General features: G+C 67.8%; 103 protein-coding genes and 1 pseudogene (2 of these 104 running past the window's edge). 70 read left to right on the top strand and 34 right to left on the bottom strand.

The window, feature by feature from the left end; genetic code table 11:
- On the bottom strand, positions 1 to 2297 hold the 5' end (the start) of the coding sequence (locus BM013_RS28390; RefSeq protein WP_093131315.1) for an autotransporter outer membrane beta-barrel domain-containing protein. 4426 nt of this gene lie to the left of the window's left edge; 2297 of the gene's 6723 nt are visible here — the first part of the coding sequence; it begins with the start codon at positions 2295 to 2297; the stop codon falls past the left edge of the window.
- A gap of 407 nt (positions 2298 to 2704) precedes the next feature.
- On the opposite strand from BM013_RS28390, the gene BM013_RS28385 reads away from it, so the two are divergent.
- The 11 genes from BM013_RS28385 (at position 2705) to BM013_RS28340 (ending at position 12182) form a co-directional block, all read left to right on the top strand.
- Positions 2705 to 3295 (top strand): immunity 22 family protein, encoded by a 591-nt coding sequence (locus BM013_RS28385; RefSeq protein WP_093131313.1) that lies wholly within the window; start codon positions 2705 to 2707, stop codon positions 3293 to 3295.
- Positions 3292 to 3729, top strand: a complete 438-nt coding sequence (locus tag BM013_RS28380) for a hypothetical protein (RefSeq protein ID WP_093131311.1) — start codon at positions 3292 to 3294, stop codon at positions 3727 to 3729. The genes BM013_RS28385 and BM013_RS28380 overlap by 4 nt, the downstream gene beginning before the upstream one ends.
- Before the next feature lie 106 nt (positions 3730 to 3835).
- Positions 3836 to 5425, top strand: coding sequence for a hypothetical protein (locus BM013_RS28375; RefSeq protein ID WP_093131309.1), 1590 nt, complete (start codon positions 3836 to 3838; stop codon positions 5423 to 5425).
- 300 nt (positions 5426 to 5725) lie between these two features.
- Positions 5726 to 6241 (top strand): hypothetical protein, encoded by a 516-nt coding sequence (locus BM013_RS28370; protein WP_093131307.1) that lies wholly within the window; start codon positions 5726 to 5728, stop codon positions 6239 to 6241.
- A gap of 415 nt (positions 6242 to 6656) precedes the next feature.
- Positions 6657 to 7082, top strand: coding sequence for an NIF family HAD-type phosphatase (locus BM013_RS28365; protein ID WP_093131305.1), 426 nt, complete (start codon positions 6657 to 6659; stop codon positions 7080 to 7082).
- Between the two features lie 193 nt (positions 7083 to 7275).
- On the top strand, positions 7276 to 7911 hold the full coding sequence (locus tag BM013_RS28360; protein ID WP_256221726.1) for a LysE family translocator: 636 nt from the start codon (positions 7276 to 7278) through the stop codon (positions 7909 to 7911).
- A 953-nt stretch (positions 7912 to 8864) separates the two neighbouring features.
- On the top strand, positions 8865 to 9467 hold the full coding sequence (locus tag BM013_RS28355) for a hypothetical protein (protein WP_093131303.1): 603 nt from the start codon (positions 8865 to 8867) through the stop codon (positions 9465 to 9467).
- Between the two features lie 453 nt (positions 9468 to 9920).
- The gene (locus BM013_RS40755) at positions 9921 to 10175 is read left to right on the top strand and encodes a hypothetical protein (RefSeq protein ID WP_143098383.1); all 255 of its coding nucleotides are present in this window, start codon (positions 9921 to 9923) and stop codon (positions 10173 to 10175) included.
- Between the two features lie 78 nt (positions 10176 to 10253).
- A complete protein-coding gene (locus BM013_RS40750) occupies positions 10254 to 10826 on the top strand; it encodes a hypothetical protein (protein ID WP_143098382.1) in 573 nt (190 codons plus the stop codon).
- A 99-nt stretch (positions 10827 to 10925) separates the two neighbouring features.
- Complete coding sequence (locus BM013_RS28350; RefSeq protein WP_143098381.1) at positions 10926 to 11276, top strand: hypothetical protein; 351 nt, start codon at positions 10926 to 10928, stop codon at positions 11274 to 11276.
- A 495-nt stretch (positions 11277 to 11771) separates the two neighbouring features.
- Positions 11772 to 12182 carry a hypothetical protein gene (locus BM013_RS28340; RefSeq protein ID WP_093131297.1) on the top strand — a complete coding sequence of 137 codons (411 nt, stop codon included), beginning with the start codon at positions 11772 to 11774 and terminating at the stop codon, positions 12180 to 12182.
- Positions 12183 to 12253: 71 nt separating this feature from the next.
- Here the strand turns inward: BM013_RS28340 and BM013_RS40745 are convergent, their stop codons facing one another.
- A complete protein-coding gene (locus tag BM013_RS40745) occupies positions 12254 to 12715 on the bottom strand; it encodes a hypothetical protein (protein ID WP_143098380.1) in 462 nt (153 codons plus the stop codon).
- A 235-nt stretch (positions 12716 to 12950) separates the two neighbouring features.
- On the opposite strand from BM013_RS40745, the gene BM013_RS28335 reads away from it, so the two are divergent.
- The 4 genes from BM013_RS28335 (at position 12951) to BM013_RS40730 (ending at position 15139) form a co-directional block, all read left to right on the top strand.
- Positions 12951 to 13208, top strand: a complete 258-nt coding sequence (locus tag BM013_RS28335) for a hypothetical protein (RefSeq protein ID WP_093131295.1) — start codon at positions 12951 to 12953, stop codon at positions 13206 to 13208.
- Between the two features lie 173 nt (positions 13209 to 13381).
- Complete coding sequence (locus BM013_RS40740) at positions 13382 to 13921, top strand: hypothetical protein (RefSeq protein WP_143098379.1); 540 nt, start codon at positions 13382 to 13384, stop codon at positions 13919 to 13921.
- Between the two features lie 227 nt (positions 13922 to 14148).
- Positions 14149 to 14607 (top strand): hypothetical protein, encoded by a 459-nt coding sequence (locus BM013_RS40735; protein ID WP_143098378.1) that lies wholly within the window; start codon positions 14149 to 14151, stop codon positions 14605 to 14607.
- A 34-nt stretch (positions 14608 to 14641) separates the two neighbouring features.
- Entirely contained in the window at positions 14642 to 15139 is a 498-nt protein-coding gene (locus BM013_RS40730) for an OmpA family protein (RefSeq protein ID WP_143098377.1), read from the top strand.
- A 350-nt stretch (positions 15140 to 15489) separates the two neighbouring features.
- Here the strand turns inward: BM013_RS40730 and BM013_RS28330 are convergent, their stop codons facing one another.
- Positions 15490 to 15762 carry a hypothetical protein gene (locus BM013_RS28330; protein WP_093131293.1) on the bottom strand — a complete coding sequence of 91 codons (273 nt, stop codon included), beginning with the start codon at positions 15760 to 15762 and terminating at the stop codon, positions 15490 to 15492.
- Positions 15763 to 16084: 322 nt separating this feature from the next.
- On the bottom strand, positions 16085 to 17590 hold the full coding sequence (locus BM013_RS28325; protein WP_093131291.1) for a MocR-like pyridoxine biosynthesis transcription factor PdxR: 1506 nt from the start codon (positions 17588 to 17590) through the stop codon (positions 16085 to 16087).
- Between the two features lie 141 nt (positions 17591 to 17731).
- Between BM013_RS28325 and BM013_RS28320 the strand changes: the two genes are divergently transcribed.
- Together BM013_RS28320 and BM013_RS28315 are read left to right on the top strand one after the other, a co-directional pair.
- Positions 17732 to 19000, top strand: a complete 1269-nt coding sequence (locus BM013_RS28320; protein ID WP_093131289.1) for a 4-aminobutyrate--2-oxoglutarate transaminase — start codon at positions 17732 to 17734, stop codon at positions 18998 to 19000.
- Positions 18997 to 20466, top strand: coding sequence for an NAD-dependent succinate-semialdehyde dehydrogenase (locus BM013_RS28315; protein ID WP_093131287.1), 1470 nt, complete (start codon positions 18997 to 18999; stop codon positions 20464 to 20466). The genes BM013_RS28320 and BM013_RS28315 overlap by 4 nt, the downstream gene beginning before the upstream one ends.
- Positions 20467 to 20494: 28 nt before the next feature.
- On the opposite strand, the gene BM013_RS28310 is transcribed toward BM013_RS28315, so the two are convergent.
- From BM013_RS28310 to BM013_RS28300, 3 genes are all read right to left on the bottom strand, one after another.
- Positions 20495 to 21448 carry a phosphate acetyltransferase gene (locus BM013_RS28310; protein WP_093131285.1) on the bottom strand — a complete coding sequence of 318 codons (954 nt, stop codon included), beginning with the start codon at positions 21446 to 21448 and terminating at the stop codon, positions 20495 to 20497.
- A 72-nt stretch (positions 21449 to 21520) separates the two neighbouring features.
- Complete coding sequence (locus tag BM013_RS28305; protein WP_093221513.1) at positions 21521 to 21967, bottom strand: hypothetical protein; 447 nt, start codon at positions 21965 to 21967, stop codon at positions 21521 to 21523.
- A 34-nt stretch (positions 21968 to 22001) separates the two neighbouring features.
- Positions 22002 to 22433 (bottom strand): DUF2000 domain-containing protein, encoded by a 432-nt coding sequence (locus BM013_RS28300; RefSeq protein WP_093131281.1) that lies wholly within the window; start codon positions 22431 to 22433, stop codon positions 22002 to 22004.
- A 169-nt stretch (positions 22434 to 22602) separates the two neighbouring features.
- Between BM013_RS28300 and BM013_RS28295 the strand changes: the two genes are divergently transcribed.
- Entirely contained in the window at positions 22603 to 23352 is a 750-nt protein-coding gene (locus BM013_RS28295) for a substrate-binding domain-containing protein (protein ID WP_177225588.1), read from the top strand.
- 51 nt (positions 23353 to 23403) lie between these two features.
- Here BM013_RS28295 and BM013_RS28290 read toward each other — a convergent pair whose 3' ends face one another.
- Positions 23404 to 24615: an MFS transporter gene (locus BM013_RS28290; protein WP_093131277.1), complete on the bottom strand. Its 1212-nt coding sequence runs from the start codon at positions 24613 to 24615 to the stop codon at positions 23404 to 23406.
- A 181-nt stretch (positions 24616 to 24796) separates the two neighbouring features.
- Positions 24797 to 25507 (bottom strand): TetR/AcrR family transcriptional regulator, encoded by a 711-nt coding sequence (locus BM013_RS28285; RefSeq protein WP_093131275.1) that lies wholly within the window; start codon positions 25505 to 25507, stop codon positions 24797 to 24799.
- A gap of 326 nt (positions 25508 to 25833) precedes the next feature.
- Between BM013_RS28285 and BM013_RS28280 the strand changes: the two genes are divergently transcribed.
- The 5 genes from BM013_RS28280 (at position 25834) to BM013_RS28260 (ending at position 29904) form a co-directional block, all read left to right on the top strand.
- Entirely contained in the window at positions 25834 to 26361 is a 528-nt protein-coding gene (locus BM013_RS28280) for a 2,4'-dihydroxyacetophenone dioxygenase family protein (RefSeq protein WP_093131273.1), read from the top strand.
- Between the two features lie 2 nt (positions 26362 to 26363).
- Positions 26364 to 27122 (top strand): SDR family NAD(P)-dependent oxidoreductase, encoded by a 759-nt coding sequence (locus tag BM013_RS28275; RefSeq protein ID WP_093131401.1) that lies wholly within the window; start codon positions 26364 to 26366, stop codon positions 27120 to 27122.
- 85 nt (positions 27123 to 27207) lie between these two features.
- On the top strand, positions 27208 to 28188 hold the full coding sequence (locus tag BM013_RS28270; protein WP_093131399.1) for a tripartite tricarboxylate transporter substrate binding protein: 981 nt from the start codon (positions 27208 to 27210) through the stop codon (positions 28186 to 28188).
- A gap of 22 nt (positions 28189 to 28210) precedes the next feature.
- The gene (locus BM013_RS28265) at positions 28211 to 28930 is read left to right on the top strand and encodes an SDR family NAD(P)-dependent oxidoreductase (RefSeq protein ID WP_093131271.1); all 720 of its coding nucleotides are present in this window, start codon (positions 28211 to 28213) and stop codon (positions 28928 to 28930) included.
- A gap of 140 nt (positions 28931 to 29070) precedes the next feature.
- Positions 29071 to 29904, top strand: coding sequence for an IclR family transcriptional regulator (locus BM013_RS28260; RefSeq protein ID WP_093131270.1), 834 nt, complete (start codon positions 29071 to 29073; stop codon positions 29902 to 29904).
- Between the two features lie 13 nt (positions 29905 to 29917).
- On the opposite strand, the gene BM013_RS28255 is transcribed toward BM013_RS28260, so the two are convergent.
- The 3 genes from BM013_RS28255 to BM013_RS28245 form a co-directional block, all read right to left on the bottom strand.
- A complete protein-coding gene (locus tag BM013_RS28255; RefSeq protein WP_093131268.1) occupies positions 29918 to 30181 on the bottom strand; it encodes a hypothetical protein in 264 nt (87 codons plus the stop codon).
- Between the two features lie 304 nt (positions 30182 to 30485).
- A complete protein-coding gene (locus tag BM013_RS28250) occupies positions 30486 to 31238 on the bottom strand; it encodes an alpha/beta fold hydrolase (protein ID WP_093131266.1) in 753 nt (250 codons plus the stop codon).
- Positions 31239 to 31379: 141 nt separating this feature from the next.
- A complete protein-coding gene (locus tag BM013_RS28245; protein ID WP_093131397.1) occupies positions 31380 to 32378 on the bottom strand; it encodes an AraC family transcriptional regulator in 999 nt (332 codons plus the stop codon).
- 195 nt (positions 32379 to 32573) lie between these two features.
- Between BM013_RS28245 and BM013_RS28240 the strand changes: the two genes are divergently transcribed.
- The 5 genes and pseudogenes from BM013_RS28240 (at position 32574) to BM013_RS28225 (ending at position 37672) form a co-directional block, all read left to right on the top strand.
- The gene (locus BM013_RS28240; protein WP_093131264.1) at positions 32574 to 33365 is read left to right on the top strand and encodes an SDR family oxidoreductase; all 792 of its coding nucleotides are present in this window, start codon (positions 32574 to 32576) and stop codon (positions 33363 to 33365) included.
- Positions 33366 to 33423: 58 nt separating this feature from the next.
- On the top strand, positions 33424 to 34662 hold the full coding sequence (locus BM013_RS28235; RefSeq protein ID WP_093131262.1) for a styrene monooxygenase/indole monooxygenase family protein: 1239 nt from the start codon (positions 33424 to 33426) through the stop codon (positions 34660 to 34662).
- A 22-nt stretch (positions 34663 to 34684) separates the two neighbouring features.
- A pseudogene (locus BM013_RS42230) lies at positions 34685 to 35920 on the top strand (styrene monooxygenase/indole monooxygenase family protein); the annotation flags it as partial.
- Between the two features lie 36 nt (positions 35921 to 35956).
- Entirely contained in the window at positions 35957 to 36418 is a 462-nt protein-coding gene (locus tag BM013_RS41865; RefSeq protein WP_256220245.1) for a flavin reductase family protein, read from the top strand.
- A gap of 21 nt (positions 36419 to 36439) precedes the next feature.
- The gene (locus tag BM013_RS28225; RefSeq protein ID WP_093131259.1) at positions 36440 to 37672 is read left to right on the top strand and encodes a dienelactone hydrolase family protein; all 1233 of its coding nucleotides are present in this window, start codon (positions 36440 to 36442) and stop codon (positions 37670 to 37672) included.
- Between the two features lie 52 nt (positions 37673 to 37724).
- On the opposite strand, the gene BM013_RS28220 is transcribed toward BM013_RS28225, so the two are convergent.
- The gene (locus BM013_RS28220; RefSeq protein ID WP_093131257.1) at positions 37725 to 39035 is read right to left on the bottom strand and encodes a chloride channel protein; all 1311 of its coding nucleotides are present in this window, start codon (positions 39033 to 39035) and stop codon (positions 37725 to 37727) included.
- Positions 39036 to 39263: 228 nt separating this feature from the next.
- Between BM013_RS28220 and BM013_RS28215 the strand changes: the two genes are divergently transcribed.
- From BM013_RS28215 to BM013_RS28200, 4 genes are all read left to right on the top strand, one after another.
- On the top strand, positions 39264 to 39599 hold the full coding sequence (locus tag BM013_RS28215) for a hypothetical protein (RefSeq protein ID WP_143098376.1): 336 nt from the start codon (positions 39264 to 39266) through the stop codon (positions 39597 to 39599).
- Between the two features lie 59 nt (positions 39600 to 39658).
- Positions 39659 to 40096 carry a PPC domain-containing DNA-binding protein gene (locus tag BM013_RS28210; RefSeq protein ID WP_093131253.1) on the top strand — a complete coding sequence of 146 codons (438 nt, stop codon included), beginning with the start codon at positions 39659 to 39661 and terminating at the stop codon, positions 40094 to 40096.
- A 65-nt stretch (positions 40097 to 40161) separates the two neighbouring features.
- Positions 40162 to 40641: a VOC family protein gene (locus tag BM013_RS28205; RefSeq protein WP_093131251.1), complete on the top strand. Its 480-nt coding sequence runs from the start codon at positions 40162 to 40164 to the stop codon at positions 40639 to 40641.
- A 103-nt stretch (positions 40642 to 40744) separates the two neighbouring features.
- Complete coding sequence (locus tag BM013_RS28200) at positions 40745 to 40999, top strand: hypothetical protein (RefSeq protein WP_093131249.1); 255 nt, start codon at positions 40745 to 40747, stop codon at positions 40997 to 40999.
- Here BM013_RS28200 and BM013_RS41350 read toward each other — a convergent pair.
- From BM013_RS41350 to BM013_RS28185, 3 genes are all read right to left on the bottom strand, one after another.
- Positions 40989 to 41135 (bottom strand): hypothetical protein, encoded by a 147-nt coding sequence (locus BM013_RS41350; protein WP_177225587.1) that lies wholly within the window; start codon positions 41133 to 41135, stop codon positions 40989 to 40991. The two genes, BM013_RS28200 and BM013_RS41350, sit on opposite strands and share 11 nt — an antisense overlap.
- Positions 41136 to 41702: 567 nt before the next feature.
- Complete coding sequence (locus BM013_RS28190; RefSeq protein WP_093131245.1) at positions 41703 to 43616, bottom strand: PAS domain-containing hybrid sensor histidine kinase/response regulator; 1914 nt, start codon at positions 43614 to 43616, stop codon at positions 41703 to 41705.
- 152 nt (positions 43617 to 43768) lie between these two features.
- The gene (locus BM013_RS28185) at positions 43769 to 45673 is read right to left on the bottom strand and encodes a diguanylate cyclase (RefSeq protein ID WP_256221724.1); all 1905 of its coding nucleotides are present in this window, start codon (positions 45671 to 45673) and stop codon (positions 43769 to 43771) included.
- Between the two features lie 6 nt (positions 45674 to 45679).
- On the opposite strand from BM013_RS28185, the gene BM013_RS40725 reads away from it, so the two are divergent.
- Positions 45680 to 46123 (top strand): hypothetical protein, encoded by a 444-nt coding sequence (locus BM013_RS40725; protein ID WP_143098375.1) that lies wholly within the window; start codon positions 45680 to 45682, stop codon positions 46121 to 46123.
- Between the two features lie 26 nt (positions 46124 to 46149).
- Here BM013_RS40725 and BM013_RS28180 read toward each other — a convergent pair whose 3' ends face one another.
- The gene (locus tag BM013_RS28180) at positions 46150 to 46776 is read right to left on the bottom strand and encodes a hypothetical protein (protein WP_143098374.1); all 627 of its coding nucleotides are present in this window, start codon (positions 46774 to 46776) and stop codon (positions 46150 to 46152) included.
- 93 nt (positions 46777 to 46869) lie between these two features.
- A complete protein-coding gene (locus BM013_RS28175) occupies positions 46870 to 47478 on the bottom strand; it encodes a hypothetical protein (RefSeq protein ID WP_177225582.1) in 609 nt (202 codons plus the stop codon).
- Positions 47479 to 47583: 105 nt separating this feature from the next.
- Between BM013_RS28175 and BM013_RS28170 the strand changes: the two genes are divergently transcribed.
- Entirely contained in the window at positions 47584 to 49317 is a 1734-nt protein-coding gene (locus tag BM013_RS28170; RefSeq protein WP_256221723.1) for an OPT/YSL family transporter, read from the top strand.
- A gap of 22 nt (positions 49318 to 49339) precedes the next feature.
- Here the strand turns inward: BM013_RS28170 and BM013_RS28165 are convergent, their stop codons facing one another.
- On the bottom strand, positions 49340 to 50725 hold the full coding sequence (locus BM013_RS28165) for an MFS transporter (RefSeq protein WP_093131238.1): 1386 nt from the start codon (positions 50723 to 50725) through the stop codon (positions 49340 to 49342).
- A gap of 258 nt (positions 50726 to 50983) precedes the next feature.
- Between BM013_RS28165 and BM013_RS28160 the strand changes: the two genes are divergently transcribed.
- The gene (locus BM013_RS28160) at positions 50984 to 52063 is read left to right on the top strand and encodes an alpha/beta fold hydrolase (RefSeq protein ID WP_093131236.1); all 1080 of its coding nucleotides are present in this window, start codon (positions 50984 to 50986) and stop codon (positions 52061 to 52063) included.
- Between the two features lie 138 nt (positions 52064 to 52201).
- On the opposite strand, the gene BM013_RS28155 is transcribed toward BM013_RS28160, so the two are convergent.
- Together BM013_RS28155 and BM013_RS28150 are read right to left on the bottom strand one after the other, a co-directional pair.
- A complete protein-coding gene (locus BM013_RS28155) occupies positions 52202 to 52483 on the bottom strand; it encodes a hypothetical protein (RefSeq protein ID WP_093131234.1) in 282 nt (93 codons plus the stop codon).
- A 122-nt stretch (positions 52484 to 52605) separates the two neighbouring features.
- Positions 52606 to 52956, bottom strand: a complete 351-nt coding sequence (locus BM013_RS28150) for a hypothetical protein (protein ID WP_093131232.1) — start codon at positions 52954 to 52956, stop codon at positions 52606 to 52608.
- 167 nt (positions 52957 to 53123) lie between these two features.
- Between BM013_RS28150 and BM013_RS28145 the strand changes: the two genes are divergently transcribed.
- The 8 genes from BM013_RS28145 (at position 53124) to BM013_RS28110 (ending at position 69740) form a co-directional block, all read left to right on the top strand.
- On the top strand, positions 53124 to 53333 hold the full coding sequence (locus BM013_RS28145; protein WP_093131230.1) for a DUF4287 domain-containing protein: 210 nt from the start codon (positions 53124 to 53126) through the stop codon (positions 53331 to 53333).
- A gap of 226 nt (positions 53334 to 53559) precedes the next feature.
- A complete protein-coding gene (locus tag BM013_RS41645) occupies positions 53560 to 54465 on the top strand; it encodes a class I SAM-dependent methyltransferase (RefSeq protein ID WP_218153693.1) in 906 nt (301 codons plus the stop codon).
- A gap of 211 nt (positions 54466 to 54676) precedes the next feature.
- Positions 54677 to 55426 (top strand): hypothetical protein, encoded by a 750-nt coding sequence (locus tag BM013_RS28135; RefSeq protein WP_143098372.1) that lies wholly within the window; start codon positions 54677 to 54679, stop codon positions 55424 to 55426.
- Between the two features lie 2 nt (positions 55427 to 55428).
- Positions 55429 to 55959, top strand: coding sequence for an RNA polymerase sigma factor (locus BM013_RS28130; RefSeq protein WP_093131224.1), 531 nt, complete (start codon positions 55429 to 55431; stop codon positions 55957 to 55959).
- 134 nt (positions 55960 to 56093) lie between these two features.
- Positions 56094 to 57104 (top strand): FecR family protein, encoded by a 1011-nt coding sequence (locus tag BM013_RS28125; protein ID WP_143098371.1) that lies wholly within the window; start codon positions 56094 to 56096, stop codon positions 57102 to 57104.
- Between the two features lie 199 nt (positions 57105 to 57303).
- Positions 57304 to 68715, top strand: coding sequence for a filamentous haemagglutinin family protein (locus tag BM013_RS28120; RefSeq protein WP_177225586.1), 11412 nt, complete (start codon positions 57304 to 57306; stop codon positions 68713 to 68715).
- 19 nt (positions 68716 to 68734) lie between these two features.
- On the top strand, positions 68735 to 69367 hold the full coding sequence (locus tag BM013_RS28115; protein ID WP_093131218.1) for an RNA polymerase sigma factor: 633 nt from the start codon (positions 68735 to 68737) through the stop codon (positions 69365 to 69367).
- 109 nt (positions 69368 to 69476) lie between these two features.
- Complete coding sequence (locus BM013_RS28110; RefSeq protein ID WP_093131216.1) at positions 69477 to 69740, top strand: hypothetical protein; 264 nt, start codon at positions 69477 to 69479, stop codon at positions 69738 to 69740.
- A gap of 65 nt (positions 69741 to 69805) precedes the next feature.
- On the opposite strand, the gene BM013_RS28105 is transcribed toward BM013_RS28110, so the two are convergent.
- A complete protein-coding gene (locus BM013_RS28105) occupies positions 69806 to 71224 on the bottom strand; it encodes a tannase/feruloyl esterase family alpha/beta hydrolase (protein WP_093131214.1) in 1419 nt (472 codons plus the stop codon).
- Positions 71225 to 71551: 327 nt separating this feature from the next.
- The gene (locus tag BM013_RS28100) at positions 71552 to 72475 is read right to left on the bottom strand and encodes a LysR family transcriptional regulator (protein WP_093131212.1); all 924 of its coding nucleotides are present in this window, start codon (positions 72473 to 72475) and stop codon (positions 71552 to 71554) included.
- A gap of 138 nt (positions 72476 to 72613) precedes the next feature.
- Between BM013_RS28100 and BM013_RS28095 the strand changes: the two genes are divergently transcribed.
- Positions 72614 to 74032: an aldehyde dehydrogenase family protein gene (locus BM013_RS28095; RefSeq protein ID WP_093131210.1), complete on the top strand. Its 1419-nt coding sequence runs from the start codon at positions 72614 to 72616 to the stop codon at positions 74030 to 74032.
- 33 nt (positions 74033 to 74065) lie between these two features.
- On the opposite strand, the gene prpR is transcribed toward BM013_RS28095, so the two are convergent.
- Positions 74066 to 76114, bottom strand: coding sequence for a propionate catabolism operon regulatory protein PrpR (prpR, locus tag BM013_RS28090; protein WP_093131208.1), 2049 nt, complete (start codon positions 76112 to 76114; stop codon positions 74066 to 74068).
- Positions 76115 to 76318: 204 nt separating this feature from the next.
- Here prpR and BM013_RS28085 point away from each other — a divergent pair, with 204 nt between their 5' ends.
- The 3 genes from BM013_RS28085 (at position 76319) to BM013_RS28075 (ending at position 79544) form a co-directional block, all read left to right on the top strand.
- Positions 76319 to 77296, top strand: coding sequence for a Bug family tripartite tricarboxylate transporter substrate binding protein (locus tag BM013_RS28085; protein ID WP_093131206.1), 978 nt, complete (start codon positions 76319 to 76321; stop codon positions 77294 to 77296).
- 7 nt (positions 77297 to 77303) lie between these two features.
- Positions 77304 to 78182, top strand: coding sequence for an isocitrate lyase/PEP mutase family protein (locus tag BM013_RS28080; RefSeq protein ID WP_371271212.1), 879 nt, complete (start codon positions 77304 to 77306; stop codon positions 78180 to 78182).
- Positions 78183 to 78347: 165 nt separating this feature from the next.
- On the top strand, positions 78348 to 79544 hold the full coding sequence (locus BM013_RS28075; protein WP_093131204.1) for an ABC transporter substrate-binding protein: 1197 nt from the start codon (positions 78348 to 78350) through the stop codon (positions 79542 to 79544).
- Positions 79545 to 80025: 481 nt separating this feature from the next.
- Here the strand turns inward: BM013_RS28075 and BM013_RS28070 are convergent, their stop codons facing one another.
- The 4 genes from BM013_RS28070 to flgA form a co-directional block, all read right to left on the bottom strand.
- On the bottom strand, positions 80026 to 80892 hold the full coding sequence (locus tag BM013_RS28070; RefSeq protein ID WP_093131202.1) for a winged helix-turn-helix domain-containing protein: 867 nt from the start codon (positions 80890 to 80892) through the stop codon (positions 80026 to 80028).
- Positions 80893 to 80925: 33 nt separating this feature from the next.
- The gene (locus BM013_RS28065) at positions 80926 to 81384 is read right to left on the bottom strand and encodes a flagella synthesis protein FlgN (RefSeq protein ID WP_177206750.1); all 459 of its coding nucleotides are present in this window, start codon (positions 81382 to 81384) and stop codon (positions 80926 to 80928) included.
- The gene (gene flgM / locus BM013_RS28060) at positions 81381 to 81731 is read right to left on the bottom strand and encodes a flagellar biosynthesis anti-sigma factor FlgM (protein WP_093131200.1); all 351 of its coding nucleotides are present in this window, start codon (positions 81729 to 81731) and stop codon (positions 81381 to 81383) included. The genes BM013_RS28065 and flgM overlap by 4 nt, the downstream gene beginning before the upstream one ends.
- Before the next feature lie 110 nt (positions 81732 to 81841).
- Entirely contained in the window at positions 81842 to 82618 is a 777-nt protein-coding gene (flgA, locus tag BM013_RS28055) for a flagellar basal body P-ring formation chaperone FlgA (RefSeq protein ID WP_256221721.1), read from the bottom strand.
- Positions 82619 to 82839: 221 nt separating this feature from the next.
- Here flgA and flgB point away from each other — a divergent pair, with 221 nt between their 5' ends.
- The 23 genes from flgB (at position 82840) to flgL (ending at position 110828) form a co-directional block, all read left to right on the top strand.
- Positions 82840 to 83247: a flagellar basal body rod protein FlgB gene (gene flgB, locus BM013_RS28050; protein ID WP_093131198.1), complete on the top strand. Its 408-nt coding sequence runs from the start codon at positions 82840 to 82842 to the stop codon at positions 83245 to 83247.
- Positions 83248 to 83276: 29 nt separating this feature from the next.
- Positions 83277 to 83678 carry a flagellar basal body rod protein FlgC gene (gene flgC / locus BM013_RS28045; protein WP_371281020.1) on the top strand — a complete coding sequence of 134 codons (402 nt, stop codon included), beginning with the start codon at positions 83277 to 83279 and terminating at the stop codon, positions 83676 to 83678.
- Between the two features lie 40 nt (positions 83679 to 83718).
- Positions 83719 to 84402, top strand: a complete 684-nt coding sequence (locus BM013_RS28040; RefSeq protein WP_093131194.1) for a flagellar hook assembly protein FlgD — start codon at positions 83719 to 83721, stop codon at positions 84400 to 84402.
- A 67-nt stretch (positions 84403 to 84469) separates the two neighbouring features.
- Positions 84470 to 85690: a flagellar hook protein FlgE gene (flgE, locus tag BM013_RS28035; RefSeq protein WP_093131192.1), complete on the top strand. Its 1221-nt coding sequence runs from the start codon at positions 84470 to 84472 to the stop codon at positions 85688 to 85690.
- 34 nt (positions 85691 to 85724) lie between these two features.
- Positions 85725 to 86471 carry a flagellar basal body rod protein FlgF gene (locus BM013_RS28030; protein WP_093131190.1) on the top strand — a complete coding sequence of 249 codons (747 nt, stop codon included), beginning with the start codon at positions 85725 to 85727 and terminating at the stop codon, positions 86469 to 86471.
- A 69-nt stretch (positions 86472 to 86540) separates the two neighbouring features.
- Positions 86541 to 87323, top strand: a complete 783-nt coding sequence (flgG, locus tag BM013_RS28025) for a flagellar basal-body rod protein FlgG (RefSeq protein ID WP_093131188.1) — start codon at positions 86541 to 86543, stop codon at positions 87321 to 87323.
- On the top strand, positions 87323 to 88045 hold the full coding sequence (locus BM013_RS28020; protein WP_093131186.1) for a flagellar basal body L-ring protein FlgH: 723 nt from the start codon (positions 87323 to 87325) through the stop codon (positions 88043 to 88045). Before flgG ends, BM013_RS28020 begins: the two co-directional genes overlap by 1 nt.
- A 2-nt stretch (positions 88046 to 88047) precedes the next feature.
- Complete coding sequence (locus tag BM013_RS28015; RefSeq protein WP_177225585.1) at positions 88048 to 89199, top strand: flagellar basal body P-ring protein FlgI; 1152 nt, start codon at positions 88048 to 88050, stop codon at positions 89197 to 89199.
- Positions 89200 to 89209: 10 nt separating this feature from the next.
- A complete protein-coding gene (flgJ, locus tag BM013_RS28010; protein WP_093131184.1) occupies positions 89210 to 90208 on the top strand; it encodes a flagellar assembly peptidoglycan hydrolase FlgJ in 999 nt (332 codons plus the stop codon).
- A gap of 98 nt (positions 90209 to 90306) precedes the next feature.
- Positions 90307 to 90819, top strand: coding sequence for a chemotaxis protein CheW (locus BM013_RS28005; protein ID WP_093131182.1), 513 nt, complete (start codon positions 90307 to 90309; stop codon positions 90817 to 90819).
- A gap of 55 nt (positions 90820 to 90874) precedes the next feature.
- Positions 90875 to 92443, top strand: a complete 1569-nt coding sequence (locus BM013_RS28000; protein WP_093131180.1) for a methyl-accepting chemotaxis protein — start codon at positions 90875 to 90877, stop codon at positions 92441 to 92443.
- Positions 92444 to 92450: 7 nt separating this feature from the next.
- The gene (locus BM013_RS27995; protein ID WP_093131178.1) at positions 92451 to 92732 is read left to right on the top strand and encodes a hypothetical protein; all 282 of its coding nucleotides are present in this window, start codon (positions 92451 to 92453) and stop codon (positions 92730 to 92732) included.
- A gap of 7 nt (positions 92733 to 92739) precedes the next feature.
- Positions 92740 to 94503 (top strand): methyl-accepting chemotaxis protein, encoded by a 1764-nt coding sequence (locus BM013_RS27990; protein ID WP_093131176.1) that lies wholly within the window; start codon positions 92740 to 92742, stop codon positions 94501 to 94503.
- A 103-nt stretch (positions 94504 to 94606) separates the two neighbouring features.
- A complete protein-coding gene (locus BM013_RS27985; RefSeq protein ID WP_093131174.1) occupies positions 94607 to 96691 on the top strand; it encodes a methyl-accepting chemotaxis protein in 2085 nt (694 codons plus the stop codon).
- A gap of 48 nt (positions 96692 to 96739) precedes the next feature.
- Positions 96740 to 98305 (top strand): methyl-accepting chemotaxis protein, encoded by a 1566-nt coding sequence (locus BM013_RS27980; protein WP_093131172.1) that lies wholly within the window; start codon positions 96740 to 96742, stop codon positions 98303 to 98305.
- Between the two features lie 46 nt (positions 98306 to 98351).
- Positions 98352 to 99947: a methyl-accepting chemotaxis protein gene (locus BM013_RS27975; protein ID WP_093131170.1), complete on the top strand. Its 1596-nt coding sequence runs from the start codon at positions 98352 to 98354 to the stop codon at positions 99945 to 99947.
- Between the two features lie 19 nt (positions 99948 to 99966).
- Positions 99967 to 101574: a methyl-accepting chemotaxis protein gene (locus BM013_RS27970; RefSeq protein ID WP_093131168.1), complete on the top strand. Its 1608-nt coding sequence runs from the start codon at positions 99967 to 99969 to the stop codon at positions 101572 to 101574.
- A gap of 77 nt (positions 101575 to 101651) precedes the next feature.
- Complete coding sequence (locus tag BM013_RS27965; RefSeq protein WP_093131386.1) at positions 101652 to 102149, top strand: chemotaxis protein CheW; 498 nt, start codon at positions 101652 to 101654, stop codon at positions 102147 to 102149.
- 35 nt (positions 102150 to 102184) lie between these two features.
- Positions 102185 to 103906: a methyl-accepting chemotaxis protein gene (locus BM013_RS27960; protein ID WP_093131166.1), complete on the top strand. Its 1722-nt coding sequence runs from the start codon at positions 102185 to 102187 to the stop codon at positions 103904 to 103906.
- Positions 103907 to 103972: 66 nt separating this feature from the next.
- Complete coding sequence (locus BM013_RS27955; RefSeq protein WP_093131164.1) at positions 103973 to 105694, top strand: methyl-accepting chemotaxis protein; 1722 nt, start codon at positions 103973 to 103975, stop codon at positions 105692 to 105694.
- A gap of 101 nt (positions 105695 to 105795) precedes the next feature.
- Positions 105796 to 107523 carry a methyl-accepting chemotaxis protein gene (locus tag BM013_RS27950; protein WP_093131162.1) on the top strand — a complete coding sequence of 576 codons (1728 nt, stop codon included), beginning with the start codon at positions 105796 to 105798 and terminating at the stop codon, positions 107521 to 107523.
- 87 nt (positions 107524 to 107610) lie between these two features.
- Positions 107611 to 109575 (top strand): flagellar hook-associated protein FlgK, encoded by a 1965-nt coding sequence (flgK, locus tag BM013_RS27945; protein ID WP_093131160.1) that lies wholly within the window; start codon positions 107611 to 107613, stop codon positions 109573 to 109575.
- A gap of 41 nt (positions 109576 to 109616) precedes the next feature.
- Positions 109617 to 110828, top strand: a complete 1212-nt coding sequence (flgL, locus tag BM013_RS27940) for a flagellar hook-associated protein FlgL (protein ID WP_093131158.1) — start codon at positions 109617 to 109619, stop codon at positions 110826 to 110828.
- A 41-nt stretch (positions 110829 to 110869) separates the two neighbouring features.
- Here flgL and fliR read toward each other — a convergent pair whose 3' ends face one another.
- The 6 genes in view from fliR to fliM are tightly spaced (at most 10 nt apart) and all read right to left on the bottom strand, a layout consistent with a single transcriptional unit that may run on beyond the window.
- Complete coding sequence (gene fliR / locus BM013_RS27935) at positions 110870 to 111655, bottom strand: flagellar biosynthetic protein FliR (protein ID WP_371271224.1); 786 nt, start codon at positions 111653 to 111655, stop codon at positions 110870 to 110872.
- A gap of 8 nt (positions 111656 to 111663) precedes the next feature.
- Positions 111664 to 111933: a flagellar biosynthesis protein FliQ gene (gene fliQ / locus BM013_RS27930; protein WP_093131156.1), complete on the bottom strand. Its 270-nt coding sequence runs from the start codon at positions 111931 to 111933 to the stop codon at positions 111664 to 111666.
- Between the two features lie 10 nt (positions 111934 to 111943).
- Complete coding sequence (fliP, locus tag BM013_RS27925; RefSeq protein WP_093131154.1) at positions 111944 to 112702, bottom strand: flagellar type III secretion system pore protein FliP; 759 nt, start codon at positions 112700 to 112702, stop codon at positions 111944 to 111946.
- Positions 112699 to 113202 (bottom strand): flagellar biosynthetic protein FliO, encoded by a 504-nt coding sequence (gene fliO, locus BM013_RS27920; protein WP_093131152.1) that lies wholly within the window; start codon positions 113200 to 113202, stop codon positions 112699 to 112701. Before fliO ends, fliP begins: the two co-directional genes overlap by 4 nt.
- Positions 113199 to 113633 carry a flagellar motor switch protein FliN gene (fliN, locus tag BM013_RS27915; protein ID WP_093131150.1) on the bottom strand — a complete coding sequence of 145 codons (435 nt, stop codon included), beginning with the start codon at positions 113631 to 113633 and terminating at the stop codon, positions 113199 to 113201. Before fliN ends, fliO begins: the two co-directional genes overlap by 4 nt.
- On the bottom strand, positions 113626 to 114225 hold the 3' portion of the coding sequence (gene fliM / locus BM013_RS27910; RefSeq protein WP_093131148.1) for a flagellar motor switch protein FliM. The gene runs 402 nt beyond the window's last position; only the last 600 of its 1002 coding nucleotides appear in the window; its start codon lies off the right edge, out of view; the stop codon is at positions 113626 to 113628. Before fliM ends, fliN begins: the two co-directional genes overlap by 8 nt.

The following is a 114225-nucleotide window of genomic DNA, read 5'->3' as shown; positions in this document are numbered from 1 at the left end:
GAGCCGGCCACGCCTTGCAGGTCGCCGACGGTCTGTGCGCCGCCCGCACCGATGTCGAAGCTCGCGCCTGCCGCGGCGATGTTGACCGCCGTGGTCAGGGCCAGGTTGCCACCCGCGCCCAGGGCCAGCGTGCCCGCATGGATGGTGGCGGTGACCGGGGCCAGCGGCCTGTCGATCGTCCAGGTGCCGCTGCCGGCCTTGACCAGGTCGCCGCCGAAGGTGGTTGCGCCCGTGACCGCGTCCGAATAGGCCTGGCTGCCGGTCCCGTCCAGCGTGAGCGTGGACCCGGGCACGGAACCGATGCTCAGGTAGCCGGCAATCTGCCCGCCGCTGTGCAAGGTCACCTGGTTCGCCTTGCCGGTGTTCAGGTTCACGCCGCCGTTGATCTGCCCGGCGTTGCTGATGTTCGACGTGCCGCCTTGCACCACGATGCCGATGCTGCCGGAAATCGTCGAGCCGGCCGTGTTCGTCACGTTCGCGTTCCCGATGATTGCCAGCCCCAGGTCGTTGGTCGAAACGATGGAACTGCCGCCGCTGTTCAAGACCGTGCCCCCGGCGAAGAAGACCGCGGCGTAGCCGGACGCCCGGACCGATCCGCCCAGCGTGTTGTTGAGCGTGCTCGTCGCCGTCTGGGTCTGTATGCCGCGGTCGACGCCGAGGATGCTGCCGCCGCTGTTGTTGACCGTGCCTCCGGTGTCCAGGGGCATCGCCAGGTGGCCGTAGACGGTGCCGCTGTTGTTGACGGTGGCCGTTCCCGCCGCGCCTTGCACGCCGTAGCCGATGCCGGGCACGCCGACGGTGCCCGCGTTGGTCAGCACCCCGCCGTTGTTGACGATGACATGGCCGGTCACCGCCCCGGAGGCCAGTTGCAGCGTGGCGTTGTTTCCCTTGGTGTCGTCCACCGTCGTGGAGGCGTTGACCAGGCCGTTGCCCGTGGCCAGCATCGTGCCGCCCGCCACCGCCGCCGCCTGGAGGCCGGGGTTGTCGCCGGTCACGCGCGTGATGCCCGTGCCGTCCTGGATGAGGCGGGCGGCGCCGGCGATGACGCCCGACAGCGTGAGGTCGCGGGCGCCCCGCACCGTCAGCCTGCCCGGCAGGCTCACCGCGTTGGTCAGCACGATGCCGTCCGCGGTCGGCTCGATGGCGCCGCCGCCGCCGATCAGGTTCGCCGCGCCGAAGGCCGTGGCGGCGCTGAACTGGGCCAGGCCGCCCGAGAACTTGAAATCGGCGGTGGCGGGGGTGGCCGCGCCGCTCAGTGCCCAGGTGCCGCCGGTCACGGCGACGTGCTGGAAGTTGAGGTACTTGTCCATCGCCAGCGCGCCGGTGCCGGTAGCGGTCGCGTCGCCGCCGTCGGCGGCGTTCTGCAGGCGCAGCGTGTTGTTGCCCGCGGCCCCGCCGTCGACGAAGCCGGTCGGCGCAAAGGCCAGGTCCATGCCGGCGACGGCCAGTTGCGGCGCACCCGCGCTGTCGCCCATGTCCACCACCGAGCCGGTGACGGCGGCAAAGGTGTTGCTCACCCCGCCGCCCATCGACAGGCTCCCGTGCAGCGTGCCGGCATTGACAAAGGTGTTGCCGGCGCCGCCGTCGAAGCCGATGCGGCCGACCACGATGCCGGTGCTGGTGTTGGTGAAGCTGATCACGCCCTTGCCGTAGACGGCGATCACCGGCGCGTCGGCGGACGAGGTGGCAGGAGGCGCACCTGCGATCAGCCCGGTATCGATCAGCCCTGCATTGGTGATCTGGCTCGCGCCCGCGTTCTGCATGTCCACCGCGACGCCGTCGAGACCGCCCAGCGGGGTGCCGAACGGGCCGCGGCCGCCACGGATGGTGCCGTCGTTGAAGATCGTGCGGTTCGACGCGCTGGCGCTGCCCATCTGCACGCCGATGCTCGAGCCGCTCGGCGGCCCCATCAGCCCCACGTCGATCGTTCCGGAATTGTTGAGCCGCACGTTGTCGCCAGACAGGAACATCGCGGTGCCGCCCGCCCCCAACAGCACGCCGACCGTGGCCCCGCTGTTGACATTGACGGTCTGGTTGTCGAGCGCGGAAGAATACGAAGGTGACAGGAGATTGGCCGGGCCGACGCAGTTCACCACGCCCCCCACGGGGAGGCAGACGGCCCACGAAGGCGGCGCCACCGCGCACAGGCCCGCCGTCAGAACAAGGGCGGCCGTGTTGCGCGCACCCGATGTTGCGGCGCGGCCGCTGCTGCGCTTGCCACGCGCACGCGTGATTTCAGAAGCGGCGACCCAGGCGCCGAGCGTGGCATTCCAGACGGACGTGAAGGTGATGTTCATGCCCCTGCAAGCGGCAACATGCGTGCCGTTGCGTGAACCTTCACAACGGCACGGCGCGCCTAGCCCTAAAGGGTTCATTCGTCCGAAAAGCGAGCACCTTCGAATTCGTCTTTAAGCGCCGTGTCGGCGGATGGCGGTGGCGTGTTACGTGACGGCACACGGGTTGCACGACGTAACGCCCGGCGGGCGCGAGGTGTGCCACACCAAGCAGGGAAGGGTTGCGATGCATCGCATGGGTTGTGCGCCGGTTGTGTCTTCACCTTCGCAGTCATGGGAATGCCTGCCGAAGCTGCACGCCAGAGCGCTGTGTCCGACGACTATCATCGCCACGAACAAAATTCCCGGGAACCGATTGCGAGCGTTGGCGCCGCAGCGTGCGCCGGCTCGCAGTGATTGGAAGAGGACACATGACCAAAGATCGCCATTCCGATGATTTCAAGCGCCAGCTGGTGGACGAAGCGCTCAACCGCACGCCGACCGGAGGTTTCCCCGAGCTGGAGAAACGGCACGGATTGAAGCCCGGCACGCTGTTCGACTGGGTCGAGACCTACGGTCCGCCGAGTCCCCCCGCACCGTTCTCGGCACTGCATTTCTGGATCGGCACGACGACGATGTCCGAAGCGGATTTCGGCGCCTACTTCGATGCTGCGGACGACTACTGGTCGCACGAAGTCGAGGACATCGAGGACTCCGATGTCGATCTGACCGGCTGCGGCTTCTGCGTCGACATGGGAATGCGTTTTCTCTACGACGAAGACCTGCTGCTCGTCATTCGGCTGGACGCACCGGTTGCCGTCAGAGAGCTGGTGGAGATGAGCACGCTGGAATCGGAAGAGTCCGTGCAGGCGATCGTCGCGGCCTGTGCCAGCCAGCGCATCCACACTGCGAACGCGATGTTCGCCTACGCGGATCCGACCGAGCCCGTCGAGAACGCAGCAAGGCTGTACAACGGCGTGCCCTATATCGGCCTCTTCCAGAGCAAGGACGCGAAGAAGTGACGAATTTCGATTTCGAGGCACTGCTGGGGCTGCAGCTGAAAGACGACAAGGTCATCGAGCTGTTGGAACTGCGGGACATGCAAGTCGTCTACGACTTCGACCGGACGCACGAGAACCTCGAGGACGTGTATTGGGCCGCAGCCCCCAAGTCCGGCTTTCAGTTTCGATTCGACCAGGAGCAGAAGCTGGACGTCGTTTTTCTCTACATCGCAGCCAGCGAGGGCTTCGAGCCGGTCGCGCGCGATGAGGTGGCCATTCCCCTGTTCGAAACCTTCGACGAGGCCAGGCAGGCACTCACGCAGGCGGGCATTTCGCTGAAAGAAAGCCCGGATGAAAAATGGTGGATCAAAGGCGATTTCGGGGCCAACACACGGCACTACGAATTCCGGAAGGACACGCTCTTCCGTGTCACGTTGAGCAGCAAAGCGGCTTAGCTCGCAAGCCTTCCCACGCAGGCAAGAGCCCGGACATTTTCACGAAGCCGGCTTGTAGACTCGTCGGTCCGGCGCGAGCACGCCACCTCCATCGAGTACGACATTCATGACACAGCAGGTGCTGTCGCCCGGCGATGTGCTGGGCTTTCCGATCGAGCGCATCGGCCGTTTTGGTGCCTGCCAGGTCGTGGCAAAAAATGCCGCGAATGACCAGGTCACCGTGACGCTGCTCGATTGGGTCGGCGAAGCAATGCCGACGCTGAACGACGTGGCCGATGTGCCGCGGCTCGTGAAGAGCTTCATGTTCTGGCAGCCACGCGAGATCGTCGACAACGTGCCGCTGCCAGCGCCGTCTAAGTACCGTGCAATCGGCACGCTGCCGGTACGCGGGAGCACGGAGTCCAACAGCCATGGCGGCTGGAATTTCGACGACATCGTCGCTCGGCAGCACCGTTGGAATACCTTGCCCGCCGAGCTGACCGCCGCGTTCAAGGCAAGCCTCGACACCGCGCAGACCGCCGTGATTCCTGGCCTGGAGTGCACCCGCAGCGGCGAGCCCATGCAAACGCGTCTTGCCGCCGCACGCAGCTTCCGCGACGACGGCGGCTACCGCATCGCCGACGAGTTCCGCATGGCGTCGCTGTGCGCGTGGCCCGCGCTGTACCAGGTGTTTCTGCAGCGCTGGCGCGACGACCTGGTGCCGTTCCTGGAGTCGGCCTCGCTGGTGTCGGAGCTGTCGCTTGTCGGGCATGGGCAACGCGAGATCGACCTTTCGCGCACGCATATCGACCGGCTTGTCATCGACATCGGCGGTCTCGAGCGGCTGGTGCTTCCGCAAAGCCTCAGCATGCTGATCGTGCACGGCAAAAGCGGGACCAACAGCTGCGCCTCCGTCGATGAGCTGGTGGACGTGCCCAGTGCAGAGACCGCCGATGCGATCGCGCTCACGCACGTCGTGGCCGAGCAGAACGGCCGCTGGATCTCGGTGCAGGCCCATGGCGCGGTGCCGCCCTTGCATGGACTCGACCAAGCGCGGGGGCTGCGCCTGGACGCGGTGAGCAAACTCGACCTCTGTGACGTGGCCGACAGCTTTCTCAACATCGAGTACCTGCATCTGCTCGGCGCCCCTGGCGAGTTGACTGAACTGGCGGCGCTGGCGGAATTGCCGAAGCTCGAGGCGCTGTGGCTGTGCGACCTGTTCGGCTACGGCCCGGAAGACTTTCCAGCGCCCGACGCGTTCCCGGCCCTGACGAGCCTGAGCCTGGACAGCGTGCCTGCCGAGGTTGCGGCCGGCGTGCGCAAGGCGTTCAAGAAAACGCCGCGCGTTGCGCTGTCGGTGCGCAAGCCGCGGTCGCCCGAATGGCTTTCGGAGAACCTGGAAAACCCGCTGCGCCATTGGGATGGCCGAGAGGGCATTCCGGCTGCCGCGGTCAAGAAGACGCGCGCGGCCTTCGTGTCCGCGTTGCGGCAGGTGCGGGAGGCCGATGCAACGCGAACCGACGAAGCGGCATACACCGCCCGCGTTACACAGGCAGCCGCGGACTTTCTCGCGGTGGTCGGCGGGCTGAACGGCAAGCACGGCTTTCTCTACACGCTGGAGCGCGACGAGGTGGTCGATGCGGTGAACATGCTCACGGTGCGGCTTTCTCACGAGGCACGAGCGGCGCAGGATCTCGAAGAGGCGTTGGACGATTGAGCCGTGCGGTGCCTTCAACGAGGTGAGCTCGGTCAACGCGAATGTCGAGACGCGCGACTGACAAGGGGCAGATATCGATCGCGACGTTTGGTCCAGTGCACGGGCCGCGCGAAGAACAACTCCGAGGTTGTGGGCGGCTCTGGAAGTTGCACTGGGAAGTGAGCCGCGGCCCACATTGGCTTGAGTCCATGACCACTCTCGCACAGATCGAGAGACCGCTTCGCAGCGCACGCCAGCTAAAGTTGCCGGCCAGAAACCGACTTTCTACTTCGCCTTTCACCCAGCCAATGAGATCTTTCCATGCATAAAGTGTCCCGCCTGCGAGCTCTCGTGTTCGGCCTCTTTGCGTTGACCACCCTGCACGTTTCGGCCGGGCAGGACAGCAATCTGGAGGACGGGCTCGCCAATGCGTTGCGCCTGAAAAGCGGCTCTGCCCAAAGAACCGGAACATCCGGAAAGGCCATCCAGGCCTACATGCATGCCGGGCTGATCGGCAAGAAGCCGACTCAGCGCATCGACTACACCGACTACTATCTGCTTCGCAAACCCGCGGGCTTCATGGGCCACGAGTTGGTGGTCATCGAGGAAGAGTACATGGCCCAGTATGTGGGGTGCTGCGTCAGTCCGGGTGCGGGCGTGTCGGTGAAAGTGAAGGGCCGCACAGACAACCTGGAGGCCTTTGCGCGCCAGAACAAATGCACCTTCACCGACAAGGTCGACCTTCAACGGACGCTTCGCGACGTGAGCGTCAAGGTTGCATTGCCCGCGGCCAGGTATGCGACCTTGAGTTGCCGAGAGCGGGATGCCGAGCGTTGATGCTGGAAAGAGAATGATCTCTTTTTCTTCAGCAGCGGCGCGATGCCGCCAGAGGAAGCCAGTCGCCGCGATGGCGTCGATGAGGTGTGCAAACAGCAGGCCCGGGTCGATGGCACTCCAGCGCAGTCACCGCGCATTGAATGAACCCAGAGGTTCGATCGAGCAAGGTGGTCTTGCCTCGCTGCTTCGTGAGAACGCGTTTCCGCGCCAGGCTGCATTCAGGCCAACCAGACGCGTGTCTGGCCCTTGCGAGTCAGTGTGAAGGCAAGCGCTGGCCCTGTACCGGGCCTTCATTCAGACGTTCATGAAGTGAACTGCCTGGACGCGCAGGCTGCTGCCTTGCGTTGTTCGGTTGGGCGCACGTGTGAATCCGCTGCCGCAGGCTGCCTTTCGCCAACCAAACCAATATCTGCTCATGACCAACTACGTTCTTGCCCTCGATCTCGAAGGAACCTTGATCTCGAATGCGATGAGCCAAATTCCCCGCCCGGGTCTGGCAGATTTCCTGACTCGTTGCGCCGAGATTTTTCCTCGCATCGTCATGTTCACCACCGTCAAGGAAGATCGATTCAGAACGATCGCGCGCTTGCTGGTGGATGAAGGGGTCGCACCCGATTGGTTTTCGGATGTCGAATACATCACTTGGCACGGGGAGACAAAGGACCTTCGGTTTGTCCCCGGTGTGCCTCCGCACCAGGTGTTGCTGGTGGACGACTTTGAGAAATACGTACATCCGGGACAGGAAGCGCAATGGCTGCAGATCGAGTACTTCGACTATCCCTACAGTTCGACAGATAACGGGCTTGCCAAGATGCTTCAAGTCCTGGAGGCGCGTGCTTGACTTATGGCCGTGTGAAAGTTCTGAGGCGCTGAACGCGTTTGCCTTGTTTGGAAAATCAAGGGCTCGAGCTGTACGTCCGATTCGGCCCATTCTTGATGCTTGCGTGACTGGCAAAGCCTTCGCGGCTTGCCTTTGGCGCGGCTCGGCCATCTTGCTTTCCCTCTGAAGCTGCACGCAAACAAGTGCTAAAACGATGTCCATGTTCACCATCAACACCATGCTTGCCTACGTCGCCGCCTGCCTGCTTGTTGTCGTGTCGCCGGGACCGGACAACATTCTCGCGGTCAGCCGCGGGCTGAGCCAGGGGCGCGCGGCCGCTGCGCTCACTTCCATCGGCGCGGGGCTCGGCATCATGTTCCATACATTGGCCGCCACGGTGGGCCTGTCGCTGATCATCCAGAATTCGCCAGGCGCCTTCTGGGTGGTGAAAGCCGTCGGCGCGCTCTACCTGCTGTGGCTCGGCTACAAGGCGCTGGCATCGGGCAACCTGATCTCGTTCGCACCCACCGCGAAGTTGTCGCTGAGCCGCGTGTTCCTTACAGGCGTGATGTCCAACGTGTTGAACCCCAAGCCTGGCCTGTTCGTGCTGGCCTTCCTGCCGCAGTTCGTGGACGCGGCGAGAGGGTCGGTGCAAATCCAGATGCTGGTCTATGGTGCGATCTTCGCGGTGCTCACCGCGCTGATCTTCACGGCGATGGGCAGCTTTGCCTCGAAGCTCGCAGGCTGGTTGTCTTCTCGTCCTCGGGTCATCAAGGGAATGAACGTCGGCGCTGGGCTGACGTTCATTGCCGCCGGGCTGTCGGTGCTGACGCTCAAGAACCGGGCGTAGCTTCGCGCCTTGCTGAAGCATGGCCGGGAGGTGTCCTCCGTTGCAGACAGTCAGGTCGCTGCATCTGTCCGGCGATGGTGGAGGCGAACATCGTTAAAGCGGATCTTGTTGGCACCCATGTCAGTAGCTCTTCGGTTGGGAGCGAGAGGATAGCGTAGCCAACGCAGAGGCACTCGATTCCTTGCTTCGCTTCTCTCAGCAGCTTCGTTGTGAGCGATCCGCTGGGAGGATCTCGATCGCGGTGGTTGGTTTTGCGCGAGAGGCGCTTCGGATGTTCAGATAGCTGCGGCCCGAGTTAGTCGATTCAAACCAGGCTAGCAATCGATTTCTGCCGTCATTGTCAGGTATGAAGAGCGACTTTCGTGCCCATGCAGACAACATCAACCCCATCGAAGCAGCAACGAGATCCTGGGCATCTTGGTATGCCGCGTTCGGATCGAGTCCGCCGAATATCATTGCCGGTAACACTGTGGCCACCCGGCGCTGTCAATAGGGACGCCCACGCCAGATGGCAGTTGCAATGACGCATTCACCGGCTCAGGACGAGATGACTGGACTCAAGGCAACGGGATCACCATCATGGAGCTCTTCCTGCCTCATCGGGATCGACGCCCCCCTCCACTAACTCCTCTTGGCAGGCGGGCCAGCTTTCTGGCAGTCGACTTGCGTCCGGCTTGCCGTCTTCTCTGACCGACCGCTAAACCGTTCGCGGTCACGACGCTGAGCGTTGCTCCAGCCATAAACAATGTTCGTCGCGGCCGGGCGACTCTGCGCACAGTAGGTTCGGTGAACCTGGCTTTTCAATGGGCCTAGACCTGCTCGCTCGACAGGGAAAGTGCTTGTGCTGAAGTGATCGGCAGCGTGCTGTGTGCACGCCGGCTGTTTGGGTCAGTTTCTTTGGTCCTGTGGTTTGAGTACGATTGAATGCCTAGTAACTCTTTGAAAGACTCCGTATGAAGTTGAAAAATTTGAAGTCCGTCTTCCTGCTGTCACTTGCTTTTTGTTCGAGCGCGGCCATGGCGGACAACCGCTGGTACATGGTGACCGCGCAGTGCTTGGGACCTCAGGGTTATGACGGGAAGATTATCGAATTCATCGCCATCACCGAGGGCAATGGCAAGGAGGATTCCAAGGACAACGCGCGCTTCGCGTTCTCCCGCGCGATCGAGGCGGGCCCCTCCACCAAGGAGTGCCAAAAGAAGGAGATCGACACCAGAGACGCGGCAGCGGCTTACGTGGGTGAGTCGCGCTCCGAAGCCCAGGGCTACCTGGACAAGAAGTTGGCGAAGGACGCCGCCGCGGGTCAGATGATCAACATCGTTATGAATTACGACGCGATGAAGAACGCGGAGGCTGCCACTGAGCAACGTCGTGTGGATGCGGTCAATAAAGGCTTCAAGGACAAAAAGGACGCGGCAAATGCCGAGGCCGCTGCGGGGGCAGCCAAAGGCGCTGCCAAGAAAGAGAAGCATGACGCCTACTGCAAGGCCGAGGGCTCCGCCAAGGGCGATTGCAGCTGCCCGCTGCCCAAAGGTACCAAGGTCTGCTCGCGCTAAGTCGGCGAGCGGTGCATGAAACAGGCTCGCTCGCGCGATTCTTTTTTCATGCTCTCAATTTCGATCATTGACTGGCAGAGCCGAACGAGCCCACGGATCGAGCGCTGAGATCACCGGTGGTTGCTTTGGCTTTTTTAGATGTTGGTCCCGAGCCTGAAAAACGCCAGGATGCGAAAAGAATGGGAATTCCAACCGCACGGATCCAAGGGTCGAAGTGGCTGCCCGGCCACGACAAGGCCGCGGCAGACCGCGCCCTATGTTCCCGCCGCGGAATGGAGGTCGTCATGGCAGCAATGACCTTCATAGCATCCGGCCGCTGGCAGGTTTGCCAGCGGCCGCTGTTCTGCATGGCAGACATTCAGGAGAGAACGTCGATTGTCTCCAAAGGGCCCTGTGCTGCCAACTAGGCAGCGGCTACAGTCGGCCATACCCGGACATTCAAGACCTCACTTCATGCGAAACACGTCGAACAGGGTGACGCAGGCGCTCCGCACATGGCTTGAAAAAGCAGGCTATGTTCTTGCCGGCGTTGGTATCGTATTGTTGCTACTGGTTGGCGTTGTGCTGCCATTCAATCTTTTCGGTGGACAGCATCATTACTACCGCGTGGCGCCGGCCGAGAACGGTTGGATCATGGCCGCAGCGCTCACTGCGCTCGGAGCACTGCTGGTGGTGATTGGACGAGCGCTACGCACCACGAACCGATGACGACTGCCGGCCAGAACCGGTCACTCACCGCTGCGGCAAGATTTGCAGGAAGTCGACTTACAACACGATAGAGGACCGATGAAAACAGAGCCGAAAGCTGCTTCGCCATTACAGGCAGAGAAGGACTTCCGAGCATTCCTACGGAAGCACGGCCTGCTGCTCAAGTCCTTAAAGCTATGCGACGCGTGGCCTGCGGTACTGGAATATCACCGCGAGTCGATTGATAAATACTCGGTTTTGACCCCTGAAGGCGAAGGAGTCACATTCGATGCGCATCTTGGGACGGCAGATAGGGGCGTTCGTTTTGAAGTCGCGATCAATCGCCTTTTTCGCCTCCTGCCAGAAGATGCGTCGGCAGGCCGGTGGCCCGCTCTACGACTGTCTCTGCGCTTGCAGTACACGCTGGATATGACGGGAATTCAGTATTTAAACCGACACCAAACCTATGGGGTCGGTCAGGCGTTTGTGAGTTGGTCGGATACCTCACTCAATGAGTTCGTGCAACAGGTGGAAGCGAGTGACGCATTCCTGACCTTTCGTCAGGCCGCGCCGATTGAAGTCCGGCTTTCGGCCGATCCGTGTAGCTACTCACGGCTGGAACCCACACCCGATCCGACGCGGGGGCTTTGGTGGGGTGTTTTCGGAACGTGAGGATGCCATTCTCTGCCGCAATGGGGACGATTGCTGTGAGGCTCTCCTCCATTACAGTTATCGGCCAGGAACGGTCATTCCAAGCAGGAGTCCAATCGCGTGAAACGAATCGTGTTGCTGACGGTTGCAGAGCGCTTCCAGCTCTCCGGCATCGGCCTAACCTTGGCGCCGGATTTCCCTGTGCAAGATGGCTGGAAGAACCTATCGGAAAAGGTCCTTGTTGTCGCGCCTGGCGGAAGCGAATTCAAGGCTCAAGCCCAGCTCAACATGGCGCACTTCAACTTCGGCAACACCCCGACGTCTGCACAGCGGGAACGGACCTGGCGCGTCGTCGTATCGCTTGTCGACGTTGAGAAGGCCAATGTGCCCATTGGCAGCCAGATTCTGGTGTCGCCCGAAACGCATCGTGCGGTGCTGGGAGGCGGTGCCTTAGATTCCGATGCGGTGTAGCGCCGCCTTCGGCCACTTTCGGACCTTCCAATCTCCCGCCCGCTGAACTAAAACATAACTGGCATGTCGATAGAGGAAATCCTTCAGTTCAGAATTCTCCCTTTCGGAAGCTTCTTGATCCCGGTTACTGTCGTTGCGCTTTGGCGCCTCCGAAAGCGCGTGACGTGGCAGGCTATTTTCTTCGTCACCACAATGGGCATTGTCGGCGGCGCCACGCTGGTAGGGGCCCTACGAGCTCTTCTGTTCCTTCCCTTTGGCTTTGCCTGCCTTGACTGTGGGCTCCTAAGCGCATGGTGGTACTCGGACGCCATCACCTTTGTCCAAGGCTTCGGTATCACGTCCGCTTTGACACTGCTGGTGCACTGGCTAGTACTCAGGTCTCGACACTGACTTTCTGCCCGCTTCGGAGCTCGACGTATGGCCGCTTTGGGCCCTTTGCGACCGGCTACAGTCGGCCATAACCAGACATTCGCAGCGCATCTCTAATTCCTGAACATGCAGCTGAAGCACCTCACCATCGACCGCATTGAACGGCCTTCTGCAGACGACGAAGAGGCCGATGTAACGCTCTCCAGCGAACAGAGCACGGTGGTCGCCTTCTGCCACCCATGCGCTTATGTCGCCGGCCAGCTCGTCCCGAATCTGCTGCGCCCTTCCGGGGTTACCGAGCTGCGCGCTCCATATCTTGAGGATTGGCCTGCAGACGAAAAGATTCGGCTCAGCGCTGAGCGACTTGAGCAGTACGGGCAGTACGGGCAGTACGGGCAGTTCGGATACCGCGGATGCGGCAGAGTTGTCGACCGAACCGCTGGGCTTGTCAGAGTTTTCGGTTTCGTCCTCGATTTCGGTGACCTACCGGCTGCGGATGTAGTCGAGTTTCAGTTCGACCGACTCGACCTGTGGTGAACAGCCGAAGGCTACGCTGCGGTGTACGGGAAAGGCTACAGCCGCCAATTGCAGACGTTTGAAGACATCTTCTAGGTCGGTCCCAAAGCCTCACACCCGGCCCTTGCGGCTTGGTCCGAAGTGAGGTCACGCACCGTCGCCGCATTCAACAATCGCTGTAGTTCAGCGACATCCAAGCTGGTTGCAAAGATGCGAGCATCTGCATCGAGACGCGGATTTTTTTGAAACGCGACAGAAACGCGTTGCTCCACTCCATCGAAAACCTTCGTTTGGACGAACACCGCAGGTTCATTGGCCCACCAACCGCTCATTTGCATTTCAGGGACCATCTGCCCGCCCGGATATGCGGGCATTGGCTTCCACCAAGAAAATGCCACGATGCGTCCTCGCTCGTCCGTCCAGGTGCAATGAGTCTCGACAGTTGCTACAGAGGTCCCTGGGAAGGGGGTATGTTCGACCTTCTGATCTACCAGCTGATAGCTTGAAGGAAGCAGCAGGATGTAGGCCGCCGCGGTCCATGAAATCAAGTCCATTGATGGGCCCAGAGAATTGAAGAAGTTTGGCAACCCACTATAGCCTTGCTCTGTTACCAATCTAGAAGCTGCGCCAGCTCACCCAGAAGCAGCTTTGTCTTTGTACTTGAGTACAACGTCCACTTCGCAGCATGAGCGGAGACCACTTTGGGCCCGTTGCACCGGGCCTGTGACAGGCTACAGTCGGCCAAAACCGGTCACTCAGTCATCCCGCAACATCACAACAGGAGCAAGCGTGGTCTTCCTTGCAATCACCCCTAGCGGTCTGAAAGATGCACTGCGGGAGGCCGCAGGTTCGGGCACTGCGATTTGGTGTGGTGCTGATGCAGTCTCCGAGCAGGACTTCGCCGGGCTGAAGGGGAAAGGCCTAACGCGCTTCTCGTATGCACTTGGAGCGCGAGAACAGCCGGTCCTGGAGGACGCGCTCGATACCATCGGCCAGCACCACCCCGACGAGATTGTTTGGGTTGAAGCCGCCGCCTCTGCGATTTGACCGAACCCGGCCACAACCGGGCAGTCCACCATTCCCGCCCAAATCACACCAGGAGAAAGCGTGGTATTCCTTGTAATTTCCTGCAGTTTGACGGACGCGTTGCGGGCAGCGACGAATTTAGCCGCAACGATTTGTGCGGAACAGATGCTGCCTCGGGGCGTAAGGGGTGTTTCATGAACCCATCAATCAAACGAAGAGATTTTTTTATCTTGTCCAGCGTTGCCGTTGGATTGATTGGCGTGGATGGTCTGGCCCACGCTCTTACACAACCAGCGCCATCGCCTCCCACCCTAGAAGATGACGTCAGAGGCGCCGCGTTAATCTTGGTAGGCACGTTTGATCAATTCGTCTTTCGAGGCCACAGCCATAAGCTTGTGCCGATGAACGAATTTAATGTGGACTTTGATACGGATAATGGAAAGGGGAATCGCTCTCTCAATGGATTTTTGAGAATTAGGCGAATACTGAAGAACGCGATGCCGGAACAGATCAAGTTTTCAAGCGTCATCAGGTTGCAGGGACCGGTGCCTAGCAATGATTACTCCGCGTATCTCCACAAAGAATGGGTAGTATTCGCGAACGAAGGCGTCATCATCAGATACGGAGAAGAGCGTAGACGGATTTTTGGCACTACTCGGCTACCCATGCCATTAGCAGATGAAGAAATAATTCGGCGATTCATCGGAGATTCCGCCGAAAGCGCTGTTCGCTGAAAATTGCGGGTGGCCGATTGGTCCGGCGCCGACTTGTCGAATCTCAGGCTGTTGAATGGGCACCTTCGCAACACTGAAGCGACCGGCGACACTCGGCCAAGATCGGTCGCTCGCCGGGCCTCGCACACAACCTAATAGTAGCTATCTCAATGATGTCTAGACAAAATGAGCCTTCACTGTACGCCGGAGCTAGGGAGCTAACTTTAAAAATAGGTTTGGCGGCGTTCATGATCTTGGCAGTTGCTGCGTGCGGGACCGTTCCTCGAATGAGTTGGCCGGCAGAAGAGAGTGCCAAGGGACCGTCCGGGCTGATGACGGCAGCGTTATTTTTGGAAATGCAGAGCGCACAGATGTTCATTGATCAACAGATTGCGAACGCCCGAAAGCAACCTGCCGACGGATCGGTTAGGAAAGAGCTAGTTGAAGCTGCTGAAAAATCGCATCAGCCCATATTGGCTAAGCGAATGACCTATTCTCCCCCCGTCATTAGCGCTGTTGTCGAAGACGTTGCGCTCCTGAACTCCGCGAACGCGATCGTCACGTTTCAGGTCAAATCCGGTTACCCAGCGGGTTATCCGATCGTTAACAACTCGGCATTCACGTATGTCTATGCGCTCTACAAACAGGATGGCGTATGGAAAGCAATAGCCACCTATCAACTTCACCGAGCATCGGTTGTTTCATAGGCAGTTGAGGTTTCAAAACAAGGAAATCAGTCGAATGAAGCCCCTCAACTCCTTGGCCGTGCTGCCAACTACCGTTCGCCTAGCAACGGTCCTCGCATTCATGTTGGTAAGCACCGTCGCGTTTGCGGACTACCCCTTGCACATGGAATCAACAATTTGGTTTAAAGAAAACAGCGCGGTGCTTGAGCGGGATTCCGTGATCGAACTCGAGCGGCTCGTTTGCGCACTTCATGGCGGCAGAGTTAGGTATTTGAACCTATCCGCGCACGCCGCGAAGGGAGAGCGGAATCCGGGCAATCTTGCGATGGGCCGTGCTTTGGCAGTGAGGGCGTGGTTGATGGCCTCACCTGCTGTCTATGACTACATCGCCATTGCGAACGGCTCCGACGAACAGCCTTGGCGGAGCAATGCAACAGCTGAGGGGCGTGCTTTTAATCGGCAGGTGGCACTGGAGATGAATTTTGTCGAGCAACCAATTGACACGAATAACCCAGCTTGTGGGCCACGCAAAAAATTCGATAGTGTCCGGTAGCTGAAACAAGCGCCTTCGGCTGCAGACCGGTACCACCATGGCATCAACGTTTCATTTGGACCTGTTTCAGCTTTCCCTTTTGTGACCGCTTTGAAGCACGATCAATGACAGCAACGGGCCCGAAGCGGCTGTACGTCGAGCTCTGATCCGGACCTTCATCGAACGGCCGCTTTCGAGAGAGCCCGGGGTCCGCTACGGAGCGCACCGCCGACCTGCCCCCCGTCTTCCAAACCTCCCCAGCCCACCTGAACATCCACTTGGCGCCACGCCCCCGGCCTGTCACGCCCTCACATGAATCCGACATCGTTCAATAGGCGAGCCGCGAAACCCGCAGCCCGCCAGACCGGCTGCTAGCCGCCGGTCTCCGGCGCGTTGTTGTTTCGCGCCTTCTCGCTCAACTGGAACAGCTCTCCGGCTTCCCGCGCCAGCTTGGCCGCAAGCCAAAGCAGGTTGTCCAGTTGCCGAGGCCCTTCACCGCTGCACCAGTCGGTGTCTTCGCCGTGGCAGACCCACAGCAGGGCTTCGAGTTGGGCGAGGGTGTCTTCCAGAAGATCCGTCGGGTCCTGGGCGGTCCCGCCGGGGGGTACCGGCGTGCGAGGCCGGGCTATAGTCTTGGTAGCCATTTTTGTGCGCTCCTTAGAGGTGATTGCACGTCTTTGGTCAGACGGCCGGGGTGTTTCCGCACCCCGGCCGTCGCCTTTGATACCTCGCATTCGCATCGCTGCTTTCGCACCGACAACCTGCCGCGAGGCAAGCAGCCTTCGAACATTCAGTGGCTGTGTGTGTAGCGCCTTCCTTGTTCCCTTGTGGGGGTTGTGAGTGACGGGGCATTCACTTTAAAGAAGAGCCCGGCGCGGTAGCCGCTTCGTGCGGCACGAAGTCTCTACAGGCGCCAACAATTGCAGCTTTCGCGTTGCGCCGCGTTGCCGTCTTCGCCAGGCCTCGTCAAGCCGCCCGCGCGCGCTGCAGGCAAGCCAGCAGCACGCGGAACGCCGGCTCGATGTCGGTCTCCTGCACGCACGCATAGCCCAGCAGCAGCCCGCGTTGCGCGCCGGCGCGCCGGTAGTAGCGCGACAGCGGCCGCGTGAGCACGCCGTGCGCTTCGGCGTCACTTGAAATCGCCACGTCGTCGCTGCCTTCGGGCAGCTGCAGCACCAGGTGCAAGCCGGCGTTGCTGGCCTGCGGATGCAGGTACGCCGGCCCCAGGTGCGTGGCAATCAACCCCGCCAGCAGCGCGCGCCGCCGCGCGTACAGCACGCGCATGCGGCGGATGTGCGCCGCGTAGTGGCCCTGGTCGATCAGCTCGGCCAGCGCCACCTGCGTGAGCGCATGGCCCTCGCGGTACAGGTCGGCATGCGCGGTGCGAAACGGCGCGGCCAGCGCGCGCGGCAGCACCATGTAGCCCACGCGCAGACCGGGAAACAGGGTCTTGCTGAAGGTGCCGACGTAGATCACGGGGCTGTCGGGCTCCAGCCCCTGCATCGACGGAATGGGGCGGCCCGCGAAGCGGAATTCGCTGTCGTAGTCGTCCTCGAAGATCCAGCCGCCCGAGGCGCGCGCATGGTCGAGCAGCGCGCGCCGCCGCGCCAGGCTCATCACCGCGCCCAGCGGGTACTGGTGCGAGGGCGTCACGAAGATCAGCCGCGGCGGCGTACCGCCGCGCGGCCAGCCGGCCTTGGGGCTGTCGTCGCCCACCTCCACCTTCAGCGCGCGCACGCGCGTGCCGTCCATCTGCAGCACCTTGTGAAAGCCCCAGTAGCCGGGCTCTTCCACCCACACGGTGTCGCGCGGGTCGGCCAGCATGCGCAGCGACAGGTCGATGGCCTGGTGCACGCCTTCGGTCACCAGTACCTGGTCGGCGTCGCAGCGCACGGCGCGCGCCACGCGCAGGTGCTCGGCAATGGCCTCGCGCAGGGCCGGGTGGCCGCCGCCGTGCGAGTAGGTCAGCAGGTCGGGCGTGGGCGCGCGCCACAGCCGCGACACGATGCGCCCGAAGGTGCGGTGCGGAAACTGCGTGACGTCGGGCACGCCGGGCATGAAGGCACCCCATTGCCGCGGCGCGGCGGAGGCGTCGGCCACCAGTGCCTGCGCGCGCTTGGCCAGCCGCACCGTGCCGGGCGCCTCGGGCGCGGCGGCGCGCGCGCGGCCGGCGCTCAACTGGCTCTCGGGCGTGGTCGCGGCCACGAAGGTGCCGCTGCCCACGCGCGAATGCACATAGCCCTCGGCCTGCAGTTGCGCGTAGGCGTGCAGCACGGTGTTGCGCGACATGGCGGTCTCGCGCGCCAGGTCGCGCGAGGCGGGCAGGGGGCTCGAGGGCGGCAGGCTGCCGTCGAGGATGGCCTCGCGCAGGCAGTCGTAGAGCTGGCGGTTGAGCGCGGCGCCGGCGGCATCGGCGGCATCGGCTTTGGGGGCAAGGCGCTGCAGCACCAGGTCGGCACAGATGGATTTCATGCGGTTTTCTCAATTGGCCCCATGCATCGGAGCGAAATTGGATCTTTTCGATGGGGCCAATAGCCGATTCAATCAGATCTTTCGAGCGATCTCCACCCTCATCTCCTTCTCCTCTCTCTTCCTTTGCAACCCGGACCTTCCATGACCACCAACAGCGAACTCAAGACCCGCCGCCTCGCCGCCACCCCGCGCGGCGTGGGCGTGATGTGCGACTTCCATGCCCAGCGCGCCGAGAACGCGAGCCTGTGGGACGTGGAAGGCCGCGAGTACATCGACTTTGCCGCCGGCATCGCCGTGCTCAACACCGGCCACCGCCATCCGCGCCTGGTCGCCGCCATCGAGCAGCAGCTGGCCCACTTCACGCACACGGCCTACCAGATCGTTCCGTACGAAAGCGTGATCTCGCTGGCCGAGCGCCTGAACGCGCTGGTGCCCATTTCGGGCCCGGTGAAGACGGCCTTCTTCACCACCGGCGCCGAGGCGCTCGAAAACGCCGTGAAGATCGCACGCGCCCACACCGGCCGCGCCGGCGTCATCGCGTTCGGCGGCGGCTTTCATGGCCGCACGCTCATGACGCTGGCCATGACCGGCAAGGTGGCGCCGTACAAGCTGGGCTTCGGTCCGTTCCCGGCCGACGTGTTCCATGTGCCGTTTCCCAGCACGCTGCAGGGCGTGAGCGCGGCGGATTCGCTGGCCGCGCTGGCGCGCCTGTTCAAGACCGACATCGAGCCCCGGCGCGTGGCCGCGATCGTCATCGAGCCGGTGCAGGGCGAGGGCGGCTTCAACGTGGCGCCCACCGAGCTGATGCAGGGCCTGCGCGCGCTGTGCGATGAGCACGGCATCGTGCTCATCGCCGACGAGGTGCAAAGCGGCTTCGCGCGCACCGGCAAGCTGTTCTCCATGCAGCACCACGGCGTGGAGCCCGACCTGATCACCATGGCCAAGAGCCTCGCGGGCGGCATGCCGCTTTCCGCGGTGGCCGGGCGCGCGGACATCATGGACGCGCCCGCGCCGGGCGGCCTGGGCGGCACCTATGCCGGCAACCCGCTGGCCGTGGCCTCCGCGCACGCGGTGCTCGACGTGATCGCCGACGAGAAGCTGTGCGACCGCGCCGCCGAGCTGGGCTCGCGCCTGGTGTCGCGCCTGCTCGACGCGAAGGAGTCGAACAAGGCCATCGCCGAAGTGCGCGCGCAGGGCTCGATGGTCGCCATCGAGCTGTGCGATCCGGCCACCGGCGCACCCGACGCGGAAGCCGTGAAGCGCGTGCAGGCCAAGGCGATGGAACAGGGCCTGCTGCTGTTGAGCTGCGGCATGTACGGCAACGTGATCCGCTTCCTGTACCCGCTGACCATTCCCGACGCGCTGTTCGACCGCGCGCTCGACATCATCGGTGGAGCGCTGAAGGCATGAGCACGACCGCCAACCCCCTGGGCCTGAAGCGCCCCGACCTGCTGCAGCCCGCCTGCCTCATCGACGGCGAATGGACCGCCGCCGACAGCGGCGCCACGCTCGCCGTGACCGACCCGGCCACCGGCAAGCACATCGCCGACGTGCCCCGCATGGGCCGCGCCGAGACCGAGCGCGCCATTGCCGGTGCCGCCGCCGCGCTGCCTGCATGGCGTGCGCGCACCGCGCGCGAACGCGCCCAGGTGCTGCGCCGCTGGGCCGACCTGATGCTCGCGCACCAGGACGACCTGGGCCGACTCATGACGCTGGAGCAGGGCAAGCCGCTGGCCGAGGCGCGCGGCGAAATCGCCTATGCCGCCTCATTCATCGAGTGGTTCGCCGAGGAAGCCAAGCGCGTCGACGGCGAGGTGCTGCAGCCGCAGCGCGGCGGGCAGCACATCGTGGTGCTCAAGCAGCCCATTGGCGTGTGCGCCGCCATCACGCCGTGGAACTTCCCGGCCGCGATGATCACGCGCAAGGTCGGCCCCGCGCTGGCCGCGGGCTGCACCATCGTCGTGAAGCCGGCCGAGCTCACGCCGCTGAGCGCCTTTGCGCTCGGCGTGCTGGGGCTCGAGGCCGGCCTGCCGCCGGGCGTGCTGCAGATCGTGACCGGCGACGCGCCGGCCATCGGCGCCGCGCTGTGCGAGAGCGACACCGTGCGCAAGCTCAGCTTCACCGGCTCCACCGGCGTGGGCCGCCTGCTGATGCAGCAATGCGCACCCACCATCAAGAAGCTGTCGCTCGAGCTCGGTGGCAATGCGCCGCTGATCGTGTTCGACGACGCCGACCTCGAGCGCGCGGTCGAGGGCATCATTGCCTCCAAGTTCCGCAACGCCGGGCAGACCTGCGTGTGCGCCAACCGCATCTACGTGCAGTCGGGCATCTACGACGCGCTGTCGCAGCGGCTGGTGGAGGCAGTGGGAGCCATGCGCGTGGGCAACGGGCTGGAAGCCGGCGTGGTGCAAGGCCCGCTGATCGATGCACGCGCCGTGGCCAAGGTGCGCGAGCACATCGACGACGCACTCACGCAAGGCGCCGCGCTGCGCACCGGCGGCAAGCCGCATGCGATGGGCGGCACCTTCTTCGAGCCGACGGTGCTCACCGGCGTGACGCAGGCCATGCGCGTGGCGCGCGAGGAAACCTTCGGCCCGCTCGCGCCGCTGTTCCGCTTCGACACCGAAGAAGAAGCCATCGCGATGGCCAACGACACGGTGTTCGGCCTCGCGGCCTATGTGTTCACCGAAGACCGCCGCCGCATCTGGCGCGTGGGCGAGCAGCTGGAAACGGGCATGGTCGGCATCAACACCGGCCTGATCTCCAACGAGGTCGCCCCCTTCGGCGGCGTGAAGCAGTCGGGCCTGGGCCGCGAGGGTTCGCGCCATGGCATCGAGGACTACCTGGAGCTCAAGTACCTCTGCCTGCAGGACTGAGCCGCAAGGTCCTGCGAGGTCCTCGAGGTCAGCCCACGGCCTTGATGAGCCGCTCGCGCCCCGCCTTCGCGAGCATCGAGGCCACCGCGCAGGAGGCGAGCCGTGCCGATTCCGAATCGGCGCGGCTCGTCAGGATCACCGGCACCTTGGTGCCCAGCACGATGCCCGCGGCATAGGCGCCACCCAGGAAGGTGAGGCTCTTCGCGAGCATGTTGCCCGCGTCGAGGTCGGGCACGATCAGCACGTTGGCGCGGCCCGCCACCGGCGACACGATGCCCTTGATGCGCGCGGCCTCGGGGTCGATGGCGTTGTCCATGGCCAGCGGGCCGTCGAGCTGCGCGCCGGTGATCTGGCCGCGGTCGGCCATCTTGCACAGCACGGCCGCGTCCAGCGTGGAGGGCACCTTGGCGTTGACCGTTTCGGTGGCCGACAGCAGCGCCACGCGCACGGCCGGCATCTGCAGCGCATGCGCGAGGTCGATCGCGTTCTGCACGATGTCGACCTTCTCCTCCAGCGTGGGCGCGATGTTGATTGCCGCGTCCGAAATGATCAGCGGCTGCCCGTGGCCCGGCACGTCCATCACGAAGCAGTGGCTGATGCGCCGCGAGGTGCGCAGGCCGCCTTCGCGGCGCACCACCGCGCCCATGAGCTCGTCGGTGTGCAGGCTGCCCTTCATCAGCGCGTCGACCTCGCCGCGCAGCGCCATGGCCACCGCCGCGTCGGCCGCGGCGTGGCTGTGCGGCGCATCGACGATCTCGAAGTCCGAGATGTCGGCGCCGATGGATTGCGCCGCCGCCTCGATGCGCGCGCGCGGGCCGATGAGCACCGGCGCCACCAGGCCCAGCCGCACCGAGGACAGCACCGCCTCGAGCGACACGTCGTTCACGGGGTGCACCACCGCCACGCGCAGCGGCGGCAGTGCGCGCGCCGCGGCAATCAGGCGGTCGTAGTGCGGGTGGGCGGCCGGGGACGAAGACGACATGCGTGCTCCAGGAAGTTGAACAGCGGAGGGCAGAAACGGCAGAAAGGGCAGGAAGAACGGGAGGGCCGCGCCTCAGGACGCGCGGACCAGCGGATGCCGCAGCACGCGCTCGCACACGGCGCGCCGGTCGGTGAGCTTCGCGTGCTCGCCGAGCCACTCCTTCTCGTCGGGCGGTGGTGCGGCCTTGGTGGCGGTGGCCTTGGCGTGCGTGAGCCGCGCCAGCTGCAGCGCGCGCTCGAGCGCGTGCTTGCACGGCCGGTACTTTTCGGTGGCATCCGTTTCAACGGGCCATTGCCCGGCCTGCTTTTCGAGCGTCTTGGTGACCGTGTCGAAGGCCTTGCGGTCGGCCATGGCGCGCAGGTCGATCACCTGGCTGGCCAGGTCGTTGAGCATGACCTGGGAGGCCTCGGCCAGCTCGCGCACCGACTCTTCGTCGGCCGCCGCGCTGTGGAGGCACGCCATCGTGAGGATGGCCGCGCACAGCCATCTCTTCCTTTGCTTGTTTCGCGTGGACTGCATGGCGGCAAAGCTTAGTCGATGCCGCGCGGCAGGGTCATTTCAGCAGGCCGAGGTTTGCAACGATCTTGCCGATGGGTTTCTTCTCGCCGACCAGCGCCAGGCCGACGTAGCGCAGCTCCTCGGGCGCCACGGTGGCCACCACGTCGCGGAAGGCGGCGTAATTGGTGGTCTGCTGGCCCTGCACCGGAAAGTCGACCACGTCGCAGCCCGCGTCCAGCGCGCGGGCGCGCAGCGCGTTGAGCTCGTCCTGCCCGGCCGACAGCACGGCAATGCCGATGGGAATGAGGCCCGGGTGCGCGAAGCCGGCGGCGTCCACCAGCGGCTCGCCGACCAGGCCGGGGTGGCGCGCCCCGACGGTGAGCGCGATGACGGCCGCGGCGTTGGCCGCGCGGCCGGGCGAAAGCGCGGCGTCGATCACGATCACGCAGCGGGAGGGCGGGGTGGGAATGGTTTCGGTCGATTGCATGGGTTGGATGAAAATGAGCGATGCTCAGTAAAAATGGCTATGACAAGTTTGGTATATGGATGATTTGTGAGCATAACTCACGAAAAAAAATGAAGGCCGGTGCTGCTACAGCATGCGATTGACTCGTCCCGCCAGGCGTCGACAATCGCGCTCCAACTGCGCCCCACCCATGAAAAAACTCACCCTTGCCCTCGCGCTCCTGACCCTGTGCACCGGCGCCCTGGCCGCCGACCTGAAGGTGCTGACCGCCGGCGCCTTCAAGCCCGTGGTGGTGGCGCTGGCGCCCGTGTTCGAGCAGCGCACCGGCCACAAGCTCAGCATCGACAACGACACCGCCGGCGCGCTGCAAAAGCGCATCGGCGGCGGCGAGGCCTTCGACCTGGTGGTGCTGACGCCGGCCGCCATCGAGCAGCTCGCCGCTTCTGGCAAGGTGGCCGCGGGCTCGTCGGCGCGGCTGGCGCGCGTGGCCATCGGCGTGGCGGTGAAGCAAGGTGCGACGGCCCCGGATATCTCCAGCGTGGCGGCGTTCAAGCAGGCGCTGCTCGACGCGCGCGCGGTCGCCTACATCGACCCCGCGGCGGGCGGCTCCAGCGGCGTGTACCTGTCGCAGCTGTTCGTGAAGATGGGCATTGCCCCGCAAATTCAGGCCAAGGCCGTGCTGGTGCCCGGCGGGCTGGTGGCGCAGCGCGTGGTCAGTGGCGAGGCCGACCTGGCGGTGCACCAGGTCAGCGAGATCCTGGCCGTGCCGGGCGCCACGCTGGTCGGCCCCATTCCGGCCGAGGTGCAGAACTACACCGTGTACGCCGGCGCCGTGGGCGCGGCGGCGCGCGATGCGCAGGCCGCGCAGGCCTTCCTCGCGCTGCTGGGCAGCGCCGAGGCGCGCGCGGTGCTGGCGCAGAAGGGCATGGAAGCGCCCTGAGGCACATCCGGCACATCCCGCGCATCAAGCGCAACAAGCGCATAAGGCACATCAGGCGCGCGGAGGCTTCTCGGCGTCGGTCGCCAATAGCGGCCGCAGCATCCAAAGCCCGATGGCCGGCCCTGCCGCCAGCCCCGGCAGCAGCACTTCCAGCGGCAGCACCCGGGTGCCGCGCACGAACAGCTCGATGCTCAGCACCGTGATGCCGAAGCCGATGCAGTTGGCAAAGGTCAGCACGCTGCCCACCAGCTGCGGCGGCGCGTTGCGCGCGGTGAGGGTGGAGAACTGCGGCGAATCGCCCACCACCGTGACGCCCCACAGCAGCAGCCACGCCGCGAACACCGGCGCCGGCGCATGCAGCAGCCAGGGCGCCGCCAGGCCGCAGGCGCCGCTCAAGGCCAGCTGGGTGCCGGCGACGCGCGCGCTGCCCATGCGCCGCGCCAGCAGGCCGCCGCCCACGCAGCCGAGCACGCCGCTCGCGATGACCCAGAACGCCGTCGCGCTGACGGCCGATGCCGCCAGGCGCGTGGCGAGGATGAACGGCACCAGCACGTAGAAGGTGTAGAGCTCCCACATGTGGCCGAAGTAGCCGAAGACCGACGCGCGCACGCGGCGGTCGCTCCAGATGGCGCCGAGCCCGCGCGGGTTGATCTTCTGGACCGCGCCCGCGCTGCGCGGCGCATCGGGCACCAGCAGCGCCGTCGCCAGCCCGCCGGCCAGCGCCAGCAGCGACACCCCCAGCAGCACGCCGCGCCACGACAGCGAAGGCCCGCCGCCGCCGTCCCCCCAGCCGACCGCGCGCAGGCCGTAGGGCAAGGCCGTGCCCAGCACCAGCGCGCCGATCAGCATGCCCATGGCCGCGCCCAAACCTTCGCGGTACCAGCTCGCAGCAATGCGCATGCCGATCGGGTACACGCCCGCCAGCAGAAAGCCCACGGCGAAGCGCGACGCCAGCAAGGCGGCCCACGCGCCGGTCGGCAAGAACGCCGCCACCGCATTGGCCACGGCGCCGGCCGCGGCGCACACGAGGAACAGGCGCGTGGGGCGGTAGCGGTCGGCGATGGTGAGCAGCGCGAACACCAGTGTTCCCGCCACAAAGCCGACCTGCACCGCCGAGGTGAGCGTGCCGACCGACGACGGCGCGAGTGCCCAGGCCAGCTGCAGGTCGGGCATGACGGCATTGGCGGCGAACCACAGCGAGGTGCCCGCGAACTGCGAGAACACGATCACCGGCAGCACGCGCGCGGGCACGTTGGTGGTCATGATGCAGAGGGCCCCGCGCCGGCCGGACAACCTGCGCCACTTGAGCCACCGGCCCCCTCCGAGCCACCTGAAGCGCAAACCATCGCCGGGATCTTCATGACGTCCTCGACACCCTCGGTGAGGGCAACGAGGCCGATTCTGCGCCGCGGGCGCGCTTGCGGGCCGCCGTTCGCCGCCATGGCTATGGGCCGCTGTTCTTCTCGAGCCGCCGCAGCGCGCCGCTCACCTGCGACTTGAATTCGGCCAGCGCCTGCAGCGACGTGTCGGGCGGTGCCAGGCTGCTCCACAGCAGGTCGCACAGGTGCCCGGCGGTGCGTTCGATGTCGGGCTTGCGGCCGGACTCGATGCCGTCCCACAGCACGTGCTCCATCGAGCCGTAGACCATGTCGCGCAACAGCCTGAGCGGCACGTCGTCGCGCACTTCGCCGGCCTTGCGGCCCGCCTCGAGCGCGCGCATCAGCGGTGCGGTGTAGCGCCGCTTCAGGTCGGCAATGACGTCGGCGAAGGCGCGGTCGGCGGTGCGCCCCTCGCTCAGCACCAGCGCGCAGATGCCAGCGCCTTCGCCCATGAGGTTGGTGAGGTGGCGGTGCACCGCGAACTGCAGCTGCTGGCGCAGGCCCGCGCGCAGCGGCAACTCGCGCTCGACCTCGCCCGAAATCTCGTCGTACCAGCGCCTTACCACCTCGATGCACAGCTCGCGCTTGCTGCCGAAGTAGGTGAACACCGTGGCCTCGGACACGCCCGCGCGCTGCGCGATCTCCAGCGTGGTGGCGCGCTCGAAGCCCTTGTCCGCGAACACGGCGCGCGCGTTCGCCAGCAGGCTCTCGACGGTTTTCTCCGACTTGCTGCCGCGCGCGGTGCGGCGGGCGGGCCTGGTGTCTGCGTCTGTCATGGGGCGATCTCGATCTTGAGGCGGGGTCAAGAAGTCATTTTCGCTCGCCGCGGCGGCCCGGTGGCGGCTGGGCAACGGGGGCAGTTGAGTCGCGCTCGGCCAAAAAAAGAGCCCGCACAAGGCGGGCTCAATGGCCCCGATCTCGCAAAGGGCCTGTGGAGGGAGTGCCCGCCGGAGGAACCAAACGGGCGAGGTCGATGGTCGCGGCCAATCTGGGAGATTTCATGGAGAACCCTGTTGATTCGTTCATCAGGGTTAACGCAAGGGCTGGTTTTTGAAGTGGCTGTCTACAATATGGACGTACATCCACAATATGGACAAACACCATGCCCCTCGATGATTCGGACCCGAACCCGAAAACGCCCTACCAGTACCCGAACCCGCCGGACGCACTGCCCGAGATCGTGGTCCAGCACGCGATTCCGCAGGACGAGCGCCTGTGGGTGCCGCAGGCCGACAACGTGTGGTTCCGCCCGCTGTGCCTGAACGCCAGCCAGGGCTACTGGATGAACCTGCTGCGCGTGCGCAAGTCGGGCGTGCTGAGCCGCCACCGCCATCCGCAGGCGGTGCACGGCTTCGTGCTGAAGGGGCGCTGGCGCTACCTCGAGCACGACTGGGAAGCCACCGAGGGCAGCTACGTGTTCGAGCCCCCGGGCGAGACGCACACGCTGTACGTGCCCGAGGACGTGGAAGAAATGATCACGTACTTCCAGGTCAACGGTGTCATGTACTACACCGACCCGTGGGGCAAGGGCATGGGCTACGAGGACGTGTTCACCAAGATCGACATGTGCCGCAAGCACTTCGAGGCCGTGGGCCTGGGCGCGGACTTCACCAAGCAGTTCATCCGATGAGCGTGGGCTACGCCAGCGCGCGCTACGACTTCGCCGGTGCCGTGGCGGTGGTCACGGGCGGCGCGAGCGGCATCGGCGCCGAGGTGGCGCGGCACCTGCGCGCGAGCGGCGCGCGGGTGGCGGTGTGGGACATGGCGCCGCCCGCGGGCGACGACGCCTGGCAGGTCGACGTGACCGACCTGGCGGGCGTGGAGCGCGCCGCGCAGGCGGTGGCCGCGCGCTTCGGCCGCATCGACTTCGTGGTCAACAGCGCCGGCTTCGCGGGCCCGACCCTGCCGCTGGAGGCCTACGACCCGGCCGTGTGGCGCCGCATCGTCGACGTGAACCTGGTCGGCACCTTCAACGTGTGCCGCGCCGTGGTGCCGCACCTGCGGGCCGCGAATGCGAATGCGGGTGCGAGGGCGGGAACAGGCGCGGGCCGCATCGTCAACATCGCCTCGCTGGCCGGCAAGGAGGGCACGCCCAACGCGTCGGCCTACAGCGCGGCCAAGGCCGGCGTGCTGGCGCTCACCAAGTCGCTGGGCAAGGAGCTGGCGACCACCGGCATCCTGGTCAACGCCATTGCGCCGGCCGCGGTGCGCACGCCCATCCTGGCGCAGATGTCGCCGGCGCACGTGCAGGCCATGGTCGACAAGAGCCCCATGCAGCGCCTGGGCGAGAGCAGCGAGGTCGCCGAGATGGTGGCGTGGCTGTGCTCGGGTTCGTGCAGCTTCAACACCGGCGCGGTGTTCGACCTGTCGGGAGGGCGGGCCACCTGCTGATTTCACCGTGTGCCACCGGCCTGGGCGACCGCGCGCCAGGCCCTTCTTTTTCAGACCGATCAAACCGACGGAGACAAACCCCATGATGCGATTCACCCTTGACCTGCGCCGCCTTGCGGCACTCGCCCTGCTGCCCGCCGCGGCGCTCGGCGTCACGACGCAAGCCTCTGCCCAGGCGCGCGACTTTCCCAACCACCCGATCGAGCTGATCGTGCCCTTCCAGCCGGGCGGCGGCACCGACGCGCTCGCGCGCGCCTTCGCCGAGGCCTCGCAGAAGCACATGCCGCAGAGCGTGGTCATCGTGAACAAGCCCGGCGCGAGCGGTGCCATCGGCTGGCAGGACGTGATCAACGCCAAGCCCGACGGCTACCGCCTGGCGGTGGTCACGGTCGAGGTCACCACGCTGCCCAACATGGGGCTGGCCAAGTTCACCTACAACGACATGACGCCGATCGCGCAGCTCAACGCCGACCAGGCCGCCATCACCGTGCGCGCCGACGCGCCGTGGAACACCATCGAGGAGTTCCTGGCCGCCGCCAAGAAGGACAGCGGCAAGATCAGCGTCGGCAACGCGGGCAACGGCTCCATCTGGCACCTGGCCGCGGCCGCGCTCGAGGACAAGACCAACGTCAAGTTCAACCACCTGCCGTTCCAGGGCGCGGGCCCCGCGGTGCTCGCGCTGCTCGGCGGCCACATCGACGCGGTGGCCGTGAGCCCCGCCGAAGTCACCACCTACGTGCAGGCCGGCAAGTTCAAGATGCTCGCCGTCATGGCCGACCAGCGCGTGAAGGGTTTCGAGAAAGTGCCCACGCTGAAGGAGCGCAACATCGACCTGGTGCTGGGCACCTGGCGCGGCATTGCGGCGCCGAAGAACACGCCGCCCGACGTGGTCGCGTACCTGAAGGACATAAGCAGGAAGGCCGCGAACGAGCCCGCGTTCCGCGCCGTGCTCGACAAGCAGAATCTGGGCTTCGCCTACGCGGACGACGTGGCGTTCAAGGCCGTCATGGCACGGGACGCCGCCTACTTCAAGACGCTGATGGGCAAGCTCGACATCAAGAACTGACCTCCACCCCCACACACACGACATGACCTACCAGCCAGGACTTTTCAACGGCAAGCGCGCACTCGTCGCCGGTGCCACGCAGGGCATCGGTGCCGTCATCGCCAATCACCTGGCCGCGCTCGGCGCGCAGGTGACCGCACTCGGCCTGGGGCCGGGCGACGGCACGCTCGACGCGAACATCGACGCGAGGCAGGCCGACGTCACATCGGGCCCGAGCGTGGACGCGGCGCTGGCCGACATCGAGCGGCTCGACATCGTCTTCAACTGCGCCGGCATCATCCAGCGCGGCGCCGAGCACGACATCGAGGTGTTCGAGAGAGTGCTGGCCGTGAACCTCACGGGCACCATGCGCGTGTGCGGCGCCACGCGCGAACGGCTGAAGGCAAGCAAGGGCTGCATCGTCAACACCGCGTCGATGCTGAGCTTCTTCGGCGGCGGCCTGGTGCCTGGCTACGCGGCCAGCAAGGGCGGCGTGGCGCAGCTCACCAAGTCGCTGGCCATCGCGTATGCGGCCGACGGCATCCGCGTGAACGCCGTGGCGCCGGGCTGGATCGCCACGCCGCTCACGCAGGCGCTGCAGGACGACCCGGCACGCGCCGGCCCCATCCTCGCGCGCACGCCGCTGGGCCGCTGGGGCTTGCCCGACGACGTGGCGCGCGCGGCCGTGTTCCTGTGCACGCCGGCCGCGTCGTTCATGACGGGCGTGATCCTGCCGGTGGACGGCGGGTACATGGTGAGCTGAGGAGGCAGCGGGCGTGCAGGGGGATCGCGCGAAAGCGGCACATGGCGCGTATGGCGCATATAGCGCATATGGATAATGACCCGGCCCTTCTTCCAGCCTCCAGCCTTCGGCTTGCAGCCGCCGGCTTCCCCGATCGCCTCATGCCCGCTCCCCGGTCTTCTTCACCCGCCCCATCTCCCGTGCAAGCACAGGTCGCGGGCACCGCGTCGTTCTCCAAGTTCATGCACGTGCTGCAACTGGTGGCCGACGCCGAAGAGCCGGTGAACGTGGCCGCGCTCATGCGCGCCAGCGGCTACCCGCGGCCCACGGTGCACCGCATCGTGGCAGCGCTCATCGCCGAGCGCCTGCTGGTGGAGAACCAGCACAGCGCCGCGCTCGCGCTGGGCCCGCGGCTGATCCAGCTCGCGAGCCGCAGCTGGGGCCGTTCCGAGATGCGCCTGGCCGCCGTCGACGAGCTCAAGCGCCTGCGCGACCAGACCGGCGAGACCGTGCACCTGGCCGTGCCCAACGGCGCGAACATGGTCTACATCGAGAAGCTCGAAAGCCCCAGCGCCGTGCGCATGGCGTCGCGCATCGGCACCAGCGTGTCGCTGCACGCCACCGCCGTGGGCAAGGCCTACATGGCCGCGCTCGACGACAAGGCGCTGAAGGCGGTGATGAAAGACCTGCCCATGCCGCGCTACACCGGCAACACCATGGTCGAGCCCGCGGCGCTGCTAGCGCAGATCGAGCAGACGCGCGCGCGGGGCTGGTCGGTCGACAACGAGGAAAACGAGGCGGGCATCTTCTGCTTCGGCGCCGTGATCCGCGGGGCCACCGGCGCGCCCGTGGCGGCCATCAGCGTCAGCACGCTGGTGTTCCGCCAGAAGGAGCACCCCGAGCAGGCCTACGTGGCGCCCTTGCTCGAAGCCTGCCGCGTGATCTCCGAGCGCATCGCGCAGGCGCCGTCGCTGGCGGACGGCGACGCGCTTTGAGCCGGTAGCCGCCTCAGCCGGGGCGCGCGCGTTCCCGCGCTTCGACGATGTGCTGCAGCGCGGCCTCGAGCATCGGCCAGCTCGCGAAGAAGTACACCTTGTCCGTGCGGTCCCAGCGGCCGCCGAATTCCTTGAGCGTGATCGCGAACCCCGAGAGGCTGCCCAGCAGCGCGGGCTTGGGCGCGCCATAAGGTTCGACGAAGTCGCCGACGGTGCAGCCTAGCCGGGCTGCCAGCGCCTGGGCCCGATCGGTGGCGCGGGGCGAAGAAAGAAACATGGCGCCGATTTTCTTGGAGCCGGGAATGTCATTTGACGTTGCACCGCTCGGGTGCCATCGCTTAAGGCAAATGAATGCCCGGGCGTTGTTTCCTGGCTGGCGTGCGATCGAACACGCCGATGAAATGAAGAGTGACAGCGGTTGGCATCGAGGCGTTTCCCTGAGCGGTTTTTTTCTCCCTGACCTCAACCTCTACCAGCGCCGAACCGCTGTCGAGAAGCAGTGTCTGCGACACAGGTGAAGTCGCAGTGAAGTCCGTGAGGGAGTTCTGTGAAACGATACCCGGCGGCGCGCTGCATGCCACTCACCCGAAGGCGGCCACCCAATCCCAGACCCGCGCGGGCGCCTCGACCATCACGTTGTGGCCGTGCGGCCCGAGGTCGCGCGCATCGGGGTCGAGCGAACGTGTCTGCTCCAGCGTCACCATCGCGTCGTGGTGTCCGCGGGCCAGATGCACGGGGCAGCACGCCAGCGTCATCAGTTCGCTCAGCGGGGGCTTGCCCACGGCGTTGGCGCGCGGGTCCATCGCGAGGCGCCAGCCTTCGGCACCGTGCGCGATGCCGCGCTGGGCTGTGGGAGCGCCCGCGTAGGCGATGCCGGCCAGGCCAGAGACCTTCAGGTACCGGTCCCACGCTTCTTCTTCGGTCGCGAATCGCTTGCCCGGCTGCGAGGCCAGCGCCTCCATGCGGCGCACTTCGTCGTCGCTCCACGCGACCTTGATGCCCGCGCCGAACACCCGGTGCGGCGTGACACCGAACCACCCCGTGGCCAGGGCCAGCGCGACCACTCCGCCCAGCGAGTGCCCGAGCACCACCAGGCGGCCTGCAGGATCGATGTGCGGCAGCACGGCGCGAGCCACGCTGGCCGCGTGCTGGCCGACGGCATACGAGTCCTGCCGCCCGGACTGGCCGTGGCCGGGCAGGTCGGGCACGAGCCAGCGTCCATGCCAGCGCGCACCGGCCTCGGCAAGCATGGGCGACCACACCGCGCCCGTCGCGCCCATGCCGTGCAGCATGAGAAGCAGGTCGGGGCCCTCGCCGCCTTGTTCGGTGTGCATGTCAGCTGCCTTCGTCGCGCTTGAGAGGGCGCAAGAATACCCGAGGGTTCCTGCGCGGCGGCTGCCCGCGTCGCTCAGCGTGCAGGCGCGGGCGGGCGCTTTCGAGTCGTGTTGTTCAGGCCGCCGGTCCGGCCCGGCGGCTCAGCGGCGAACGGTGCCGCGCGCCAGCGTCTCGGAGGGCCGTTCGCCGAAGCGGCTGCGGTATTGCGCCGCAAAGTGGCCCAGGTGCAGAAACCCGTACTTCTGCGCCGTCTCGCGCACGCCGCCGTGGTCTTGCGGCGGCGCCAGCAGCTCGGCGCGCACCCTGTCGAGCCGCAGTTCGCGCAGGAACTCCATCGGCCCCTGGTCCGCATGCTGGCGAAACGCCAGCTGCAGCGCGCGCGCGCTGCAGCCGACTTCGCGGCACACGTCGGCCAGCGACACCGGCTGCTCCGCGTGCGCCGCCATGAACTCCTGCGCCTTGCGCACCACGCGCGGCAGCAGGCCGCGCTGCGCATCGCCCGCCAGCGCGCGCGAGTGGTTGTGGCCGGCCGACATCAGCAGGCTCGACATCAGGTATTCCTCGGCGTGCTCGGCGAGGCGGCTGCCGGCCTGCAGCGCGTTGCCGGCGTCCAGCGTGAGCCGCAGGTAGTCGATGAAATGCACCAGCGGCGCCAGCGCGGGGTTGTCCAGCGGCACGCCCAGTTCGAACACCAGCGCCTGGCGCACGGGCGCCTGCAGCAGCGCCTCGAGCCGCGACAGCAGCGCCGGGCGGGCCAGCCGCACGATCAGGTGCGGGCTGTCGTCGGCCCAGCGCATCGACAGCGGCTCGGTCGGCGACGGCAGCGAGGCGAGCTGCGGCGTGGCCTCGATGCGCTGCGCGCCGCAACGGATGTCGGCGCCGCCGCGCAACGGAATCTGCAACAGGAAGAAATCCTGCAGGAAGCCCGGCTCGATCTGCACGCCCGGCCCGTACTGCACGTAGTTGAGGCTCACGTCGCGGTGCAGCCGCGCGCTGTGGTGGCAGGCGTCGAGCTCGGTGCGCGGGCGCAGCATGGTCAGGCCGTGCGGGCAGAACACGCGGGCCACGCTCTCGCGTGCCTCGTCCATGTCGTGGCTCTCGAACAGTCGGTAACGCTGCAACGGCAGCCCAGCGGTGATGGCGGCGGTTTCCATGGGGCGCAGTGACCCTAGCAAAAACCATCCCCGCTCACAATTCGGATCGCCCCTTGTCGAAAACATGCGCGCCAGGGACAGCGCCTGCGCGCGCGGGATGCGCCGGCGGCGCTCCACCTCCTAACGTACGACCCCACAGGCCAGCCCGGCCTGGTCGATCCACCAAGGAGAGCAAGCGTCATGTTCAAGGGACTCGAAGGCAGGAGCGCCATCGTCACGGGCGGTGCCACATTGATAGGGGCCGGCGTGGTGCGCGCGCTGCACGCGGCCGGCGTGAAGGTCGTCATTGCCGACATCGACGCCGCCAACGGACAGGCGCTGGCCGATTCGCTCGGCGCCGGTGCGCGCTTCGTGCACACCGACATCACCGACGACGCGCAGGTGGCCGCTTGCGTGACGCAGGCCGCAACGCAGCACGGCGGCGTGCACTTCCTGGTGAACCTCGCGTGCTCGTACGTGGACGACGGCTTCAAGTCGCCGCGCGCCGACTGGCTCGCTTCGTTCAACGTGAACGTGGCCAGCGCGGTGGCAATGCTGCAGGCCGTGCATCCGCACATGGTGGCGGCGGGCGGCGGCGCGGTGGTCAATTTCACGAGCATTTCTTCGCGCGTGGCGCAGACGGGGCGCTGGCTCTACCCGGTCAGCAAGGCCGCGATGGCGCAGCTCACGCGCAACATGGCGATGGACCTGGCGCGCGACCGCATTCGTGTGAACAGCGTGTCGCCGGGCTGGACCTGGTCGGCCGTGATGGACCGCCTGAGCGGCGGCGACCGCGCCAAGACCGACCGCGTGGCCGCGCCCTTTCACCTGCTGGGGCGCGTCGGCGACCCCGACGAGGTGGCGCAGGTGGTGCTGTTCCTGTGCTCGGAGCACGCGAGCTTCGTGACCGGTGCCGACTACGCGGTGGACGGCGGCTATTCCGCCATGGGCCCCGAGCAGGCCGTGCCCGCCATTCCGAAGCTGATGGACTGAGCAGCAAGCAAACGAGCAAACGAGCAAGCAAGCAAACGAGCAAGCAAGGAGCAACACCATGAAGCGAATCGCCATCGTCGGCGCGGGCCAGTCGGGCCTGCAACTGGGGCTGGGCCTGCTGGGCGCGGGCTACGAGGTCACGATGTTCAGCAACCGCACGGGCGACGACATCCGCCATGGCAAGGTGATGTCGAGCCAGTGCATGTTCAACACGTCGTTGCAGATCGAGCGCGACATGGGGCTGGACCACTGGGCGAAAGATTGCCCCGTGGTCGAAGGCATCGGCCTGGCCGTGCCGCACCCCGAGCAGAAGGGCGCGAAGGCCATCGACTGGGCGGCGCGGCTGCAGTCGGGCGCGCAGTCGGTCGACCAGCGCCTGAAGATCCCGGCGTGGATGGCCGAGTTCCAGAAGAAGGGCGGCGAACTGGTCTTCAAGGACGCGGGCATCGACGAGCTCGAGGCCTGCACCCGAAGCCACGACCTCACGCTGGTGGCCAGCGGCAAGGGCGAGATCTCGAAGCTGTTCGAGCGCGACGCCCACAAGTCGACCTACGACAAGCCCCAGCGCGCGCTGGCGCTCACCTACGTGAAGGGCATGAAGCCGCGCGAGCCGTTCTCGGCCGTGAGCTTCAACCTGATCCCCGGCGTGGGCGAGTACTTCGTGTTCCCCGCGCTCACGACCACGGGCCCGTGCGAGATCATGGTGTTCGAAGGCGTGCCGGGCGCCCCGATGGACTGCTGGGCCGACGTGAAGACCCCGCAGGAGCACCTGGCGCGCAGCCGATGGATCCTCGACACCTTCACGCCGTGGGAGGCCGAACGCTGCAGGGACATCGAGCTGACCGACGACAACGGCATCCTCGCGGGCCGCTTCGCGCCGACGGTGCGCAAGCCGGTGGCCACGCTGCCTTCGGGGCGCAAGGTGCTCGGGCTGGCCGACGTGGTGGTGCTCAACGACCCCATCACCGGCCAGGGCTCGAACAACGCCGCCAAGTGCGCCGACGTGTACCTCAAGAGCATCCTCGCGCGCGGCGACGGCACGGCCGACGCGGCATGGATGCAGCAGACCTTCGACCGCTACTGGTTCGGCTATTCGCAGTGGGTCACGCAGTGGACCAACATGCTGCTGGCACCGCCGCCGCCGCACGTGCTGAACCTGCTCGGCAGCGCCGGCGCCGTGCCGCCGCTGGCCAGCGCGATCGTCAACGGCTTCGACGATCCGCGCACCTTCTTCCCGTGGTTCGCCGACCCCGTGGAGGCCGGCCGCTACATCGAAACCTGCGCGGCCGCGGCCTGACGCACCGGCGAGGAGCGGGCGTATGACAAGGAGCGTGGCCATCGTCGGCGCCGGGCAGTCCGGCATGCAACTCGCACTCGGCCTGCAGGCGGCGGGGCACGAGGTGACGGTTTTTTCGAGCCGCACGGCGCGCGAGATCTTCGAAGGGCCGGTCATGTCGAGCCAGTGCATGTTCGAGACCGCGCTGCAGACCGAGCGCGAACTCGGGCTCGACTTCTGGGCCGATGCATGCCCGCGCGTGGAAGGCATCGGCATGGCGGTGCGCAACCCGCAGGGCGGCAAGGCCATCGAATGGAGCGCGAGGCTCGACGGGCCGGCGCAGTCGGTCGACCAGCGCGTGAAGATACCGGCCTGGATGCAGGCCTTCGAGCAGCGCGGCGGGCGCATCGTGTGGCAGGACGTGGGGCTCGACGAACTGGAAACCTGCGCGCAGGCGCACGACCTCGTGGTCGTGGCCAGCGGCAAGGGCGAGATCTCGAAGCTCTTCGAGCGCGACGCCGAGCGCTCGCCGTTCGATGCGCCGCAGCGCGTGCTGGCGCTCACCTATGTGAAGGGCATGACACCGCGCGAGCCGTTCCCGGCCGTGAGCTTCAACCTGATTCCGGGCGTGGGCGAGTACTTCGTGTTCCCCGCGCTCACGACCACCGGGCCGTGCGAGATCATGGTGTTCGAAGGCGTGCCCGGCGGGCCGATGGACTGCTGGGCCGACGTGAAGACGCCGCAGGCGCACCTGGCGCGCAGCCGGTGGATCCTCGAGACCTTCCTGCCGTGGGAGGCCGAACGTTGCCGCCACATCGAACTGGCCGACGACAACGGCGTGCTCGTCGGCAGCTTTGCACCGACCGTGCGCAAGCCGGTGGCCACGCTGCCTTCGGGGCGCAAGGTGCTGGGCCAGGCCGACGTGGTGGTGCTCAACGACCCGATCACCGGCCAGGGCTCGAACAACGCGGCCAAGAGCGCCGACATCTACCTCGAGCGCATCCTCGCGCACGGCGATGCGCCGTTCGACGCGGCGTGGATGCAGCAGACCTTCGACCGCTACTGGGAAGGCTATGCGCGCTGGGCCACCGATTGGACCCACAGCCTGCTTGCGCCGCCCAGCCCGCACCTGCACAAGCTGCTGCAGAGCGCAACGCACATGCCGGCGGTGGCGAGCACGGTGGTCAACGGCTTCGACGATCCGCGCGCCTTCGCGCCCTGGTGGTTCGATGCCGCGGAAGCCGACCGCTTTCTTGAAACGAAGGCGCGCGAGGCCGCCGCCGACCGCTTCGACCGCCGCGATTTCCGCAAGGCGCTGGGGCAGTTCTCCACCGGCGTCACCGTCATCACCACGCGCGCCATCGACGGGCGCCGCGTGGGCATGACGGCCAACTCGTTCTCGTCGGTCTCGCTCGACCCGCCGCTGGTGTTGTGGAGCCTGGCGCGCAACGCGCCGAGCGTCGCCGACTTCACCGGCGCCAGCCATTTCGCGATCAACGTGCTGGCGGCGCACCAGCACCACCTGTCGCGCCAGTTCTCCACGCCGCAGGCCGACAAGTTCGGCGGCGTGGACTGCTGCGAGGGCACAGCGGGCGTGCCGCTGCTCAACGATGTCATCGCGCGCTTCGTGTGCCGCAACGTCCGGCAGTACGATGGCGGCGATCACCTGATCTTCATCGGTGAAGTCGAGCGGTACGACCGCTTCGACGGCGAGCCGCTGGTGTTTCACTCGGGCTACTACCAGGTGACGACGCGGCACCCGGAATGTTTGCAATAGACCTCAGAACGGAGAACCCACATGCAAGACAAGGCACAGGCTTCGGGCCAGTACATCGAGATGAAGGCCGCCGACGGCAGCGGCAGCTTTCGCGGCTACCTTGCCGTGCCCAAGGGCGGCAGCGGCCCGGGCCTGGTGATCGCGCAGGAGATCTTCGGCGTGAACCACACCATGCGCGAGGTGGCCGACTACTACGCAGAAGAAGGCTACGTGGCGCTGGTGCCCGACCTGTTCTGGCGGCAGGAGCCCAACGTGGAGCTGGGCTACAGCGAAGCCGACTGGCAGCGCGCCTTTGCGCTGTACGGCGGCTTCGACGAAGCCAGGGGCATGGAGGACATGCAGACCGCCATCGACGCGCTGCGCGCGCGCGCCGAAGTGCCGGGCAAGAAGGTCGGCGTGCTCGGCTTCTGCCTCGGCGGCAAGCTCGCGTACCTCGCGGCGTGCCGCACCGACGCGGACGTGGCCGTCGGCTACTACGGCGTGGGCATCGACGCCGCGTTGGGCGAGGCCGACAACATCAAGCGCCCGCTCACCTTGCACATCGCCGAGCTCGACAAGTTCTGCCCGCCCGAGGCGCGCGACCGCATCCTGGCCACGCTCAAGGGCCGGCCCGGCGTCTCGCTGCATGTGTACCCCGGCATGGACCACGCCTTTGCGCGCACGGGCGGCGAGCATTTCCACAAGCCCTCGGCGCTCATGGCGCACGAGCGCAGCATCGCCACGCTGAAGGGCGCCATCGGCCCCGACTACGACCTTTCCGCGCTGTGGGACAAGCACTGCGAGTACGAGTTCGGCACGCGCAACGTCGACGACACCATGGGCACCATGGTGGCCGAGCCCTACGTCAACCACATCCCCACGATGACCGGCGGCGTGGGCTACAAGGACCTGCACGCGTTCTATACCAACCACTTCGTCAACAGCAACCCGCCCGACACCTCGCTGGTGCCGATCTCGCGCACCGTGGGCGCCACGCAAGTGGTCGACGAGATGCTGTTCTGCTTCACCCACACCACCGAGATCCCGTGGATGCTGCCGGGCGTCAAGCCCACCGGCAAGCGCGTGGAAGTGCCGCTGCTGGCGGTCATCAAGTTCCGCGGCGACAAGCTCTACCACGAGCACATCTACTGGGACCAGGCCAGCGTGCTGGTGCAGGTGGGCCTGCTCGACGCGAAGCTGCTGCCGGTGGCGGGCGTGGAGACCGGGCGCAAGCTGCTGGACGAGACGCTGCCGTCGAACACGCTGATGCGCTGACCGGCGGGCGTGTGGGGAAGTGGGGAAGTGGGGGAGCGGGCGACCGGGGCTGCTAGCCCTTGTCGGCCCGCACCATGTGCTCGGCCAGCGTCTCGTACAGCGGCCGGCTGATCATCCGCGAGACCAGGCTGGCCAGCATGGCCGCGGCCATCAGGCTCAGCACCATCGAGTGGCCGTCGACCATTTCCATCACGATGATGAAGGCCGTGAGCGGCGCCTGCGTCACCGCCGCCAGGAAGCCGGCCATGCCCATCGCGATGAGCGCCGGCCCCAGCTCGCCGCTGCCCAGCCGGGCAACGGCGTCGCCGATGCCCGCGCCGATCGACAGCGAGGGCGCGAAGATGCCGCCCGGCACGCCACACCAGGCCGTGAGCCAGGTCGCCACGAACTTGAGCACCGTGTACAGCGGCGTGAGTTCGTCGTGCCCCTGCAGCATCTGCTTGACCGCCTCGGAGCCCGCGCCGAAGGTCACGCCGCCGGTCACCAGCCCGATGACGGCCACCGCCAGCCCGCCGCAGGCCGCGAAGCGCACCGGAAAGCGCGCACGCCAGCGGTTGAAGCGCCCCGGCGCGCCGGTGAGCGACGCCGTGAGCAGCCGCGCGAACAGGCCGCCCGCGCCGCCGCTCAGCAGCGTGACCGCCAGGCCCGGCCCGAGCGCGTCCCACCCCAGCCGCGGCACGCGGATCACGCCGAAGTAGCTGCTGTTGCCGAACACCGACACGGCCACCAGGCCCGCCAGCACGATGGCCGTGATGATCAGCCCGCTGGAGCGCGCCTCGAGCCGGCCCGAAAGTTCCTCGATGGCGAACACCACGCCCGCCAGCGGCGCGTTGAACGCCGCCGCAATGCCTGCCGCCCCGCCGGCCACCAGCAGCGCGCGCCCGTCGATGGCGGTGTGGGGCGAGAGCCAGCGCCGCGCATGCTGCATCACCCCGGCCGCGACCTGCACCGACGGGCCTTCGCGCCCGATCGACAGGCCGGCGGCGAAGCCTGCCACGCCCAGCCCGATCTTCGCGACCGTGAGCCGCAGCGAGGCGAAGGCGAAGCGCCGCGCCTCGGGCAGCGACGGATGCAGCGCCGCCTTGATCTGCGGAATGCCCGAGCCGCTCGCGCCCGGAAAGTAGCGCCGCGTGAACCACACGATGCCTGCGGTGATGAGCGGCGTCGTCAGCAGCACGGCCCACGGCCAGGCGGTGTAGAGGCGCTGGAACAGGCCGAAGGCCCAGTCGCTGGCCATCGTGAAGCCCACCACGAAGAGCCCGGCCGCAATGGCATAGCCCAGCACGATGGCCCGGTCGAGCCAGACACGGCCGCCGCGCAACTCGGCGCGAAGGTGCTCGAAAAAGTCTGGCTCTTGATTCATCCGGGGGACAGTTTACGTAAGGCGGAGTGGTCCAGACCCGCGCCGCAGGCCCATAGTTCCCTTGCGGCCCGGTCGGTGCGCCGCTGAGAACGTGGCTCGCGGGCATGTGCGAAGGACGCCTACACGGCCCGTGCCCCGTTCATGGAAGGGTTTGAAGCAGGAGTGAGGGGCGAGGTTGTCGGGCTTCGAGCTCGACCCGAAGGAGCGAAACAGATGTTTGCCGCACACATGTCAACCCGAATCAAGAAGGCCGTTCTGCTGGCCGGCGCCATGGTGCTGGCCGCCGGGTCGGCGGCTGCACAACCGGCGCCCAAGCCGCCGATGCCGGCCGAGGTCGACGGCTCGAAACAGGGCGCCGACAAGGCGATGGTCGTGAAGCCGCCCGCCACCAAGGTGGACCCGCGGCTGGCCAAGCCCGCGCCGCGCGACAAGGACCCCGGCCTGATCGAGAAGCCGCCGGCCGATGCGAATCCTGGTGCCGCCAGCGGTTCCGGCGCGGCGCCGTCACGCCAGGACGACTGCAGGGGCGCCGCTGCGGATTGCAAGCAGAACACCCCGCGCTGAGCCACGGCGCCATCAGCACAACCGTCTGGCAACAGGTCAGGCAACAAGGAACAGCCCAGATGAAGTCGAAGATCCTCAACCAAGGCCCCGAACGCACCATCGCGCTCATCTTCGAGAAGGGCGACGACGTCGTTTCCCTCCTCGAGCAGTACGCCAGGGACCACGCGCTGTCGGCCAGCCGCTTCAGCGCGATAGGCGCGCTGCGCGGCGCCGTGCTCGGCTACTTCGACTGGGAGCTCAAGGCGTACGAACGGATACCCGTCGACGAGCAGGTCGAGGTACTCTCGTTGAACGGTGACATCGCGCTCGACGGCGACGAGCCCAAGGTGCACGCGCATGCGGTGCTGGGGCGGCGCGACGGCAGCACCGTCGGCGGCCATCTGCTGCAGGCCACGGTGCAACCCACGCTGGAGGTGCTGCTGATCGAGTCGCCGGGCTACCTGCGCAAGACCTGCAACCGCGAGAGCGGGCTGGCCCTGATCGATGTCGACGCCTGATACACAAGGCCGAACAAGGCACGAGCCGGACCTGACCGAGTGACGACGGAACAAGGAGACCCACGATGGTGAGCAAGAACACGATCTGCCTCTGGTACGACGGCACGGCCCTGGACGCCGCGAAGTTCTATGCGAAGACTTTTCCCGACAGCGCGGTGGGCGCGATCAACCACGCGCCCGGCGACTACCCCGATGGCAAGCAGGGCGACGTACTGACGGTCGAGTTCACGGTGCTCGGCATTCCCTGCCTCGGGCTGAACGGCGGCCCGGTGTTCAAGCACAACGAAGCCTTCTCGTTCCAGGTGGCGACCGACGACCAGGCCGAGACCGATCGCCTGTGGAACGCCATCGTCGGCAACGGCGGCCAGGAGAGCGCCTGCGGGTGGTGCAAGGACAGGTGGGGCCTGTCGTGGCAGATCACGCCACGCGCCCTCACCGACGCGATCGCCGACCCCGACCGCGCGGCCGCCAAGCGTGCCTTCGACGCGATGATGGACATGACGAAGATCGACATCGCGGCCTTCGAAGCGGCCCGCCGCGGCTGACTTTTCTTCCGGCGCCGCAGTTCGCGGCGGCTGGCCAGTTGTCAAAAGACCCTCCCCCGAAGATCGCGGTTGATTTCCCTCGCGCGAGGGGTATGTTTGCTGCATGAACGGCAATATCCCTGAGTTCGGCCTGCCCGAGGGTTGGACCTGTTCGGTCGAGCTTCAGAAGTCGGCCGACGGGTGTTTCGCCGGCAAGGCGGAACTGCGCGAAGGCCGCGACGCGCGCTGTGTCTTCGTTCTGACACAGCAGCCGACCCGCGAGGCCGCCTATGCACGCGCCAAGGTGCATGCGGAGCAGTTCGTCGCCGAGTGGGCGCTTCGGCAACGTGAACGGGCGGCGCCTCGCCTCAAGGAGTGACCGATGCATCGGCCGGCAAGTCGCCCGTCTTGCGCGCCCGCGCGGTGCGCCCGGTTTTGACAGTCGGCCGGCGCTGGTAGAGGCGCTTCAGCAGCCGTTGCGAAAGCGCGGCAACCTCGATGCCGGCGGCTGTCATTGAATGCGCCGTCGCGGGTGGCCCCCGCGATGGGACAGCGAAGGCGAAGACGTCCTACGTGCCACGGGCTGTCGATGTTGCAAACCGTAGGCCATGGAACGCGAGTGGGACGCACTTTTACCAACCGGCTGGAGTGCCGTCGTGTCCCGCCGGGGTGGCAACGGGGAGCCTGCGGAGTTGCGGGTCGAACTGCGCCACAGGGGCGAGTTGCAGTGCCTGGTGGCCGCCGTTCACCAGCCTTCTGCCGAGGTCGCGAAGGAGCGCGTGCGCCGCGTCGTTCGGGCGTTCCTGGATCGGCATGGTCACGGCCCTTCGTCAAAAGGCGAGCACGCCCGTTGAGGTCCGACTTTTTTTCTCTCCCTGTGGCGGCGCCGTGCCCCTCATCCGTCAAAAGCATTGAGATGCTCCAAACCGATTTCTGGCAACGGTTACGAACACGGCGCCTGAATGCGCGGCGAGCAGCATCTCGACGCCGATGATGGTTTGTGCGACGCAGCAAACACAGCGGGTGAAACCCTCGTTGAGGAAATCGAGACTCCTGCAATCGCCGATGGCGAACCGCCGGCTTCAGCGTGTCTTCGCGTAGATCTGCTCGAGCGCCAACGTCAGGCGCTCGATGTCGACGGGCTTGGTCAGGTGCGCGAAGAAGCCCGCGTCGAGGCTCATGTCGCGATCGCCGGGCTGTCCGTAGCCCGTGATGGCAATCAGCTGGGGCGGGTCGATCAGGTCGGCGCGCAGGCGCTTGGCGACCTCGCGGCCGTCCATGCCGGGCAAGCCGATGTCGAGCAGCACCACGTCGGGCCGGTGCGCCTTGACCGCCTCGATCGCGGCGACGCCGTCGTGCTCGATGCGGCATGAGTAGCCCAGCGTCTCCAGCAGCAGCGACAGGGTCTCCGCCGCGTCCTGGTTGTCGTCCACCACCAGCACCAGCTTCTGGTTGCCGTCGCGTTCGGCGTGGCCCAGGGTGTCGGGCACGGGCGCGACGGGCAGGCGCACCAGGAACTCGCTGCCTTCGCCTTCGCGGCCGTTGCTGAACACGCTGACATAGCCGCCGTGGAGCGTGGTGAGCTGCTGCACCAGGCTCAGGCCCAGGCCTAGCCCGCCCTGCGTTCGCGCCAGCTCTCTTTCGCCCTGCGCGAAGAGCTCGAAGACCCGCTCGAGGTCCTGGCGCGGAATGCCCGGTCCGTCGTCCTGCACGCGGATTTCCGCTTCCGCGCTGTTGTCGCGGTTGGTGTCCAGGCGAATCCAGATGTGCCCGCCGCTGGGCGTGAACTTGCACGCGTTGTGCGCCAGGTTGCTCACGACCTGGATCAGCCGCGCGCGGTCGCCCGTCACCCACAGGTCGGGTCCGTCGATGTTCAGCGCCAGCGTCTGCGACTTCAACGCGATGGCGGGCCGTATGGCCTCCACGCCGTCGACGATGACGTCGCGAAGCCGCACCGGCTTGGCTTCCAGGTGGATGCGCCCGCTGGTGATGCGGCCCACGTCCAGCAGGTCGTCGATGAGCCGCGTGATCTGCTGCAACTGTCGCCCGATGATGTCGCGCGTCCTGACCAGGATGCGCGAGGGCGCCTTCTCGTGCTTGAGCAGCTCCAGCGCGTTGGAGATCGGCGCCAGCGGGTTGCGCAGCTCGTGGCCCAGCATCGCCAGGAAGGTGGTCATGCGCTTGCCCTCGTCCTCCAGCGCCGTGATCCTGCGGCGTTCGGTCAGGTCGCGGGTCACCTTGGCAAAGCCCTTGTGCTGGCCGGTGGCGTCGTAGATGGCCGTGATCACCACGCTGGCCCAGAAGCGCGTGCCGTCCTTTCGCACGCGCCAGCCCTCGTCCTCGAAACGACCGTCGCGCAGCGCGTTCGCCAGCTCCTGGCCGGGCCACCCGCGCGCGGCGACGTCGGGCGGATAGAAGGTCGAGAAGTGCTGCCCGATGATCTCGTGTGCCTTGTAGCCCTTGTTCTTCTCCGCGCCGAGGTTCCAGCTCACCACGTGCCCGCTGGGGTCGAGCATGAAGATCGCGTAGTCCTTCACACCCTCGACCAGCAGCCGGAACCGCTCCTCGCTGGCGCGCAGCAGCTCTTCCTGCTTTCGCCGGTCGCTGTGGTCGCGAATGATCTTGGAAAACCCGCGCGTGGCCCCGTCGGGGCCCGCCAGCCTGGTGATGACGATGTTGCCCCAGAAGCGCGTGCCGTCCTTGCGCAGGCGCCAGCCCTCGTCCTCGAAACGCCCCACGATGCCGGCCTGCGCGAGCTCGTGGTCGGGCCATCCGCGCGACAGCGCTTCCTGCGGGTAGAAGACCGAGAAATGGCGCCCCAGGATATCGGCGCTGTCGTAGCCGCTCAGCAGCCGGGCGCCGTCGTTCCAGCTCACGACGTGGCCGTTCGGGTCCAGGAAGATGATCGCGTAGTCGGTGAGGCTGTCGACCATCCGGCGATAGTCGGTGTCGGTCAGGTTGGCGACGGACAGCCCCGGCGATGCGATGTCTTTCATTGGTCTTCAGGGGCGTGCCAGACCCACGGCTCGAGTGATGTCCCGCGAGTGTGAACTATCGCCTCCTTGTGGCTCGTGGGAGTATTCCTACCCGGCGGCCCTCGCCCACCCGTTGCCGGCGGTCGAGCGGCACCGCCGCCCGGCCCGCAGGCTCAGCGGCTTCCCAGCGCGGTGTCGCCGTCCGGGCGTTGCGCGTCCAGCGGCACCGGCTGGCTGCGCGGCGCGTCGGTGGCGGCAAGGTCGGCGGCGAACATGAACGACGGCGCCGTGCCGCGCTGCTTGACGTGGTACATCGCGCGGTCCGCCGAGCGAAGCAGCCGCGCCAGCGTGTCGCCGTCGCCCGGACTGCACGCCACGCCCAGGCTCATGCCCACCGACACATCGCGGCCCTCGTAGTCGACCGGCTGCCGGCCGGCCTCGATCATGCGCAGCGCCATCTGGCTCAGCGCATCGCGCGTCGGCGTGCCCATCACCAGCACCGCGAACTCGTCGCCGCCGAAGCGCGCCACCACGTCGTCCTTGCGCAACTGCTGGCGCAGCCGCTGCGCGATGGCGATCAGGACCGCGTCGCCGGCCGCATGGCCGTGCGCGTCGTTCACGCCCTTGAAGCCGTCCAGGTCCAGCAGCATCAGGGCAAACGGCTGCTGCCGTTGCAGCCATTCCTCGCCGCGGCTCTCGAAACCGGCGCGGCTGGACGCGCCCGTGAGCGCGTCGGTGCCCAGCGCCTCCACCAGCTGCTGCGTGCGCTCGGTGAGCGCCTGCTCGGAGCGCAGCACCAGCTGCAGGCGCGAGCCCATCGCCACGGCGAACACGATCAGCTCGGCCACCAGCGCGCCCTGCGAAATGTTCATCTGGTTCGGCGCCCACTCGATCCAGCCCCAGCTCGCCACCACGATGGCCCCGACGCCGCCCAGCAGCAGCGCCACGCCGAAGAAATAGAGCACCGCCGGCCAGTAGCGCCGCCGCATCGCGATGAGCGCGCCGATCACCATCACCACGGTGGACGCCATCACCGAGATCTGCACCAGCCGGAAGGTCATCAGCGGGTGCGCGCCCCAGTTGGCGTACGGAATGGCCAGCGCCAGTGCGAGCGTGAAGGCCTGCACCAGCCAGTCCAGCGGCGGCGCGAAATGGCGCAGCCGCAACAGCCGCCGGCCGAACTGCAGCTTGCAGATGGCCCACAGCGCCGGCCCCGCCGTGTAGGCGAAGCCGGCCGCCTCCGGCCAGTGCGCGAACGGGTAGCGCAAGGCGTGGCCGTTGATGCTGCCGAGCGCCAGCACGCCGCATGCGCAGGAGAGCATGTAGAAGCCGTACAGCCCTTCGCCGAACACCTTGAACAGCACCAGGCCGTACACCATCAGGCCGATCAGGATGCCGTAGGTCACGCCGTCGAACATGCGCTTGTCCTGCGTCGACTGCAGGTAGTCGGCCGGGTCCCAGACGGTCACGTCGTAGATGCGCGCGAAGGTCGACTCGACCCGGAAGTACGCGGTGTACGTGCCCGGGCCCGGCAGCTGGAAGCGCCACGCCATCTGCTCGGACGCCGCCGGCCGGCTCGCCCACGGATAGCGCATGCCGGTGGTGACCGGCGCGGCCAGCGCGCGGCCGTTCTCGTCGAAGGGGCCGTAGAAACGCAGGTCGTGCGTGGAAACCGTCGGCACCAGCATCAGCCATTCGCGTGCCGCGTCCGCGGCGTCGGTGGGGTCGGCCAGCCGCATCTGCAGCTTGAACCACAGCACCCGGTCGGACTCCTTGCCCCGCAGCGGGTCGTCAGGAAAGGCGAACCGCCCCTGCTGCGAAGGCGCGCGCACCTGCTCGATGCCCAGCGAGCGGGTCTGGTCCTCGAACACCTGCAACTGGTGCACGGCCGGCAGCCCGTTCGGCTGGCGCTGCACGCTCAGCGGCGGGCGCGGGGCGTCGGGCTGCTGCGCGGCGGCGAAGGTCGACAGCAGCAACCCCAGCGCAACGGCCAGCAGCACGCGCAGGTGCGGGAAACGGATGGCGATTCGAAAAGGGTTGGCGCCGCGGGGGCCGCATTGCAGAAGGCGGAACATCATCGGAACGTGCAGAAGCAGGTGACGGATGGCAAGAATGGCGGGGGGGAATGCTGCATTGTCGCCGCGGGCCGTCTTGTGGCCTTTCTGCATCTGGGGCAACGCGAACGTCCCGGGTGCCGCGTCGCCGACGGCCGGCGCGTCCAACACGCAGGGCGGGTTGAACTGGTACGTGCCCGCCATCGCCATCCGCCATCCGCCAACTGCCAACTGCCAACTGCCAACTGCCAACTGGGCTCGGGAACGCCCTGCAGCACGGGCGGCGCAAGCATCCAGAAGAACCTGATCGACCACGGCCTGGGATGGTTCGCCGGCACCGACCCACAGCGGTGGAGCTCGACCCAGGCCAGCCTGACCGAGGGCTGGGCGCACACGAGAACCGAGGGGTCGGTGTCGGCGACGGGCAAGGCGACAGGGCTGCCGGTTCGCTGCGTGGCGTCGGTGAACTGGTAGGGCTGCGCAGCTTCTCGAACCGCGCGTCAATCGCGGTGCGCGTATTCCATTTCGATCTTGAGTTTCGGAAGCCGCGAACGCACATCGCCCAGCGCACGACGCAGCGCGTCTTCTGCGGGCTGGTTCTTCGGCAGCACCTGCGAATCGAGCGCAAAACGCAGCCGCGTCTCGTCGGGCTCTTCCGTGGATGAAACAGCGGGCCCGTTTCCTTCCATCAGCTCGCCGCGTTCGAAAGTCATCAGCACCTGTTTTCCCCCTTGCCGGATGTCGGCGGTGAGCTTGCTGCAGACGGCGTTCAATACGGCGAGCCCGATCTGGCAGAGGTCCGAACCCACCTCCAGATGGCGTTTGCGCGAATGGCAGGCGGCGTGGATCGTGAGAAAGGCCTGCGCTATCGATCGTTCGGGGTGCTCCGCGTCGTGATCGAGCGGCATGCCGCTGTCGTAGCGCACTTCAATTTCCGCACCGTCGATGCGCATCCGGATCCGTGTGCATCGATCGTCGATGGCATCGTCGACCGCATGGCACAAGGCCTGCATGGCCAGTGTTGCAGCGACGTCGGGGTCATCGACATTGAAGTACATCTGCGGGCGACAGCGCACCGCTTCGGCGCTTGTCAGGATCCTGATTCCTTCAAATGAATTCGTGTTCAAAGGTGATAGCTCCGGTTGTCCGTGTTCATGAAGGCACCGGCGCGCCAGAAAGCCGCATGGGTGCACGTGGTCATTTGAAAATTGAAGCAGCCCTCAAGCCCGAAGCACCGTGCCAACCTGCGCCGCCGGAAAGACAACAGCAAACGCCGTCGCATCGGCAATCTCCGCGCTCGACACGCCCACTTGCGCGCCATCGGCCAAGCTGTTTGCCAGCACCTGTTCGTCTTGCAGGAGCGCGGGCGAGGGCCGTGTCCCGATCTCGATGCCGACCGCTTCGCCGAGATGGAAGTCTTCGTCCTGCGCAAGCCGCCTCAGCAGGTCGGCATCTTGCAGGTCCATCGAAGGCACCAGCGCGACGACGGCATCGCCCAGGTCTGCGGCATCCAGGAGCCCACGGATGAACGTGCTCAGCGCGGCCTGGTCTTGCGCGGCCGGCGAGCAGGCCGGGTGCAGCTCCGGCACATCGAGGCCGCTGTCGCGGGCCTCGCGCACGGCTTCCAGGAAGGCGCTGGCCGAATCGAACACGACGCGCGTATCTCCATCGTGCGACAGGAAGAGCACGCTTGCGGCCAGCGGAGAACACGTCAACGGCAGATGGTGGTTGCTGGTGTCCGCATCGAAGTAGGCCTGCAGGATCGCGGGGCCGCTTTCGGACGCCGGGCCTTCGTCGCCCTTGCGCGAGTTGTCGAAGAAGTTCGCCATGTCCCGGGCGCCGCGCCTGTGGTTGTTACGGCCGCGATGCCAGTCGAACGCGCACCGCAGGTCACATGCCGCAAGCCAAGTGCGCGATCATCCCCGTCCATGGAAATGGATTCCCCCCGAACCCCCCGCTGGCGCTGGCTGCCCGCCGAAGGCAGCTGGCGCTACCACCTGCTGCTCGCGGTCATGGGCATCTTCGTGCTGGGTCCGCTGGCCGGCGTGACCGCGGCCTACATGAACTTCTCCATCGGCTTCTTCGTCGGCGGCCAGGTGCTGGCGGGCCTGCTGGGCTCGGCCGTGACCGCGGGCTACGGCGCGGCCGGGCGGCATGGCGCCAACTACATCCAGACGGCCGCCGCCTCGGTGGCCAGCATGAGCGGGCTGGGCGTGCTGCTGCAGGCGCAGGCGTGGCTGGGGCTGCCGCAGCCGCCGGCCTGGCAGATGGCGGTGTACCTCGGCTGCGTCGGCATGTTCGGCGTGGGCGTGGGCATGCTCTACACGCCGATGCTGGTCGACCGCATGCGCCTGGCCTACCCGTCGGGCCTGGCGGTGGCCAACATCCTGCGCGCGCTGACCGACCCCGCGCTGCTGCGCCGCTCGGTGCTGCAACTCGGCGGCGGCATGGCGCTGGGGGCGGTCGCGGGCCTGGCCTCGGCGCGGCTGGCGGTGCTCGGGGCCATCGGGCTGTCGGCATCGACCTTTGGCGCGGGGCTCGTCGTGGGGGCGCGCATCGGCATTCCCGCGGTGACCGGCGCGCTGCTGGGCGTGGTGCTGCAGCCGTACTTCGTTTCCATCGGCTGGCTGCAGGCGGGCGACCCGCCGCGCAAGATCATGTTCCTCATCGCGCTCGGCGCCATCATGGGCGCGGCGCTGGTGGACATGGCGCTCATCTTCGCGCGCGCCCTGCCGCGCGGGCAGCGGCTCTCAGCGGTGCACGGCGCGCCCGAGCCGGCCGTCAAGGACTGGCAGCGCGTGAACACCCTGCGCCTGGTGCTGTGGGTGCTCTTCTGGGCGGGCGCCACGGTGGCCTGCGGCCACTGGTTGCTCGGGCAGCCCGTGTTCTTCCTGGCGGTGGCCGTGGCGCTGGTGTTTCTCTTCGCGCTGGTCAACGGCATCTCGGTGGGCGTGAGCGACTCCAACCCGATCTCGTCGGCCTTCGTGGTGACCATCGTCATCCTTGCCGCGTTGGGCCTGCGCGACCCCGGCGTGGGCCTCATGGCCGGCGCGGTGCTGCTGGTGGCGACCGGCGTGGCGTGCGACATGCAGCAAGACCGCTCCACCGGCTGGCGGCTCGGCACCTCGCGCGTGGTGCAGTTCCGCTACCAGGTGCTGGGCGTGGTGGTGGGCGCCGTGCTGGCGGTGGTGTTCGCGCGGCTCTTCATGGCGGCCTACCCCGTGCTGCTGCAAGACCAGACCGTGATGACGGCCGGCCAGCAGCCCGCCGAATGGAGCTCGGCCATGACCTACAAGTTTCTGGGCGTGCTGCGCAGCCTGACCGACGACCTGCCGTTCCAGCGCACCGCCATCGGCGTGGGCCTTGCGGCCGGCCTGGTCATCGAGAGCCTGCGCAAGTGGCTGCGCCCGCGCGGCTTCGTGCTCGACGCCATCGTGCTGCCTTCGCCCTATGCGCTGTCCTTCGGCGGCTTCATCAACCTGCCGACCGCGCTGTGGTTCGGGGCGGGCGGGGTGGCGGGCAGCTGGTGGTCGGCGCGCGCGCCCGCGCGGCGCGACGCGCCGCAGGACATGAGCAGCGCGTCGCTGTTCGGCGGCGGGCTGATCGCCGGCGACGCGCTGGCGGCGCTGGGCATCGGCATCGTCAGCCTGCTGGCCGTGGTGACGTAGCCCGGGCCGCTGAACCCGGCGTTCAGCGCAACCCCGCGCCTTCGTCCTTCGAGAGCTTGGTGAAGGACAGCAGCGACAGCAGCGTCATCGCGCCCACCACGCCGAACGCCGGAGAAAAATCTTCCGCCGTCAGCCGGTTCGCGCCGCTGCCGTTCCACCACGCGGCCAGCGTGACCAGCGTGGCGCCCAGCGTCACGCCCAGGCTCAGCGACAGTTGCTGCGCCATGCTGTTCAGCGTGGCCGCATGGCTCATGCGGGGCTTGGGAATCTGCGAGTAGCCCAGCGTCTGCAGCGACACCATCGCCATCGAGTTAACCAGCCCGCCGAACATCAGCGTGACGAAGATCTGCACATGCGGCGTGCTCGGCCTGAAGTAGCCGCAGCTCAGGTAGAAGAGGCTGGTGAGGCAGGTGGCGCCCACCAGCAGCGGGCGGAACCCGACCGTGCGAATGGCCTTGGCCATGACCGCGCGCGTGGCCAGCGAGCCCAGCGCCGAGGCCATCGTCAGGCTGCCCGACACCAGCGGGGAAAGCCCGAAGCCCAGCTGCAGCATCAGCGGCAGCAGGAAGGGCGAGGCGCCGATGGCAATGCGCAGCGGCGTGCCGCCGACGATCGACGCGCGGTAGGTCGAGAACCGCAGGATGCCCAGGTCGATCAGCGGACTCGCCTTGCCGCGGCTTCGCAGGTGATACAGCAGCGAGGCCAGCGTGCCGAACCCCGCCATCGCCCAGATGACCGAGGCCGGCAACAGCCCCTTGCCCACCATCTCCAGGCTGCCCAGCAGCGCCGTGAGGCCCAGGGCCAGCAGCACGAAGCCTTCGGTGTCGAAGGGCGCGGGCGAGCTGTCTTCGGGCGTGTCGTTGATGAAGCGCATCGCGGCCGCGATCGCGATCAGCCCGAACGGAATATTGACGAGAAAAATCCACCGCCAAGAGGTCAGCGTGACGATGGCGCCGCCGAACAGCGGCCCGGCCAGCCGTCCGAACGCGGGCGGCACCGTGAACCACACCATGGCCGACACCATCTGCGATGCCGGCACGCTGCGCAACAGGATGAGCCGGCCCACCGGCAGCATCATCGCGCCGCCCAGCCCCTGCAGCACGCGGAACCCCACCAGCTGCGGCAGCGTCTGCGCCGCGCCGCACAGCGTGGAGCCCAGCGAGAAGAGCGCCACCGCCACGCAGAACACCCGCTTGGCCCCGAAGCGCTCGGCCAGCCACCCGCTCACGGGCAGGAACACCGCCAGGCTCAGCAGGTACGAGGTGATCGCCAGGTTCAGGTGCAGCACGCTCACGTCGAGCGCGTGCGCAATGGTCGGCAGCGCCGTGGCCATCACCGAAGTGTCGAGGTTCTGAAGGAAGAGGGGCGAGGCGACGATGAGCGCAACGATGCGGTGGCGAGGAGGCATGCGCGCATTGTCCGGGAGAGGAATTAGGCGAGGCTCGGTGGCTGTGCGCGCATCCGGCCCCTTCGCGCGAGACAGCGAAGGCGAACGCGAAGGAGAAATGTACGGGTGTGTATCCCGGAGACCTTGATCAACACGAGGATGCAAACCACGAGGTGCCGTGACATATGCCAGATACAACGGCCACATCTACTGGGTGCGCGCATCGACCGGATGCGAAGGCTGCTTTCTGCCGCAATGCCAACAACGAAAAGACCCACCATGTCAGAAGAGATCAACTCCCGCCGCCGCTTCCTCGGCACCACGACCGCCGCACTCGTCGCAGGGCAAATCGGCCTGCTCACGGGGGCTTCGGCGCAAACGCGCACGCCGTCTTCCGCCGTGCCGGCAACCAAGCCGGGCACCTGCACCTCGTTCGGCCCGCTCAAGCAGATCGACGCCGGTCCGTTGAACGTCGGCTATGCGGAGGCCGGCCCTGCCGACGGGCCGCCGGTGCTGCTGCTGCACGGCTGGCCCTACGACATTCACACCTATGTGGACGTGGCGCCGCTGCTTGCCGCCGCCGGGTATCGCGTGATCGTGCCGTACCTGCGCGGCTACGGAACCACGCGCTTCCTGTCGAAGGACACGCCGCGCAACGCGCAGCAGGCGGCCGTGGCGCTCGACGCCATCGCGCTGATGGACGCACTGAAGATCGACAAGGCGGTGGTCGGCGGCTGCGACTGGGGCGGGCGCACCGCGTGCATCCTGGCCATGCTGTGGCCCGAGCGATGCAAGGCGCTGGTCTCGGTGAGCGGCTACCTGCTGTCGAACCCCAAGGTGGGGCTTCAGCCGTTGCCGCCGGAAGCTGAAGTGCAGTGGTGGTACCAGTTCTACCTGGCCACCGATCGCGGCCGCGCCGGCTACGAAAAGTACCGCGCCGAGTTCGCCAAGCTCATCTGGCAGACCGCATCGCCCAAGTGGAATTTCGACGAGGCAACCTTCAGGCGCTCCGCCGCCGCGTTCGACAACCCGGACCACGTGGCCATCTCGATCCACAACTACCGCTGGATGCTGCAGCTGGCGGCCGGTGAAGCGAAGTACGACGACATCGAAGCCAGGCTCTCCGCCGCACCGCCCATCTCCGTGCCCACCATCACGATGGAAGGCGACGCCAACGGCGCGCCGCACCTGGCCCCTGCGCAATACGCGGCCAAGTTCAAGGGCAGGTACGAGCACCGCACCGTGCCGGGCGGCATCGGCCACAACCTGCCGCAGGAAGCCCCGCAGGCCTTCGCGCAGGCCATCATCGATGTGGACCACTTCCAGGGCATTCGCGCAATGACGCCGGGCCCTGCATAGCGGAAGACCCCGTGAGCCCGGCGTGGCCGTGCCCGCAAATGCCGGCGTAAAAAAGCCCAGGAACTGCGCCAGTTCCTGGGCTGCCTGTTCGCGCGCGATCGGCGCGATCGGCGCGATCAGTGTGATCGGCGTGATCGATCAGTCGTCGGAGTCGGCGTCCGCTTCGTCGTCTTCGTCCTCGGCCTCTTCTTCAGCCGGGCGAATCGTCACGAAATTCGAAGCGTCTTCCACGAAGACCATCGACTTTCCATCGGGAGACATCCCGCGCACTTCGGTCTGTGGGCCTTCGCCGTTCTGGTAGTCGACCGAGACCAGCGCAAAGCAGGCCAGGGGTTCTTCCATCTCACCGTCGTCGCCGCCGTCGTACACGGCCATCCAGCCATCGGCGGGCATGATCTGCAGGATCTTCACTTCTTCCATCGGGTCGTTCCAGGGTCAAAAAATCGAGCTGGGCAGCATATCCGATGCAAGCGCGCGCAGAGACCGCCGGGAACGCGCGAACCGTGCCGAAACTTCTCGCCGAAGTTCGGTCAGGCGGGCACTCAAACCCTCGCCAGGCTCAGCCGCCTACGGCTCGCCCAAAGGCTGACGAGCGCGTCGAGTTCCGTTGCATAGAGTCGGTCGGGCCGCTCGGCCCCTTCGTCGAGCAGGACCAGTGTCCCGAGCGAAGCCTGCCAGCAATTCTCGGAGAGGTGCTTGAAGTGGCCGAGGCAGACGTAGCCGAACGGCGCGGACAAAGAGAAATCGCATCGCCTCAGCAGCATGCCGTCACTGCGTGCGCCTTCCACGTCTTTCGTCGAGACGAGCACGTGCACACCATCGTCCTGGATGATGTTCTGCCTTGGCAGGATGGCCAAGAGCTGGGACGGGCGGTTGGAATGTGAATCGGGCATGACTGTCCATGTATCGGCAGCCGATGGCGAAAGTTGAAGGACAGTGATCTCCGGATCAGGGAAATCACCCGCCCGGCCGCTCGCTGGCGGGCACTATCGTCGGCCGGCCATGCGCTTGCGTGCGTCGGCGCCATCGGCAAATTCAACTTGCAAGAACGGAGTGAACCATGACGGAATCACCGAAGGTGAAGGGACCTGCCTCGTACTTTCCTTCCATCGAGAAGACGTACGCCAAGCCGATCGCGCACTGGATGGAAATTCTCCAGGGCGCCGACTCCCGCAAGCACATGGCGCTCGTCAGCAAGCTCAAGACCGAGCACCAGATGGGCCACGGGCACGCGAATGCCCTGGTCGCGGTGTTCCTGGCCAAGGCATAGCAGGCGCGCCAGGCCGCACGCGCCTGGCACCGGCCCGCGCCGTCGGTGACCCGACCGCGTGAAATCCGTGTCGCCCAGGCTGGTCGTGATCCCGCGCCACCCGACGCGCGGGCGTGTTCGTCGCCGGCGGGCCTGCCGAAGCGATTCCGTGAAGGTTTCATGACAAACGTCATTCGTGGTGCCGCTCACCCGTCTGCATAACACCCCCCGGAAACAACGGACCCCCATGACGACACTCATAGGCATCGAGCCCCACATGGCGATGTTCATTCGCCCCGAGCGCCTGGTAGACAGCGCCTGGATCGGACATGTGCCTTTCGCCGCCTGGCTGACGGCCGTGGCGCGGCCGAACCGGTTCGTCGAGCTTGGAACGCACCGCGGCATGTCCTACGCCGCCTTCTGCCAGACGGTGCGCGCGGAGCAACTCCCCACGCAGTGCCATGCGATAGACACCTGGCAGGGCGACGCGCACGCGGGCGCCTATGGCGAGGACGTGTACCGCGACCTCTCGGGCTTCAACGCGCGTCACTTCGCGGGCTTCTCGCAGTTAATGCGCACCGGCTTCGACGAGGCGGTCTCGTCGTTCGCGGACGGCTCGATCGACCTGCTGCACATCGACGGCCTGCACACCTACGAGGCCGTCAGACACGATTTCGAGACGTGGCTGCCCAAGCTGTCCGACCGCGCCATCGTGTTGTTCCACGACACGGCGGTCCGCGAGCGGGGCTTCGGGGTCTGGCGCTACTGGCGCGAGATTTCCCCGCGCCATCCGCACTTCGAGTTCGATCATGCGTCGGGCCTGGGCGTGCTGCAGGTCGGCACGCAGGTGGCGGCGGGTGTGCGCCAGCTGCTGGACCTGGCGCACGACGCCGAGGGCGCGCGCCGTGCCAAGGCGGTCTTCAGCGGCCTGGGCGATGCGGTCGTGCAGCGGCACGAACTCGAGAGCGCGCGCCGTTCGGCCGTTCATGGCGCGGCGACGTCCATGGAGCTGCAGGCCCGGGCGCTGGCCGTGGCGAACCAGGCGCTCGCGCACCGGCTCGCGCAGTCCGAGACGATGGTGCGGCAACTGGCCGGATCGTTCTCATGGCGCGTGACCCGGCCGCTCAGGGCGGTGCGCGGCATGTTCAATTGAAGGGGGCCTGCCGCCATGTGGCTTTCGTGCCGCGCGCGGGTATTGAACACCTTGGTTGCAACGCGGCCGTCACACGCCGGTGACAGCATGCAAGTTTCCCGAATGGCGCGCATTCCTTGCCGACTCGAACCTTCACCTTGCCATGGCACCCGCAGCGTTGCGGCAGCCATGCCGATGTTCGCGGCAGCACGGCGCGCCGGGGTTGAGCCGCGTGCCTGCGCGTATCGTCGGCGTGACCTGCCGCAGGGCGGTGCTCTGCGGGCTGGTGCTCTTCCGGCTCGCGGGTGCAGCCTGCGCGGCTGACGCGCCCGCGCTGCCGCTGCACGACGGCGAGCCGCCGGTGGACCTCGCGCCCCAAGCCGCCGACCAGCCGCTCGACTTCGACATCCCGGCCCAGCCGCTGGGCGATGCGCTCAAGCGCTATGCCGCGCTCACCCGCCAGCCCGCGCTCTTTCGCAGCGAGATTCTGGGCGAGCTGACATCGAGCGCCGTGCGCGGCCTGTATTCGCCCGACGCCGCCCTTCGGCTGCTGCTGGACGGCACCGGCCTGGTCGCCGAAAAGGTCCACACGGGTTCCGGCGTCACGCTGTCGCTGAAGGCGGCCGGCGCTGCCGCGACCGCTCCGCGCGCATCCGGCCTCGGAAGCCTGGACGGCTACCCGGGCCTGGTGCAGGCGCAGGTCTGGGAAGCGCTGTGCGACAACGCCCGCACGCGGCCGGGAACGTATCGCTCGCTGTTGCGCTTCGAGGTGGATGCCACGGGCCAGCTCCGGCGGCCGCGCCTGCTCGGCTCCACCGGCGACGCCGCCAGGGATGCGGCGATGGTGGAGATCCTGCAGCGCGTGCACCTCGCGCAATCGCCGCCGCCGGACCTGCCGCAGCCCTTGACGCTGCTGGTCCTGCCCACGGATTCGCGCGGTGGAACGCGCTGCCGCGGCGCGGCCGCCAGCGAGGCGTCGTGAGCATGGCCGAAGACACGCGCCCCGTCCTGATGGACTACCTGTCCAGGCACTACGACGCCCTCAAGCGCCAGCTGGGGCGGGCGCTGCGCAACACGGACCTGGCGGAGGACGCGCTGCACGACACCTGGCTGCGCGTGAACGACCAGGGCAAGAACGAAGAGGCAAAGACCGAAGACGGCCCGATCCGCAAGCCCGGCGGCTACCTCGTGCGCATGGCCTTCAATATTGCGCTGGACATCCAGCGGCGCCAGAGCCGGAACCTGCCTTTCGACGAAGTCGATGCGCTGATGGAGCTCGCCGACACGGCGCCCGGCCCCGCGCGGACGGTCGAGGCGCGTTCGCAGCTCGATGCGGTGGTCCGGTTGCTGGACCGCATGCCCGCGCGGCGGCGCGAGGTCGTCGTGCTGGTGCACATGGAGGGACTCACGCAACCCGAGGCGGCCCGGCGCCTGGGCGTTTCGTTGCGAACCGTCGAATACGAACTGAAGAGCGCGCACGACTACCTGAGCGCCAGGATGAGCCATGACGAATAAATTTTGCGGGGTCGCGCGTTGCCATTCGTCATACGGTGTGAAGAACCGAATCGCCCCCCGCCGCGCACCGGGCCAAGGCCCCGACAAAGTACCCGGCCAGCAGCGCCGTGGCCGCGGCCGTGGCGCCTGACACCATGACGACATCCGTAGACGACCTCGCCCTCCAGGCCGACGAGCGGCGCCAGCAGGCGTGGGGCTGGCTGCGCCTGCTCCATTCGGGCGCCGTGAAGCCGCAGGATGCGCAGCGCTTCAAGCGCTGGCTGGCCCACGACCCGGCGCACGCCGCGGCCTTCGGCGAGGCCAAGGCGCAATGGGCCGAGATCGGCCCGGCATCGGCCCGGCTGCTGCGCTCCAACCCCGAGGCGGCCGCATTCCATGAGCGCCATCGGCACAAGCCGGCCTTGCCGCGCCGGGCCTTCCTGGGCGCGGCCGTCAGCGCGGCCGCGGTGGCCGGTGTGGCCGGCGTGGCCGTGTTCCGCCCGCCCGCCGGCCTGTGGCCGGCGCCGGCCGAGTGGGGTGCCGACTACCGCACCGCCACGGGCGAGCAGCTGCTGGTGCAGCTGACGGACCGCATCCAGGTCACCCTGAACACCCAGACCCGCATCCGGCGGCAAACGGCGGGCGACGAGACCACGGGAATCGACCTGCTCGCGGGCGAAGCGGCCATCGACCTGACGGGCGCGGGCCGCGGCGGCCGGCCCTTCGGCGTCACCGCCGGTGCCGGCCGCAGCCTGACCGACGCGGGGCGCTTCGAGGTCCGCTACCTGCAGGGCAAGGTCTGCGTGACCTGCATCGAGGGCACGGTGCGCATGGAGCACCCCGCGGGCACGCGCGAGCTGCGGGCCCACCAGCAGGCGGTCTATGACGCCGGTGCGGTGAGCAGCGTGGCCCCGGTCGGCCCGGCGAACCTGTCCGCCTGGCGCAAGGGCGAGCTGGTGTTCACGCAGACGCGGCTGTCGGATGTGCTCGACGAGATCAACCGCTACCGGCCCGGCCGCGTGATGCTGATGAACGCCGCGGCGCGCGACCGGCGCGTCACCGGGAGCTTCTATATCGCATCGCTCGATCTGGCGCTGGCGCAGCTGCAGCACGCCTTCGATCTCGACGCGCGCTCGCTGCCGGGCGGGGTGATCGTGCTCAGCTGAGCCCGCGCCGCGTCGCGAGCGCCCACGCGCGCCGGCGCGAAAAATAAGTTGCGGGGTACAGGGGCGCCTGTTCGTCTTAGTGCATCGACTCAACTTTCGGGCAGAACGACTCATGAGCACACGCGGACCCCAGGGCGCAGCAACCCCGCCGAGAAACGGCGCGCAGGAACGGAAGATGCCGGCGGGACGGCCGTTGCGCATGGCACCCATCGCGCGTGCCGTTGCCGTGGTCCTTGCCGCCAACGGCGCGCTCATGGATGCCCATGCGCAGCAGGCCTTCAGCGGCGCCTGGTTCGCGGCCAAGAACGCGGCGCAGAACACGGCAACGGCCACCGGCCGGCTGCCCAACGGCATGCCGGCATCGATGCTGACCAACCCGGGGGCGCAACAGAAAGCCGACGCGCAGCTGCAGCGCTCCATCAACAACCTGAACGCGGCCGCGCGCGGCATTGCCGCGCAGCAGGCCTCGCAGGAGGCGGCGCGGCTGGCGGCGCTGAACGGCGGCTCGGACATTCCCGACGGCCTGGCCGACGGCGGCCTGAAGGTGGACGGCAACAGCCTCACCGCGGGCTGGCTCAACGCCAATGCGCCGGTGCAGACAGCAGCCGGCGGCCGCACGGTGGTGGGCATCAAGCAGACCGACGACAAGGCGATCCTGAACTGGGAGAGCTTCAACGTCGGCAAGAACACCACGGTGCAGTTCGACCAGAAGGGCGGGGCCAAGCCCGACGGCACCAACGCATGGATCGCGCTCAACCGCATCAATGACCCGAGCGGCCGGCCCAGCCAGATCGCGGGCCAGATCAAGGCCGACGGCTCGGTGTACCTCATCAACCGCAACGGCATCGTCTTCACCGGGTCGAGCCAGGTGAACACGCGTTCGCTGGTCGCGTCGAGCCTGGCGCTGTCGGACAAGCAGTTCAAGCTGGGCATCAACAGCGCGCAGGTCCTTGCCAACCAGGGCAACGACTTCGCCGTTCCGCAGTTCGGCGAATTCACCGCCGAGCGGCCCGCCATCTACGGCGACTCGGGCTTCAAGCCCGGCACCGGCGGCGCGCCGGACCGCATGGGCGGCGTGGACCGCTTCGACCCCGGCGCGGCGCCCGGCGAGGTCAGGGTGGACGCCGGCGCGCAGCTGGCGGCGGACAGCGGCGGCAAGGTGATGCTGTTCGCGCCCAAGGTGCGCAATGCGGGGCGCATCTCCGCGCCCGACGGCCAGGTGATCCTGGCGGCCGGCGAGAACATCTACCTGAAGACACCGTCCGTGCAGGACCCGAACGCGCCCCGCGGCCTGGACGTGGCCGCCTCGGCGGTGCCGGGCTGGGCCTTCGGCGGCGGGCAGATACAGGGCGCGCTCAAGCTCGTGGCCGTCTATGCCGACGTGAACTTCGTCAACGGCCTGCGTGACGTCGTCATGCCCGAGATGGCCGCGCGCGCCAAGTCGGTCGGCTACGAGGTGGTCAACACCGGCACCGTGCAGGCCGACCGCGGCAACATCACCCTGCAGGCGCAGGACGTGCGCCAGTCGGGCGTGCTGAGCTCGACGACCGCGCTGAACAACCGCAACGGCTCGATCCTGCTGCGCGCGTGGGGCCTGGGTTCGCACATGTACGCGGACGGCGTGGACGACCTGATCAACTGGTCGGCCGGCACGCTCACGCTGGGCGAAGGCAGCATCGCGCAGATCCTGCCCGACGCCTCGGACACCGGCGAGATCGAGGCCTCCGCGCTCGCCACGCGCTACCAGCCCGGGCGCGTGAGCCTCTACGGGCAGCTGATCGACATCCGCTCGAAGGCCGGCGTGCTGGTGCCGGCGGGAACGATCAAGGCCGAGTCGGCGGTCAACCCGATGTTCACGCAGTTCCCGTACTTCAAGCCCGGCAGCCTGCGCGACGAGAGCCGCATCTACCTCGACAGCGAAGCCTTCCTGAGCGTGGCCGGCCTGCAGGGCATGCAGGTGAACATGTCGCGCAACTTCATCGAGGCCGAGCTGCGCATCAACGAGTTGCGCGACTCGCCGCTGCTGCTCGACTCGTGGGTGCGCGGCAAGAAGGTGATCGTCGACCGGCGCGTGAACGGCGTGTTCAAGGACGGCCCGATGGCGGGCGTGCAATGGGTGCTCGGCCCCGACGGCGTCACCTACGTTCCGGGCGCCTGGGTGGGCACGCCGCTGGCCGACGTCAGCGGCTGGGTGGGCGTGGGCAAGACCGACCTGCGCGAGCTCTCGGCCGACGCGGGCAGCATCGACCTGCGCGCGGGCGGCGCGGTGATCACGCGCTCGGGCTCGGTGCTCGACGTGTCCGGCGGCTCGGTGCGCTACAGCGACGGCATGAACACGGCCACCAAGCTCATGGGCGCCGACGGCCGCGTGCACACCATGGAGCGCGCCGCGTCCGACACCGACTACACCGGCCTGGCCGGCGAGTTCACGAGCGAGCATGCGCGCTGGGGCGTGAAGACCACGTGGCGCTCGCCCATCATCGGCGCCGACTTCAAGGAGGCCGGCTACACGGAAGGCCGCAAGGCGGGCGACGTGAAGGTCTTCGCGGGCGACGCCATGGTGCTCGAGGGCGACATGCTGGGCGGCGTGGTGGTGGGGGAGCGCCAGTCGAAGAACCCGGGCGCCAGCAAGGGCGGGCGGCTGGAGCTGGGCGAGAACACGCCCGACGGCAGGCCTTGGTCGCCGGGCACCATCGTCGTCAGCCACGACCCGAAGCGGCTCGCGCAGGACTTCGACGCCAGGGCCAGGCTCGGCGAAGACTTCTACGTGCAGGTCAAGCCCGACGAGCTGAAGTCGCGCAAGCTCACCTTCCTGTCGGACGACATGCTCAGCGATTCGGGCATGGGCACCATCGTGCTGAACACCATCAACGGCGACTTCGAGCTCGCCAAGGGCGCCGTGCTGAACCTGTCGCCGGGTGCCTCGCTGTCCGTGGCCGGTACCGAGGGCTCGACCCGCGACATCCGGATCCAGGGGCAGATCCGCGCGCCGGGCGGCAAGATCGGCCTGTCTTCCGTCAACGGCGTGCTGGAGGTGGGCGAGCAGGGCCGCCTGGACGCCAGCGGGCAGTGGATCAACAGCTGGCGCGACGGTGTCTCGCCCAGCGCCTGGGCCATCGACGGCGGCGCGATCACGCTGAACGTCGGCAAGATCTCCGCGCATCGCGATGCCGTCTTCGACGTGTCGGGCGGCGGCCGCGTGGACCGCGGCAACAAGGGCCTGCCGACGCTGCGCGTGGGCGATGCGGGGTCGATCTCGCTGACCGGCGTGACGCCCGACCTGGACCTGGGCGCCCTGGACATGCGCGCGCATGCGGCCGGCTCGGCGGGCCGCCTGGCGCTGCAGGCCGCCTCGCAGGTGCAGATCGGCGGCACTGCGCCTGCCGTGCCCACTGTGCCCACTGCGTCCGCTTTGCAGCCGGACGATCCCGCGGCCGGCGTGGCCCTGCTGCCGGCCGGGCTCTTCGGCGAACGCGGGTTCGGCAACGTCTCGGTCTCGGTGCGCGGCGAAGGCAACGGCATCGTGGTGCCCGAAGGCGTGACGGTGTCGCAGCAGGCCACCCACATCGACCTGAACGGCTTCGCCTGGCGCGACCTGCCGAGCGGACGGAACCTGGCCGACGTCGCCCCCCTGGGCGTGCTGCGGCCCGAGGAGCGCGCGGCGCGCGCGCCCGCATCGCTGGCGCTCGGCGCCGAGAACGGCCCGATCCGCATCGCGCGCGGCGCCACCGTGCGCACCGACACCGGCGGCAGCCTGCTGTTGAACGCCGGCGGCGAACTGGGCGCGTTGACGGTCGCCGGGCGCCTGGAGGCACCGGCGGGCCGCATCGGCCTGAGCAGCAGCAAGGTCACCCTCGAAGCCGGCGGTGAACTGCTGGCGCGCGGCGTGCCGCTGATCCACGTCGACAGCACCGGCCGCCGCGTGGGCGAAGTGCGCGACGGCGGCACGGTGACGATCCAGGCGGGCGATCTGCGGCTCGAGAAGGACGCGCTGATCGACGTGTCGGGCGCCACCGGCACCATCGACGCCGTGGCCGACGCCGGCCCCTCCGGCACGCGCGTGCCGCGGCCCGCGCAGGCGATCACGCTGGACAGCAACGGCGGGCTGATCGAGATCACGGGCAAGGGCCTGGTCGAAAGCCGCATGCGCGGCGAGGCGGGCGGCCCCGGCGGCATCGGCGGGCGCATCCGCGTGAACATGACCGCGGCGTCGGGCCCGAACGGCTCGCCGCTGGAGCAGCTCGAGCGCGTGGTGCAGGACCCGGACTGCTACGGTTTCTTCGTTGACGGCGTGTGCAGCGACCCGAAGCAGGGCCTGGACTTCGACTGGGCCCCGGGCCTTCGCAGCTGGGGCTACGACATCGCCGGCCCGATGATCCTGCCGTCCTCGCTGCTCGCGCGCCTGGCGGACACCAAGGAACTGGTGGTGTCCGACCGGCTGGGCTCGCCCGGCGTGCCCGGCCCGCTCGATCCGGCGCAGTTCGGCCTGTCCGAGCAGACGCTGGACAACTTCCGCGACACGCTGTTTTCGGGCGACCTGCTGCGCGACCTGCTTCAAAAGCCGGGCCAGCAGTTCGCGCTGACGCTGCGCCCGCAGTCGTTCAAGGACGGCGGCTTCGCCGACCTCGCACTGGTCAACGGATCGCAAGGCGCGATTCGCCTGGACAACGCCAACCTCGCGCTGGGCCGCTCGATCCTGCTGCAGGGGCCGATCGTCGGGCACGCGGGCTCCACGTCGTCGCTGCGCGCGCCGCGCATCGTGCTGTCGGCCATACCGGGCGCCTCGGCGGCGCTGGCGCCTGCGCCGTCGGCAACACCTGGTGCGCCTGGTGCGCCTGGTGCGCCTGGTGCGCCCGGTACCCCCGCCGCGGCGGGGCAACTCACCGTGGCCGGCTCGCTGATCGACATCTCCGCATCGGACGAGCAGGGCCAGTTCCAGGCCGGCACGGTGCGCATCACCGGCTTCGGCCGCACGGTGCTCGAAGCCGGCGAGATCCGCATGGGCGGCGCGCTGCCCACGCAGATCAGCGAAGAGACCAGGCTGCAAGTCAACCTCGACGTCGACGGGCACCTGGCGCTCAACGCCGGGCAGGTGTACCCGGCGAGCGCGATGACCGGCGTGATCCGCGCGGGCGACTCGATCACCGTCGAGCGCATGGGCGACGCCGGCGGCGCGCCCCTGTCGGCCGGCGGCAGCCTGCGCCTCGAGGCGCCGGTGATCGCGCAGAACGGCGTGCTGCGCGCGCCGCTCGGCCAGATCGAACTCAATGCCGGCGAACGCCTGTCGCTGGGCGCGGGCAGCCTGACATCGGTGTCGGGCGCGGGCCTGACCGTGCCCTACGGCACGCTGTCCAACAACGAGCACTGGCACGACCCGTCCAAGGGAGTCGATGTCACCAATCCGTCGAGCGGCTCGCTGGTGGCGCCGCCTGAAAAGCGCATCACCATGAAGTCGCCCGACGTCGCCCTGGCGCAGGGCGCGGTGGTGGACATCGCGGGCGGCGGCGACCTGCATGCCTCCGAATTCGTGCCGGGCCCGGGCGGCTCGCACGACGTGCTGAGCATGCCGGGCATGTACGCCATCCTGCCCGGGCAGGCCGGCGCGGCACCCGCGGGCGCCGCCGCCGCAGGCCAGCGCGTCTGGCTCGCGGGCGGCCCCGGGCTGGCGGCCGGCTGGTACAACCTGCTGCCCGCGCGCTATGCGCTGCTGCCCGGCGCCTTCGCGGTGCAGGCCACGGGCAAGGCATGGGGCGGCGCACCGGCGCCCGCCACCCTCGCGCCGGACGGCAGCCTGGTCATGCAGGGCCGCAGCGGCAACACCTACGGCGGCAACCAGGACGCGCAGGCCACGGCCTGGCGCGTGATGTCCGGCGGCACCCTGCGCCGCTACTCGGAATACAACGAGGCCACGGCCAACGACTTCTTCTCGTCCGAGGCCTTCAAGCTCACGCAATACCGCCTCACGGGCCAGAACGTGGTCACGCCGCGCCTGCCGCGCGACGGCGGCGCGGTCGTGTTCGACGCGGGCCGGCTGCTGCTGCTGGACGGCACGCTGCGCTCGGCGCCCGCTGCGGGCGGGCGCGGCGGGCTGGTCGACATTGCGGGCAAGAAGATCGCCATCGTCGGCAGCGGACAGGACAGCGCCAGCCTGCAGGCCGACGGCTACCTGGTCATCGATTCGACGAGCCTGTCGAACTTCGGCGCCGGCAGCCTGCTGGTGGGCGGCAAGCGCCAGGGCAACGCGCTCGGCCTGGAGCTGGACGTGACCGCGACCGACATCGTGGTGCGCAACAACGAGGGCTCCGAGCTGTTCGGCCCCGAGATCATCCTGGCGGCCAGCGACAAGGTGGCCATCGAGGCCGGAAGCCGTGTCAGCGCGAAGGGCCCGAGCGCACGCAGCTCCGGCACCCTCAGCGTGAAGCCCAGGGTGGCCGCGGTCTACACCGACCCCGACGGCAACCTGGACGACAACTCCGACGGCGTGATCGACGCCAAGGACGCGGTGGACGACGTGCTCACCTCGCCCGCCAGGGACTGGGGCGCGCTGGTTCGCCTGAGCACCGGAGACGCCGTCAAGGTCATTCGCCAGGGCGTGGACATCTCGCGCGGCGGCCTGGTCGCGATCGGTGCCGGTGCCGTCGTCAACGGCGACGCGGCGCTGCTGATCGACGCCACGCGCACGACCGAGCTGGCGGCCTCGGCGCAGATTGCCGGCACCGACCTGTCGGTGGCGGCCGGCCGCATCGGCTTCGGCGGCGGCACCGAAGGCATGGTGCTGGGCAGCGGCGCGCTGGCGCAGCTGGCCAACTCGAAGCGCCTGACGCTGCGCAGCTACTCGGACTTCGACTTCTACGGCTCGCTCGACCTGGGCGCGGCCGGCCTGAAATCGCTGACCTTCGACGGCGCCGCATTCGTCGGCCGCGGCGCGGGCGACGTGGTGATCAAGGGCGAGAGCATCGCGCTCGTCAACAGCAGCGGCGGCACGGGCATGCCGGCCGGCACGGGGGCGGGCGGCTTCACGCTGGACGCGGCCACGCTGGTGCTGGGCGCGGGCCGGAAGACCTTCTCGGGCTTCGGCGGCGTGACGCTGTCGGGCCGCGACGCGATCGTCGGCGAAGGTGCGGGCGGCATCGACGCGGGCGCCACGCCGCTCACCTTGAACACGCCGCTGCTCACCGGCCGCGGCGGCGCGGTGCAATCCATTGCCACGGCCGGCGCGCTGCAGGTGGTCGCGCCGGCGGACGGCGCGGGCGCGCCGTTCGACGTGCTGGAGAGCCTGGGCCTGCGCCTGGGCCTCACCGGGCGCAGCATCGCCTTCACGGGCCGCGCGGTTGCGCTGGGCGGCAGCATCGACATGACGGCCACCGGCGGCAACCTGGTGCTGGGCCAGGGCGCGGTGATCGACGTGGGCGGCTCCGCCAAGCAGTTCTTCGACGTCGCCGAATACGCGGACGCGGGCCGCATCGGCCTGTCGGCGGTGGGCGGCGACGTGCGGCTCGAGGCCGGCAGCCGGCTCAACCTGGCCGCGCATCCGGGCGGCGGCGACGCCGGCACGCTGAGCCTGGCGTCGTCGCAGGGCGGCACGGTGCTGCTCAACGGGCAGATCGCGGCGCAGGCCGGCGGCAACGGCGGCAAGGCGGGCAGCTTCGCGCTCGACATCGAGGCGCTGCCCGACTTCGCCGGCGTGAGCCAGCGGCTGAACGACGCCGGCTTCAACCGGTCGCGCCAGTTCCGCATTCGCCAGGGCGACGTGGCGCTGGGCGGCTTCACGCAGGTCGAGGACTTCGGCCTCACGGCCGACCGCGGCAGCATCGACATTTCCGGCACGGTGGATGCGCGCTCGGCCTACGGCGGCGCCATTCGCATCACCGCCGGCAACGGCGTGGCGATGCAGGCCGGCGCGCAGCTGCTGGCCGGCGCGACCGGCAGCCTGGGCAACGGTCGCGTGACGCTCGAAGCATCGGGCGGGCAGCTGAACCTGCTGGGCGGCCTGATCGACGTGACCGGCAACGAAGGCGGCAAGGTGCGCCTGCGCGCGCAACAGAACGCCGCACACGACGACCTCGCGGTTGCCGCGCTGAACACCGCCGTCACCGGCGCGCGTTCGGCGGTGCTGGAGGGCGTGAGCGTCTACGACGTGAAGGACTACGACGGCGCCACGGTCGATTCGGTCAAGGCCGACGCCATCGCCGACGCGGGGCGTTTCCGCGCCGCGTCGGCCGCGGTGGCCGGCCGGCTGGGCACCCGGCTGGACGTCATGCCGGGCATCGAGATCCGCAGCGCGGGCGACCTCGCGCTGAACAGCGACTGGAATCTGTTCAGCGACTTCTCCGGCGCGCGCGAAGGCACGCTGACCTTGCGCGCGGGCGGCAACCTTGCCATCAACGGCCACCTGAGCGACGGCTTCGACGCGGCGGACCGCAGCGGCGTGCTGCAGGCGGGCCCGTCGTGGAGCCTGCGGCTGGTGGCGGGCGGCCAGCTCGACTCGGCCGACGCCATGGCGCTCAAGCCGCTGGCGGCGCAGGCCGCGGGCACGGGGTCGATCACCGTCGGCACGGCCAACACCGCCGTGCCCAGCGACAGCGACCCGGCGCCGGACAACGGCGCGGGCAAGCTCGTGCGCACGGGCACCGGCGACCTCGAGGTGCGCGCCGGACGCGACCTTCGCCTGGCGCACAAGGAATCGGTGATCTACACCGCCGGGCGCAAGGACACGACGGTGTGGAGCGACTTCTCCACCGCCAACCCGAACGCGAGCTATGGCGTGGAAGGCGGCAACCTGGCGATCGGCGCGCAGGGCAGCATCGAGTCCGTGCCGTCGGGCCAGCACTTCACCGAATGGCTCAACCGGCAAGGCAACGTCAACGCCCGGCGCTTCTTCGGCGAGTACACCAACGGCGAGTACGGCGTGGGCCCGGACGGCGTCTACGGCCCCGTCATCCATGCACCCGAGCAATCGAGCTGGTGGATCGACTTCGGGCGCTTCCAGCAGGGCGTGGGCGCGCTGGGCGGCGGCAACGTCACCGTGGACGCCGGCGGCGACCTGCGCAACCTGCTGGTTGCCTTGCCGACCCACATGCGCATGCGCGGCGGGCGCTCCGCGAGCGAAGCGATGACCATGGAAATGCGCAACGGCGGCGCCATGACGGTGCAGGCCGGCGGCGCGATCCGCGGCGGCCAGTACTACGTGGCGCGCGGCGCGGGCGACATCCGCGCCGGCGAGACGGCCATCGGCCACACCTTCACGCTGACCCGCGACGACAACAACGGCGGCCTCACCAAGTCGAGCTACACGGCGGCACCGGTGCTCGCGCTGGGCGACGCCACGCTGAGCCTGCGCACCGCGGGCGACCTGCGCCTGCAGACCGTGATCGACCCGCTGCTCGTGAACTACGGCGAAGGCTTGCGCAACGACGGCCAGCTGCTGAACTACGGCGCCTTCATGAGCGGCTACACCGACCGCAGCGCGCTCAGGCTGGTGTCGACCGGCGGCAACATCACGCTGGTGAACCGCGCGACGTTCATCTTCCGCGACCTGGTGCTCAACAGCTTCGCCACGGACACCCTCGTGGGCTTCGGCGGCAACCGCTACCCGGCGCGATTTTCCGCAGCCGCCGTGAATGGCGGCATCGCCATCGACGGGCCGCTGTACGTGCTGCCCGGAACGACGAACGACGTGAAGCTGGTCGCGAAGAACGACATCCGTTTCGACGCGCAGCTCGTCATGTCCTACGCCACGCCCGCGATGATGCCCACGGGCTTCATGCCGAGCGGCGCGAACACGCCGTTCAACCAGATGAACATGGAGGACCTGCTCGACAACCTGATCAACCCGGCCCTGTCTTCGCCGGTCAACGACAAGTACCTGCGCAGCGTGAACAACCCCGACGTGCTCCCGCTGGCCAACGACTTCGAGCCCAGCCGCATCTATGCGTCGCAGGGCTCCATCGTCGGGCTCGACGTGAAGGCCAACGAGCAGACCTGGGTGCGCGCCGGCACCGACATCCGCGGCGTGCGCATGGCGGGGCGCAACCTGCGCGGCTCCGACGTCACGCTGCTGGAGGCCGGCAACGACATCCTCGCGGTGGAAAGCGTGAGGCCGCTCAACCGCGACAACGGGTCGGCCGCGGGGTTGACCGGCAACATCGAACTGCAGGGCCCCGGCACGCTGGTGCTGGCCGCCGGGCGCGACCTGTACGCCGACAACCTGCAGGTGCAGACGCTCGGCAACCAGCGCTACGACGCGAACAACCGCGCGCTGCCCGAGACGCAGGTCAAGGGCCTGCCGGAGCGCGGCGCCGCGATCACCGCCATGGCCGGGCTGAACGCAGCGGCGGGCTACGAGGCGTTCACCCGCGCCTACCTCGACCCCGCCGCCGTGGCCTCGATGCCCGACTACCTGAAGGCCAGAACGGCGGACGGCAGCGTGCTGCCCATCTACCTGGTGGACCAGCTCGAAACGCGCGCGGGCGGGCAGGAAAAGACCGTGCGCCGCGGCCTCGTGTCGTACATGGCGGGCATCACCGGAGAGAAGCTCGAGCCCCTCGATGCCTGGGCGCGCTTCCAGCAGCTGCCCCAGCTGGCGCAGCAGCAGTTCCTGCGGCAGGTCTACCTGCTCGAGCTGCGCGAGGCGGGGCGCGACCAGAACGAGCCGGGCACCGGCGGCCTGCCGCGCAACGGCGGCTACAACCGGGGCTACGCGGCCATCAAGACGCTGTTTCCGGGCGAGCAATGGAAGGGCGACGTGACGGCCAACACCCTCATGCTGCGCACCATGGCCGGCGGCGACATCGACGTGCTCACGCCGGGCGGCGGCCTGCAGGTGGCGGCGCTGGGCGCCACGGTGCCGGCCGGCTACGGCCTGGTGACGCTGGCCTCCGGGCACATCGGCATCTTTGCGAGGGACGACGTCACCGTCAACCAGTCGCGCATCCTGTCCTTCGTGCCCGAGGTGACCAGGCAGGGCAGCGACCAGATCATCTGGGCCACCCTCGGCGACATCGACGCCGGGCGCGGCTCCAAGACCCTGCGCGTGCCGTCGGCGCCGGAGGTGAGCACCGACCTGGACGGCGTGACGGTGATCCGCGAGAAGTCGGACATGAGCGGCAGCGGCATCGGCACGGTGGGCGACGGCGACGTGGACCTGGTCGCGCCGGGCGGCACGGTGAACGCGGGCGATGCCGGCCTGCGCGTGGCGGGCAACCTGAACATCGCGGCGCTGCAGGTGCTCAATGCCGACAACATCCAGGTGAAGGGCGAGACCAAGGGGCTGCCGGTGGTGGCGGCGGTCAACATCGGCGCGCTGACCAATGCGAGCTCGGCCGCGGCGCAGGCCACGGCCGCCGCGCAGGACGCGGTGCAGCGCGAGCGCGCGGCGGCGCGCCAGGCGCTGGCGTCGGTCTTCACGGTGCGCGTGCTCGGCTTCGGCAACGAGCCGATGCCGGGGGGCGACGTTGCGCCGCCGCCGCGCCCGGGGCTGCAGTCGGGGGCGCAGGTCGGCTACGACCCGATGAACCCGGTGCAGGTCGTGGGCATGGGCCGCAAGATCGACCCCGCGCACTGGGCGAACCTGAGCAGCGACGAGCTTCGCCGCCTGCGGCAGGATCGCTAGCCGGCCGGGGCGACATGTCATGGCATCGAGCGTTCTTTGCAAACAGGAAGGGCTGGCTGGCGACGAAGCAGCCAACGAGCTGCTGGACGAGGCGCAGCGCCGCATCGCGCTGCAGGCCTTTCTCTGCGCCAACTACGACGGGCTGCGGCGCAAGCTGACCCGCCATTTCGGGTGCGCCGACATGGCCAGCGAATGCCTGCACGATGCGTGGCTGCGGCTGGGCCACCTGGAGGTGCAGGCGCCGGTGCAGAACCCGAGCGCGTACGTCTACCGCATGGCCTGCAACGTGGCCATGGACCGCATGCGCAGCAACCGGTCGGGGCAGTACACGGGAGACGGCGACACCGAGATCGACCACCTCGCCGACCACGCGCCCGGCCCCGAGCAGATCGCGCAGGCGCGCTCCGAGCTGGCAGCCGTGCTGCGCGCCATCGAGCGCCTGCCGCGCCGGCATCGCTCGGTGCTCATCGCGCTGCGCATCGACGAGATGACCCGCGACGAGGTCGCCAGCCGCTACGCGCTCTCGCTGCGCGGCGTGGACACCGCCTTGCGCCAGGCGCTCGACTACTGCGCGGGGAACACCGGCCAGCAGGCCCTGGCGGGCGTGAGCGCGCCGCGGCGCGCGTTGCGCGCCCAGGAGCACTGCCAGTGATTCGATGAGCACAGACGGCTGGAGTTTCCCAGCCGGCGCCCGCGGGCGCACCGCCACAAATATGAAATGACCCGCTGCTACATTGCCCCGAGGTACTTACGAAGAAACTATGTCATCTCAGGCTTGGGTCGAAACCATCTACATCGCGCCCGGCCACCCCGACTGCCGCGTCTACGCAATGCCCTATCCGATGAGGCCGAACCAGCGGCCGTCGGACATGCTCCCGAAGGACCAGATGGACTGGCGGGAAGTGGCCAAGCTGGGGTCGGCGCAGGAGCTGGTGTACATCGAGCCCGGATATGCCGACCTGGCCGCGAACCTCGTCGGCCAGGAAAGCGGCAGGCATTTTCAGGTGACCCGGCACGCCGGTTGAGCGGGGGGCGCTGTAGCAGCCCTGTCCACCCACGCACAGGCCACCGGCCCGGCCGCGCCGCCCGATCAGGGCGCCGCCACGCACTTCCAGGCACTCAAGGCCTGGGTGGCGGGAATCTCGCCCGAGGCATTGCGCGCCAGTGAAGGCGCACCGGCCCGGGCCTGGTCGTCATGCACCCACCGGTCGAGATCGGCCAGCGCATTCCAGTTCAGTTGCAGCGGCGTCAGGCCCGGCCTCTTGAGCAGCGAATTCGTGTTGTAGAAGCCGTGGCTGTAGTCCTCGACGAAATAGGCGCGCACCGAGTTGCGAACGTCGGCCGCCGTGGCCTTGCCGTTCGCGGGCAGTTCGTTCAGCTTCCTGACGAATTCACCGGCCTGCGTGCAAGGCACCAGAAAGTCGGAAGTGCCCTGGTAGAGGATGATCTTCTTGCCTTTTCGGCCTTCCTTCTTCTGTCGCGCGGCCGCCTCGAAGAACCCGGCGAGGTCGGCCGGCGTGACGTTCCAGACCGGCGCCAGCTGGTCGAGCAGCCGGTGGTAGCCGTCGTAGTCCGCGCCCGATTCGATCGCCACGTCGGCCAGGTGGCGCGAGGTCGCGCCCAGCCCGTCGCTCAGCATCTGCGGCGACACGTCCTGGCCGAACAGGCTGGTGAGCATGGCCGCGGCGCTGTTCCAGTTGACGACCCAGTCGTTGACCGCGTCCGGCACCTGCAGCACCTTGAGCAGGTTGGTCTCGTCCACGGGCGGCGCGCCCGCGACGATGCCGTCGTAGGCGTCGGGCCAGTTCGCCATTGCCTTGAGTGCCTGCCGCCCGCCGGTGGAGATGCCGACAAAGTAGGTGTCGGTGGGCGCCGCGCCGGTGAGCTTCTTCAGCAGGTACAGCCCTACATCGAGCGATTTCTTGATCGAGTCCTGCCCGAAGTTCTTCACCATCTCCTGCTTCGCGACGTCGGCGAGCTGCCGGCCGGGCCGCACGAAATCTGCGCTGAAGGCCCCGTTCGAAGCGTCGGCTCCCGCGTCGCTGAGGATCACGGCGTAGCTCGACAGCGCCACCCCTTGCAGCGAAGGCGAGAACTGGAGGTTGGCCTGCTTGCCCGCGTCGACCACGTCGGACTTCCAGGCAAAGCCGCCGCCGCCGAGCTGCGCGAACTTGCCGTTCCATTGGGCCGGAACGTAGATCTGGTAGTTGATGTCGCGCACGCGGTAGCTCGGGTCCTTGACGGCCGGATCGATGCCGCCGGGCGACGTGGGCTGGATCGTTCCCTTGATCAGGCAATAAGCCGGCAGCGCGAGCCAGACCTGCTCGACCGAGGTGATCCTGAAGCCGCCGGTCCTGGGCGAGGGGTTCCGCGTGCCGCGGAAGTCGTCGAGGACCGCATCGCCGTACTGCGTGCCGTCGAGCTGGTTGGAACAGGTCCTGACGAGGGTGTTGGAAATGTCGGTGGCTGCATGGGCGCACGGCATGAGCGCGCCGCACGCGAGGGCCACCAGGGCAGGTCGGACCGTTCGGACCGGCCAGGTTGGGCGGATGGCCCGCCATCTGTTCAGGAAGCCGGGATCTTTCGTCTTGTTCAAGATGTGTCTCCAGGGAGTTTGATTTCACGAGATCCATCCCTGTTTTGGGGACGGAGCCACGCCTTCTTCGAGAGGCCTTGAAATTCTTGTTCGCGCCGCCGGAGGCCGCGCTATCCCTGCAGTGCCATTCGAATGACCTTTCGGGCATCTGGAGCCGGTCCTGAAAGGCTTCGAGCGCACGAACGCCTCCCCGCAGGCCGTATGGCCCCGGCGCAACGACCATGGCGCCGGGCCGTTGGGTCAGGCCCGGCTGCGCCCCGCGCGTTCCCGCCCCTCGACCAGCTCGTGGATCAGGTCGACCAGCGCGCGCAGCCCCGCCGGCAGGTGCCGATGCCCGGAGTAGTACAGGCACAGCCCCGGCGCGGGCACGGTCCACGCGTCGAGCACGCGCACCAGCTGGCCGCTGGCCAGATCGTCCGCCACGTACCAGTGCGCCAGTTGCGCAAGGCCGGTGCCCTGGCGCGCGGCCTGCAGCATGAGCAGGGGCGCGTCGAGCACCAGCGGGCCGGGCACCTCCATGCTCAGCGCCTTGCCCTTGCGCGCGAACTCCCATGGCGAGGGCACGCCGCTCGGCAGGCGCGCGCGAATGCAGGCGTGCCGCGCGAGGTCGGCCGGCTTCGCGGGCCGCGGGTGCCGCTCGAAGTACGCGGGCGAGCCCACCACCGTCATCGGCACGTCGTCGGTGATGGGCACGCGGACCATGTCGCGCGGCACCAGCGAGCTCACGCGCAGGCCGGCGTCGAAGCCCTCGCCGACGATGTCCACCATGCGCCCCTCGGTGACGATGTCGACCGTCATGCCCGGGTAGCGGCGCAGAAACTCCAGCACCACGGGCTGGAACAGCATGAGCGCCGCGCCCAGCGAGCTGTTGATGCGCAGCGTGCCGCCGGGCGTGGCCTTGCGGTCGCTCACGGCGGCCATGGCGTCGCGGATGTGCGTGACGGCGGGCCCGACCTGCTCGACGAACTGCTGCCCCGCCTCGGTGAGCGACACGCTGCGCGTGGTGCGGTGAAAGAGCCGCGCGCCCAGGCGGGCCTCCAGGTTGGCCACGGCGTTGCTCACGGCCGTGGCCGACATGTCGAGCTCGACCGCCGCGGCAGCGAAGCCGCGGCGCCGGGCCACGGCCAGCACCACTTCGAGTTCGGTCAGTCCGCTCTTGTGCATTGTTCCGATTTTCGTGATGACGCATCCATGTTTCATCATATTCCCAGAGCAATGACGCCTGCCTAGACTTCGTTCCATGGCGCGGTTGAAACCCATTTTTCAAAGCTCGCGTTCAACCTGAAAGGCAAGGGCAACACCATGTGGAACATCGACAAGGCATACATCGGCGGCGCGTTCGTGCCCGTGCAGGGCAGCGAGGTGGTCGAGGCGCTCAACCCGGCAACGCAGCAGGTCATCGGCACGGCCACGCTGGCCAACCGCGACGACGCGAAGCGCGCCATTGCGGCCGCCAAACGCGCGCAGCAGGCGCTGCGGCGCACCGGCAAGGCCGAGCGCATCGAGATGCTCGAGCAGCTCTCGGCCGCGGTGCTGGCGCGCACCGACGAGATCCGCGACGTGACCATCGAGGAATACGGCGGCCCGCTGGCGCGCGCGCAGTGGGTGAGCCAGTACGCCTCGCAGTGCTTTGCCGGCGCGGCGAAGACGCTCGAGGCCTATGAACTGACGCGCCGCATCGGAGACGCCACGGTGGTCATGGAGCCGGTGGGCGTGGCGGGCCTCATTGCGCCGTGGAACAGCACGGCCGGCACGGTGTGCAGCAAGCTGGCCTCGGCCATCGCGGCGGGCTGCGCCACGGTGATCAAGCCGAGCGAGCTGAGCCCGATCCAGTCGCAGGTGGTGGCCGAGGCGCTGCACGGCGCGGGCCTGCCGGCGGGGGTGTTCAACATCCTGCTGGGCCGCGGCGCCGACGTGGGCGACGAGATCAGCACCAGCCCCGACGTTGCCAAGATCTCCTTCACGGGCTCCACGGCCACGGGCAAGTTCATTGCGCGCGCGGGCATCGACACCATGAAGCGCGTGAGCCTTGCGCTCACGGGCAAGTCGGCCAGCGTGGTGCTGGACGACGCCGACCTGGCGACCGTGCTGCCGCTGGCCGTGAACGTGGCCTTCATGAACAACGGCCAGGCCTGCGTGGCGGGAACGCGCCTGCTGGTGCCGCGTTCGCGGATGAAGGAAGCGCTGGAGCGCGTGGCCGCCATCGTGGCGAGCATGCGCGTGGGCGACCCGCGCGACGCGGCCACGGCCATCGGGCCGCTCGCGACCCAGGCGCAGTACGAGCGCATCCAGCGCTTCATTCGCCGCGGGCTGGAACAGGGCGCCACGCTGGTCGCGGGCGGGGAAGGCCGGCCCGAGGGCCTGCGGCGCGGCTGGTTCGTCAAGCCCACGGTGTTCGGCGACGTGCGCAACGACATGGACATCGCGCGCGAGGAAATCTTCGGGCCGGTGCTGTCCGTCATCGGCTATGACGATGAAGACGAGGCCGTGCGCATCGCCAACGATTCGGCCTACGGCCTGCAGGCGTACGTGTTCTCGTCGCAACCCGAGCGGGCCCGCCGCGTGGCGTCGCGGCTGCAGGCCGGCTCGGTGCTGGTGAACCGCATCGCGCCCGAGTTGCTGGCGCCCTTCGGCGGCGTGAAGCAGTCGGGCGTGGGCAGGGAGTTCGGCGTGTTCGGCATGGAGGCGTTCATGGAGCCGAAGACGATCGTGGAGGCGTAGGCGGCCGAAGACCGAGGCGCGCTCGGCGGCGCCTCAGGCGCGTGGCTTCTTCGGCGTGGAGCGCACGGCTTGCACCGGCGCTTCGTCGCCCACCGGCACCAGCGCCGCCTCGTCGCGCAGCCGCCGCCACAGCGTCGCGCGGCTGATGCCGAGAACGGCGCAGGCCTGCGCCTGGTCGCCCTGCACCGACTGCAGCACCTCGCGCACGCGGCGCAGTTCGGCGGCGCGCCGCGCGCCCTTCAGCAGCCGCTCGCGCACGGGCGCGGGCCGGGCCTGCGTGCATTCGGGGAACACCTCGAGCAGCCGCGCCCGGTCGAGCTGGCCGGTGGGCGCCAGGTAGCCGTGGCAGGCCAGCAGGCGCTCGACGAGGTTTTCCAGCTCGCGCACGTTGCCGGGCCAGCTGTAGCCCGCGGCCAGCTCGAGCAGGGCCGCGAGCCATGCCGGTGCCTGCGCCGCCTGCAGGCCTGTCTTGCCGATGCGGCGGGCCATGAGGTCGGCGGCCAGGCGGGCGATGTCGCTCTCGCGCGCGCGCAGCGGCGGTGTCTCGATGCGCAGCACCGCGAGCCGGTAGTACAGGTCGCGCCGGAACAGCCCGCGATCGACCTGCGCCGCCAGGTCGGCATGGGTGGCCGCGATCACGCGCAGGTCGACCGGCACCGCCGCGGTGGCGCCCAGCCGCAGCACCTCGCGCTCCTGCAGCACGCGCAGCAGCCGCGTCTGCAGCGCCAGCGGCATGTCGCCGATCTCGTCGAGGAACAGCGTGCCCGTGTGGGCCGCCTCGACCAAACCCGTCTTGCCGCCGCGCCGCGCGCCGGTGAAGGCGCCTTCCTCGTAGCCGAAGAGTTCGCTCTCGAGCAGGCTCTCGCCGAGCGCGGCGCAGTTCACGGCCAGGAAGGGCTGCGTCGCGCGGCGGCTGGCGGTGTGGATGCCTTGCGCCACCAGCTCCTTGCCGGTGCCGCTCTCGCCGACGATGAGCACGGTGGCATCGCTGGCCGCGCACTGGGCGGCCAGCTCGCGCACGCGGCGCGCGGCGGCGCTGTCGCCGCTGAAGGCCTCGAGCCGGTAGCGCGCGGGCGCGCCGCGCTGGCGCTGGTTGGCGCGCAAGTGGCGGTCGGCGCGCTGGATCACGGCCGGGTCGCGGCACACGAGCAGCGCGCCCGTGACTTCGCCGGCTTCCACGATGGGCGCGCGCCGCACCACCAGCGTTCGCGCGCCGATCTGCAGCACCTCTTCGGAGGGCGCTTCGCCCAGGCGCAGCGTGGCGCCGAGGTCGAGCACGGGTTCCACGTCGCCGAGCACGCGGCCGGCCAGCGCGGGCGCGGTGCTGCCCAGCAGCTGCGCCATGGCGGGGTTGAGCGCCTCGATGCGCTGGCCCAGGTCGACGGCGACCACGCCGTCCTGCAACTGGCCCAGCACGGTGTTGAGCCGCTCGTGGCGTGCGCGCTCGGCGCGGCCCAGGCGCGCGAGGTGAATGGCGTCGTCGAGCGCCTGGCGCACGGCGTCGTCGGAATACATGAGCACGCAGGCGATGCCGGCTTTTTCGGCGAGGTCGGAAACCAGGCCGGGCGCGACCACGGCCTGCACGCCGGCGGCCAGCAGCGCCTGCACGCAGGCGGGCGCGTCGTCGGGGCCGCGGTAGCTGAACTGGGCGATGCCCATGCCGAACAGGGCGTCGAGCTGCGCGAGGTGTTCCGACGGGCCGTCGAACGACACCAGCCCCACGCGCGGCGAAATGGCGCGGGCGGCGGCCAGCGCGCGCATCAGGTCGAAGCCGCGCACCTCGACCATGGCCACCGGAATGTCGAGGTGCTGGCGCAGCCATTCGCCGCTGGCGCCGGCCGCTACCACCGCGTCGACCGGCGCGCGCGCATGCAGCGCGCGCACGGCGTCGACCGCGTCGCCGAAGGCATGCGCGACCCACTCGACCTGCGCCTGCGCCGCCACTTCGGGCGCCAGCCGCGCCAGCACGCGGCCCAGCCGGTGGCGGGCCACGGCCACGATGCGCAACGGGCGAGGGGTGGCGGGAGGCTGGGTGGATGGCAGGGCGGAGGGCAGGGCGGAGGGCAGGGCGGTCTCGTTCATCTCGCGGATTTTATTGTTTCAAGAATGAAATGAATTTGAAACGAGGCGCATGGCTCGATGGCGAAGCGGTCTTGCGAATTCGTTTCGGATCAAGGACTTAGGCGGGGCTCGGGGGCATTCACCCCCGGTGGCACAGCGTTTGCGCACGGATGGCCATGACCTCCACGAAGGTCGTGTGTCCCCAAAACCCAAGGAGCCAGATCCATGAACTTCCGCCGTCTTTCCGCCGTGACCTGCGCCACCGTCGCAGCCCTGGCCTGCACGCTGCCCTTCGCCGCCCAGGCGCAGGGCTGGCCGACCAAGCCGATCCGGCTCGTCGTTCCGTTTTCCGCGGGCGGCGCCAACGACCTGATGGCGCGCGCCGCCGCCGAAGGCGCATCCAAGCAGCTCGGCCAGCCGGTGATCATCGACAACAAGCCCGGCGCGGGCGCCATCCTCGGTGCCGACGTGGTCGCCAAGAGCGCGCCCGACGGCTACACCTTCCTGGTGAGCGCGGCCGGCGTGGTGTCGAACAGCATGATCAAGAAAAGCATGCCCTACAAGGACGACGCGCTGGTGCCCGTGGCCATGATCGCGCTGGCGCCCTCGGTGGTGGTGGTGCCGGCCAACGCGCCGTACAAGGACCTGAAGGAGTTCGTCGCCGCCTCCAAGAAGGCCGGCAACGGCTTCCACTGGGCCACCGCCGGCACCGGCAGCACGCCGCATTTCGTCGAAGGCATCCTGGAGACCAGGTACGGCAGCAAGCTCGACGTGGTGCCCTACAAGAGCGGCTCGGAGTCGATCACCGCGGTGCTCGGCAACCAGGTCGAGGCCACGTCGGAGGCCAGCATCGTGGTGCTGCCGTACGTGAAGAGCGGCAAGCTCAAGGCGCTGGCCGGCACGTGGACGCAGCGCATCTCGGCCTACCCGGAGCTGCCGACCGCCGCGGAAGAGGGCTTCCCAGAGATCCGCATTGCGCACTGGGCCGGCGTGCACGCGCCGCGCGGCACGCCCGACGCCATCCTGGACAAGATGGCCGCGGCCATCGACGCCGCCATGAAGTCGCCCGAAACGGCCAAGCGCCTGAAGGACATGGGCATCGAGCCCATCGGCGGCACGCGCGCGAGCTTCACCAGGTTCGTCGACGAGGAGCGCGCGCGCCTGGGCGGCGTGGTGAAGGCCACCGGCATGAAGGAAGACTGAGAACCCCATGACCGGCGACCAACCCATTTCCCCCAAGAAGGCCCTGCGCCGCCTGGCCGAGGCGCGCCGCGGCGTGCTGGTGCCCGGCGCCTTCAACGCCATGTCGGCGCGCATCGTCGAAGACCTGGGCTTCGAGGCGCTGTACGTCACGGGCGCGGGCGTGACCAACATGTACCTCGGCCTGCCCGACCAGGCCTTCATGGGCCTGCACGAGATCGCCGAGCACACCGCGCGCATCCGCGACGCGGTGGGCCTGCCGCTGCTGGTCGATGCCGACACCGGCTTCGGCAATGCGCTGAACGTGCGCCACACGGTGCGCGTGCTGGAGCGCGCGGGCGCCGACTGCATCCAGCTCGAGGACCAGGTGAGCCCCAAGCGCTGCGGCCATTTCTCGGGCAAGGCCGTGATCGACACCGACGAGATGCTCGGCAAGATCAAGGCCGCGGTCGACGCGCGGCAGGACAGCGACCTGCTCATCATGGCGCGCACCGACGCCGCCGCCGTGCACGGTTTCGAGGCCGCGATCGAGCGCGCGCAGAAGTTCAGCGAAGCGGGCGCCGACATCCTCTTCGTCGAAGCCGTGACGCAGGCCGAAGAGGTGCGCGCGATGCCGCAGCGCCTGGGCAAGCCGCAGCTCATGAACATGGTGATCGGCGGCAGGACACCGACCTTCGGCGCGCAGGAGCTGGGCCAGCTGGGCTACGGCTTCGTGCTGTACGCCAATGCCGCGCTGCAGGGCGCGGTGGCCGGCATGCAGAAGGCGCTGACCGTGCTGCGCGACCAGAAGCGGCTGGACGAAGACCCGGCGCTGGTCGCGTCCTTCGGCGAGCGCCAGCGGCTGGTCGGCAAGCCGCAGTGGGACGCGCTGGAGCGGCTGTACACCTGAGCCTGTGCCTTGGCTTTTTCTCGCGGTAGCCAAACCGCCGCGGGGAATCAAGAGCTGAAACCCTTTTTGTCGTTCCTGGCGAAGACTGTCACTCAAAAGACAAGGCCAGGACGCTGACGAGCCCCAGCATCCGGCGCCCGTCAACAAGAATGAGGAGACAACTCGATGACCGACGCATCGGCACGTTCGTTCAACCGCCGCCAGGCCGCCACGGCCCTGGCCGGCGCCGCGGCCGGCCTGGCCGCATGGCCCGCCCTGGCGCGGGAGGCCGCCAGGGAGGCGGGGCCGGGCTCCGGCCCCGGTGCCAGTCCTGGCTCCGGCGACATCGTCATCGGCCAGAGCGCCCACCTGAGCGGCCCGCTCGCGCCCACGCTCAAGGCCGTGCTGCGCGGGCAGGACATGGCGCTGGCCGAGTTCAACCGCAAGGGCGGCGTGGGCGGGCGCAACGTCAGCCTGGTCACGCTGGACGACGCCTATGACGCGCAGAAGACCGTGTCCAACGTCAAGGAGCTGCTCGCGCGGCCCGACGTGGTGGCGCTCTTCGGCCTGACCAACACCGCCGGCATTGCGGCCGCGCTGCCGCTGGTGGCCGAGAAGAAGGTGCCGCTCGTCGGCGTGTACAGCGGCTCGCCGGTCCTGCGCGCGCGCCACAACCCGTACTTCTTCACCACCATGGCGAGCTACCGCGACGAGGTGGTGCAGATGGTGCGCAACCTGGTCACGCTGCACCAGTCGGAGATCGGCCTCGTCTACCAGAACAGCCCGTTCGGCCAGCTGATGGCGCCCGTGGTGGAAGAAAGCTGCAAGGCGCTCGGCGCCACGCTGGTGGCCAAGGTGCCGCTGGAAGTCAGCGGCAGCGACGCCGTGGCCGCGGTGAACGTGCTGGCGGCGGCCAAACCGCGCGCGCTGATCTTCATGTCGTTCGGGCCGTCGATGGTGCCGTTCGTGAAAGCCGCGCGGCAGCGCATTGCCGCGCCCATCTACTGCGTGAGCATCGCCAACTCGCGCGCGCTGATCGAGGCGCTGGGCGACGAGGCGCGCGGCCTGGCCATTGCGCAGATCGTGCCGTACCCGTTTCGCGCCACCTCCGCGCTCACCCGCAACTACCACGCGGCCATGGCGTCGGCGGACCTGCCGGTCGACTACGACCATTTCTTCGGCTACCTCAACTTCACGGTGCTGCTGGAGGGCCTGAAGCGCGCGGGCAAGGGCGTGACGCCGCAGAAACTCGCGGCTTCCATGGAAAGCATGCGCTTGCTCGACATCGGCGGCTACACGGTCGACTACAGCCCCGAGAACCACCACGGCTCGAAGTTCGTCGAGCTGGTGATGGTGGCGCCGGGCGGCAAGTACCTTCGCTGATCAGCTGGGCTGATCACCTGCGCCGGATGCGCTCGCGAGTTCAGGTCGGCTTAAGTTTCGCTGCCGACACTGGAGGCGACGGCCCAGCTGGCGCTGGTAGAGGTTGCTCCGGCACCCGCCCATGAGGGTGGTTCCTCGAAGCCGGCGGTCGTCACACCATTTTTCTGCCTGCCCCCCGCTCAGCCGGGGCGAGCGGGGCCCTCGGAGCGCGTCAGGTTTCGCGACCGGTATTTCGTCGATGAATGGACGGCCCGGCCGCGGCGGCCGCGAAAAATCGAAAAAGACCGAAAAAAGACCCGGAAGAACTCAAGGAAAGCCGAAACGAGCCGAAAGAAATCGAAGATTTCCACGTTGCCCGTTTCGCAGGCAATGTGTTGCAGGCCGCGCCAGGCAACGATCCCCGTCGAACTTCACCCGGTTGTCCCCAGTGTTGTCCCCAGTCCGCGGGGACAACCCGAAAGGGGCAGGTTCGGCTCCGGACTCAGGCTCTTGCGAGCGCGTTTTCTTCCATCCAGGCCGGTTCGTTCGACGTGTCGGGAAAGCCCGAGCGGTTCACGATGTCGGTCGATTCGGACAGGTCGCCCAGTTCGGCGGCATCGGCCGACGCCAGGGGCAGGTGGCGCAGCTCGTAGCCGCGGCCGTACACCGAGTGCAGCACGAACTCGCTTTCTTTATGCAGCGAGAGCTTGCGGCGGATGTTGGCCACGCAGCAGTCGAGCACGCGGCTCTTGCGCTCGATGCGCGAATCCATCCAGAGCGAGGCCAGCAGCCAGTCGCGTTCCAGCAGCCGTCCCGCATTGCGAAAAAGCAGCAGCGCCAGCTCGAATTCACGGGGCTTGAGGCGGATGTCCTCGCCCTTGTGCACCACCACCTTGCGGCTGCCCAGAAACTGGTAGTCGCCGAAGTTCGCGCTCACGGTCTGCGGATGCAACAGTGTTTCATTGCGGCGCAGCGCTTCGCGCACACGCAGCTCGACCTCGAAATCGTCCACCGGCAGCACCGCGAAATCGATGGTGGCGCCGCTGGGCTCGCTGCCGGCCGTGGCCAGCACGTCGATCAGCAGGTCGCGCTGCAGGGCATTGGCCACCAGGAAGATCGGCAGGCGCAGCGCCTTGCACATCGAGGTGATCACCGGCCAGGCGCCTTCGTCCTTCAGCACGACCAGCAGCAGGCCGAACTGGCTGCCGTGGGTCACGGCGCGCAGGAAGTCGGCGCTGCTGTCGAAGCGCACCGGCGTGCAGCCCATCATGCGCAGGCGCTGGCCCCAGGCCTGGTTCTGCGCGGCGTCGCAGCCGACCATGGCCACCTGGCGCGAGCATTGGGCATTGTTCTTGTCGAGAGCTTCCATGGGGTATGAGGTTGAACGGCCGGCGCGTGGGGCTCAGCCCGCCGCCAGCCGCGTTCCGGAGCCGGCTTGCGTCTTGCGCACGCCGTCGCGGCCGTAGAAGAGTTGGGCGCTGGCCTGCAGGAAATGCAGTGCCTGCTGCGTGAAGTCCAGGTGCGCGTACACCATCGAGCCGTTGCGCAGGTTGTGGCTGCGGGCCTGCACGGCAAGCACCAGCAGCTCGGCCCAGGCCTGCTTCACGGCGGGTCCGCCGGCCGCCGCGGCGGCATCGGCGCCCGGGCGGCCGGGCTTGAAGCCCAGCGCGGACTGCAGCGCTTCGCGCTGGCGGTCGAGCTCGGCCATGCGGTCCAGCAGCAGGGTCTTGTGGCCGGCAATGGCGGCCAGGTCGGAGAACACGTGGTCCGACATCGCCTTGGCTTCCCGGTCCAGCACGGCCAGGAATTCCTCGATGCAGGCGGTTTCGGTGCGCAGGTGCGCCAGCAGCGACTGGCTCATTGGCGGCCTTGCGGTTCGGGCTTGGCTTGCACCTTGGGGTCGGCCGAGGGGTCGAGCAGGTCGCGCACGCTGGCCAGCAGGCCGTCGGCAATGCGCTCGGGACGGATCTGGTAGCGCCCGGCGCGGATGTCTTCGCGGATCGCGGCCACCCGGGCCGCATCGAAATCGCTGCCGCCCACGGCGCTGGGCATGGTGTGAACATGCGCGGAGGGCTGTGGCGCTTCCTTGGCGCGCGCGGCGGCGGTGGCGTCGGCACCGGTCGTCTGGGCCGTCGCCACGGGGGCGGTGGCCGTCGTGAGCGGTCGGTGGAGAGGCGTGGCCGAAGGGGCAGGTTGATCGATTTTCAAGGTGATTCCTCAGGGGCTGACCCATATATCGGCAGCGCTGGCAATAACTTTAGGAGCGGCGTGCACAAAGCGTACGGCAAGGCGGTCCGAAGCGGTCCGGACCGGCCGGTTCATTGGGCCAGCTGGATCTGCCCCTCCATGTCCGCCACGCCGCTGACCATGCGGCCGTCGCGGGTCTTGGCCTGTACCACGGCCCCCACGGTCGCCCCGGTCATGGCCTTGGCCTCGGTGCTGACGGTGAAACCCTGGCCCTGCGCCACGACCTTGACGGCCTGGCCCTGCTGGATGACGGTGACGCCGCGCACCAGTTCCTTGCGCAGCGGCGCGCCCGACGCGATGCGGTTGGCCGCGACCACGCCGTTCAGGTCATTCACGCTGGTGATGACCGAGCGCGGCAGCCGCGTCAGGTCGCCCGTGCGCTCGGTGACGTCGCCCGCGCCCACCGGGCGGCCCGCGTCGATGGCGCGCGCGGCCACGAAATAGCTGCCTTCCACCGCCACGTGCACCTGCACGTAGCGCATCCACGGCCGTTCGGCCTGGCAGCGCACGCCCACCGACACCCGGCCCCACGGCGCGGCGCCCGGCGGCAAAAAGACCTCGGGGGTCGCTTCGCAGGCCGGCAGGGCCTCGGCGCCGCGGCCTTCGAGGCGAACCGTCACCTTGCCGGGCAGGCCGGCGGTCTGCACCTGCATGTATCTGGAGATGAGGGTGCCGACGTCGGCCGCGTTCTGCGCGGGGGCGTCCTTCGCGGGTTCCGCAGCCTGCGCCGATTGCGCCGCTTGCGATTGAGTCGTCTGTGCCGCCTGTGCCGTGAACGCACAGCAGGCCGCCAGCAACGTGGGCAGCACGGTGCGCAGCAGGCGGGTCCGGGGCTTGAAGAGGTTCATCGAAGGCGTTGAAGAGGGTGCTTGGGAAGCGGCTCGCCATACAGGCAGGGCGCAAAGCCGCCGCCCGGAAATTCTAGAAATTCGCCCGCCGATCGAAGGTGCGAGCAGCGCAAGAAAACCCCCTTTGTTCGAACGATTGCAAAAGCGGCTCATGCATAGACTCGCTTTCCATCTGTCGCCACGCCATGCGCAAACGCGACGCTTCAACAGATGGAACTCAGATGATCGACAAGCTGGATGCGGCGCTTCGCTTCAATCGCGAAGCCCTCAACCTCCGGGCGGAACGCCAGGAGGTGATCGCGGCGAATATCGCGCACGCGGACACGCCGAACTACAAGGCGCGCGACTTCGACTTCGGCACGCGCCTGAGCGAAGCCGTCGAGCGCGGCCGTTCGTCGCAGTCGATGTCGATGGCCACCACGTCGTCGCGCCACCTCGCGGGCCAGGCGCAGGCCATGCCCGACAAGGACCTGCTCTATCGCACGCCCAACCAGTCCAGCCTGGACGGCAACACCGTCGAGATGGACGTGGAGCGCATCGCCTTCGCGGACAACGCGCTGCGCTACGAGTCGAACCTCACGGTGATCAATTCCAAGATCAAGTCGCTGCTGTCGGCGGTGCAGCAATAAGGCCTCCCATGCCCTTCAACAGCACATCCATGAACATCTTCAACGTGGCGGGTTCCGCCATGACCGCGCAGTCGCAGCGCATGAACGTGACCGCGAGCAACCTGGCCAACGCCGAGAGCGTGGCCGGTCCCGACGGCATGCCCTACCGCGCCAAGCAGGTGGTGTTCGAGGTCGCGCCCGCGGGCAACTCCGGCTCGGACATCGGCGGCGTCAGGGTCTCCGGCGTGATCGAGGACCCCTCGCCGCCCAAGCTCGTGTTCGACCCGAAGAGCCCGCATGCGAACGCCGAAGGCTACGTGGCCATGCCCAACGTCAACGTGGTCGAGGAGATGACCAACATGATCTCGGCCTCGCGCAGCTACCAGGCCAACGTCGAAGTGCTCAACACCGCCAAGACGCTGATGGTCAAGACGCTGACGCTCGGCCAGTAAAGCGGCCACCCACCCTTTCACTTCAAAAGCAACCAACGCAATGGCCATCTCCGACACCTCGTCCATCTCCGGACAGAACGCCACCTCCGCGGCAACCACCAGCAGCGTCTCCAACGAAGACAGCGAACAGCGCTTCCTGAAGCTGCTGGTCACGCAGCTGAACAACCAGGACCCGCTGAACCCGATGCAGAACGCCGAGCTCACCTCGCAGCTGGCGCAGATGAGCACCGTGAGCGGCATCGAGAAGCTCAACACCACGCTGTCGGGCCTGGTGAACCAGACCGGTTCCAACCAGGTGCTGCAGTCGGCCTCGCTCATCGGCTACAACGTGCTGTCGCCCGGCGACGTGCTCACCACCAAGAAGCCCGACGACGGCAAGGAGCCCGCGACGCAGGCCTTCGCGGTCGAGCTGCCGGGCACGGCCGCGAACGTCGACATCAAGATCGTCGACTCCGCCGGCAACGTGGTGCGCACCATCAACGCCGGTGCCATGAAGGAAGGCGTCAACGCCGTCACCTGGGACGGCAAGGACGACGCCGGCAACGTGGTGCCCGCGGGCGCCTACCAGTTCACCGCGGACGCCACCAACGGCAGCACCAGCGTGAAAGCCACCGCGCTCACCTTCTCGCAGGTGGCTGCCGTGAAGCAGGGCACCGGCGGCGTGACGCTCGAACTGTCGAGCGGCAACAACATCGGCCTGTCCGACGTGCGGCTCTTCCTCTGAGCCATCCAGCGAACCCGACGACCTCAACGAACTCAGCGAATCTTTCGCATCGAACCAAGGAACCAACATGGCTTTTTCCCAGGGCATCAGCGGACTCGGCGTGGCCGCGGCCAACCTCGACGTCATCGGCAACAACATTGCCAACTCCGGCACCGTGGGCTTCAAGTCCGCCGCCGCCGCCTTCCAGGACGTGTACGCGGGCTCGCGTGTCGGCCTGGGCGCGTCCGTGTCGGGCGTGGTGCAGAACTTCACGCAAGGCGTGACGCAGTCCAGCAGCCGTCCGAACGACGTGGCCATCCTCAACGGTGACGGCTTCTTCCGTCTGGCCAGCCAAAGCGGCGAGATCATGTACTCGCGCAATGGCCAGTTCACGCGCGACAAGGACGGCTTCATCGTCAACGGCCAGGGCCTGCGCCTCACCGGCTACGGCGTGAACGCCAGCGGCGGCATCAGCGGCGGCACGCCGTCGCCGATCCAGATCCCCACGGCGGCCATGACGCCCAAGGCCACCGCCAACGTGAACGCCGAGTTCAACCTCGACGCGCGCCTGGCCACCCCGACCAAGACGCCGTTCAACGCGGCCGACTCCGACTCGTTCAACTACTCGAACGCCGTCGGCCCGACCTACGACTCGCTGGGCAACCCGCACGACGTGGCCGTGTACTTCGTGAAGGCCCCCACGCCGGCCAACACCTGGAACGTGTACGGCACGTCCGACGGCGCCGCGCTCAACGCCGGCGCTGCGCTCACCACGCTGACCTTCGACTCCAGCGGCAAGATGACCGCGCCGGCCAGCGGTTCGCTGAACATCGGCCCGATCACCTTCACCAACGGCGCCGCGCCGATGAGCGCCACCGTCGACCTGTCGGGCACCACGCAGTTCGGCGCCGCCAACGCGATGAGCAAGCTCGGCCAGGACGGCTACCGTTCGGGCGAGTTGACCTCGTTCTCGATCAACCCGGACGGCACCCTCACGGGCAAGTTCTCCAACGAACAGACCCAGCTGCTGGGCCAGATCGTGCTGTCGTCGTTCGCCAACCCGAACGGCCTGGAGCCCAAGGGCAACAACGTATGGGCAGAAACGCAGGCCTCGGGCAACGCCCTCACCGGCACGCCCGGCGAAGGCACCAAGCTCGGTTCGCTGCAGGCCGGCGCGCTGGAGTCGTCCAACGTCGACCTCACGTCCGAGCTGGTCAACCTGATCGTCGCGCAGCGCAACTACCAGGCCAATGCGCAGACCGTGAAGACGCAGGACCAGGTCATGCAGACGCTGATGAACATCCGCTGACGCGCCACTGAACGACTGACACCAGGAGCACCCAGTGGATCGAATGTTGTATGTCGCCATGAGCGGCGCCAAGCAGGTCATGGAACAGCAGGCCTCGGTCGCCAACAACATGGCGAACGTCTCGACGCCGGGTTTCCGCGCGCAGATTGCCAACTTCCGCGCGGTGCCCGTGGTCGGCCAGGAGGCGCCCACGCGCGCCTTCGTCGCCGCCACCACGCCCGGCGCCGACTTCAGCCACGGCCCGATCACCGAGACCGGCCGCGGCCTGGACGTGGCCGTGAACGGCGAAGGCTGGCTGGTGGTGCAGACCGCCGACGGCGGCGAAGCCTACACGCGCGTCGGCAACCTGCAGATCGCGGCCGACGGCCGGCTCTCCACCATGGGCGGTCGCCCGGTGATGGGCGACAACGGCGCGCTGACCGTGCCGCCCGGCTCCGCCGTGACCATTGCCACCAACGGGCTGGTGAGCGCGCGCGACGCGGCCTCGAACATCGAGACCGGCATCGGCGAGGTGGGCCGCCTGAAGCTGGTGAACCCGCCGACCACCGACCTCGTGCGCGGCGACGACGGCCTGTTCCGCATGCGCCAGGGCCTGCAGCCGGCCGATGCCGACCAGGGCGTGACCCTGGCCATCGGCGCGGTCGAAGGCAGCAACGTCAACCCGGTCGAGGCGATGGTTTCCATGATCGCCAATGCGCGCAGCTTCGAGATGCACATGAAGTCGCTGCAGACCGCCGACACCAATGCGCAGTCGGCCAACAAGCTGCTGTCGTACGGCTGATAGGCCGCGCGCCATCTCCAACCGCAGCAACCGAAGCACCCGCAACACACCCGCAGGAATTTCAAAGAAATGATTCGCTCCCTCTACATCGCCAAGACCGGCCTCGACGCGCAGCAGACGCAGCTCGACGTGGTCTCCAACAACCTGGCCAACGTCGGCACCACGGGCTTCAAGCGCACGCGCGCCGTGTTCGAAGACTTGGTCTACCAGAACCTGCGCCAAAGCGGCGGCCAGTCGTCGGACCAGACCCGCCTGCCTTCGGGCCTGCAGGTCGGCACCGGCGTGCACGTGGTCGCCACCGAGCGCATCCACACGCAAGGCAACCTCACCAAGACCGAAGGCCCGCGCGACGTGGCCATCAGCGGCTCGGGCTTCTTCCAGGTGCTGATGCCCGACGGCACCACCTCGTACACCCGCGACGGCTCGTTCCAGACCGACTCCGACGGCCAGCTCGTCACCGCGAGCGGCTTCCCCATCCAGCCCGCCATCACCATTCCGCGCGACGCCTCGAGCCTGACCATCGGCCGCGACGGCATCGTGTCGGTCGTGCAGCCGGGCAACACCGCCTCGGTGCAGGTCGGCCAGCTCCAGCTCGCCACCTTCATGAACCCCGCCGGCCTGCAGAGCAAGGGCGAGAACCTGTACTCGGAAACCGACGCCTCGGGCGCACCCAACCAGGTGAACCCCGGCGTGGACGGCGCGGGCACGCTGAGCCAGGGCTACGTGGAAGCCTCGAACGTGAACGTGGTGGAAGAGCTGGTGAACATGATCGCTACGCAGCGTTCGTACGAAATCAACAGCAAGGCCGTGCAGACTTCGGACCAGATGCTGCAGCGCCTGGCGCAGATGTGATGCGGGGCGTGCGTCTTCATCAAGGGGCCGGCGCTGCGCTGCTTTCACGCGCGCTGCTGGCACTGGCGCTGGTGGCAACCGTGCTGGCGACGGGCTGCGCGCAGTTGCCGCGCGAGCCGCTGGTGCACCAGCCGATGACGGCGCGCGCCGAAAGCTACGCGGCGATGACGCCGCGGCGCGCACCTGGCGCGATCTTCCAGGAGGGTCCGGGCGCCAACGCGCTGTTCGAGGACCGCCGTCCGCGCAACGTCGGCGACATCCTGACCATTCTCATCAGCGAGAAGGTCAACGCCACCAAGAATTCCGGTGCCAACGCCAGCCGCGTGGGCAGTACCGCGAGCGTGTTCGCCGCCATTCCGAAGCTGATCGGCGGCCTGCTCGACGGGCAGGACACCAAGCTCAGCGGCACCAACTCGCTCACCGCCAAGGGCGGCGCCAATGCCAACAACACCTTCAACGGCGTGATCACCGTCACGGTGACCGACGTGATGCCCAACGGCAACCTGCTCGTGAGCGGCGAGAAGCAGATGGGCATCAACCAGGGCACGGAGTTCATCCGCTTCTCGGGCGTGGTCAACCCGCGCACCGTGTCGGGCAACAACACCGTGCCTTCCACGCTGGTGGCCGATGCACGCATCGAGTACTCCGCCAAGGGCTACATCGACGAGGCCCAGACCATGGGCTGGATGCAGCGCATCTTCCTCAACGTGATGCCGTTCTGATCATGAAAACTCTCCAGGCTTCGCGCGCGCCGCGCCTCTTTCCCCTGCGCCTCTCCTTTCGCTTCCCCCTTGCCGCACTGGCGGTGATGGGCGTGCTCTTCTTCTCTCCGGCGCATGCGGAGCGGCTCAAGGAGCTCGCGAGCATCCAGGGCGTGCGCGACAACCCGCTCATCGGCTACGGCCTGATGGTGGGCCTGGACGGCACCGGCGACCAGACCATGCAGACGCCGTTCACCACGCAGAGCCTGAACAACATGCTGCAGCAGCTGGGCATCACGATCCCGCAGGGCGTGAACATGCAGCTGAAGAACGTGGCCGCGGTGATGGTGACGGCCACGCTGCCTTCGTTCGCGCGCCCGGGCCAGAACATCGACGTGACCGTGTCCTCCATGGGCAATGCCAAGAGCCTGCGCGGCGGCACGCTGCTGATGACGCCGCTCAAGGGCATCGACGGCGCGACCTACGCGGTGGCGCAAGGCAACATGGTGGTCGGCGGCGCGGGCGCCTCGGCCAACGGCAGCAAGGTGCAGGTGAACCAGCTGAGCTCGGGACGGATCCCGGCCGGCGCATTGGTCGAACGGACGGTCGAAGCGGCCGTGGGCGCCGAAGGCACCTTCGCCATCGAACTCAACCGCTCCGACTTCGGCACCACGCAACGCGCGGTGGACGCCATCAACCGCCAGTTCGGCGCGGGCACGGCCGAGGCCATCGACGCGCGGGCGATCCGCGTGCGGGCCCCCGAGCCGCAGCAGCGCGTGGGCTTCCTCGCGCGGCTCGAAGACCTCGAGGTCACGCCCACGCAGGCCAGCGCCCGCGTGGTGGTCAACGCACGCACCGGCTCGGTGGTCATGAACCAGGCCGTGCGGGTGAAGGACTGCGCCATTGCGCACGGCAGCCTGTCGGTGGTGATCAACACCGAACCCGTGGTGAGCCAGCCGGGCGCGTTCTCGGGCGGCAGCACGGTGGCGGCGCAGACCTCGCAGATCTCGGTGAACCAGGGCGGCGGCGCGATCCAGATGGTGCGCGGCGGTGCCTCGCTGTCGGACGTGGTCAAGGGGCTGAACGCCCTCGGCGCGAATCCGCAGGACCTGGTGTCGATCCTGCAGGCCATGAAGACGGCCGGTGCCCTGAGCGCCGAGCTCGAGATCATCTGAGGACGATGCGATGACGGTCTCTTCCACCAGCGCCTGGGCGGGCGGCGACGCCAGCCGCAGCGGTGCGCTCGACCAGCGCTTCGCCCTCGACGTGCAGGGCGTCGATGCGCTGCGGCACACCGTGCGCACCTCGCCCGAAGCCGGCCTGCAGCAGGTGTCGCGCCAGTTCGAGGCCATGTTCATGAACATGGTGCTCAAGAGCATGCGCGAGGCCACGCCTTCCAGCGGCCTGCTCGAGAGCCAGAGCCAGAAGGTCTACCAATCGATGTTCGACCAGCAGCTCACGCAGAACCTTTCGGGGCGCGGCGTGGGGCTGGCCGAAGCCATGCTCGCGCAGCTGCGCCGCACGGTGCCCTCGGGCCCGCCCGACGCCGAAGCCGACGCCGCCATCGGCGTGAAGCCGATGTCGCTCGAGCCGCGCGGCGGCATGCCGTACGGCCCCAACGCGGGCATTCCGCTCGGCTCGGCACCGAGCAACCGCGCGGCGGCGCCCGCCGACCTGAGCGTGTACCAGTTCAACAGCGACCGCCGGGCACCGGGTGCGAACGCTTCGCTGCAAGGCCAGGTCGACGAGTTCGTGGGCCGCATGGGCGCCTCGGCACAGGCGGCCAGCACGGCCAGCGGCGTGCCCGCGCCGCTGATCCTGGCGCAGGCCGCGCTGGAGTCGGGCTGGGGCAAGCGCGAGATCCGCGCCGACGACGGCACGCAGAGCTTCAACCTGTTCGGCATCAAGGCCGACAAGGGCTGGAAGGGCGCGACGGTCGAGACCACCACCACCGAGTACGTGGACGGCGAGCCGCAGAAGGTGCGCGCGAAGTTCCGCGCCTACGGCTCGTACGAAGAGGCCTTCACCGACTACGCGCGCTTCATCACGCGCAACCCGCGCTACGCCAACGTGCTGGCCACCGACGACCCGGCCGAGGCCGCGCACGGCCTGCAGCGCGCGGGCTACGCCACCGACCCGCGCTACGGCGAGAAGCTGGTTCGCATCATGCAGAAGTTCGGCTGATCCGCGAGCGGCATCGAACGCGGCATCGAACGGTACGCAGCACCCCCTACACACAGCCCGCGCTCGCGCTGCGCGGTACACCACACACGAGGATTCCCATGGCAGAGATCGCGGGCACCGCCCACAAGCAACAGCAGCAGGAGCAGATCAGCACGGCCGGCCGCCTGGAGGTCGTGACCTTCAAGCTGGGCGAAGAGGAATACGGCATCGACATCCAGAAGGTGCAGGAGCTGCGCGGCTACGACGCGGTGACGCGCATTGCCAATGCGCCGGACTACATCAAGGGTGTGGTGAACCTGCGCGGGATCATCGTTCCGATCATCGACATGCGCATCAAGTTCAAGCTGGGCGACCCGACGTACGACCAGTTCACGGTGGTGATCGTGCTGAACATCGGCGGTCGCGTGGTGGGCATGGTGGTGGACAGCGTGTCGGACGTGATCACGCTCGCGGCCGACCAGATCAAGCCGGCGCCGGAGATGGGCTCGGTGCTGGACGCCGACTACCTGATCGGGCTGGGCACGCTGGACGAGCGGATGCTGATCCTGGTGGACATCGACCGCCTGATGTCCAGCGAAGAGATGGGCCTCGTCGAGAAGATCGCCGCCTGAGGGCACCGCGCAGGGCAACCAGAACAACGACACAAGGGTCCGCGAGGAGACGTACATGAAGAATTGGAAAATCGGACGGCGCCTGGGCGCCGGCTTTGCACTGGTGCTGGCGCTGGTGGTGCTCACCGCGGCCATCGGCGTGGCGCGCCTACAGGGCGTGGGCGAGGCGACGCAGGCCCTGGCCGAGCGCTCGCTGGTGAAGGAGCGCCTGGCCTCGGCCTGGCAGCTGGCCACCAGCACGAACAGCGTGCGCACCTTCTCGCTGCTCAAGAGCGACGACGCCGACGTGCAGGCCTACCTGCAGAAGAACATCACGGCCACCAGCGCCGTCATCACCGAGACGCAGAAGAAGCTCGAGGACATGCTCGCGTCGCCGGAGGAACAGGCGCTGAGCGCCGACATCAAGAAAAAGCGCGGCGCCTACGTCGAGCTGCGCAACCAGATCCTGAAGCTCAAGGCCGAAGGCAAGCGCGAGGACGCCGCGAAGCTCACCGACACCCAGCTGCTGGGCGCGCTCGACGGCTACGACGCGAGCATCCGCGCCATGGTGGCGCACCAGCAGCAGGAGATCGACAAGACCGCCGCCGCCATCGAGGCACAGTACCGCTCGGGCCGCATCTACCTCGTGGCGCTGGCCGCGTTCGCGGTGGCGATCGGCTCGGTCATTGCATGGCTGCTCACGCGCAGCATCGTCGACCCGATCGGCGAGGCGCTGCTGATCGCCGAGACGGTGGCCGCCGGCGACCTGAGCCAGGAATTCGAGACCGACCGCGGCGGCGACTTCGGCCGGCTGCTGCGCGGCATGGGCGAGATGGAAGACACGCTCACCGACCTGGTGACGCGCATCAAGGCGTCCACCGACTCGATCGCGGTGGCCTCGCGGCAGATCGCCGCGGGCAACGAAGACCTGTCTTCGCGCACCGAGCAGCAGGCCAGCTCGCTGGAGCAGACGGCGGCTTCGATGGAAGAGCTGACCAGCACCGTGAAGCAGAACGCCGACAACGCACGCCAGGCCAACCAGCTGGCCGTGTCGGCCTCGGCCGTGGCCGTGAAGGGCGGCAGCGTCGTGTCGCAAGTGGTCGACACGATGGGCTCGATCAATGCGTCGTCCAAGAAGATCGTCGACATCATCGGTGTCATCGACGGCATCGCGTTCCAGACCAACATCCTGGCGCTGAACGCCGCGGTGGAAGCCGCACGCGCCGGCGAACAGGGCAAGGGCTTCGCGGTGGTCGCCTCCGAGGTGCGAAGCCTCGCGCAGCGCTCGGCCTCCGCCGCCAAGGAAATCAAGACGCTCATCGGCGACTCGGTCGACAAGGTCGAGGAAGGCAGCAAGCAGGTGCAGGAAGCAGGCCGCACGATGGAAGAGATCGTGGGCAGCGTGCGCCGCGTGACCGACATCATGGGCGAGATCACGGCGGCGAGCCAGGAACAGACCTCAGGCATCGAACAGATCAACCAGGCCATCACGCAGATGGACCAGGTCACGCAACAGAACGCCGCGCTGGTCGAGCAAGCCTCGGCCGCCGCGCAATCCCTGCAGGAGCAGGCCGACAACCTCGTGCGCGCGGTGAGCACCTTCAAGCTCGACGCCGGCGAAGAACCCCGTGCCCAGGTGGCCTGAAGAATCCGTGCGTACCCGTCTCAGCCCCAAGCGCGCCCTTCGTCTGGGTGTCGGCTTTTCCCTCCTCATGTTCCTGCTGGCCGCCGCGCTGAGCATCGGCTTCAAGGCCGGCGCCGGCTACGAATGGGCGCACCGCGCCGTGCTCGGGCTGGGCGTGGTCGCCCTGTTCGCGGGCGCCTTCGTTGCGTGGTGCATCACGCGCTCGCTCGCGCGCTCGGCGCGCGAAGCCGACCTCATTTCGCAGCGGCTGGACCGCCTGTTCAAGACATTCAAAGCAAGCGACTCCTGAAATCCCCATGAAATCACTCCTCAATCTCAAGATCGGCACACGCCTTGGCGCGGGCTTCGGCGCGGTGCTCCTGCTGCTCGCCGCCGTGGTCGGCCTCGGCCTCAATGCGATGGCCGACATCCAGTCCCGGCTCAACGGCATCGTGACCGAGAACAACGTGAAGGTCGCGGCGGTCAACGACATGGCCGCTTCGATCCGCGACATCGCGATCCTGGACGGCAACCTGATCCTGCTGCAGGACGACGCGGCCATGCGCGAGGAGTCGAAGAAGATCACCGCCGCGCGCGACCGCTACACCGAGGCGCGCGGCCGCCTGGCCAAGCTGCTCGCCTCGACAGAGGGCAAGGGCCTGCTGACGCAGATCGACGAGAAGGTGGGCGTGCTGGTGCCGCTGAACGGCCAGCTGTCCGAGTTCGCGCTGCAGAACAAGAACGAGGAGGCCACGGCGCTCTTCATCTCGAAGTTCCAGCCGGCCGTTCGCGCGGTGCTGGCCGAACTCGATGCGATGGACACCCACCAGAGCAAGCGTTCGCGCGTGGCCAACGAGGAAGCCGGTGCCGGCTACGTGCGCGCGCGCAACCTGATGCTCGCGCTCGGCGCCTTCGCCATCCTGGCAGGCGTGGCCATTGCCTGGTTCATCACGCGCACCATCACCCGCCCGATCGGCGAGGCCGTGGAAGTGGCCGAGAAGGTTGCCGCCGGCGACATCAGCTCGCGCATCGAAGTGCGCTCGAACGACGAGACCGGGCGCCTGATGTCCGCGCTCAAGGCCATGAACGAGAGCCTGGTGCGCATCGTGCGCGAAGTGCGCACGGGCACCGACACCATCGCCACGGCGTCGAGCCAGATCGCCTCCGGCAATCAGGACCTGTCTTCGCGCACCGAAGAGCAAGCCAGCTCGCTCGAGCAGACGGCGGCGTCGATGGAAGAGCTGACCAGCACCGTGAAGCAGAACGCGGACAACGCGCGCCAGGCCAACCAGCTGGCCGTGTCGGCGTCCGAAGTCGCGGTGAAGGGCGGCAGCGTCGTCTCGCAGGTGGTGGACACCATGGGCTCGATCGATGCGTCGTCCAAGAAGATCGTCGACATCATCGGCGTGATTGACGGCATCGCGTTCCAGACCAACATCCTGGCGCTGAACGCGGCAGTGGAAGCGGCACGCGCCGGTGAACAGGGCCGCGGCTTCGCCGTGGTCGCATCGGAAGTGCGCAGCCTGGCGCAGCGCTCGGCCGCGGCGGCCAAGGAAATCAAGACGCTGATCGGCGACTCGGTCGAGAAGGTCGAAGCCGGCAGCAAGCAGGTGGAAGAAGCGGGCCGCACGATGGAAGAGATCGTGGGCAGCGTGCGCCGCGTGACGGACATCATGGGCGAGATCACCGCGGCGAGCCAGGAGCAGACCTCGGGCATCGAGCAGATCAACCAGGCGATCACGCAGATGGACCAGGTCACGCAGCAGAACGCCGCGCTGGTGGAAGAAGCTTCGGCTGCTGCCCAGTCGTTGCAGGAACAAGCTGGCAGCCTGGTGCAGGCCGTGAGCGTCTTCAAGCTCGGCGACCACGAAGTGGCGGTGCCTTCGCGCCCCGGCTTCACGCGCATCACCCCCATCACGCCCATCCGACCCGTCCGCCCGGTGCAGCCCCTGGCGCGCAACACAGCCAAGCCCGCTCTGAAGCGCCCCGCCACCCAGGCCTTGCCCGGCCGCCGCACCGGCACGCCCGCTGCGCAACTGGCCATGGCCGCCGATGCGAAGGGCGACTGGACGGAGTTCTAGGCGAAAGAACTCAATTCTGGCGATCGGATGCCGATACAGGGTGACGGCGATGCCGCGGCGCTGCGCCGCGGCGGGACCGTTTCCCTGAACTGAAAGAAGATCGATGAGTTTCGAAAGACCCCGTGTGGCAGCAGGCCACGCACCACCCCCCGGCTTCGTGTCGCTCGCGCGCACACTGAGCGTGCGGGCCGGCGTGGCGATTCTCGGGGTCACGGCATTGATCCTGTGCGTGTTCTACGCACTGGCGTCGCAGCAGCAGCAGCGCGGCGCCGCCCAATACGCCAACGCGAAGGCCGAAGCCATCGCCCGGTCGCTGGACATCTTCGACCAGACCATGCAGCTGAACGCCGGCAACGCCTTCGGCATGTTCCGGCGCCAGTTCGCCGACACGCTGGTGCTCGACGCCGCCGGCGGCGGCACGCTGTCGAGCAACGGCACGGCCATCGACGCGGCCACCACGAGCGAGGTCGACCGTTTCGCGCGCGACTTCCCCGGCGCCAACGCCACCGTGTTCGTGGCGCAGGGCGAAGACTTTCGCCGTGTCACCACCTCGGTCAAGAAGGAAAACGGCGAGCGCGCCGTGGGCACGCTGCTCGACCGCAAGAGCGCGGCCTATACGCTGCTGCGCGAGGGCAAGCGCTTCGTCGGCCGGGTGACGCTGTTCGGGCGCCCCTACATCACGGTGTACGAGCCGGTGCGCGACGCGGCCGGCCGCGTGGTGGCGGTGCTCTACATCGGGCTGGACATCTCGCAGCAGCAGGCCTCGTTCGCCGATGCCGTGGCGCGCACGCGGCTCTACAGCCACGGCGGCCTGTACATCGTCGACCCCACCGGTGCCGGTGGTGAAGCGCTGCTGGTGTTCCACCCCAGCGCGGCCGGCAAGCCGCTGGCCGACGCGGTGCAGGGCGACGCCAAGGCGTGGCTCGCGCGCCTGAAGGCCGACGACGCCTTCTGGATCGCGGAGGCGCCCGCCGTGCTGGTTCCGGGTGCGTCGGGTGCGCCGGGTTCACAGGGTGCACACCACGCGTCCGTCGCGCGCAGCGACACCACCGGCTGGCTGGTGGTGGCCGAAGTGCCCGCCGCCGAGGTGCTGGCCGGCCTGCGCCAGCAGCTGGCGTGGCTGGGCGGCTGCATCGTGCTGGCCGCGGTGCTGCTCGGCCTGGGGCTGGTGGCGTTCATCCGCCGCACGGTGCGCCCGATCGGCGTGCTGAGCGCGCACGTCGAGGCCATCGGCGGCGGCGATTTGTCGGGCCAGCTGGCATCGCAGCGGCGCGACGAGATCGGCGTGATCACGCGCTCGGTGGAAACCATGCGCGCCAGCCTGGTGCGCATCGTGCGCGAAGTGCGCACGGGCACCGACACCATCGCCACGGCGTCGGGGCAGATCGCCTCGGGAAACCAGGACCTGTCTTCGCGCACCGAAGAGCAAGCCAGCTCGCTGGAGGAAACCGCTGCTTCGATGGAAGAGCTGACCAGCACCGTGAAGCAGAACGCCGACAACGCGCGCCAGGCCAACCAGCTGGCGCTCTCGGCCTCCGACGTGGCCTCCAGGGGCGGCAGCGTCGTGTCGCAGGTGGTGCAGACGATGGGCTCCATCGATGCCTCGTCCAAGAAGATCGTCGACATCATCGGCGTGATCGACGGCATCGCGTTCCAGACCAACATCCTGGCGCTGAACGCGGCAGTGGAAGCCGCACGGGCCGGTGAGCAGGGCCGCGGCTTCGCGGTCGTGGCTTCGGAAGTGCGCGGCCTCGCGCAACGCTCGGCATCGGCGGCCAAGGAAATCAAGACGCTGATCGGCGACTCGGTCGAGAGGGTCGAAGCCGGCAGCAAGCAGGTGGAAGACGCCGGCCGCACCATGGACGAGATCGTCGGCAGCGTGAAGCGCGTGACCGACATCATGGGCGAGATCGCCAGCGCCAGCCAGGAGCAGACCTCGGGCATCGAGCAGGTCAACCAGGCCATCACGCAGATGGACCGGGTCACCCAGCAGAACGCGGCGCTGGTCGAAGAAGCCTCGGCCGCCGCGCAATCGCTGCAGGAACAGGCCGGTGGCCTGGTGCAGGCCGTGAGCGTGTTCCGTCTGGAAGACGACCACCGGGCCGGTTTTTCATACGCCGAGCCTGCCATTTCATCTTTTGAGAAGAAAGGTCTCAAGTCTGGCGTCGCGATGCCGATAACAGGATGACGGCATTGCCGCTGTGGCCTGTCGCCTTGTGATGGAAGGAATTGAGCAGTGAGTTTGAAAGATCTGAAAATCGGCACCCGGCTGGGTCTCGGCTTCACGGTGATGCTGCTGTTGATGGCATTCATCGCGGGCACGGGCGTGCTGCGCCTGACCGAAGTAGGCAAGGCCACCGACGAGATGGTGTCGCGCGCGCTCGTCAAGGAGCGGCTGGCCGCCGAATGGCTGGCCAACCTGCGCTCCAACACCGTGGCCAACTACGCCATGGTGAAGACCACCGACCCGCAGGTGGCGGCCTATTTCTCCAAGGCGCAGGCCGAAGGGTCTGCGCGCATCAGCCCGGCGCAGAAGAAGCTCGAGTCGATGCTCGAGACGCCCGAGGAGAAGGATCTCTACGCCAAGGTGTCGGCCGCCCGCGCCGTGGTGCTGGAGACCGTGGGCACGCTCAACAAGCTCAAGGACAGCGGCCAGCTGGCCGAGGCCAACACGCTGGTCGACACCAGGTTCAAGGACGCGCTGGCCGTGTACGGCGGCGCGGTCGAGGCGCTGGCCAACCACGAGCGGGAGAAGATCGACGTCGCGGCCAAGGGCATCGACGCCAACTACCTGGCCGGGCGCACCACGCTGCTGGTGCTGTCGGCCATTGCGCTGGTGCTGGGCGCGCTGCTCGCCTGGCGCCTGACGCTGGGCATCGTGCGCCCGCTGGGCCACGCCGTGTCCGTGGCGGAGACGGTGGCTGCCGGCGACCTGAGCGCCCACATCGTGGTGGAAAGCCGCGACGAGGCCGGCCAGCTCATGCACGCGCTGCGCGAGATGAACGCCAGCCTGGCCAAGGTGGTGGGGGAAGTGCGCATGGGCACCGACACCATCGCCACGGCGTCGAGCCAGATCGCCTCGGGCAACCAGGACCTGTCTTCGCGCACCGAGCAGCAGGCCAGCTCGCTGGAGGAAACGGCTGCTTCGATGGAGGAACTCACCTCCACCGTGAAACAGAACGCCGACAACGCACGCCAGGCCAACCAGCTGGCGGTGTCGGCGTCCGAAGTGGCGGTGCGCGGCGGCAACGTGGTGAGCCAGGTGGTGGACACCATGGGCTCGATCAATGCGTCGTCGAAAAAGATCGTCGACATCATCGGCGTGATCGACGGCATCGCGTTCCAGACCAACATCCTGGCACTGAACGCCGCGGTGGAGGCCGCGCGCGCCGGTGAACAGGGCAAGGGCTTCGCGGTGGTTGCATCCGAGGTGCGCAACCTCGCGCAGCGCTCGGCCTCCGCCGCCAAGGAAATCAAGACGCTCATCGGAGATTCGGTCGAGAAGGTCGAGGAGGGCAGCAAGCAGGTCGAAGAGGCCGGCCGGACCATGGAGGAGATTGTCGGCAGCGTGAAGCGCGTGACCGACATCATGGGAGAGATCACGGCCGCCAGCCAGGAGCAGACCTCCGGCATCGAGCAGATCAACCAGGCCATCACCCAGATGGACCAGGCCACGCAGCAGAACGCTGCGCTGGTCGAGCAAGCCTCGGCCGCCGCGCAGTCGCTGCAGGAACAGGCGGGCAGCCTGTCGCAGGTCGTCAACGTGTTCCGCCTGGAGCGGGGCGCCGCGGCGCGGGCCTGAAGACAAGCGCTGTCACAGCCCCTACAACCAACCAGAAAGAAGAAAAATGCAGTGGTTCCAGAAGCTTCGCGTCACCGTCCGACTGATCCTCGGATTCCTCGTGGTCGCGGCCATCGGCGCAGCAGTCAGCGCGCTCGGTATCTATCACATGGGTCGCATCAGCGCGTCGACGGAGCGCCTCTATGCGAACGAACTGCGCGCGCTGCAAGCCGTGCAGGAAGCCAACATCAGCCTGCTGTACGCAAGCCGTGCGCAGGTCACGCTGCTGTCGGCCGGCACGCGCGGCGAGCGCAACGCGGGCGCCAACGAGGTCAAGGCCGCCATGGAGAGCCTGGCGGCGCGCGGCTCCGAGGTGAAGTCCTTCTTCGGCGAGACCGAGGAGGGCAAGAAGCTGCATGACCAGTACGAGGCGCTGGTCGGCCCGCTGCAGAAAAGCATGGGCGACTTCGTCACGCTGGTCAACAAGCAGCCGCTGGACAGCTCGCAGTTCGAGAACCAGGTGAGCGAGGACAGCACCCGCCTGCTGAAGGAGTCGCGCTCGCTCGAGGACGTGCTCAAGAGCATGGTGGCGCACAGCAAGGATCTGGCGCGCGGCAGCGCCGAGCATGCGGAGGAAACATACCAGACGTCGCGCTTGATCATGGTGGTGCTGGCACTGGCCGGCATTGCGGTCAGCGTCGGTCTGGGCGTGGTGATCGCGCGGCTGCTGGGCCGTCAGCTGGGCGGCGAGCCCTCGTATGCGGCCGACGTGGTCAGCCGCATCGCCAGCGGCGACCTGACGCTGGCCGTCGACGCCGACGCGGCGCACGACGGCAGCCTGCTGCATTCCATCAAGCAGATGCAGGCGCAGCTGACCTCGATCGTCGGGAAGATCAAGGACTCGAGCGACACCATTGCCACGGCGTCGGGGCAGATCGCCGCGGGCAACCAGGACCTGTCTTCGCGCACCGAAGAGCAGGCGAGTTCGCTGGAGGAAACCGCTGCTTCGATGGAAGAGCTGACCTCCACCGTGAAGCAGAACGCGGACAACGCACGCCAGGCCAACCAGCTGGCCGTGTCGGCCTCGGAAGTCGCCGTCAAGGGCGGCACGGTCGTGTCGCAGGTGGTCGACACCATGGGCTCGATCAATGCATCGTCCAAGAAGATCGTCGACATCATCGGCGTGATCGACGGCATCGCGTTCCAGACCAACATCCTGGCGCTGAACGCGGCAGTGGAAGCGGCACGCGCCGGTGAACAGGGCCGCGGTTTCGCCGTGGTCGCATCGGAAGTGCGCAGCCTGGCGCAGCGCTCGGCCGCAGCAGCCAAGGAAATCAAGACCCTGATCGGCGACTCCGTCGAGAAGGTCGCCGAAGGCAGCAAGCAGGTCGCGGAAGCCGGCCGCACCATGGAAGAGATCGTCGGCAGCGTGAAGCGCGTGACCGACATCATGGGCGAGATCACCGCGGCGAGCCAGGAGCAGACCTCGGGCATCGAACAGATCAACCAGGCCATCACGCAGATGGACCAGGTCACCCAACAGAACGCGGCATTGGTCGAAGAAGCTTCGGCCGCCGCGCAATCCCTGCAGGAGCAGGCGGGCAGCCTGTCCGAAGTGGTCGGCGTGTTCCGCCTGGCCAACACCCAGCTTGCCCTGAACTGAAAGAGAAACAGCTCCGACCATGCGCGTCAATTTGCCCATCACCGGCGTCGAATACGAACTCTCCCGCGACGTCGCCCTCGTGTCCCGCACCGACCTCAAGGGCCGTATCACCTACGTCAACCCGGCTTTCGTCGAGGCCAGCGGCTTTGCCGCGACCGAGCTCATGGGCAAGGCCCACAACATCGTGCGCCACCCCGACGTGCCGGCCGAGGCCTTCGCCGACCTCTGGGAAACGCTGGGCCAGGGCCTGCCGTGGACCGGCATCATCAAGAACCGCCGCAACAACGGCGACTTCTACTGGGTGCTGGCCAACGTGACGCCGATCCGCCGCAACGGCCGCGTGCAGGGCTACATGTCGGTGCGCAGCCGCCCGGAGCGTGCCGCGGTGCAGGCGGCCGATGCGCTGTACACCCGCATCCGCGAGGGCCGCGCGAAGGACATCACGCTGGCGCAGGGCGAAGTGGTGCAGCACGGTTGGGGCAACCCGCTCGCGCGGCTGCGCCGCATCCACGTGCGGCGCCGCGTGTTCGGCGCCACGGCCGTGGCGGCGCTGCTGTCGATGTCGCTGGGCGCGGCGGGCTGGCTCGAGGCGTCGCGCATGGCGGCGTCGGGCGGCCTGCACAGCTGGCTGCCCGCCACGCTGGCACTGGGCGGCGTGGCCTCCGCGCTCGCATGGCTCGGCTTCGGCCAGTTCCTCGGCCGCACGGTGTTCCGCCCGCTCGACGAGGCGGTGCACGTGGCGCGCGCCATTGCCGGCGGCGACCTGGCGCGCTTCGAAGTGCGGCCCGGCGACGAGATCACCGGCCTGCTGCGCGCGCTCAACCAGATGAGCGCCAACCTCTTCGCCATCGTCGCGGACGTGGGCGAGAACGTGGCGGGCGTGATGTCGGCCTCCAGCCAGATCGCCTCGGGCAACGAAGACCTGTCTTCGCGCACCGAGCAGCAGGCCAGCTCGCTCGAGCAGACGGCGGCGTCGATGGAGGAACTCACCTCCACCGTGAAGCAGAACGCGGACAACGCGCGCCAGGCCAACCAGCTGGCCGTGTCGGCGTCCGAGGTCGCGGTGAAGGGCGGCAACGTGGTCTCGCAGGTGGTGGACACCATGGGCTCTATCAACGCGTCGTCGAAAAAGATCGTGGACATCATCGGCGTGATCGACGGCATCGCGTTCCAGACCAACATCCTGGCGCTGAACGCCGCGGTGGAAGCCGCGCGCGCCGGCGAGCAGGGCAAGGGCTTCGCCGTGGTCGCCTCCGAAGTGCGCAGCCTCGCGCAGCGCTCGGCATCGGCCGCCAAGGAAATCAAGACGCTGATCGGCGACTCGGTCGAGAAGGTCGAGGAAGGCAGCAAGCAGGTCGCGGAAGCCGGCCGCACGATGCAAGAGATCGTCGGCAGCGTGCGCCGGGTGACCGACATCATGGGCGAGATCACCACCGCCAGCCAGGAGCAGACCTCCGGCATCGAGCAGATCAACCAGGCCATCTCGCAGATGGACCAGGTCACGCAGCAGAACGCCGCGCTGGTCGAGGAAGCCTCGGCCACGGCACAGCTGCTGCAGGAGCAGGCCGACGGCCTGGTGAAGGCCGTGCGCGTGTTCCGCGCGGAAGCCGTCGCCGAAGTGGCCTGAACCACCGAACACCCCAAAGCAACACACACCAGATTCAAACCGGAGAAGAACCCATGCTCAACAAGGCCAAAGACCCCATGAAACAAGCCGCCTCGGCGCCGTCCGCGGCCGCCGGTGCCAACCGCCTGGAGGTCGTGACCTTCAAGCTGGGCGAAGAGGAATACGGCATCGACATCCAGAAGGTGCAGGAGCTGCGCGGCTACGACGCGGTGACGCGCATTGCCAATGCGCCGGACTACATCAAGGGTGTGGTGAACCTGCGCGGGATCATCGTCCCGATCATCGACATGCGCATCAAGTTCAAGCTGGGCGACCCGACGTACGACCAGTTCACGGTGGTGATCGTGCTGAACATCGGCGGTCGCGTGGTGGGCATGGTGGTGGACAGCGTGTCGGACGTGATCACGCTCACGGCCGACCAGATCAAGCCGGCGCCGGAGATGGGTTCGGTGCTGGACGCCGACTACCTGATCGGGCTGGGCACGCTGGACGAGCGGATGCTGATCCTGGTGGACATCGACCGCCTGATGTCCAGCGACGAAATGGGCCTCGTCGAGGCCGCCGCCGTCGCCTGACCCTCGGCTCGAACCACCCTCCTCAAGGCATTGCCATGAACTTCCTGTCCAACCTTCGCATCGGCACCCGCCTGATGCTGGCCTTCGCCATCGTGCTGGGGCTGACCGTGGTCTCGACCGCCATCGCCCTGGTGTCTTCGCGCAGCAACGCGGAAGCCACGCGGCTGATGATGCAGAGCCCGCTCGCGAAAGAGCGGCTCATCTCCGACTGGTACGTGCTGACGTACGCGGCCATCGCACGCACGTCGATGATCGCGCGCACCACCGACGAGACCTTGCCCGTGACCTTCGCGGACGTCATCTCCGACAGCGTGAAGAAGGGCAGCGAGACCATGGCGAAGGTGGAGCCGCTGCTGTTCACCGACGAGGAAAAGGCGACCTACAAGTCGATCGTCGAGCTGCGCGCCAAGTACCAGGCGGCGAAGGACGACGTGGGCAAGGCCAAGGCCAGCGGCAACGCGGTGGACACCGCGCGCGCCTTCAAGGAATCGTTCCAGCCGGCGGCCAAGGCCTATGAAGGCCGCGTGCTCGACCTGCTGGCCATCGAACGCCGCGACATCGACAGCATGAGCAAGGGCATCGACACCGCGAACGCGCACAGCTTCAACCTGCAGCTGCTGCTGACGGTGCTGACGGTGCTGAGCGGCGGCATCTTCGCGTTCTTCATTGCGCGCAGCATCGTGCGCCCGCTGGCGCAGGCCGTCGAGCTGGCCGAGACGGTGGCCGCCGGCGACCTGAGCACCGACATCCGCGTGGAAAGCCGCGACGAGGCCGGCCAGCTGATGCAGGCGCTGAAGGACATGAACGCGAACCTGGCCAAGGTGGTGGGCGAAGTTCGCACCGGCACCGAGACCATCGCCACGGCGTCGGGGCAGATCGCCTCGGGCAACCAGGACCTGTCTTCGCGCACCGAAGAGCAGGCGAGTTCGCTGGAGGAAACCGCTGCTTCGATGGAAGAGCTGACCTCCACCGTGAAACAGAACGCGGACAACGCGCGCCAGGCCAACCAGCTGGCGGTGTCGGCCTCCGAAGTGGCCGTGCGCGGCGGCAATGTGGTCGGCCAGGTGGTGGACACCATGGGCTCGATCAACGCCTCGTCGAAGAAGATCGTCGACATCATCGGTGTCATCGACGGCATCGCGTTCCAGACCAACATCCTGGCGTTGAACGCCGCGGTGGAAGCGGCACGCGCCGGTGAACAGGGCCGCGGCTTCGCGGTCGTGGCATCGGAAGTGCGCAGCCTGGCGCAGCGCTCGGCCGCGGCCGCCAAGGAAATCAAGACGCTGATCGGCGACTCGGTCGACAAGGTCGAAGAAGGCAGCAAGCAGGTCGCGGAAGCGGGCCGCACCATGGAAGAGATCGTCGGCAGCGTGAAGCGCGTGACGGACATCATGGGCGAGATCACGGCCGCCAGCCAGGAGCAGACCTCCGGCATCGAACAGATCAACCAGGCCATCACGCAGATGGACCAGGTCACGCAGCAGAACGCCGCGCTGGTGGAAGAAGCCTCAGCCGCCGCGCAATCGCTTCAGGAGCAAGCGGGCAGCCTCGTGCAGGCCGTCAGCATTTTCAAACTGGGTTCGGGTCACCAGGCGCCTGCGAGATTGCAGGTGGCGGTGCACCCCGCGCATCCCGCGCAACTTCCGGCGAAGGCCAGGGCCAAGGCATTGCCGACGGCCCGCAGCAAGCCGTCGCAACCCGCCGCGCCCCAGCTGGCCTCGGCCAGCAGCAGCAACGGCGACTGGACGGAATTCTGAGTCTTCCCGCGGAACAACTGAAAACAACAGGTTACCCGGGGCCCGCGGCCCCACGAAGGAAAAATCATCAAAGCGTTCTACAACCTCAAAATCGCGACCAAGCTGCTTGTGTCGTTCATCGCCGTCCTTGTGCTGACGGTCTGCGTCGGTGCCGTGTCGGTGCTGCAGCTGGGCAAGGTCCACGACATGTCCACGGACCTGGCGACCAACTGGATGCCGGCCACGCGCTCGCTGCTGGAAATGAAGAACCTGGTGTCGCGCTACCGCACGCAGGAACTGCAGCACATCCTGTCGGGTTCGTACGACGAGATGGCCACCTATGAAAAGTCGATGGACCAGACCTGGGCGCTGCTGCAGAAGAGCATGGCCGAGTACGCCGCGCTCATCTCCGAACCCCAGGAGCGCGAGGTCTTCCCCGAGTTCCAGAAGCTGCTGAACCAGTACGGCGCCGAGCACAACAAGATCATCGCGATCTCGCACACGCAGGACAGCGAGCAGGCGACCACGCTGAGCCGCGGCAAGTCGCTGCAGCTGAACCGCGAGATGAACGCGGCGCTCGACAAGCTCACCGAAGTGAACGTGAACGGCGCCGTGCGCGCCGGTGCCACGTCCGACAGCGTGTATGCGCAAGCACGCCTGTGGGTGGTCGGCCTGCTGCTGGGCGCCGTGGCGCTCGGCCTGGTGCTGGCACTGTGGATAGCGCGCATCGTCGCGCGTCCGCTGGCCGAAGCCGTGAAGGTGGCGCAGTCGGTGGCCGGCGGCGACCTGACCAGCCGCATCGAATCGGAAACGACCGACGAGACCGGCCTGCTGCTCGACGCCCTGAGGGGAATGAACGACAGCCTGGTGAAGATCGTGGGCGAAGTGCGCACGGGCACGGACACGATCGCCACGGCCTCGAGCCAGATCGCCTCCGGCAACCAGGACCTGTCTTCGCGCACCGAAGAACAAGCCAGCTCGCTGGAGCAGACCGCCGCGTCGATGGAAGAGCTGACTTCGACCGTGAAACAGAACGCGGACAACGCACGCCAGGCCAACCAGCTGGCGGTGTCGGCTTCGGAAGTCGCCGTCAAGGGCGGCACGGTCGTGTCGCAAGTGGTCGATACCATGGGTTCCATCAATGCGTCGTCCAAGAAGATCGTCGACATCATCGGCGTGATCGACGGCATCGCGTTCCAGACCAACATCCTGGCGCTGAACGCCGCGGTGGAAGCGGCACGCGCCGGTGAACAGGGCCGCGGCTTTGCGGTGGTCGCATCGGAAGTGCGCAGCCTGGCGCAGCGCTCGGCGGCAGCGGCCAAGGAAATCAAGACGCTGATCGGCGACTCGGTCGAGAAGGTCGAAGCCGGCAGCAAGCAGGTGGAAGAAGCGGGCCGCACCATGGAAGAGATCGTGGGCAGCGTGCGCCGCGTGACCGACATCATGGGCGAGATCACCGCAGCGAGCCAGGAACAGACCTCGGGCATCGAACAGATCAACCAGGCCATCACGCAGATGGACCAGGTCACGCAGCAGAACGCCGCGCTGGTCGAAGAGGCATCGGCGGCTGCCCAGTCGCTGCAGGAACAAGCTGGCAGCCTGGTGCAGGCCGTGAGCATCTTCAAGCTCGACAACGCCCCGGTGGTGGCCCGCACCGGCTTCACGCGCATCACCCCGATGCCCAAGTCCGGCAAGCCCGCGCCCAAGCGTGCGGCCAAGGCGCTGCCCGCGCGGCGCGAGCCCGGTTCGGGCACCGCGCCCAAGCTCTCCATGGCGGCCGACGCCAAGGGCGACTGGACCGAGTTCTAGGGGAAACGAGGGGTCAACCACTGGCGGGCCCGTGCCGATAACGACGCGACAACGCCGCATTCCGCGGCGAGATTCGTTCCAGTTCTGAAAGAAGAAATCAAATGAGTTTGAAGAACCTGAAAATCGGCGCCCGCCTGGGCCTTGGCTTCGCGGCCATGCTGGTCCTGATGGCCGTCATTGCCGGCACCGGCCTGATGCGCCTGTCGAACGTGGGCAAGGCCACGGACGAGATGATCGAGAACGCGCTCGTGAAAGAGCGCCTGGCCAACCAGTGGTCGAACCTGCTGGGCCCGACCATCGTGCGTTCGTTCGCGATGGTCAAGGCCACCGACCCCACCGTCGTCGCGTACTTCGCGAAGGCGCGCGCCGACAGCTCGGCGCTCATCAATCCGGTGCAGAAGAAGCTCGAGGAGATGCTGACGACGCCGGAAGAAAAGAAGCTCTACGCCGGCGTGGCCGATGCGCGCGCCGTGGTGCTGGAGATCATCGAGAAGATCAACAAGCTCAAGGCCGCGGGCCAGAGCGCCGAGGCCAGCGAGATGGCGGACACCAAGTTCGCCGCCGGCCTCACCGTCTATGAAGAAGCCGTCGCCAAGCTCGCCGCGCACCAGCGCGACAAGATCGACGTGCTGTCCAAGGGAATTTCGGCCGACTACGGCACCGGCCAGGTCACCCTGCTGGCGCTGTCGGCCATTGCGCTCGTGCTGGGCGCGCTGCTCGCCTGGCGCCTGACGCTGGGCATCGTGCGCCCGCTGGGCCACGCCGTGACCGTTGCCGAGACCGTGGCCTCCGGCGACCTGAGCACGGACATCCGCGTGGAAAGCCGCGACGAAGCGGGGCAGCTGATGCATGCCTTGCGCGAAATGAATGCGAGCCTGGCCAAGGTGGTGGGCGAAGTGCGCGTCGGCACCGAGACGATCGCGACGGCCTCGGGGCAGATCGCCTCGGGCAACCAGGACCTGTCTTCGCGCACCGAAGAACAAGCCAGCTCGCTGGAGCAGACCGCTGCTTCGATGGAAGAGCTGACCTCCACCGTGAAGCAGAACGCCGACAACGCGCGCCAGGCCAACCAGCTGGCGGTGTCGGCTTCGGAAGTGGCCGTGCGCGGCGGCAATGTGGTCGGCCAGGTGGTGGACACCATGGGCTCGATCAACGCTTCGTCGAAAAAGATCGTCGACATCATCGGCGTGATCGACGGCATCGCGTTCCAGACCAACATCCTGGCGCTGAATGCCGCCGTGGAAGCGGCACGCGCCGGTGAACAGGGCCGCGGTTTCGCCGTGGTCGCGTCGGAAGTGCGCAGCCTGGCGCAGCGCTCGGCCGCGGCCGCCAAGGAAATCAAGACGCTGATCGGCGACTCCGTCGAAAAGGTCGAGGAAGGCAGCAAGCAGGTCGCGGAAGCCGGCCGCACCATGGAAGAAATCGTCGGCAGCGTGAAACGCGTGACCGACATCATGGGCGAGATCACCGCGGCGAGCCAGGAGCAGACCTCCGGCATCGAACAGATCAACCAGGCCATCACGCAGATGGACCAGGTCACCCAACAGAACGCGGCATTGGTCGAAGAGGCCTCGGCCGCCGCCCAGTCGCTGCAGGAACAGGCCGGCAGCCTGGTGCAGGCCGTCAGCGTCTTCAAGCTCGACCAGAACACCGTGGCCGTGCCGCGCGCGGCTTTCACGCGCATCACGCCGATCCCCAAGGCGGTGCGCCCCGCGCCCAGACGCCCGGCCGGCGCGCTGCCCGCGCGGCGCGAGCCGGCGGCGCAGCTGGCCATGGCCGGAAATGACAAGGCCGGCAAGGCAGACAAGGGCGACTGGACCGAGTTCTGACCCTCAACATTCGGCCGGAGCTGCCGATATAGAGCATGAGGCATCGAGGAGATGCCACCCCTACACACCATCGACAGGTAAAGCCATATGTCCGGAAGTTTGTTTTTCACGGGTCTGAGCGGCCTCAGCGTAGCTCGCACCGCGCTGATGACCACGGCCCACAACACCGCCAACGTGTACACCGCCGGCTACAGCCGCCAGGTGGCCGAGATCGCCACCGGCAGCGCCATTTCCAGCGGTTCGGGCTTCATCGGCTCCGGCGCCAACGTGACGACCGTGTCGCGCAGCTACGACCGTTACCTGACGGCGCAGCTGTCCAGCGCGCAGTCGAGCTCGGCCGCGCTGGCCACCAACAGCGTGCAGATCAACCGCATCGACACGCTGCTGGCCGACAAGACCTCGGGCATCGCACCGCTGATGCAGAGCTTCTTCACCAGCATCCAGGGCGTGGCCAACACGCCGGCCGACCCGGCCGCGCGCCAGCAGATGATCAGCTCGGCGCAGGCACTGGCCAGCAAGTTCCGCACGACCGACCAGTACCTGTCGGACCTGAATTCGTCGGTGAACGAGCAGATCTCGGGCAGCGTCGACCAGATCAACACCTACGCCACCAAGATCGCCAGCCTCAACCAGCAGATCAGCCAGATCAGCGCGATGGCCGGCGGCCAGCCGCCGAACGACCTGCTCGACCAGCGCGACCAGCTCGTGAGCAACCTGAGCCAGGTGGTCGACGTGAAGGTGCTGCAGCAGGACAACGGCAAGTACAACGTGTTCATCGCCACCGGCCAGTCGCTGGTGGTGGGCGACTACGCATCGGAGATGGCGGCTGTGAACTCGGCCGCCGACCCGTCGCGCAAGGTCGTGGCACTCAAGGGCTTCAGCGGCAACACCACCGAGCTGGCCGACGGCGTCATCAGCGGCGGCGTGCTGGGCGGGCTCATGAGCTTTCGCCGCGACACGCTGATCCCCTCGCAGAATGCGATCGGCCGCCTCGCCATGTCGGTGTCCGACGCGGTGAACGCGCAGAGCAAGCTGGGCGTGGACCTGAACGGCGCGCTGGGCCAGAACTTCTTCTCGCAGTCCGTGCCGGGCGTGCTCCCCAATGCCAAGAACACGGGCAACCTCGAACTCAGCGGCACGCTCACTGACGCGTCGAAGCTCACGACCAGCGACTACACCGTCAGCGTCACCGACGTGGCCGGCACGCTCAACTACTCGGTCACCCGGCTTTCGGACAAAACGTCGATGGGCACATTCACCACTTTCCCCATCACCTTCGACGGCGTCACCCTCGGCGCCGCCAGCGGTACCGCCCAGGCCGGCGACTCGTTCATGGTGCAGCCCACGCGCACCGGCGCGCGCGACCTCAACGTGGTGACGCTGGACCCGGCCAAGGTGGCCGCCGCGTCGCCGGTGATCACCGGCAACACCTCGGGCAACAAGGGCACCGGCGCGCTGGGCACCGCCACCGTGGACGCCAGCTACCCCGGCACGCCGCTGGCCGGCACCGTGACGCTGAACTACGACGCCGCCACCGGCAGCTTCTCGGGCTTCCCGGCCACCTCGGCCGTGACCGTGACGCTGGCCGACGGCACCAGCACCAGCTACGCCGCCGGCGCGGCCGTGCCCTACACCGCCGGCGCCAAGATGAGCTTCGACGGCGTCACGGTCAGCATGACCGGCGCGCCCTCGCAGGGCGACACCTTCACCATCGGCAAGAACAGCTCGGGCGTGTCCGACGGCAGCAATGCGCTGCTGCTGGGCGCACTGCAGCGCAAGAACACGATGGCCGGCGGCACCGCGACCTTCAACGGCGCGTACTCGCAGCTGGTGAGCGACGTGGGCAACCGCGCCATGGCGGTCAAGGTGGCCGGCACCACGCAAGACAGCGTGACCAGCCAGATCAAGGCCAGCCAGCAATCGATTTCCGGCGTCAACCAGGACGAGGAAACCGCCAACCTGCTGATGTTCCAGCAGATGTACCAGGCCAACGCCAAGGTGATCCAGACCGCGTCGACCATCTTCGACGCGATCCTCGGCATCAGCAACTGATCGCCTTCACCGTCATCAACGTACAGATCCAGGCAAACCCCATGCGCATCAGCACCGCTTCCTTCTACGACCAGAACGTCGTCTCGATGGGCCAGCAGCAGCAGAAGCTGTTCCGCGTCCAGCAGCAGCTGGCCACGAATTCCAAGTTCCTCACGGCCGGCGACGACCCGGTGGCCGCGGCCCGCGCGCTCGGCGTCAGCCAGACGCTGTCGGAAACCGCGCAGTACGCCACCAGCCGCCAGCGCGCGTCGCTGTCGCTGTCCACCGAAGAGAACGCGCTCAACTCGGTCACCTCGATCCTGCAGAACATCAAGACGCTGACCGTGGCCGCCGGCAACGGCACGCTGACGGACGCCGACCGCGCCTCGATCGCCACCACCATCCAGAGCGGGCTGGACCAGCTCGTGGGCGTGGCCAACTCCGACGACGGCAACGGCCAGTACCTGTTCGCGGGCTTCAAGAGCGGCAGCCCGCCGTTCGTGGCCACCACCGGCGGCGGCGTGCAGTACGTGGGCGACCAGGGCCAGCGCCTGATGCAGGTCGACGTGGCGCGCCAGCTGTCCACCTCGGACGACGGCCGCAGCGTGTTCCAGTCGGTGCAGGGCGGCGCGGGCTACGTGACTTCCACCTCGTCCACCAACACCGGTACCGGCGTGTTCGGCCCGGTCAGCGTGAAGGATTCCACCGCCGCCAACTACGGCAAGGACTTCACCATCAGCTTCGCTGGCGGCAACTACACCGTGAGCACCAAGGACACGCCGCCCGTGGTGGCCGCGACCGGCGCCTTCACGGCGGGCGAGCCCATCTCGTTTGGCGGCGTGCAGCTGAGCGTCACCGGCACGCCGGCCAGCGGCGACAGCTTCGACGTGTCGACCGCCAAGAACGCGGGCACCGACGTGTTCGAGGCCATCGGCAAGCTGGTGACGGCCCTGCGCACCCCGCTGACCGGCGGCGGCGACGCCGCCAAGGCCCAGCTGCAGAACGCCCTGAGCACCGCCAACGTGAAGGTCACCAACGCGCACGACAACGTGCTGACGGTGCTGTCGTCGGTGGGCTCGCGCCAGAGCGAAATCGACGCGCTGGACAGCAGCGGCTCGGACAGCAAGCTGCAGGAGGAAAGCTACCTCTCCAGCATCCAGGACCTGGACCCGTACAGCGCGATCGCGGAGTTCTACCAGCGCCAGTCGTCGCTGCAGGCCACGCAGATGACCTTCGCGCGGCTGAACAGCATCTCGCTGTTCAACTACCTGTAAGAAAAAAAGAGAGAAAGAGAAGGGAGCAGGGCCGTGCAGTTCTACGAACGCAAGCCCTGCGTGAACCGCAGCATGTTCGAGATCGACTCCGCGAAGCGCGGTTCGAGGAACGCCGCCAGGTTCGGCATCAGCAGCTGCAGCATGAAGATGCCGGCCAGCAGCGTGAGCGGAAAGCCCACGGCGAAGATGCTGAACTGCGGCGAGGCGCGGTTCAGGATGCCCATGGCCAGGTTCAGCGTGAGCAGCGCGGTGATGAGCGGCAGCGCCAGCATCAGCCCGCTGGAAAAGATCTCGCCGCCGGTGAGCACCAGGAACATCCAGCCGCCGGAGGCCAGCGGCGCCGTGGCGATGGGCAGGGTCTGGAAGCTCTCGGTCAGCGCGTTCACCATCAGCAGGTGCCCGTCGAGCGAGAGAAAGATCAGCGTGGCCAGCATGTTCAGCAGGCGCGCCACCACCATGGTGCTGCCATGGCTCATGGGATCGAAGAAGGACGCGAACGAAAGGCCCATCTGCAGGCCGATGTATTCGCCCGCGGCCAGCACGGCGGCGAACACCAGCTTCATCGAGAAGCCCATGGCCGCGCCGATGAGCACCTGCTGCACGATGATCCACGCGCCGCCGGCGGAGACCACCGGAACCTCGGGAAACGGCCCGAGGGTGGGCGCTATCACGAAGGTGAGCATGGCGGCCATGGCCACCTTCACCGGCCGCGGCACCCAGGCCTCGGAGAAGATGGGCGCGGTGCTGATCAGCGCCAGCATGCGCACGAACGGCCACAGGAAGGCGACCATCCAGCCCTCGAGCTGGCCCGAGGTGACCGAGAAGATCGAAGGCGTCACGCCAGCAGCTGCGGAATGCCTGCGAACAGCGCGCGCATGTAGTCGAGCATGCGGTCGAGCATCCAGGGGCCGGCCACGACCAGCGTCGCGAACACCGCGAGCAGCTTGGGAATGAAGGACAGCGTGGACTCGTTGATCTGCGTGGCCGCCTGGAAGATGCTGACGATCAAACCGATCACCAGCGCCACCAGCAGCAGCGGCGCGCCCAGCAGCAGCGAGATCTCCATGGCCCGGTGGCCCATGGTCATGACGGATTCGGGATTCATCTCTGCGTACCTAAAGGTAGAAGCTCTGCGTGAGCGCGCCGATGAGCAGCTGCCAGCCGTCGGCCAGCACGAACAGCATCAGCTTGAAGGGCAGCGCAATGGAGGCGGGCGGCACCATCATCATGCCCATGGACATGAGCACGCTCGCCACCACCAGGTCGATGATGAGGAACGGTATGAAGATGGTGAAGCCGATCTGGAACGCCGTCTTCAGCTCGCTGATGACGAACGAGGGCAGCAGGATGCGCAGCGGCACGTCTTCGGGGCCCTGCATGTCGGGCGCCTTGGCGAGCTTGGCGAACAGGGCCAGGTCGCTCTCGCGGGTCTGCTTGAGCATGAAGTTCTTGAAGGGCGCGATGCCGCGCTCCATCGCCTTCTCGGCGCTGATCTTGTTCTCGGAGAAGGGCACGTAGGCGTCGGTGTAGGCCTTGTCCAGCACCGGCGACATCACGAAGAAGGTGAGGAACAGCGACAGTCCCACCAGGATCTGGTTGGGCGGCGAGGTCTGCGTGCCGATGGCGGTGCGCAGCATGCCCAGCACGATCAGGATGCGCGTGAAGCTGGTCATCGACAGCAGCAGCGCGGGCAGGAAGGTGAGCGAGGTCAGCAGCACCATGGTCTGCACGCTCAGCGACCAGGTCTGGCTGCCGCCGGGGCCGGGCGTGCTGGTGAGGCCGGGCAGGCCCTGGGTCCAGGCCACGGCGGGCAGCGCGGCGGCGGCAAGCAGCAGCGCGGCACGCAGGCCGCGGCGCAATGCGGGGTGCGTCATGGGGCGGGATGCGACTTGCCCGAGAGCGACTCGCGCAGTTTCCGGGCAAAGAGTTCGACGGTGTTGTTGAAGGCGGGCGAGCCGGCCTGAGCGGTGGGCGCCGCGGACGGTGCCGATGAGGCCTGGGCCGGCAGCGTGTGCAGCGTGTTGACCTGGCTCGGCGTGACGCCCAGCACCAGCCAGGTGTCGCCCACTTCCACCACGACCACGCGTTCGCGCTGGCCGACGTTGGCGCTGGACACCACCTTCACCACGTTGCCGCTGCCCAGGCGCTGCAGCCCGAAGCGGCGTGCCAGCCAGGCGCAACCGAAGATCAGGCCGACCACCACCGCCATGCCGAAGCCGGCCTGCAGCAGGCTGGACGCGCCGGAAGCGGCGGGCGCCGCCTCGTGCACGGGCGTGGGCACGGTGGGCAGCGCGGCATGGGCCGTGTGCACCGCCTGCGCCCAGAGCGCGGGCAGCAGCGCCGCCCCCGCGAGCAGTTGGCGGCGCAGGCTCATGTGCGTGCGAGCTTCTGCATGCGCTCGGACGGGGTGACGATGTCGGTCAGGCGGATGCCGTACTTCTCGTTCACCACCACCACTTCGCCCTGGGCGATGAGGTAGCCGTTGATCAGCACGTCCAGCGGCTGGCCGGCCAGCCCGTCGAGCTCGACCACCGAGCCCTGCGACAGCTGCAGCAGGTTCTTGATGGTGATGCGGGTGCGGCCGATCTCGGCGGTGAGCTGCACGGGCACGTCGAGCACGCGCGCGATGTCCACGGGCGTGGTGGTCGAGGGCGCGGCCGCTTCGTGGATCTGCTGGAAGACCTGCGCGGTGGCGGGCGCCACGGCGGGTTCGGGCACGGCGGGAGGGGTGGCTGCGGTCTGCTCGGCCAGCGCGCTGGCCCAGTCGTCCGCGTCGCTGCTGGCGGAAGAGGTGTTGTCAGTCATGGTCGTTCTTCAAATCGCTGTCTTGATGGGAGATCATTTGTTGCACGCGCAGGGCGTAGCGCTCGTTGGAGGTGCCGTAGCCGCAATCCATCACCGGCACGCCGCCGACCTTGGCGACGACCGTCGTGGGCAACTCGATGGGGATCACGTCGCCGACCTGCATCTTCATCACCTCGCCGAGCGTGGAAGGCATGGTCACGAAGTCGGCGATGAGCTCGACGTCGGCGGCCTGCATCTGGCGCGACATCTGTTTCACCCAGCGCTTGTCGACCTCGACCTCGTCCTGGATCGGGTTGGACAGCAGGTCGCGGATCGGCTCGATCATCGAGTAGGGCAGGCACACGTGCAGGAAGCCGCCGATGGGGCCGAACTCGATCTGCAGCGTGGTGTTGATCACCACCTCGTTGGGCGCCACGATGTTGGCGAGCTTGCCGTGCATCTCGGCGCGCACGTAGTCGAAGTCCAGCGGGAACACCGGCTGCCACGCGTCGCCGTAGCACTGCAGCGACAGGTCGAGCAGGCGCTTGATGATGCGCTGCTCGGTGCGCGTGAAGTCGCGGCCTTCCACGCGCACGTGGTAGCGCCCGTCGCT

The organism is Variovorax sp. OK605, assembly GCF_900115445.1.
Lineage (GTDB): Bacteria > Pseudomonadota > Gammaproteobacteria > Burkholderiales > Burkholderiaceae_C > Variovorax.
The sequence above is the reverse complement of the archived record's forward strand: the minus strand, read 5'-3'. Positions and strand labels throughout refer to the sequence as shown.

Bases quoted from the DNA above. Each gene is read 5' to 3' on its own strand.
- BM013_RS28385 (WP_093131313.1), top strand. From the start codon at position 2,705: ATGACCAAAGATCGCCATTCCGATGATTTCAAGCGCCAGCTGGTGGAC.
- BM013_RS28375 (WP_093131309.1), top strand. From the start codon at position 3,836: ATGACACAGCAGGTGCTGTCGCCCGGCGATGTGCTGGGCTTTCCGATC.
- BM013_RS28370 (WP_093131307.1), top strand. From the start codon at position 5,726: ATGCATAAAGTGTCCCGCCTGCGAGCTCTCGTGTTCGGCCTCTTTGCG.
- BM013_RS28365 (WP_093131305.1), top strand. From the start codon at position 6,657: ATGACCAACTACGTTCTTGCCCTCGATCTCGAAGGAACCTTGATCTCG.
- BM013_RS28360 (WP_256221726.1), top strand. From the start codon at position 7,276: ATGTCCATGTTCACCATCAACACCATGCTTGCCTACGTCGCCGCCTGC.
- BM013_RS28355 (WP_093131303.1), top strand. From the start codon at position 8,865: ATGAAGTTGAAAAATTTGAAGTCCGTCTTCCTGCTGTCACTTGCTTTT.
- BM013_RS40755 (WP_143098383.1), top strand. From the start codon at position 9,921: ATGCGAAACACGTCGAACAGGGTGACGCAGGCGCTCCGCACATGGCTT.
- BM013_RS40750 (WP_143098382.1), top strand. From the start codon at position 10,254: ATGAAAACAGAGCCGAAAGCTGCTTCGCCATTACAGGCAGAGAAGGAC.
- BM013_RS28340 (WP_093131297.1), top strand. From the start codon at position 11,772: ATGCAGCTGAAGCACCTCACCATCGACCGCATTGAACGGCCTTCTGCA.
- BM013_RS40745 (WP_143098380.1), bottom strand. From the start codon at position 12,715: ATGGACTTGATTTCATGGACCGCGGCGGCCTACATCCTGCTGCTTCCT.
- BM013_RS40740 (WP_143098379.1), top strand. From the start codon at position 13,382: ATGAACCCATCAATCAAACGAAGAGATTTTTTTATCTTGTCCAGCGTT.
- BM013_RS40735 (WP_143098378.1), top strand. From the start codon at position 14,149: ATGATCTTGGCAGTTGCTGCGTGCGGGACCGTTCCTCGAATGAGTTGG.
- BM013_RS40730 (WP_143098377.1), top strand. From the start codon at position 14,642: ATGAAGCCCCTCAACTCCTTGGCCGTGCTGCCAACTACCGTTCGCCTA.
- BM013_RS28330 (WP_093131293.1), bottom strand. From the start codon at position 15,762: ATGGCTACCAAGACTATAGCCCGGCCTCGCACGCCGGTACCCCCCGGC.
- BM013_RS28325 (WP_093131291.1), bottom strand. From the start codon at position 17,590: ATGAAATCCATCTGTGCCGACCTGGTGCTGCAGCGCCTTGCCCCCAAA.
- BM013_RS28320 (WP_093131289.1), top strand. From the start codon at position 17,732: ATGACCACCAACAGCGAACTCAAGACCCGCCGCCTCGCCGCCACCCCG.
- BM013_RS28315 (WP_093131287.1), top strand. From the start codon at position 18,997: ATGAGCACGACCGCCAACCCCCTGGGCCTGAAGCGCCCCGACCTGCTG.
- BM013_RS28310 (WP_093131285.1), bottom strand. From the start codon at position 21,448: ATGTCGTCTTCGTCCCCGGCCGCCCACCCGCACTACGACCGCCTGATT.
- BM013_RS28305 (WP_093221513.1), bottom strand. From the start codon at position 21,967: ATGCAGTCCACGCGAAACAAGCAAAGGAAGAGATGGCTGTGCGCGGCC.
- BM013_RS28300 (WP_093131281.1), bottom strand. From the start codon at position 22,433: ATGCAATCGACCGAAACCATTCCCACCCCGCCCTCCCGCTGCGTGATC.
- BM013_RS28295 (WP_177225588.1), top strand. From the start codon at position 22,603: ATGAAAAAACTCACCCTTGCCCTCGCGCTCCTGACCCTGTGCACCGGC.
- BM013_RS28290 (WP_093131277.1), bottom strand. From the start codon at position 24,615: ATGACCACCAACGTGCCCGCGCGCGTGCTGCCGGTGATCGTGTTCTCG.
- BM013_RS28285 (WP_093131275.1), bottom strand. From the start codon at position 25,507: ATGACAGACGCAGACACCAGGCCCGCCCGCCGCACCGCGCGCGGCAGC.
- BM013_RS28280 (WP_093131273.1), top strand. From the start codon at position 25,834: ATGCCCCTCGATGATTCGGACCCGAACCCGAAAACGCCCTACCAGTAC.
- BM013_RS28270 (WP_093131399.1), top strand. From the start codon at position 27,208: ATGCGATTCACCCTTGACCTGCGCCGCCTTGCGGCACTCGCCCTGCTG.
- BM013_RS28265 (WP_093131271.1), top strand. From the start codon at position 28,211: ATGACCTACCAGCCAGGACTTTTCAACGGCAAGCGCGCACTCGTCGCC.
- BM013_RS28260 (WP_093131270.1), top strand. From the start codon at position 29,071: ATGCCCGCTCCCCGGTCTTCTTCACCCGCCCCATCTCCCGTGCAAGCA.
- BM013_RS28255 (WP_093131268.1), bottom strand. From the start codon at position 30,181: ATGTTTCTTTCTTCGCCCCGCGCCACCGATCGGGCCCAGGCGCTGGCA.
- BM013_RS28250 (WP_093131266.1), bottom strand. From the start codon at position 31,238: ATGCACACCGAACAAGGCGGCGAGGGCCCCGACCTGCTTCTCATGCTG.
- BM013_RS28240 (WP_093131264.1), top strand. From the start codon at position 32,574: ATGTTCAAGGGACTCGAAGGCAGGAGCGCCATCGTCACGGGCGGTGCC.
- BM013_RS28235 (WP_093131262.1), top strand. From the start codon at position 33,424: ATGAAGCGAATCGCCATCGTCGGCGCGGGCCAGTCGGGCCTGCAACTG.
- BM013_RS28225 (WP_093131259.1), top strand. From the start codon at position 36,440: ATGCAAGACAAGGCACAGGCTTCGGGCCAGTACATCGAGATGAAGGCC.
- BM013_RS28220 (WP_093131257.1), bottom strand. From the start codon at position 39,035: ATGAATCAAGAGCCAGACTTTTTCGAGCACCTTCGCGCCGAGTTGCGC.
- BM013_RS28215 (WP_143098376.1), top strand. From the start codon at position 39,264: ATGTCAACCCGAATCAAGAAGGCCGTTCTGCTGGCCGGCGCCATGGTG.
- BM013_RS28210 (WP_093131253.1), top strand. From the start codon at position 39,659: ATGAAGTCGAAGATCCTCAACCAAGGCCCCGAACGCACCATCGCGCTC.
- BM013_RS28205 (WP_093131251.1), top strand. From the start codon at position 40,162: ATGGTGAGCAAGAACACGATCTGCCTCTGGTACGACGGCACGGCCCTG.
- BM013_RS28200 (WP_093131249.1), top strand. From the start codon at position 40,745: ATGAACGGCAATATCCCTGAGTTCGGCCTGCCCGAGGGTTGGACCTGT.
- BM013_RS41350 (WP_177225587.1), bottom strand. From the start codon at position 41,135: ATGACAGCCGCCGGCATCGAGGTTGCCGCGCTTTCGCAACGGCTGCTG.
- BM013_RS28190 (WP_093131245.1), bottom strand. From the start codon at position 43,616: ATGAAAGACATCGCATCGCCGGGGCTGTCCGTCGCCAACCTGACCGAC.
- BM013_RS28185 (WP_256221724.1), bottom strand. From the start codon at position 45,673: ATGATGTTCCGCCTTCTGCAATGCGGCCCCCGCGGCGCCAACCCTTTT.
- BM013_RS28175 (WP_177225582.1), bottom strand. From the start codon at position 47,478: ATGGCGAACTTCTTCGACAACTCGCGCAAGGGCGACGAAGGCCCGGCG.
- BM013_RS28170 (WP_256221723.1), top strand. From the start codon at position 47,584: ATGGATTCCCCCCGAACCCCCCGCTGGCGCTGGCTGCCCGCCGAAGGC.
- BM013_RS28165 (WP_093131238.1), bottom strand. From the start codon at position 50,725: ATGCCTCCTCGCCACCGCATCGTTGCGCTCATCGTCGCCTCGCCCCTC.
- BM013_RS28160 (WP_093131236.1), top strand. From the start codon at position 50,984: ATGTCAGAAGAGATCAACTCCCGCCGCCGCTTCCTCGGCACCACGACC.
- BM013_RS28155 (WP_093131234.1), bottom strand. From the start codon at position 52,483: ATGGAAGAAGTGAAGATCCTGCAGATCATGCCCGCCGATGGCTGGATG.
- BM013_RS28150 (WP_093131232.1), bottom strand. From the start codon at position 52,956: ATGCCCGATTCACATTCCAACCGCCCGTCCCAGCTCTTGGCCATCCTG.
- BM013_RS28145 (WP_093131230.1), top strand. From the start codon at position 53,124: ATGACGGAATCACCGAAGGTGAAGGGACCTGCCTCGTACTTTCCTTCC.
- BM013_RS41645 (WP_218153693.1), top strand. From the start codon at position 53,560: ATGACGACACTCATAGGCATCGAGCCCCACATGGCGATGTTCATTCGC.
- BM013_RS28130 (WP_093131224.1), top strand. From the start codon at position 55,429: ATGGCCGAAGACACGCGCCCCGTCCTGATGGACTACCTGTCCAGGCAC.
- BM013_RS28125 (WP_143098371.1), top strand. From the start codon at position 56,094: ATGACGACATCCGTAGACGACCTCGCCCTCCAGGCCGACGAGCGGCGC.
- BM013_RS28120 (WP_177225586.1), top strand. From the start codon at position 57,304: ATGGCACCCATCGCGCGTGCCGTTGCCGTGGTCCTTGCCGCCAACGGC.
- BM013_RS28115 (WP_093131218.1), top strand. From the start codon at position 68,735: ATGGCATCGAGCGTTCTTTGCAAACAGGAAGGGCTGGCTGGCGACGAA.
- BM013_RS28110 (WP_093131216.1), top strand. From the start codon at position 69,477: ATGTCATCTCAGGCTTGGGTCGAAACCATCTACATCGCGCCCGGCCAC.
- BM013_RS28100 (WP_093131212.1), bottom strand. From the start codon at position 72,475: ATGCACAAGAGCGGACTGACCGAACTCGAAGTGGTGCTGGCCGTGGCC.
- BM013_RS28095 (WP_093131210.1), top strand. From the start codon at position 72,614: ATGTGGAACATCGACAAGGCATACATCGGCGGCGCGTTCGTGCCCGTG.
- prpR (WP_093131208.1), bottom strand. From the start codon at position 76,114: ATGAACGAGACCGCCCTGCCCTCCGCCCTGCCCTCCGCCCTGCCATCC.
- BM013_RS28085 (WP_093131206.1), top strand. From the start codon at position 76,319: ATGAACTTCCGCCGTCTTTCCGCCGTGACCTGCGCCACCGTCGCAGCC.
- BM013_RS28080 (WP_371271212.1), top strand. From the start codon at position 77,304: ATGACCGGCGACCAACCCATTTCCCCCAAGAAGGCCCTGCGCCGCCTG.
- BM013_RS28075 (WP_093131204.1), top strand. From the start codon at position 78,348: ATGACCGACGCATCGGCACGTTCGTTCAACCGCCGCCAGGCCGCCACG.
- BM013_RS28070 (WP_093131202.1), bottom strand. From the start codon at position 80,892: ATGGAAGCTCTCGACAAGAACAATGCCCAATGCTCGCGCCAGGTGGCC.
- BM013_RS28065 (WP_177206750.1), bottom strand. From the start codon at position 81,384: ATGAGCCAGTCGCTGCTGGCGCACCTGCGCACCGAAACCGCCTGCATC.
- flgA (WP_256221721.1), bottom strand. From the start codon at position 82,618: ATGAACCTCTTCAAGCCCCGGACCCGCCTGCTGCGCACCGTGCTGCCC.
- flgB (WP_093131198.1), top strand. From the start codon at position 82,840: ATGATCGACAAGCTGGATGCGGCGCTTCGCTTCAATCGCGAAGCCCTC.
- flgC (WP_371281020.1), top strand. From the start codon at position 83,277: ATGAACATCTTCAACGTGGCGGGTTCCGCCATGACCGCGCAGTCGCAG.
- BM013_RS28040 (WP_093131194.1), top strand. From the start codon at position 83,719: ATGGCCATCTCCGACACCTCGTCCATCTCCGGACAGAACGCCACCTCC.
- flgE (WP_093131192.1), top strand. From the start codon at position 84,470: ATGGCTTTTTCCCAGGGCATCAGCGGACTCGGCGTGGCCGCGGCCAAC.
- flgG (WP_093131188.1), top strand. From the start codon at position 86,541: ATGATTCGCTCCCTCTACATCGCCAAGACCGGCCTCGACGCGCAGCAG.
- BM013_RS28020 (WP_093131186.1), top strand. From the start codon at position 87,323: ATGCGGGGCGTGCGTCTTCATCAAGGGGCCGGCGCTGCGCTGCTTTCA.
- BM013_RS28015 (WP_177225585.1), top strand. From the start codon at position 88,048: ATGAAAACTCTCCAGGCTTCGCGCGCGCCGCGCCTCTTTCCCCTGCGC.
- flgJ (WP_093131184.1), top strand. From the start codon at position 89,210: ATGACGGTCTCTTCCACCAGCGCCTGGGCGGGCGGCGACGCCAGCCGC.
- BM013_RS28005 (WP_093131182.1), top strand. From the start codon at position 90,307: ATGGCAGAGATCGCGGGCACCGCCCACAAGCAACAGCAGCAGGAGCAG.
- BM013_RS28000 (WP_093131180.1), top strand. From the start codon at position 90,875: ATGAAGAATTGGAAAATCGGACGGCGCCTGGGCGCCGGCTTTGCACTG.
- BM013_RS27990 (WP_093131176.1), top strand. From the start codon at position 92,740: ATGAAATCACTCCTCAATCTCAAGATCGGCACACGCCTTGGCGCGGGC.
- BM013_RS27985 (WP_093131174.1), top strand. From the start codon at position 94,607: ATGAGTTTCGAAAGACCCCGTGTGGCAGCAGGCCACGCACCACCCCCC.
- BM013_RS27975 (WP_093131170.1), top strand. From the start codon at position 98,352: ATGCAGTGGTTCCAGAAGCTTCGCGTCACCGTCCGACTGATCCTCGGA.
- BM013_RS27970 (WP_093131168.1), top strand. From the start codon at position 99,967: ATGCGCGTCAATTTGCCCATCACCGGCGTCGAATACGAACTCTCCCGC.
- BM013_RS27965 (WP_093131386.1), top strand. From the start codon at position 101,652: ATGAAACAAGCCGCCTCGGCGCCGTCCGCGGCCGCCGGTGCCAACCGC.
- BM013_RS27960 (WP_093131166.1), top strand. From the start codon at position 102,185: ATGAACTTCCTGTCCAACCTTCGCATCGGCACCCGCCTGATGCTGGCC.
- BM013_RS27950 (WP_093131162.1), top strand. From the start codon at position 105,796: ATGAGTTTGAAGAACCTGAAAATCGGCGCCCGCCTGGGCCTTGGCTTC.
- flgK (WP_093131160.1), top strand. From the start codon at position 107,611: ATGTCCGGAAGTTTGTTTTTCACGGGTCTGAGCGGCCTCAGCGTAGCT.
- flgL (WP_093131158.1), top strand. From the start codon at position 109,617: ATGCGCATCAGCACCGCTTCCTTCTACGACCAGAACGTCGTCTCGATG.
- fliQ (WP_093131156.1), bottom strand. From the start codon at position 111,933: ATGAATCCCGAATCCGTCATGACCATGGGCCACCGGGCCATGGAGATC.
- fliP (WP_093131154.1), bottom strand. From the start codon at position 112,702: ATGACGCACCCCGCATTGCGCCGCGGCCTGCGTGCCGCGCTGCTGCTT.
- fliO (WP_093131152.1), bottom strand. From the start codon at position 113,202: ATGAGCCTGCGCCGCCAACTGCTCGCGGGGGCGGCGCTGCTGCCCGCG.
- fliN (WP_093131150.1), bottom strand. From the start codon at position 113,633: ATGACTGACAACACCTCTTCCGCCAGCAGCGACGCGGACGACTGGGCC.